The sequence below is a fragment of the Microcoleus sp. FACHB-SPT15 genome (assembly GCF_014849525.1).
In the GTDB taxonomy this organism is placed as follows: Bacteria; Cyanobacteriota; Cyanobacteriia; order Cyanobacteriales; family Coleofasciculaceae; genus Symplocastrum; species Symplocastrum torsivum.
In genome coordinates this window covers 1-115,343 of sequence record NZ_JACJNU010000062.1, presented here as the reverse complement: position 1 = coordinate 115,343, position 115,343 = coordinate 1, and the positions used below count along the sequence as shown (strand labels likewise).

The following is a 115,343-nucleotide window of genomic DNA, read 5'->3' as shown; positions in this document are numbered from 1 at the left end:
ATCTTTCTGTGGTGGTAAGTAGTGTTTATCCAAAAAGGTCAAGCCCTCTTGCCTATGCAGCGATTACTGACTGGGGGATTCAGAAATATAAAGGGTGGCTGTTTTATACATTTACTCGGATTACGGCTTAAAGCTTTTAGGGTATAATAATCGCGTTCTATAGTTGTTAGTTCTAGCTCGGCATCGGAGGACGATTTATTAACGGGTGACTCGATATTTATCAGCCCGCTTTTGATTCAAAAATTGCTTCAGTGCTGTGCGACGATTCTCTAAAAAACGACTCCAAAAACCTGGGAGAAAATCATCCATTGTTTGCGCGAGTGCCCACGCCTCTAAATTGATTAGTTTATAACGCTGGTCTTGGGAGTGCTTTATCTCAGCAAGCAGCTTCCTAATCTCTAGGCTGGCAGGTGAATTGAGGTCTTGGAAGGTTTGACCCGTTGAAGCGTCAAGCTCAAGCTTAGACATGATGTTTTGACTATAAGGGCAACTTATCGATAAATTCAATTTTGTCCGAGTCTACCTAATCTAGATTTTCCGTAATGTAAATTATTGATAAGTTGATTGTGGAGAGGTGAGCTGTTTTTAATCTAAAACCTCAACACTACTTTCTAAAAAAATTAGGTAATTCCTTCCCTAGTACACTAAACAACAACGAGTTGCTTTTATCTTGTCTACACAAAAACCTTTAAGTCCGTGGAACTATAAGCCTTGGTGGTGTCAGCCTTGGTCAATCTTGCTGACTGGCGCACTAATCATTATCAGCAGTTGGCTAGTGCTAACAAGTGTTTGGGTAACAATTCTCATTTCTACTCCGATTCTGGTTTGGTGGACTTACTTTTTATTCCTTTGGCCTAAGCTAATGAAGGACAGTGGCTTATTAGAGAATTATCAACAATCTAGCCAAGACTCTCTACCTTAAGTAGGAGATTCTTGAACAGTGTCTCAACTTGTCCTTGAGTCAGGCGCTAAAATCTGTAATCAATACGCTTGCACAAGATACTTGAGGAAGGGGAGCAATTCCCTAATCAAAGGCAAGTGCGATTAGTAGCCAAATTGTCATCGGCTGAATGTAGCGAAAAATTTTCATGGAAAATCCTGCGGCAACGCTCCACTGCTCTAACACCCGCTGTCAGGCTTCTAACCCTCAGAGCAACAAGTTCTGCCAGAATTGTCGCACGCCACTGCTCAGACGTTACTTGTGGGCAATTGGTCAGGCAATAGACTCCTATAAACCTGGAGAGGTGATTGCAGAGCGCTATCTACTGGTAGCTCAACGGATTCTTTTGGATACTAAGCCAGGAATGCCGCCGGAGACACCACAGGATTTTCCTCAAGGGATTATGTCCTATCTCAGGCTTTCTCCCTATGGGCTACACGTTCCTAAAGTTTATGGGTGCGTCACGTCGATGCAGCAAGGTCCTACTCCTGTAATCTGGTTACTAGAAGACGGGCCGATTTATGAGAGTGGCATCTTTCGAGGAACGCAAACGTCTGATCCTGAAGGACAGTTGTTACCAGAACTGGGAAGCGTCTGGAAAGGTACGCCAGCGATACGCCAACTCAACTGGCTATGGCAGTTAGCCACGTTGTGGCAACCATTGAGTAGTGAGGGCGTTGCTTCTAGCTTATTGAAACCCTCACTTCTACGGGTCGAAGGCTCAATTATCCGCTTTTTAGAGTTGTACCCTGACACGAAGCAAGCACCAACACTCCAGCAACTCGGTCAACTGTGGCTACAACTCCTGCCAGGAGCAGATCCACTCATTAGTGGTTTCTTTCAAACACTCTGTAGCCAGTTGCAAGATAAGCAGATTCGGGACTCAGAGGAGTTAGTCAGACTGTTGGATCAGGCACTCCAAGACTGTGGGCGATCGCAATCACGCACGTATCAGATTTTCACACGTACCGATACTGGCCCTAGCCGTTCCCAAAATGAAGATGCTTGTTACCCACCCGCTGCCCAGTTAATCAGCGCCTCCAATAACTCAAGTGCTTTAGCGATTGTCTGTGATGGCATTGGCGGACATGAAGGCGGTGAAGTAGCCTCTCATTTAGCAATTGATACACTTCGCCAGCAGATAGAAAAACTAACCTTAAACCCAAACAACTGGAACCCAACAACGTTGACGTTGGAGTTAGAACGGGCTGCCTGCGCCGCCAATGACGCAATCAGCTCAAAAAACGACAGCGAACACCGCTCTGACCGTCAACGGATGGGTACAACGCTGGTCATGTCTCAAAGCTATGCCCATGAAATCTACATTACTCATGTTGGAGATAGCCGAGTCTATTGGGTGACTCGCTATAACTGTCACCAAGTTACTGTAGATGATGATTTAGCCTCTCGCGAGGTGCGACTAGGCTACAACCTTTACCGAGGAGCCGTACAACAGCCAAGCTCTGGTTCTTTGGTACAAGCATTGGGTATGGCTCCCTCCACAACACTTCATCCAACAGTACAGCGTTTTGTGATGGATGAAGATTGTGTATTTCTGCTGTGTTCCGATGGACTGAGTGATAATGACCGGGTTGAGCAATATTGGCATACAGAAATCTTGCCCATTCTTTCCGGTCACGTCGATTTGCCAACAGCAGGAGCGCGACTCATTGAAATTGCTAATACTCAAAATGGGCATGACAATGCCACGATCGCGTTAGTTCACTGCAAATTATCACCTTTGGGGGGAAGCAGCCAAACCACCGTCTCATTGCCACAACTAGAAGCACCAACATCTTCAGCAAGAGTGCCAACCACCGTAGCTAGTGCAACTCCTTCCCAAATGAAAACGCAACAGTTGCCGTCAAAAGCTAGAACACGGCATCCTTGGGGGTTATTACTTGGAATCATTGTCTTACTCGGACTAGGCGGTGCGTTAGCTTATGTATTAATCCCACACGGCTGGGTGGCTTCGTTACTTGGTGCAGGCTCCCAACCCAGTACCACGCCCCCGTCAGCTAGTCCCTCCCCAACAGTAAGCCCAACACCAAGCGCTTCAGCGGTTTCTACCTTGGAGCCTTCAGCCGTAATTCAAGTCACCAGTTCAACGATCAAAAGGGCTGAGGGTGGGAATACTCCGCTTTTACTACGACAGGGACTGCCACCTCAAGACCAATTGATCGTTGGTGTCGTCCCTGCTGGTAGCATTTTGCAGGTTGTCACCCCATCGCTAGATCAACAGCAACGTTGGCTACAGTTGAAGGTTTGCTCTCCTGGTAGCCGTTCTAGCGCTCAACAACCTACTCCAACCAAAACCCCTCCGACAAGTCCTCAAACTTCAGTCAGACAATCCCCAACTGCCTCTAACCCTAGGCCAACTTCCGTGGTTTATCGTCCAGTAGAACGAGGAGATGGCGGCTGGATTCGAGAGTCAGATATTTTACAGAATATCAATCAAAGTTTCACACCAACCTCTGCTCAAACTAGTACCTGTGTTGATCCAAGTCCTTCTGTCTCCCCTCGCTCTACACCCGTACCGACTCAAACGCCCTAATTGTTACTGGGGTTGAGTACTAGCTCAAGAAGCCTAGATCCAGGAACGGAACCACATTCGGAATTGATAATCTTGAACAGATAAAGGAAGACCTAAGTAGATAGGTAACCAAAACATAAACGCTAGCAAGACTAAAAAAATTACAGTAGCACCAGCGCTTTTATAGTCAGTCTTGTCACTGTGTAGCCAAAGATCAACCAGCCAAGCCAGTGCTAACCCCGAAAAGACTGATGCTCCCATGTAGTGGTAAAGAAATGTACAGCGAGTTACCCTCACCCAAGGCAGCAAGTTTGCCAGCCAGGTAAGCACTAGATAGAGCGCCATCCAAGTATAAGGAGTTGGCGAAGATTTCCAGCCAACTCCTTCTAGAAAGCGCAACGCTAACATCAACAGCAGCAAGAAAATTGCCGCCGTCGATAGCCACCACAGGAAAGGATTGCCCATTGCATGGACATCATAGATTACTTGACCTGCACCTTTTGGTAAGGGTGGGTAAGCTGGCACTTGCTCAGCCGTGCTACGAGCCGTTTGATAGAAATATGCCACTGGGCGCCACATCAAGAGCCAGCTATACCATTTAGAACAATAAGGATGTACCTCAGGTCCACTGCCAATTTTTTCGTGGAATGTAAGGATGTCATACTGGGCTTGCCAGAAGCCCGGTGTTGGATTCATCTGTAAGTGAGGAATCCAGAGGAAACTGTAGGTTAGAACTGGGATGATTGCGAAATTCCAAGCAATATGAAAAACGTTCAACTGAGTCAGATTTTGTAGCGGCGTTTGGGATTTTGTTGTTCTCACCTCTGAATCTTTAGTGCCGAAGATCGAGCAAACCCGCCTCATTAGCCACGCTGCTATCCAAACGAGATAAACCCCCAGCAGAAACCACAAACCGTTCCATTTGATACAAGCAGATGCCCCAAAAAATATACCTGATAAGGCAAGTGTTCTCCAACGTTTCTGCTTTGGCTGGTTCAGGGCAATTAGAAAGTATAACTGACCGAGTAATCCCAGGATGACTAGATAGACATTATTTAGGGCATAGCGGGACTCGACTAGGAATAAACCATCAGCGGCAGCAAAGAGAGCAGCTATAAGGGCATAACTACGACGGTGATTAAGCTGATAGGCAATAGCCGCAACAACGAGGGGAATAAAGGAGCCAGTTAGGGCATTGAACCAACGGTAACTCCAGGTGGAACGAATTGAACCTGTCAAGCCGTTAACTGTATCCTGTCCAATAGGAAGGTGAGAGCCAATCCAAATCCCGATCGCGATAAAGTATTGGCTCAAGGGAGGATGAGCGTTGAAAAACTTTGTCCCGGTTAGATAGTTATTAGAAAATTTCGCGTAATAAACTTCGTCAAATACTAAGGCATTAAATCGACCCAGCCCCCAAAAGCGTAGGGCAACTGAAGTGACAAAGATCGCACTCATGCCGATGCTGAACCAGGGGACAGTCCAGTTAGATAGTTTTTTAGACAAAGTCATAAAACTACGCTCCATAGCTCAAAAGCTTTTTGGGAAATGTGTCGCATCATTCCAAAACGTTACCTAATTAGACTCTAGTCTAGGGGCAGTGTATGTCGGGCTACAGACATGAGTAATAGTGAAGCGAATGAATTGAGGCACCGTGAGATTGGTTCAAGTCCTGATCCGTCACCTCAACCAGAACCGACGGGATGGCAGGGGACAATCGCACGGTATTTCAAATTTCAGGAATACCGGACGAATATCCGCACGGAAGTGTTGGCGGGTGTCACCACTTTTATGACAATGGCATATATTTTGGTGGTCAATCCAGGGATTTTGTCCGATGCGATTTTTCTCCAACAGTCAGGCGATTTGTTCAATGAATTGGTAATTGCCACAGCGATCGCAAGTGCGATTGCTACCCTAACAATGGGCTTATTGGCAAATTACCCGTTTGCCCTAGCCCCTGGTTTGGGGTTGAATGCCTTTTTTACCTATTCAGTCGTTTTAGGACTGGGTATCGAGTGGCGTACTGCCCTCACGGCTATCTTACTCGAAGGGCTAATTTTTATTGCCCTGACCTTGTTTAACATTCGCAGCCTTCTTGTTACAGCCATTCCAGAATGCCTCAAACAAGCGACAGCCGCAGGAATTGGCTTTTTCATTGCCTATATCGCCTTAGCTGGCGACCCAGCCACGGGTGGTGCTGGCATTATTGTCGCTGACGAGGCAACAAAGACAAGCTTGGGTGATTTAGGTCAGCCAACAACCTTAATGGCGATCGCAGGTATTTTGATTACATCAGCCTTTGTGGCGAGACGCATTAAAGGGGCATTGCTTTGGGGCATTCTCGCTACGGCATTACTGGGATGGATTCTTGGCATCGCTGACTGGCCCAAGGGCATTTTTGGCTTACCACAATGGCCAGGAGATTTGCTAGGTCAAGCCATTTTTGGGTTAGGACAACTGGGTCAGACCAACTTGTTAGATTTCATCGCCGTGATGTTCGTCTTTCTATTTGTTGATTTGTTTGACACGATTGGCACCCTGGCAGGTGTCGGTACCCAGGCGGGATATATTGATGAAAATGGTCAACTGCCTCGTGCGAGTCAAGCGTTGATGGCAGATGCTATTGGGACGACTGCGGGAGCCGTTTTGGGGACTTCGACGGTTACAACGTTTATTGAGTCGGCTTCTGGTGTTTCTGAAGGAGGACGTACTGGCTTTACGGCAGTAGTTGTTGCTGGCTTATTTACCCTGTCGATATTTTTCATTCCCTTACTGTCCGCTATTCCCGCCTTCGCAACGGCACCGACATTGGTGATTGTTGGTGTATTAATGGCGGGTAATGTCAGAGGAATTCACTGGGATGACCCGGCGGAGTCGATTCCTTCGTTTTTGACTATCCTGATGATGCCGTTGACCTTCTCGATCGCTGAGGGTTTAGCGGCTGGTTTCATTACCTACCCTCTAATCAAGACCTTTCAAGGCAAAGTGCATGAGACATCGCCAGCAGTGTGGATTATGGCTGGCATTTTTGTTCTACGCTTTGTGATGATGGCGCTAAAAATTGGCGGCTGATACTATTTGGGATGAGAACGAAGCTGTTGCCAAGGGTGAGGTCAGTTCAGGATACAACTATGTCCACAAATAGGGATAAGGAATACAAATGGACATCAAAGTCATGAGCTTCAATTTGCGCTATGACAAGCCTGACCCTGGTGACAACGCTTGGACAGTCCGGAAAAAGGCAGTGGCGAGGCTCATTACTCACCATGCACCGGATGTTGTTGGCACTCAGGAAGGTCAGGCGCATCAACTGCTAGACTTGCATCGATTGCTACCGGATTACCAGAGTGTAGGAAGCGATCGCCTTGGCACAGGAGCAGGTGAGCATTGTGCTATCTTCTACAATACTCAGCGACTGCGGTGTCTTGCTAGTGGTGACTTTTTCTTAAGCGAAACTCCAGAAATCCCTGGTAGCATGAGTCTCCACTGGGGTAATTCTTTGCCACGTATGGCGACTTGGGCTGTATTTGCCGTTGTGGATGAGCAGCAAACTATTACAGTTTTTAACACTCATCTCGACTATGAAAGCGCGAAAGCCCAAGAATTGAGTGCAAAGTTGATAAGCGATCGCGCTTGTTCCCTGCTGCAAGCCAATCGCTTAAGTCACCTCAATCTACCTGAGTCTTATCTATTTCTCACGGGTGACTTTAACGCCGAGCCTGGAACAACAGCCCGAAAAGCACTGGAGCGTCCTTTGCTCAATCATATAACCCTCCTCGATGCCTTTGCTGGTGTTGAATTAGAACATCAGCAGAGTTTCCACGACTTTACAGGAAAAGGCTTTGTTGCCCTTGATACGATTTACTATGACGGACGTATCAGGCTTCGGAATGTAGAGTTAGACACAGGACAATGGGAAGGAGTTTTGCCTTCCGATCACTTTCCTGTAATCGCAGACTTTGTCTCTCCTGTAGAGTGAAAAATGCACAGCACTTGCTTCTATCGGAAAAATCTGGTTTATTTTTTGTAACAGTTTATGCAGTAAGTAGTTTTTGTCCGTTCCATAATCTCAAGAACTTTACACTCTGATCGTGCAACCTTTATGAAAAAATCTTTTGCTGTCGCTGCCATCCTCTCCACAGCCTGCCTGTTTGCTTCAGTCAATTCGGCTAGCGCTGGCCCCTGCATGTTTGGCAAAGATAAGGGTATAACTCCGAGGAATGAAGACTCTCTAACTTCCCCTACTACACAGTTGGACACAAATCAAGTGGATGCCAATGACAATAATCTGGGAATTCTCGGTATTGGCATGGCGGCAGTAGCGGGCTTATTGGGTGCTGGTATCGTTTACAAAGTACGTCGTGCTGGTCAAGAAGCGGATACGGCGCTTGCTGAGATTCCTCAAGAAGAATTCTTAAACGCGATCGCTTTCCCAATTTCAGTTCCGTCAGATGCACTTGTTGCCCCAATTTCAGAGCAAGATACAGTTGACTCTACGGCTGAGAAAGATTTGACTTTAGTCGGTTAGTCACTCAAAACTTGCGAAAAGCTCTATAACAACTAAGAAATTCACTTAGTGTTGACGGCTGCAACTACGACTATTTTGTGAAGGGGTGGACTTACTCTCCCGATATGAATCAAGGGATTGCGTCCACCCTTTCACACTTTTAGTTCAAAGCTTACTCACAAGCTGCATCAGCTTTTTTCAGTTCACTCTTCGATTCGTAGTAAACTACAGTGCCTTTGTCTCGGACAAAATGGCAACTGCGCCAAGAACGAAGGAAAGCCTTGAAGATAGAATCGTCAGACTTACGGTAGTAGTCTCCCAAAATTGGTTTGATTGCCTCTGTCGCTGTTTTTAGATGGTAATGAGGCATATTGAGGAAAATGTGGTGAGCGACATGAGTACCGATGTTATGGTGAATCTCATTGATGAAGCCATAACTGCGGTCAACGGTAGATAGCGCTCCTTTGAGGAAGTACCAATCTTTGCCACGATACCAGGGGATGTCTGATTCTGTGTGGTGCAAAAAGGTTACCAAGTCAAGCCAAACCACAAAGACGACATAAGGTCCGAGGTAGTACTTCAACAGAAATAGCCAGCCGTACTGATAAGTCAGCAAGCCCAAAAAGCCGATCATTAAAGACCATAGGATAGTGCTGGTTATTACATCCCACTTTTCAGAAGGGCGAAACAGCGGACTACTGGGGTTAAAGTGAGAGCCTGTTTCCCTTGCCGGAGAACGCTTAAACAGATACAAGGGATAGACAAACAGTAATACCTCGAAGCGTAAGAGCTTTTCCCACCAACGCATACTGCGATACTTAGTTTCAGTGACGGGGTACCAGCTTTCATCGGTGTCGATGTTCCCTGTGTTTTGATGATGGGTTCTGTGGCTGATGCGCCAACCGTGGTAGGGAACAAGAATGGGTGTGTGAGCCAAATGTCCAATCAGATTATTTAGCCATTTCTTCTTGGAAAAAGAACCATGTCCGCAGTCGTGTCCAACGACAAATAGTGCCCAAAACATTGTTCCCTGCATTAGCCAGAACACGGGCAAGAACCACCAAGAATCAAAAAAAAAGGCTACCCCATAGAGAGAGCCAATAATCGAGATATCGAGGAAAAAGTAAGACAGTGATTTCCAGGGTGATGGCTCGAAGCAATAAGCCGGAATAGCTGATTTTAGTTCTTGTAGAGTGAAGGGAAGCTCTGAGCGTCCATGATTCACTGATTCCTTTTGCGAAGGAATGTTTAACTCAATGAGATTTGATTGCACGCAGTTTTTCGTTCGACTTTAGTTGTAAGCACTGGGGATCATTCTATCCTTCAAAAGCAAATATGCAATCAAAGTAGCTCTTGATTCATAAATAAAATTATTTATCTGTATTTTTAGATACTTTTTGTTGTAAATCCTCATAAGTACCGCAGCCATGCGGAAAATGCATTGCCTATTGCAATCTGAAAACTAATCTGAAGGTGAGCAAGAGCGATCGCACTCTCTGTGACGGCATTGGCACCCAAAAATAGAGCATTGCTTGTGCGATCGCCTAACCCGAAACAATAGACTTGCTTTTGAAGCAGCAGAATTGAAGAGAGAAGGTTTTGCGATCGCTACTGCCTCTGTCCTCAAGAGATTCTTTGTCGCAAGCTTCAATTAAATTTTTCCTTCCGCTTCTGCCCTCTCCAATCCCTCTCGAATTAACCTCTGGGCTGTTTTCCCCTCAGAGCGATCCTCTGCTTCGGCAAGCTTTTTCAACTTCTCACTCTCATCTTCTGCCAAAGGCACATTCAGCCGCCGGACAACTTCTTTGTTTTTACTTGACTCTTTCTGGCTCATTATGGTTGAATAATAATCAATATGGTTTTATTAAACCATATGTCAGAAGCCAGCGCCCATCCCAACCAAAAGATCTGCGCTGGCTCTGGCTCCAAACTCAATGGAGATACGTTAATTATGCCTTACAGAGATTGTCTAAATCGGTGGTTAGTCGTTCGTCTGCTTCCTAATATGCAGCGAAAAGTCGTTGCTCGTTGCCGTACACAATCTGATGCTGATGGTCACTTGCAGATTCTTCGTTGCTTAATCCCTAACGCGAAGTTTGCGATTTTGTTTGACTCAGATTTGAAACCAGATTGTCAGCCCTAATTTGGTTGCAACAAAAAGCGCCTCCTTAGGGAGGCGCTTCTTATTGAGCGAGATTCTTAAGAATTAGCCATTGATAACTGGAGCGGTTAGAGCAACAGGAGTCGCTTCACCAGCAGCCAAGTCTAAGGGGAAGTTGTGAGCATTGCGCTCGTGCATTACTTCCATACCCAGGTTGGCGCGGTTGAGTACGTCTGCCCAGGTGCCAATCACACGACCTTGTGAATCGATGACCGACTGGTTGAAGTTAAAACCGTTCAGGTTGAACGCCATCGTGCTGATACCCAGAGCGGTGAACCAGATGCCGATGACAGGCCAAGCTGCTAAGAAGAAGTGCAAGCTGCGGCTGTTGTTGAATGAAGCGTATTGGAAGATGAGACGACCGAAGTAGCCGTGAGCTGCAACGATGTTGTAGGTCTCTTCTTCTTGTCCGAACTTGTAACCGTAGTTCTGGCTCTCGGTTTCGGTTGTCTCACGTACCAGTGAAGAGGTTACGAGTGAACCGTGCATCGCACTGAATAAGGAACCACCGAACACACCAGCTACACCGAGTTGGTGGAATGGGTGCATCAGGATGTTGTGCTCAGCCTGGAACACGAACATGAAGTTGAATGTTCCAGAGATTCCCAAGGGCATTCCATCAGAGAAGGAACCTTGTCCGATTGGGTAGATGAGGAATACGGCGGTTGCTGCTGCTACAGGAGCGCTGTAAGCTACGGCAATCCAAGGACGCATTCCTAAGCGGTAGGACAGTTCCCACTCACGTCCCATGTAGCAGAATACGCCGATGAGGAAGTGGAAGATTACGAGCTGGTATGGACCACCGTTGTAGAGCCACTCATCTAAGCTAGCGGCTTCCCAGATTGGGTAGAAGTGTAAGCCAATCGCGTTAGAGGAAGGAACAACGGCACCAGAGATGATGTTGTTTCCGTAGAGTAAGGAACCAGCAACAGGTTCGCGGATACCATCGATGTCTACTGGAGGGGCAGCGATGAAGGCGATGATGAAGCAGGTGGTAGCGGCTAGCAGTGTTGGGATCATTAACACGCCGAACCAGCCTACATACAGGCGGTTGTCGGTGCTGGTTACCCAGTTGCAGAACCGTTCCCACACGGAGGCGCTGCGTTCGCGCTGTAATGTGGTTGTCATTTGGTTTATTATTGCTTGATTTGTTTTTTGGTTAGGCAGACGTTTTTTGTCTGTCTGTAATTACATTAAGCTTTTTATTAAATTTTGTAAATAGGTTGAGACAAATTTTTTAGATTGACCAGTAGTGATGACCCAACTTCAACCGATTATCCACTTTTCAGGATTCGGTCAGCTCAGATCTTGCACCTGGAAAGTTGAATGTATAATCCGTGACTAAGTGCAAGAGGACGTATTCGTTCAAGCTCGAGTAAAAAAAGGAACAGCAGCAATTGGGGCAAGATAGCTTGAAGTGCAAGTTGTGCGGCTTGTCTCCAGTCAGGTGAATCTGGAGTGCCACTGGATAAATAAGCCCAATGCGCCAAAATGTAGGCAATAAGCGAGAGTATCAACCAACGATAAACCCCCAGCAAAGTTCCCTGACCAAAACGGTGTAAGCCAAAACGATGCTTTGCCGTTTTAAACCAACCTTCTATTTGCCATCGCCGTCGCCCCCACCAAGTAATGGTGGTAGCTTTGAGTTGTTTTGTAGATAAGACAAATCGCTTTTCTTTCTTGCCGTTATCGCGTTTGAGATAATACCAAGACACACAGACGGGAAACTTTAAGCCCACCAGCCGGACTTGCTGACCGCGCTTACATAAATCACAAACACTGCGTCCATCAATCAACTGGCGGTCACACCGGACTCCAGCAATCGCATGATACTTGAGCTTACGTATACCGTGTAAAAAATCAACGGAGCCAAAGGCAGTATCGACCAAAATCATCACCTGATAGCGCTTGGTCAGCGCTTGAGGCAAGCGTTTAACTAGTTTTAACCCTAAGTGGGCAGGTGAGGGCGTATCTTTACCTCTCCAAACCCGAAAACTCCAAGGCACTCTCCAGCACCCGACTACCAAATACAGCACGACCAAATGTAGCCCACGTTTACCGTTGTAGACACAGATGAGATGCTCAAAGGGTTTGAATTTCCCACACTTTTCTAGGGTTGTCAGGTCAATGATGACTTGTAACATCGGCCGTCGTCCTTTAGGGCAATCCGACAAAATTTGCTGAAGTACATAGTCGCGAGTGAGACGAATTAGCTTTCGAGTTGACCAGGAATAAATATTGAGAAACCGACTTAAAGCACTGGCTGACGCGAGTTTTACTGTGTTGGGGTAAAGGATGACCTTGAGCCTCTAGGAACAATCCCAACAGTGCTTGGAGATTGTCTCGTTGGTACTGGGAAGGCATCAATGACAGTAAGGTGTAAACTAATTGCTGGGCGTGGGCAAGAATTGGTTCCATTTTTCTTGCTTTTTAATATGCTTTTCACGCCCTTTTCTCTCATATTTTTGGCTGTCAATGCAAATCCAGGAGAATTCCTCTATTCAGCGCTTGCCCGATGCCTTAACTAAGTAATTTCACGATTAACAAGGTTAAGTTAACTACTCTTGACTACTGAGAGCAATTTTTGTTTCAGTGTGATTTTTTGCATCAATCATTCGCCTATTACGGGTTTATCCTGATTGGTGCAAGATCTGAGTCAGCCTATCTGTACCTAGAGGTAGTAGCTTGTTGTCAGTTGCCATGTAACCCTCGATTTGGGAAGGCGTAAAGCCAAAGTATTCAGTAGGAAATCGGGCAGCCAGATGCGGTAGCGTCCATCGCTCGACTTCTATAAACTTGTCGTTCAATCAGGGACTATGCCGCAATACTTCGGACAACTGCACACAACCAAACCATCTTGGTCAACCATCGGAGCGATACAGGCAATACAACAAGACGATCGCCAGGTGCGCTTTAACTGTGGTGAACCCGGCATAACGATTAGTGTGCTTGCCCCGAACTTAGTTAGGGTACGAATGTCACCTACTGGCACATTTCTACCCCGTCGATCTTGGGCAGTAACACGGGCGGATGAACAATGGTCGCCTGTACCGTTTGAGGTGCAAGAAACCGCAGAGGCTATAGAAATTGAAACGGAGCAACTACGGATTGTTGTCCAGCGTGACCCTTGCCGTATCCAGTGCTTTGACTCAGCCGGACAGCCCTTTGCCCAAGATGCTGACCCAGTAATGAGTTGGCGGGCTGGTGCGGTTGCGGCTTGGAAACGCATTGAAGCGGATGAACACTTCTATGGCTTTGGGGAACGCACGGGTTTACTCGATAAGTTGTCTAAAGTTCAAACCAACTGGACGTTTGATGCACTCGATTACGACGTACTTACAGACAACATGTATCAAGCGATTCCCTTCTTCATGGCGTTGCGCCCAGGAGTTGGGTACGGGTTGTTCTTCAACACTACCTTTTGGAGCCAGTTCGATATAGGTGCCCAGCAGCCTGGTGTTTGGCGAATGGAAACACAGGCAAGTGAATTGGATTACTACATTATTTATGGTTCTGAACCTGCAAAGATTCTCAACACCTACACTCAACTCACAGGTCGAATGCCGTTGCCACCTCGGTGGGCACTAGGTTATCACCAATGTCGTTGGAGCTACGAGTCGCAGGATATCGTTCGCGAACTTGCCCGTGAATTTCGCGAACGCAGAATTCCCTGTGATGTCATCCATCTCGATATTGATTACATGGATGGCTACCGTGTCTTTACCTGGAATTCTAAGCGTTTCGCTGATGCTCCCCAATTACTACATGACTTAATGCAGAGCGGGTTCAAGACAGTGACAATTATTGATCCAGGCGTTAAGTATGAGCCAGAAGCTGATTATCGGGTTTTTGATGAAGGGTTAGAAAAAGACTATTTTGTACGCAAAACTAACGGTCAGCTATTTCACGGCTATGTCTGGCCAGATAAAGCTGTCTTTCCCGATTTCCTGCGTCCTGAGGTACGGGATTGGTGGGGAAGTTTGCAAAAAAGCCTCACCAGTATCGGTGTAGCAGGAATCTGGAACGACATGAACGAGCCTGCGCTTGATGATCGTCCCTTTGGCGACCCTGGTAATAAGATTTGGTTCCCTCCCGACTCTCCACAGGGACCTGTTGAAGAAGGTGCAACCCATGCTGAAACTCACAACTTGTATGGATTGACGATGGCACAAGCATCATATCAAGGGCTTGAGCAGTTACGCCCTAGAGAGCGTTCTTTTGTGCTGACGCGCTCCGGCTATGCTGGTGTCCAACGTTGGTCAGCCGTATGGACTGGGGACAATCAAGCGCTGTGGGAACACCTGGAGATGTCGATACCAATGCTCTGTAACCTGGGTTTATCGGGTGTTGCCTTTGTTGGTGCTGATATTGGTGGGTTTGCCGGGAATGCGACAGCCGAATTATTTGCCCGTTGGATGCAAGTAGGAATACTTTACCCCTTGATGCGGGGACACTCGGCACTGAGTACCGCACAGCATGAGCCTTGGGTATTTGGCGACAAGGCTGAGAAAATTTGCCGCGAGTACATCGAACTCCGTTATCGCTTGCTTCCCTACCTCTACACTCTCTTCTGGGAAGCCGCAACAACTGGGGCACCAGTTCTACGCCCTCTCCTCTATCACTTCCCCAATGACCCACAAACCTACACTCTCTCTGACCAGGTGATGTTAGGGTCTTCACTCATGGCAGCACCTATCTACCGTCCCGGCGTTGAATACCGTGCAGTGTATTTACCCGAAGGACGTTGGTACGACTGGTGGAGTAATGAAGCTTTTGAAGGCCCAACTCAAATCCTTGCCCACGCACCGCTTGAGCAGATGCCCTTGTATGTTCGGGCTGGCTCAATTATTCCGATGGCACCCGTGATGCAATATGTAGATGAGCGTCCCTTAGACCCATTAACAATTCGGGTGTGGAGAGGTACTGGCGAGTGGACGCTTTATGAAGATGACGGTCACACCTTTGAGTACAAAACAGGTGCTTGCTGCACAACAACCTACCGCATTCATTCAGAAGGGGAACAGACAATTGTCGAAATTGGAGCGCGTGAAGGTGAGTGGACACCGACTGCGCGTGAAACGGTTGTGGAACTCGTCGGTGTTGGGGAACAACGCTTCGTCGATGATGGCACAGCACGCCAGCTAACATTCTCAACAAATTTAGACTGACACAGTGCTTAGAAAGGCAAGGAAGGGGAAGACTCAATGCTGTTCGGATAAAGCCGACCTAACCCCCTAACCCCCCTGCCGTAGCAGGGAAGGGGGGAATCCTGCTCTCCTCTCCTAAGAGAAGAGGGGTTGGGGATAGGCTAACCGAACAGTATTGAGGGAAGACTAGTCTGTCTTTGAGCTAGCGTATTTATTACTCTTCCTCTCCACTCCACTCAATGCTTCATAACCTGGGACTGATGAACGTTTCTTCACAGGTTGCTAATTTAGGTTAGATACCGGGAGTATCAAAAATTTTTAGCATTGCATTCAAGATCAGCTAATCTAGCTGCATCGAACTAGAATTACGGCTTTGTCAAGCCACAGCAGGTGGGAGGTTGTTTGTGAGTCTAGGCAGATGGATTGGCTTACTTGCCTTTATCGTCTCCGTGTACATCTTGTGGGAAATTCGGCAGGTAGTGTTACTTATATTTGCCGCCGTCGTGCTTGCCAATGCATTAAATATTTTGGTGAAACGATTCCATCAGTCGGGGATGAAGCGGGCTTTTGCTGTCCTGCTTGCGATTTTTCTCTTGATTGCAGTCTTTGTCGGCTTTTTCTTGGTAATTGTGCCGCCCTTTGCTTCTCAGTTTCAAGAGCTAAGTGAGTTAGTTCCCAAAGGGATACAACGATTCAGCAGTTGGTTTGAGATACTCCAAAGTCGGATTTCTCCTCAGTTGATGGAGTATATTCCGAATGTTGACCAACTGATTCAACAGTTACAGCCTTTGGCTAATCGATTGTTGGGTGGTGGCTTCACATTTTTCTCTAGTTCTTTGGGCTTCCTTGGTCAGTTTTTGCTGGTGCTAATTTTGACGTTGATGCTATTAGCTGACCCTACCCCTTATCGTAAAAGTTTTATACGGCTTTTTCCCTCTTTTTATCGGCATAGAGTCGAAAATATCTTAGATCAATGTGAGGTAGCCTTGCGGGGGTGGCTGATTGGTATTCTCTTCAATATGTTTGTTATTGCCTCGCTGAGTTTTGTTGGCTTGCTAATACTGAGAGTACCGTTAGCCCTAGCACAAGCCGCATTAGCAGGTATTTTGACTTTTATTCCTAATATTGGACCGGCGTTAAGTGTTATACCGCCGATTGCGATCGCTTTACTTGAGACACCTTGGAAAGCGCTCGCGGTGTTGATTCTCTACGTGTTGATTCAACAAGTTGAGTCGAACTTGCTCACGCCTTATGTAATGGCACAACAGGTGTCACTATTACCTGCTGTAACGTTACTGGCTCAAGTATTTTTTGCGACTTTTTTCGGTTTCTTAGGCTTACTCCTAGCTCTGCCTTTAACTGTTGTTGCTCAGGTTTGGCTTAAGGAAGTAGTCATTAAAGATATTCTTGATCAATGGCAGGGTCACCAAAAAAAACAGACTGAATTAGTCATTGTTAATGATTCACCTGAGGCACATGGGTCTGATCAGGCAGCACAAGAGAATGTAGCCATTCACGATAAGCCAAGTGCTAATGATTTAGAGAGGAAATAGGGGATAAGTCAGCAAATCTACTGAGAAGTAAGTTAGTGGAAATTAACAGTGTTGGTTGAATGTGATTAGGAATTAGGAAACTTTACTTAATCTTTATCATCGTCCCTAGACAAATAACCCACCCCTAAAAACTCTCCCCTTGCGTTTTCGGCTTCCCTGGCTTTCCCTGCCTTTTCTTTTCATTGCGATCGCTTTTCTTAAAAAATCAACTACGCACCAAGAAGCGCGGTAGCATAAATCCTGCTGCATAAGCAGATTGCATCTACTAACAAGGAAAGTCTCATGAATTACAAAAATAAACTGCTGCCATGGTGTATAATTCGCAGCTTCCCTAATATGCACTCACAGCTCATCATTCGCTTTCGCCGCCGCAATGACGCTGAAGCCCATCTGCAAATCCTCAAGGCGAACAATCCAGACGCTACCTACGAAATCACGTTTGATGTGACACCAGAGCAATCAGACTGGACTATCCAGCGAGAACACCTCCAATTTCACCGGACTTTTGAGTAAACTAACCGATTTCATCAATTCACTCTTGTAAGGGCACAGCATTCGGATAACCAAACTTAGGACGAGTCATAACTAGGCTGATGTGCATTGAGTTATCAAAAAAAAGGCTCCGAGAGCTTAGTTTCCGAATCCTGTTCCCCTGTTGCACATACGCCGATAACTCATATCATGCGAACCCTTGCTGAAATTAATGACAAAATTCGTCGCCAGCGTGCTGTGGTTTGGACGGTAGAAGAACTGAAAGCACGGGTAGCAGAGGTTGGTGTTACTCAGGCGGCAAAAGAAGTGGATGTAATTACCACTGGCACATTTGAACCAATGGAGTCGTCGGGAGCGATTATCAACTTGGGTCATACAGACCCACCTGTGAAGATTCGTAAGTGCTGGATAGATGGTGTCCCGGCTTATGCTGGCTTTGGGGCAGTAGATTTATATTTAGGGGCAACTCAAGTCGTAGACTATACAGGTACGAGCGAACTTCCAGACGTTGAAGAGTCGAGAGAACGCGGCGGCGGTCATGTCATTGAAGACCTGATTGCGGGTAAACCGATACAGTTACGAGCAATTGGGCAGGTCACAGACTGCTACCCTAGAGCATCTTTTGAGACAACCATTACACGCGAAACAATTAATCAGTTTTATTTATTTAATCCCCGGAATCTATACCAAAACTTTATTGTGGGTGTAAATGGAGGCGATCGCCCTTTATACACCTACCTTGGTCCCCTTCAACCCCGACTTTCAAATGCCGTCTATTCCAACCCTGGTGCCATTTCTCCCCTGCTTAATGACCCAGATCTAAAACTTATTGGGATTGGAACTCAGATTTTCCTGGGTGGTGGCATCGGCTACATTGCTTGGGAAGGCACTCAGCACTTCCCTTTACAAAAACGTCTTCCGAATCGCACACCAATTGGGCCTGCGGCAACTCTCGCTTTGATTGGTGATGCTAAGCAGATGAACCCTAAGTGGGTGCGCGGATGCTATTTCAAAAACTATGGTCCATCCCTAATGCTTGGCGTTGGCGTACCCCTGCCTGTTTTAACAGAAGAGGTTGTCAATGCCTGTGCTGTTCAAGATAAGGATATCGTTGCTCCCGTAGTGGACTTTTCCATTCCTCGACGTGTCCGTCCTACCTTCGGGTTAGTAAGCTATGCCCAACTTAAAACAGGTCGCATCGTCATTGATGGCAAAGCAGTACGGGTTGCTCCTCTTGCCAGCATCTTCCTCTCGCGACAAGTTGCTTTGGAATTAAAGCAATGGATTGAAAGCGGCGAGTTTACTCTTACGGAACCCGTTGCGGCAATCCCGATGGATCGCTCCTTCTTACCTCAAGATCGTTGGGGTTCTCAAATTGCTCTGGAGTAGAAGTGGTCAGCTATCAGCAGTTAGCTATCAGCTAGAAGCCAAGTCACCAAAAAGTGATTGGGTAGCCAACTAAACCCCGCCATCATTCTTCACTCCTTCCACTGGCAGGAGCGTTACGGAATATTATTGGGCTTGTATTAGCCTCAGCCTCGCTGTTGAGGGCTGATAGCTGAAAGCTGATAGCTTAAATCAAGAGGGACTCCCGGAAGTGCCTCCGCCACCTCGCTGTTCACTGCGCTTGATTGGTTTGGGAACCGATTCTCGGCGCTTGGGTGGTGTTGTTGCCGCTGGACGCTCTCCTTTGCGAACAGGGCGTTGATTAGAGGTACTCTTTCTTCCTTCAGGTCGCCTTCCGTAAGGGGGTTTCCTTCCGGTTCGCTTCTTCACAGGCATTAAACCAATGTCGTTTGCCTCCTGAATCAGCAGAGTATTAGCCTGTAGCTGGATATGCAAATCCCAGAAGTGACCAACAGCTCGGTCTCCTAGAGAACCCTTAAGCTTCAATTTAAAAAACTTAATTTTCTCTGACTCTTTACGAGGAGACTGCTTAATCTTGACGATTACTTGTTCTTGTTCCCGCGACTGGTAAATTACCTCACCGCGAATAGAAAAGTAGCCATCATTAAGAACTGATGAGGAGTCAGATTCTGGCTCGTCCGTAACCTTCTGTGTCTCAGAACTCTCCGACACTTCCTCCGTCGAGGAGGGTGCAGTTGATGCTGGCTGATTCAGTTTTTCGGGTTCCCAAACCCCGACAATTTGGACATGTAAGTTACCGTCTTCTTGCCTTGAACGGGGATAAACAACCCAAAGGTGGGGTTGGTCTAAGCTCAGGTGATTCTTCACCAAGCTCATCACTCGACCCAGTAACACTGCATCAATCAATGTTCCATCCGCCGCCAAGAGCGTGCCCCGCGTCAATTGGTCTGCCGATGGCATATATTGCCCTCGTATTAGACCAATCGCTCGGTACTGCATCGCTTCACTCGGCGGAGGAATCGGTTGCTGTCGCTGAACGTCTGGTAACGTTGTCTCAGTTGAATCAGCCGTTTGGGCTGATTCAGTGGGCGTGTTTGGCGAATCGTCGGCTGGCGTTGATTGGTGCTGGTTTTGCACACTGTTCGTTTCTGGTGGATGATCACCAGACGACTTAGGTGAGTCGGAAGACCGATTCACGAGATGACTCATATAACCTCTAACCTCCTAGCGGCGGAGACACATTCCCTTGTGGGAGTTTCGCTGATATCATCAGCATGGTTTTTAAAACAATCCAGCTATTTGGGGCAACTCTAAGAAACAATGCTCTTAAAAAAAAGCTCACAAAAAGCCGGAAGGTGAGAGAGCTTGCTATCAGTCTGCTCATTGTACAGAATGCAGTGAGATGACTGGTATATCCGCAAAGTTTATGGAATCTTTAATCGGAGATGCCCGCACTCGATTATAGCTAGGCTCATTTCTGCCAATATTCTGGCACGCTTCCAGTTTAGACAACTGGAAAATCTCTCGTGTCGGTTGATAATGTCATATAGAGTTCAGAGAATTTTTGTGTCTCAAAAGCGCAATCCCTTGATAAATGTGGTGCTGGTGCTAGCTGTGCTGGCATTTGTCGGTTTTTCGATGGTTCCTTTACTGGGTAGTATCTTTGAGGGGAGTGAACCCTCAGCGAGAACTACACCAGCAGCTACACCGAGCATTTCAGCAGACAAAAAAGCCGAACTGGAAGCTCAAGCCAAAGGTTACGAACTGGTTGTGCAACGGGAGCCACAAAATGTTACAGCATTAAAAGGGCTTTTGGAGGTGCGACTACAGCAAGGGGATGTCCAAGGCGCGATCGCTCCCTTGGAACAGCTAGCTAAGCTGAATCCTGACCAAACTGATTATGCCGTCTTGCTGGCTCAAGCCAAGCAACAAACAGGCGATCGCGAAGGTGCCGCTCAAACCTACCGCACAATCCTTGCTTCAAAGCCTGGTAACTTGAACGCACTTCAAGGACTCGTCAGTCTGTTAATCCAGCAAGATCGTCCAGAAGCAGCAATTGGGCTATTGCAGGACACTCTCAAAACTGCAACACAAGTTAATGAGATTCAGCCAGGAAGTGTGGATGTTATCTCAGTACAGCTATTGTTAGGTCAAATCTATGCGGCTGAGCAGCGTTACACACAAGCGATCGCTGTCTATGATGAATCCATCAAAGCCAATCAACAAGATTTTCGCCCTGTCCTAGCTAAAGCATTAGTTCTGAAACAACAAGGGAAAATCGCAGAAGCCAAACCCCTATTCACAACCGCCGTTTCCCTAGCACCACCTCAGTACAAAGACCAAGTTAAGCAGCTATCAGGCGATACACCAGCCCCCACGAGTTCACCACCTACAGGGACAACACCAGCCCCCACGAGTTCACCGCCTACAGGGACAACACCAGCCCCTACTAACTCACCAGCTAACAACACTACGCCAGATTTTCCAGAACCCTTACCTAGTGGTAGCCCCTAATTAGGGAATGAGGAATGGGGAATGGGGAATGGGACTTTTATGTTCGTATTCGCGTTGGCAAGTAGGCGCGTAGCCGTGCATAACACAGCAAATGTTCCAGCCTAAGCCCACTTCATAGAATCTCTTGAAGAGCGGAATGTGAGTTCTTCCCAATCCCCAATCCCCTATTCCCAATTAATACTTCCGCTCTTGCGGTTCAAACAAAGTGATACTCACAGGTTTATATTGCAGGTCAATGCCTGCTGGTGAGTAGTAAGCAAGAGTGTGCTTGAGGAAATTGCTGTCGTCTCGCTCAGGATAGTCTTCGCGGCAATGCGCCCCACGACTTTCTTGCCGATTTAGGGCAGACGTGAGGATGATTTCTCCAACAAGCATTAAATTACGAAGTTCCAAGGCTTCAGTGATTTCTGTGTTCCAGCAGTTGCCCTTGTCATCTAAGTAAATCTGCTGGTACTGCTGTTGCAATTGTTGTAGTTGGTTTAAGCCCTCACGCATTAACTCATCACTGCGGAAGACACCACAGTAGTCAGTCATGCAGTCTTGGAAAGCTTGACGCAATTGTCCTATTCGGATGGTTCCAGATTGATTAAACAGGGCAGTAATTTGTGAGTGAGCCGCATTAAGGTAGGATTGCTCATTAATATCTGGCAGTTTACGGTTTTGGACATATTGTGCGATCACAGCACCTGTTCTTTTCCCATAAACAACACATTCCAACAGAGAATTACTCCCTAGACGGTTTGCGCCATGCACTGAGACACAAGAAGCTTCACCAGCCGCAAAGAAGCCTTCAACTAACCCATCAGCACCACTACGCACTCGTCCATCCGTGTTGACAGGGATTCCTCCCATCGAATAATGGATAGTTGGTCGGACTGGCATCGGCTGATGGACAGCATCAATACCGAGTAGCCGATGCGCTTCCTCCCAGCAGAAGGGAACGCGACTCATAATCTTTTCTTGTCCCATGTGGCGCAAGTCGAGATAGACAAACGGGCCACCAGCACTGCCATCCAGATGAATACCACGACCCGCACGGATTTCACGGGTAATCGCTCTTGAGGTGATATCACGAGGAGCAAGTTCCATCTTACTAGGCGCGTAAGTCGCCATAAAGCGATCGCCTTCTGAATTGATGAGATACGCCCCCTCACCTCGCACCGCTTCGGAAATCAATACGCCCACCGGATACAAACCCGTTGGGTGAAACTGCACAAACTCCATATCCTCTAGTGGTACACCTGCAACGGCTGACATTGCTAAACCATCACCCGTCGAAGCATAGTCATTCGATGTTGTATTAAATGCCCGTCCATAGCCACCAGTCGCAAACATTACTGCTTTTGCCCGTAACACTTCCAACTTTGTGTCCAGGATGTTGAACATCACAACACCTTTTGCCTGGGCATCTTCCAAAATCAACTGCATCACGTACCACTCTTCGTAGATACGGACACCGTTACGCCGGAGGTTATTCACCAGTTCGTGCAAGATGGCGTGACCTGTCTTATCTGCTGCGTAGCAGGTACGTCGATGAGAATGCCCTCCAAAGGCACGTTGAGCAATCCGACCATCAGGCAAACGGGAGAACAACACTCCCATGTGTTCTAGGTCAATTACAACATCTGGGGCTTCACGGGTGAGAATTTCAACAGCATCTTGGTCTGCCAGGTAATCAGAACCTTTAACCGTATCAAAAGCATGGGCTTCCCAAGTATCGTCAGCGTCCACATTTTTCAGCGTTGCTGCCATCCCGCCTTGGGCAGCGACAGAGTGAGAACGAATTGGATGAGTTTTAGCAATGAGGGCTACATCCAGCGTCGGGTCAGTGCGTTTAATCTCTAAGGCGGCGCGACATCCGGCTAATCCGCCACCAACAATAACGACATCGTGTTCTAGCATTCTTTAGTTGGATATCTAGAATTCCTACTGTCTTTATCGTGACATCAATAAAAATTCCTCGCTTTTAGGTGGGGAACTTCGTGAAGTACTTAGGCTGGCTTCGCTGAAGCCTGAGCTTCAAAAAGCAAAAACCCTTGTTTCCTGTATCATTTGCCACCGCCTCCTCGTATTGCTACAAATTGGACTTACACAGCATCTCTAGTCTTACGACTTTTATCCCTTGCGAGAACCCAGGCAGACACCCGTCTTCCGCAGGTGTATAACTTTCCGTACAACATGGCTTGGATTATCTTTTACCACAGGGCATAACCTGCGTACCAGTGGTCATGTTCTTTCCCCGATCTCTGATGTTTCTGCGGTAAGCCTATTACTGCTACTTCGGATTAAACCTGTCTGATGTCCATACAGTCGGGCGGGTCAGCAACCATCTTTATGATACATTAAATGTACAAGTTGTGTACAAAGATATGGCTAAAAAAGATATACACGTCAAAGTATCAGAGAGAAGGCAAGCGAAGTTGAAAGCTTACGCTCAGGCGAAAGAAAAAACCATTACTCAACTTATCGAAGATTGGATTGATCGCTTGCCCACCCCAGAGGGATTGGAAGCTGGAGGGACGGAAGCTTCCCGCTCCCTATCCCCGCCTTAGACATTGCGGGTACAAGGCGTATGCTCGATATGACCCGCTTGTCTTCAAGGTGGGGACTTCCGCGATACGTTAAAGATGACTCTTTAACTGGCTACTTGGGCTGGTTTCTGGATAGGCGTAGTTCCTTGAGTTGTCACACTCGTCTCGCCTTCTTGCATCGGAGAAAGCTCAATATGGTTTAGTAGTGTGGTTACGAAGGCAAAGACCAAAAAAGGCAGAGACAGCACCAAAATTAACCCAACAGTTGCTAAGGCATAGATTTGGCGATCAGCACTCCAAAGAGCTAGTGCAGAAGCGAGGCTGAAGAAAATGACGATTAACCAAACGATGATTTGTCCATATATGTCACCAAAGCTTAGGGTGCAGCTAAAGCGGTATCTGCTAAATTTATCCATGATTTCCCTCGACACATTTCTTTAAATTTTAAGGATAAGCGTCGTATTCAGATTTGGGTCATTTCTCAATATATTTTTAAGCGGCTTGAAACATAACTTTACGAATTTCGCTTTATATGATCATGGAGTTTTTTTGGAGTGTAACTAATGACCGACTTTCTTATCCTGACGTGGTGAACAAGTTAACAAGAGGGTGCATTAAGTAGAAGACTAATAGTGAACGTTGCCCCTTTGCCAGTGCTACTAGCGGTTATCTTTCCGCCATGCGCTTCTACAATGCGTCGGGCGATCGCAAGCCCTAAACCTGTTCCACTGCCTTGGCGCGATCGGTCTCCTGTATAGAACTGTTCAAAAATATGAGGAAGATCGCGATCGCTAATTCCTAATCCTTGGTCCTGGATTTTCAAAGTAATTTGGTTCCCTTCTACCTGTCCTGAGATAAAGACTGTAGAATCTTGTACCGAGTGCTTGAGAGCATTGTCCAGGATATTTAGAAACGCTTGTAAGAGCCTTTCTGGATCGCCCTCTATCTCAAGATCAGGAACATCTGCGACGATTGTCATATTCTTGGAGTGCATCCGGGACTCGATCGCTCGTACAGCCCGATTAACTAGATCTCGCACTCGAATAGGCTGTTGTTCCAGTGTGGTGACACCCGCTTCTAATCGTCCTAAATCCAGTAAATCCTTAATCAGTCGGGAGAGACGCATTGTCTCATCTTGCGCTGTCTGGATAAAGCGACTGCGTAACTCTGGTTCCTCATCAGCACCACTAGCAAGTGCGTCCAAAGTAACATAGACGTTGCTGACTGGAGTGCGTAGCTCGTGAGATACATTAGCCAGGAAGGCACGTCGCTCTTGATCAAGAGAAGCTAACCGTTTACTCATTCGATTCAATTCAGTCGCTAATTGACCAAGTTCATCCCTTCGATGGATGTTCAATTTGTCTCCTAAATGACCACCACCCACGTCAATCGCAAAATTACGCATTGCCTTAATCGGGTTCGCCATATTGCGGGCAAGGCGTTCGCTAATGAATGCACAGAGTGCAACCGTCAGAACGAGCGCTCCTAGAACAGTGAAAATGGCTATGCGAAACTGACGCTGGAACTGTTCTAGCGTTATCGACATTCGTAGGATACCCAGTCGGCGACCGTTACGGGATATAGGTCGTGCTGTGTATAATCGGTCATCGTTTGACAGGATACCTTTCGCTACCCCTTGCGCTGGCTTATTTTGAAGCGCCTCCTTCATTCCAGGAACAGTCTTCCAATCAGCTACCTGTCGATCTAGCTGGGGAGAAGACGTGACCAGTAGGCGACCCTCTGGTGTAAAGAGGCGCAGAGTAACGGATTGACGCGCCCCATAACGTTGCACTATCACTTCTACTCGCTTGAAATTATTTTCCTCCAACTCGTCAGCGATGCTCTCACTGAGGGCAGTAGACCAGGCATCTAAATCAGCCTGCCTCATACTCATGAAATAGCCGTAGAAAGACAGGATAATGTAGCCTGCCAGGATAGAGGTTCCTAAGACCGTGAGCGCCACATAAGTGACTAACAGTTTTTGGTAAATTGAATTCCAGCGAATACGAATTGGTAACCAATCCATTAGAAGTTAAAGGTTAAAGGTCAGAGGTTGGAAATTTTCAACCTGCTCGTTGTACTCTTTGACAATGAGAGCTTATTAAGAGTTTTGACCAGACGCACGGCTCCGTAAAACAGCTTTTATGCGTGCTAGGAGTTCACGGGTGTTAAAGGGTTTGGTGATATAGTCATCTGCACCTGCTTCTAAGCCCCAAACTTTATCAATGTCCTGGTCTTTAGCTGTCAGCATGATGATTGGTACTTTAGAAAATGCTCTGATGCGCCAGCAGATTTCCATGCCATCTATCTCTGGTAGCATTAAGTCCAAAATGATGATGTCTGGCACCTCTTTATGAAATAGTTTGAGAGCCGCTCGACCATCCGCTGCCGTTGTTACTTGGTAACCTTCTTTAACTAAGGCATAGCTCAGGCTAGCTCGCAATGCCTCTTCATCATCAACTAGTAAAACTTGTGTCATATAACTTTACCCTCCTATGTAAAGTATACCTAAGAGAGCGGAGTCCAAATTTTAGACATTTTCACCATAAAATACTAAACCGAAAGAAATTGCTTTCTACTACGGGAAGTTCTTCTACGAAACAACTGCTTGAACTCAGATCTGGATATCACTCCTTGATCTGTAAATACCTGAGTGTTTTTGTTCCATAGAAATACTGGGATTGTAATTACAACCCCAGCAAAGCTAATGAAAACCAGAATTCTTAACTATTGGTTGCCCTGATTAGTTGGTGTAGTGGTGCCACGGCGAAGATAACCTTGTACATTGCTAACCGCTCGTGTGGCATAAGGGTTGTTAGGACGTAGCTGAAGCGCCCTTTGAAAGTAAGCCAAAGCAGTTTGGTAGTCTCTTAGCTGGGTTGCCGTGTACCCAGCGTTCATGTATTGAGTAAATGCATCTTGCTGACCATTAGCTTGCCCAGCGCCAGTTTGACCAGTACCTGTTTGCCCAGAACCCCTTTGCTCAGTGCCAGTTTGCTCAGTACCAGCGCCTGTACCACCCGTACCGCCTTGACCAGCGCCTGTGCCACCCGTACCTGTACCACCCGTACCTGTTCTGCCCGTACCCCCTTGACCAGTATCTGTGCCACCCGTGCCTGTACCACCTTGACCAGCGCCTGTACCTGTACCACCCGTACCTGTACCACCTGTATCGGTTTGACCAGCCCCGGTTCCGCTAGTGCCGGTTTGTCCAGTTCCTGTTCCACCAGTTCCTGTTCCACCAGTTCCTGTTCCGCCAGCGCCCGTACCACCAGAGCCTGTTCCACCAGTTCCTGATGTACCTTGAGTTAATAATTGTCCGCTTCTCTCAGTAAATTCAACACGGCGATCGCGTTTATTGAGAGAGCTATCAAAGCTACTAGAGTTGGAATTGGCGAGTGCTAAGGCTGGCAAAGCGAGAAAAACACTAGCACTAGCAACGCCTATCAAGCTAACAAGTTTTGTAACTGAATTTTTCTGATTTTTTGCCTTCATGGCTATATCCTGAGTATTATGCTAAAAGCACTTTGAGGTTTCAAGCAGTCTGGTAAAAATTGAACAGATCTTGCTAGTTTAAAAAGATTTGAACTTGAAGAAGCTACATCAGTTAGAGCGCTAACGACATATTCTTGAAGCTTCTATTTAAAAAGTTAATTCTGTAACTTTTCCGGCTCGTCTACCTAAAGAGTCGTCTATGTGTTAAGTGAATATGTCTAATAGGTACTAAATCAGCTAACCTTATCCATTCGCCTTTGAGTTTTCGCGTAGCCAGATGCTGAGTTTGATTGAATTATGACAAAAGACACTCCCTCAGGAGTGCCTCTAAAGTGTTGTTTATCCAAACTAAGTGGTTGTTTCCGCTTCAGGCAGAAGTCACAAGCCGTTTTCGTAGCGATTCAGCGCGGGTTTTTGCGATCAGATTATCGGGTTCATATTTCAACGCCTCTTCGTAGGTTTGCAAAGCCTGCGCTGTTAGCTTCTTGCGTTCGTAAACATGACCCAGGTTGTTGAGTGCCGTAATATAGCCTGGATTTAGCTTTATCGCTTCCTTGTACTCGCGAATCGCAATATCGTACTGTTCTTGTGAAAAGTAGGCAAAGCCAAGGGCATTGTGGACAGGAGAAAGGTTTTCTTCTTCAGCGTCCACACCCTTCAGCGCTTTTTGGAGTACAACAATCGCTTGGGCGAAGAGTTTCTTATCCGTATAAATGCTGCCCAACTCGTAATACTCTTGAACTGTTCCTCGCTCTTTCTTGAGCTTTCCTTCCAGTCGAGAGAGTGCTGTCTCGACTTTACGAGTTTTAAGGACTTGACGGACTACCGCCCAACCAGCACTGGCAAGTATCACCAGCAAGACAGACAGATAAATAATAGGAAGTGAATTTTCCATGATTACGTGAAACTATAAGGCTTCAATATGATCTTATGGTAGCCCCCAAGCGGCAATCCGTTGTGCTAGCCACCCTGATGCTTGCCAACGAGCGATCGCTCCATTCACCCGTTGCCTTAAAGGATTGTACTGTAATCCCTTCGGCATCACGACACACAAGGCTTCCCCGGAAAGTCGCACAGGCAACAGCCGATACTCAGGATATTCTTGCACCCAACCTGTGAGGACACTGTTGTCAGCCGCAAACGCGATCGCACCACCACTTTCTAGAAGCGATCGCGCCTCTTGGTAGGAATCAACCCCCACCAGCTTCGACGCTGGTAAGGCATAATCTACAACAGCAATTGTGCTAGAGCCATTGAGTACTGCAATCGTACCTGTCGCCACATCACTCAATTTGGCAATCGAGCGATCTTTGGTTACTAAACCAGTGCCATCCAGATAATAAGGTCTACTGAGGTTCACTAAGCGGGAACGAGAATCCGTTGCGGTTACTCTTGCGATCGCTAAGTCAACTTTTCCCTCTAGTACCGCCTTGAGCCGATCAACATTCTTCACCGGCTGCAAAACAACAGCCTCAGGATTCCCTAAGAGTTCTTCCGCTAGATGCTTCGCCAAGTCGATCTCTAACCCTTGCAGATTACCCGCAGCATCACGAAAACCTAGCGGACGAAGATTATCTTTGACAGCAACAATCAACTTACCTCGTTCTTCAATCTCATCTAGTTCAGCACTTTGCACTGGCGCTAGGGCAACTAAAGACAAGGCTACGAATCCCGCTAGTAAATTGAAGCTAAAGAACCTACGGCTAAACCCCATGGTGTACCTTGAACGGAAATCCAAGTTTGCGAACTAGTGTAGAGGTTTAATGAAGCAATGAAGCTCATGTAGAGACGCTACAGGTAACGCCTCTACTCTCTTTTCCCAACTCCTTAGCCTCTAGGCTGGGAAGCTAGTTCCACCACTTTGCCAAAGCTAGCTGGATCGAGTACAGCTAGTTGAGCAAGCATCTTGCGATTGATCTGGATATTGGCTTTTTTCATCAAACCCATCAGTTGGCTATAACTAACACCATGCTGACGGGCTGCTGCGTTGATGCGAGTAATCCAAAGGCGTCGAAAATCCCGCTTGCGCTTCTTGCGATCGCGGTAGGCGTTGCGTAACGCCTTCATTACTTGTTGATTGGCTGTACGGAAGAGAGTGGAGTGTGAACCCCGGAAGCCTTTCGCCAGTTTGAGAATTTTTTTGCGTCGTTTACGAGCGACGTTCCCGCGTTTTACCCGTGTCATGGCTAGTTATTAGGTGTTAGTTGTTGGTTTTTAGTGGTTAAGACTAGTTTTTCTTTGAGGTTTGGAGGCTAGCGAGAAAGCAGGTTGCTCTTTAGCTAGCGCCTCATTCCTAATCTTTACAAATAGGGCAGCATCAAACGTACATTTCCTGCATCGCGTTCATCTACCAACGACAACTGAGACAGACGGCGCCTCCGTTGGGAGCTTTTGTGTTCTAGCATGTGGTTTTTGAACGCTTTGCGGCGTCTAATTTTGCCACTGCCTGTCGCTCTAAAACGCTTTGCGGCAGCTTTGCGAGTTTTTAGTTTAGGCATCGACTAATTTTAATAAGGACACAATCTATTATCCTACTACTATCTAGGACAGCAAGGCAAACGGCGATTTAGTATCAAATCGCGCTCTAGCTTTGAGCTGATGAATCGTACCTAGGTGTGCTTAATATGAGCCGATAAAGTGAGCGCCTGCTGTACCAGAACCAAGCGTTCCCACGACAGGGATTGTATTGTATAGCCCTATACAGTGGTTCTTAACAACAGACCTGTCTTCGCATAGATAAAAACAGCCTCTGGTAGCAGTAGTGTCTGGGAGCAGATCAGTTTTACAAACAATCTCCCAGCCTCAGCCCCCTCTCCAATACTGGGCGAGAAGGAGCAAAATGCCAGTTCTCACCAGCTTGTAAATCAGCCCCAAATGCATTTATCCTATTTGTTTGATTTCATGTTCCACATCTCAGATAAGCAAGCTGTAAAATCACCCTCGCCACGCTTTAATGGTCTTATTAATGCTAACCAGTATCTCCGATGGGTGACTGGTAGTGTCCTCCTGCTAGTTGCTACCAATAGTTCACCAGCAGCAGCTCAGAACGTTCTGGTAACTGAGCCGTTTCAAGACAATAATGTTTTTGAATGGAGAGTTGGCGTAGATGACCCCTCAAACCCTAATAAAGTTCTACCTTGCTTGACAGCAAGAGCGGCTAACGACCAGACACCAAGCCTCATTCCTGGTTGTGCTAATCCTCCAATTGATGCGGTTGGGGAGGGGGTACTCAGACTCACGCCACAATTAAACAATCAAGCAGGCTTTGTTCTCTACCAGCAAGCCATTGATTCTAAAGATGGTCTTGTGGTTATTTACGATTTGTACTCCTTTGCTGGCAGTGGAGCGGATGGTGTTAGTTTTTTCCTAATTGATGGCTCTGTCCCAGTAAATGATGCAGGCGCATTTGGAGGGTCTCTTGGCTATGCTCAAAGAGATACTGGAGAAGACGGACTAGACGGTGCTTACATTGGGATTGGACTTGATGAATTTGGCAACTACTCTAACCCTACAGAAGGTCGTATTGGTGGCCCTGGGTTTATACCGAATGCTGTGGCGATTAGAGGGGCTGGGCAGGGGCTGATAGGCTACGAATACCTAACGGGAACTGACCGTGGAGAATTGCCTAACTTCGACTTCCCTAATGCCACTACTCGTGAACAAGCCGTACCCCGAAGAGTTAGGATTACGCTGACTCCTGATAACCAAGTATCTGTTGACATAGATTTTTTCGACGGTAACGGCTTTATACCTGTTATTGAGACATACGACTTGAACAATGCACCAGGTCAACCGCCTTTACCTGCAACGTTCAAATTTGGTTTTGCCGCTTCAACTGGAACAGGGACAAATGTCCATGACATTCGAGCCTTCCTAATTACTACCGTTCCACCTAACCTGAACATTATAAAGAATCACACAGGTGATTTCACAGTCGGTCAGCAAGGGATTTATACCTTAAGAGTAGCCAATTCACCCTCTGCTGGCTCTACTACTGGTCCGATTACGATAACCGATACGTTGCCTGAGGGCTTTAGCTTCGTCTCAGCCACTGGTACGAATTGGAACTGCTCTGCTAGTGGGCAAGTGGTTAACTGCACTTACAATGGCGCGCCAGTTGAATCTGGCAGAAGCCTTCCCGATCTGACGTTAAGAGTAAATGTTACTAGCGCAGCCAGCCCAGGCACTGTAATCAACTCAGCGACAGTTTCTACCCCCGGAGACGACCCAACTGCTCCGGATGCAGAACCTGATCAAGTCGAGGACAACACGACGACTGACGAGACGATTGTCGTCGAAACTCCACTGCTGGGCATCGCCAAGCAAGCCGAAACCCTTGTCAATAACGATGATGGCACCTTTACAATTCCCTACACTGTGACAGTTGAGAACTTCGGAAATGTGCCTCTGAACAATCTTCAGGTTGTTGAAGACCTAACCGCTACTTTTGGGGAAACCTTCACAGTTGAGTCTGTTCCCACCAGCAGCAACCTGACGACTAATCCTAACTTTAACGGCAGCAGCGACACCCAACTCTTGACGGGTACAGACACTTTGGCAGTTGGTCAAACAGCAACCATTACGTTCAGTGTCAGGGTAACTCCCAGTAATAACTCTAATACTTACAGCAATACGGCAACGGGGACAGCAACAGGGCCAGATGATACCCAGGTGACGGATGATTCAACATCTGGCACCAACCCAGATCCAAATAATGACGGTAATCCAGATGAGAGTCAGCCGACGATTGTAGAGCTTGCAGGGGAACCACGACTGCTTTTGGTTAAGCGCATTACGGGAGTCACCAGAGGTGGTGTTCCACTCAATAGCGTCAACTTCGATGGTTTTGTAGATGATCCGGCTGACCCAAATGATAATGCCCTCGGCTTTTCTCAACTATCGCTTGTAGGGGTTCCTCAGCTAGGTTCAGATATTCCTTTGCAAAGTCAAGACGAAGTTGAATACACCATCTATTTCCTCTCCGATGGCAGCCTTAGCGCTAATGCTGTCAACTTTTGCGACCTGATTCCAGAGGGGACTACATTTAGCCGCAACAGTTTTGGGACAGAACAGGGGATTTTGGTGAATCGTGCGGGTACGACTACTGCACAAACCAACGGGTTGGATACTGATGCTGGCAGCTTTTTCTCACCACTTGCCCCCCTGCCAACCGATTCTGCCTGCCTAGATCCAGCCAATCCGCGTGGGGCTATCCTTGTAAATCTCGGTAATATTTCTAATTCTGTTGGTAATAATTTTGGATTCATTCGCTTTCGTGTTCGTGTCGAATAGACCATACAGAAGAGTAGTGCGGAAGTCTACTTCTTCTGAGGAGGGGAGGAAGTGGCAAAACCGCTTGTAATATTTCCTTAACTCTATTTCTCAAACACATAGCTCAAATAAAGTATTTCACTTGTTTGGAAACTCTCATACACTTTGCTATCTTTCACAGCCGCAAATTCTTGTAAAGCGCCCTTGAGGAAAGGAGGTGAGTTAGTTTGAATAAAGTTCTGCCTGCTTTCATCCATTAACTCCAACGCTCGTAAAACATTCGGAGTAATCTCATTAACTTTAATTTGCTTAAGTCCGGAGTGTTCAAAAATCTGCTGGAGAGCTACTACCTCATCAACGGAACGGAAGTCAGCCCAGGAAAAAATACCTCCAGGCTTTAGCACCCTGTTCACTTCTTTAACAAAGTCTTCCATTGAGCCGTAGCAATGTGAGGATTCGACGTTCAACACTATATCAAAAACCTCATCATCAAATGGTAAAAATTCAGCATTCCCTTGTTGAAAAAACAAGTTTGGCAATTGGTAATTTTTGCGAGATAGTTGAATATTATTATCCGAAAAATCAATCCCTGTCATCCTATCTGGTTTTAAGTATCGTGCCACATAAGCAGCTCCACCACCTCTGCCTGAGCCAACTTCTAAAACCTGTTTTCCTTTCAAATCTACAGCAGTTGCAACATAATGATAGAGTTGGATGAAATAACGATCATTTTCATCTTCCTCTGCCAACTTTAATTCACTTACATTCGGTTCCAGAGGCACAAATCCATAATTCATAAATCTCCAATCAGGTTGTTGGTAGTAGTTAGCAAGGAACTGATACCACCAACGCCATAAAGTGCGTTTAACAACAGGAGATAACTCTAGAAGAAAAAGAAAAATTTTTGTCAGCACAATTGGTTTCTACTGGTTTTCAAAGCTTGTAGGGTGCGTTGCGTGAGCGCTAGCGCACTAAATCGCTAAAATTCACTTAAGTTGAATCTTAGATACTTAAAGATGTAGTGTACAGCGATCGCATCTTGAGGCAGAGGAAATGGCAGCAACGGAAATTGAGGTCAAGTTCACGGTAGCCGTCACTGGACTATGGCAATAAGTATGATTGTAGGAGAATAGTCTCAGGAAATTGAGAGAAGCTTAAGCGATGGTAAGCACTTCCCTGCCAGCTCAAGACACACCCAGAGAAGGTAGCCATCGGGTTATCTTGCAAGGAGTTAGTTGGCAAACTTATCAAGCCTTATTAACTGAACTGGGAGATAATCGTTCTTCTCGTCTTGCCTACGATCAAGGTGTACTAGAAATTACAATGCCGTCCGATCGCCACGAAACCAACAAAAAGCTTTTGGAACGGATGGTCGAGGCATTAACTGAAGAATTAGACTTGCCGATAAAAGCATTTGGCTCAACAACACTGAATCGAGAAGATTTGCAGCATGGAGCAGAACCAGATTCTTGCTACTATATCCAAAATGTTGACCACATCCAAGGAAGGACAGTAGACCTTACTCACGATCCTGCACCTGACCTTGTGATTGAGATTGATATTACCAGTCCCTCTAGTAGAAGACTAGAAATTTACAGGCAGCTAGGCGTTCCTGAAGTTTGGCGTTATCTAGGGCAGACGGTACAAATTCACCAGCGACAAGCAGGAACTTACAATCTCTGCAACTATAGTCCGACGTTTCCTTTTGTTTCTGTCGAAATTATCAATCAATTTTTGCAGCAAGCAGAAACTCAGGATGATACTACCTTTATTCGGGCTTGGCGTAAGTGGGTAAGGGAGCAACTGCGAGAAAAGGTAAGTCAGTGATTGTGCAACATTTCTGACACGACAGTTCAGTGAAGTAGAATCTATCAATACTTACTGGGTAAGCGTGTCAACGTAGCCACTCCACCAACCAGAGGGCATCAGGACACCTCCAAAACGCTGCACCTGTTCAACTGTCATTAAATAAACCCAAGCAAGCCCTAACGGTTCTCCCGAAAAGTTGTAAGTTTCGATTTGCTGCCGGATGTATTCATTCTCTTCTGGTGTCCGATGCGGGTTGTAATCTTCTAATTCATCTAAGACATCTAAAAAAGCTGGATTAGAAAAGGTCAGTACGAAACCCTGAACTGGACTTTCGCCCAGTGTCATTGCCGGGTAACCCAAGGGGAGGTCGAACAGTTGACCAAATGCGATCGCTCTTTTCTCCTCTACTACCTTACCCTCGCAGTAGCGTTGATAGTTGTACTCCCCAGGCTTCAACGTGCCGTAGACAAAAACTTTTAAGTTACTCAAGGTCGGCTCACTCAAGAGAATGTATTTTATTTGTAGTATTGAAACGATTCGCAAGTCATGAATAACAAGATAAAAACACTCAAAGAAAAAATAAACCGACTCCAAGAGAAATTTCTTTAACAAGTAGTTCAGTATTATTCAATAGTCATACAGGCACAAATCCCCAGCAGGGATGTGTCAGAATACAACAAGCAAAAGGAAGAGTGCGAATCCAGTAGGAGCGATACTGTGGAGTCCCGTTATAACCCAGCAGAAATTGAGGAAAAGTGGCAAGAGACGTGGGCAGAGCAAGGCTTAGACCAGACCCCCACAGAGAAAGATAAGCCGAAATTTTATGCCCTGTCTATGTTCCCCTATCCATCGGGCAACCTGCACATGGGTCATGTCCGTAACTACACGATTACAGATGTTATTGCTAGGGTTCGCCGGATGCAAGGCTATCGGGTACTACATCCAATGGGTTGGGATGCGTTTGGGTTGCCAGCGGAAAATGCGGCGATACAGCGTGGAGTTCATCCCGCCAAGTGGACGTATCAAAACATTACTCAGATGCAGTCTGAGTTAAAACGGTTGGGGCTTTCCTACGACTGGAACTGCGAAGTTGCAACTTGTTCCCCGGACTATTACAAGTGGACGCAGTGGATTTTCTTGCAATTTTTCCAAGCGGGATTGGCTTACCAAAAAGAAGCCGCCGTTAACTGGGACCCTGTTGATCAGACGGTATTGGCAAACGAGCAAGTTGATAGTGAAGGTCGTTCCTGGCGTTCCGGTGCAAAAGTTGAGCGCAAGTTGTTGCGGCAGTGGTTCCTCAAGATTACCGACTATGCTGAACAGTTGCTCAATGACTTAGATAAATTGACAGGCTGGCCCGAACGGGTAAAGCTGATGCAAGCCAACTGGATTGGGAAATCTGTGGGGGCTTATTTGGAATTCCCGATTGTTGGCTTAGATGAAAAAATCGGCGTATTTACGACTCGTCCGGATACGGTTTACGGCGTTAGCTACGTTGTCCTTGCACCAGAACACCCTCTAACGCCCAAAGTTACCACAACTGACCAGAAAGCAGCGGTTGAAGCGTTTATTCAAGAAGTTGGGGAAGAAAGCGAGTTGGAACGCACAGCAGAGGATAAGCCCAAGCGTGGTATTCCTACTGGTGGTAAAGCGATTAATCCGTTTACAGGAGAAGAAATCCCTATCTGGATTGCTGACTATGTGCTGTATGAGTACGGTACGGGTGCAGTGATGGGTGTTCCGGCTCACGATACCAGAGATTTCCAGTTTGCCAAGCAATATCAGCTCCCAATTACAGTTGTCATTGTTCCAGAACAAGGGGATGAAGCCAAGCCACTGGAGGAAGCCTACACCAATCCTGGATTTATGGCGAATTCTGGTGACTTTGATGGCACAGCGTCTGTTGAAGGGAAACAAGCAATTATTGATTACGCCCAAAAACAAGGTTATGGCAAAGCCCGGATACAGTATCGCCTCCGAGATTGGTTAATCTCCCGGCAACGGTACTGGGGGGCGCCGATTCCTGTGATTCACTGCCCTAAGTGTGGAATTGTTCCGGTTCCAGAATCCGACTTACCTGTGAGATTGCCAGAAGATATTGAGTTTACGGGTAAGGGTGCTTCTCCTTTGGCACAGTTGGAGAATTGGGTGAACGTGTCTTGTCCGAGTTGCGGCACAGCAGCGAAGCGGGAAACGGACACGATGGATACGTTTATTGATTCTTCGTGGTATTTCTTGCGCTATCCCGATGCAAGGAACGAGTCACAAGTCTTTGACCCAGTGAAAACGAACGACTGGATGCCAGTTGATCAGTATGTGGGTGGGATTGAACACGCGATTTTGCATCTACTTTACTCGCGCTTCTTTACTAAGGTATTGCGCGATCGCAAATTGCTCAACTTTGACGAACCCTTCCAACGCCTCCTAACTCAGGGTATGGTTCAGGGCTTAACGTACATGAATCCGACAACGGGTAAATGGATTCCTTCTGACCAAGTAGACCCCACTGACCCCAAAGACCCGGAAACGGGGGAAAAGCTGGAAGTCTCCTACAAAACGATGTCGAAGTCCAAGTACAACGGGGTCGCGCCGCAAGACGTGATTAATAAGTACGGGGCTGATACCGCACGGATGTTTATCCTCTTCAAGGCACCCCCAGAAAAAGACTTGGAATGGGAAGAAACGGATGTAGAAGGACAGTTTCGCTTCCTCAACCGTGTCTGGCGATTGGTAACAGATTTTGCCGCGCATCGGGGTGCAAAGCCTTACATCTCTGGGGATGGTGATTTAAGCAAACCTGAAAAAGACTTGCGACGGGCAATCCACACCGCAATTAAATCAGTTACTGAAGATTTAGCGGATGAGTACCAATTTAATACTGGTGTCTCGGAGTTGATGAAACTCAGTAATGCTCTAACTGATGCAGGCTGCAAAGATTCAGCCGTATATGCAGAAGGGATTGAAGCCCTGATATTGCTTTTAGCCCCTTTCGCACCTCATGTTGCTGAAGAGTTGTGGCGGATAACGGGTCACAGTTCGTCAGTTCATACCCAAGCTTGGCCTAAGGTTGATTCAGCGGCTTTAGTTGCTGATGAAATTACCTTAGTAATTCAAATCATGGGCAAGACTCGTGGCACTCTAACTGTACCTGCTCAATCTGACCGTGCAGCATTGGAACAGTACGCTCGTGACTCGGAAGTTGCCCAGCGCTATTTGGAGGGCAAGGAGATTAAAAAGGTAATTGTTGTCCCTGGCAAGCTGGTGAATTTTGTGGTGGCTTAGACCTTGGGGGAGTATTGCTCCCCCTTGTCTCTAGAGCAACTTAGCAAGCGTGAAGAAGGCAAACGGCTTTTATGGATGCAATATGGTGAGAGCAACGAGACCTGTTATTACCAATGCAATCCACCAAAATCTTTGATTTGGTGGAGAGGCTTAAACCCTTGCTGACTGCCATGTCGCCAAAAAGCACCAGCTTTTGGCAGAAGTCAAGCCTTCTGCCAAAAGCTATAGCTAGTAACTACTGAATCTGACAGAATTTGCGATCGCGATCAGACTGAGGGTCTTGCCAAGAATAAGCAAAATGGCTCACGCTATTGATTTGCGGAGCGACACGGCGGATTGCTTGCATCTGGGCTTCTAAGGATGGGCGATTACTCACAGGTCGTCCCCAAGTGCCTGCCAGTGCAGGTATGACTTGAGTATTACTAGGCGCTCGATCCGCAACTCGCTTGACCAACGATTCGATACAGCTAGTATTACTATTACCACAGACACCATAAGACATTGGATGCCACTCAATTGAACCGGGGAATCGATCCCAAGGTTGGAGTCGGGAGTCATATCCACCTCGACCGACACCTTGATTCCCATCCGGGAAAAACACGGCTCCTGCTTTGATTCCACTGCGTTGAGCGGGAAGGGTAGCTAGGGAGAGAAAGTCAATGACACCTTGGGCAGCGTGAGCAACACTGAGTTGCCACAGTTGCCATTTCAGGGTGGCAACTGTCTCTGTCGGTGAGGGGGTACGACCTTGCCAGAGGGCGGGTCCTTCATTTGGGTAGAGTTGATTTACAGCCGCAATGTCGCCATCGCTAATCGAACCTTGACGGATATAGCGGGCGATGAGTTCTCGTCCCTTGTTGTTGAGGGCGCGATCGTATAGTGCTTTTTGTGCCGCCTCTCCATAAATCCATAAATCTTGGACTTTGGTAACAACGGAATCGCTGCCTGACCCACGAGGATAACGAATGTAATCAAATAAAATGCCGTCAGGGCGTCGCTTTGCTATCGCTTGAACGAGCTGGTAGTAGTCAGTTTTAGCTTGCTGGCTGTAAGGGTCAACAAAGGCTTGGGAGCCATCCTTGACGAAGGATAAGCTAGTCTCACCTCGACCGTTGCGAGCGAGTATGCCTTGCCGATCATAACGCTGGGCGTAGGAGTAGCCAAAATTCATCGTATACATCCAGGCATACACCCGTAAGCCCCGCTCATGACCTTTTTGAATCGCCTGAGCTAATAAATCAACGTTCTCGCTTCCAGGTGTTCGTATAACTGAGGGCCAAGGTGTTGGATTCTCTGATACGGGTAAGAGTGTCTGACCGTCAAAAAACACCTCAACGTAGACTTGGTTATAGCCTCGGTTAACAATGCGATCTAGAATCTCATCGATCGCTCCTTCACGAACATCACAAGGGTATAAGCGCAACCAAATGGCTTGGGTATTCGGCCAAGTGCGATCGCGGCATTGCCGTAAGTAGTCAGCGTGTTGTTTTAAAAGAGCTTTGTAGCGTTTACCGGAATCTGCATTGCCTTTTAGAGCGCTGACTCGTAAGTTTTCTTTTTCAGCGATCGCCGCGTTGGAGAACTGGCAATATGCCTGTGTTTGAGCTTGAGCTGTTTGCGTCAACCACCAAGACTGACTGACTAGACTACTAGTGGTCACGAGTGTGGCAACTGCGGCGCGATAGAGACGCTGTCTGTATCGCGTCCCTTTCAGAAAACCATTTGACATTCCTACAAACCACAAAAGAATTGAACGTTGGCGTCCTCAGTCTTAGCAGACTGCTAACAGATCGGCAAATATAACATTTTTCGGCTAATTTTCCTTTCGTGGCTCTGGCTCACGATTCCGGACAATCTTAAGAGGATTTTTTCACAAAAAAGAAGGGTTTGACTGCTCAAACCCTTACCCCATTGGTATTTTAAGCTTAAATTATCGCGATCGCATTTGTCTCGCTTCCTTATGACCCTCGCTTCAGAGCATTCTCGACTTGTTGAAATTCCTGCTCCAAGCGTGTCTTCAATTTTTTCGGGAGAGGACGGTTGGGATAAGAGCTGTAATGACCTGCCAGAGAATTTAATGCCGTTCGCATCGTGGTAAAGGAACTGAGTGTTGCGACAGAGCTATCCCGCCGATAGCGAGAGGCAAAGTCATTAATTTTCCCCCGCGCTTCTGCTTGCGCTGCTGCCTTCTCTGGTGCATCTTCCGGTAATTCAATCGCTGTTCTCAAACTCTGCAACAAGGCAAATGTATCCTGACGGTAATCCCCAGTCAATCCCGTGGTACTGCTGTTGGAGGAACATCCCATCAGACCAATGACAGCAACCAAGACAAGGGCAAGAAGACGTGACAAGTAGCGCTTCATATGCATGATTAACGACAAATGAAATTTCAAAATTAGAACTGATCCTATCTTGGATTGGCGCACTCAGGGATCAGTGGAAAGAGGGAGGAAGAAGTGGGGAATGGGGAGTAAGTGCAAAGGAAAAGTTACGTTTATTGAGCTTTCTACCTTTTTGACAAGGTCTGAAGAAAAGCAAAATCTGATACAGCATTGAGGAGAACAGAGAGCTATTAGTGTTTTCATGTTGCATCAGAACACTATTATTGAATTTCCCCGATTTATCCTTGAGGTTCGCCCAGTTTCCCTTCAAATCAATTTGATAATCAGCGCCTGAGACAACCTGATTTGACTGTTAGGGAACATAGATTTATAGACCTCAATTCTTTGGGTAGAAGTATGACCGTCCCATGCCTATACAGGCTTTGCCGTTGGTAAATTGTTTAATCCATGTTTCTTAGCTCAGGCGAATATCGCCATATAAAGTAGCAAATCTTCAGAAAAAGAAATTTTGTGAGATATTGATTTATTTAAAAAATACTAATATAATCATACATAGTAATAAGTCAGCCTAATTTATTTTCTGCTTCAACAAAGGTTCATTTCGCAAGCAGAATCTGGAACGGGGGAACCATTTCCTGGGGCAAATCTTCCAATTTCACTTCGTTCTGAGAACGGGGGAAATAAGGAGAAGGACATCTCTCAGTCCTAGCCCGTCAGCTAACTCCGTAGGCATCGAGAGGAGACTGAAAGTACAACACTTTAGATTTATTGTGTGTTCTCGTCAGTGTCCTTGGCTGGTAACTGTCCGCTTCGTTGCACCTGCCTGTAGACTCTGAGGAGCCGAAATTTTCGTGTCAACTCCTGGGTCTGAGGCAGGGAAGCTACCCATGAGGTGAAAATCTACTATGTTCGTGAATCAAAAGAATCGTATTGCCTTAATTTCTGTTAGTGGCGATCCAGCAGCGGAAATTGGTCAAGAAGAGGCTGGAGGGCAAAACGTTTATGTGCGCCAAGTTGGATTAGCATTAGCTCAGCAAGGATGGTCTGTGGACATGTTCGCCCGTCGAATCAGTCCTGATCAATCCGCTATCGTTCAACATGCACCGAACTGTCGGACAATCCGCTTAACAGCAGGCCCACAAAAGTTTATTGGTCGAGATACTGTCTTTAACTACCTGCCAGAGTTTGTTCAGCAATTTCTAGCATTCCAAAAACAAGAAGGTATTCAATATCCCTTAGTTCATACCAACTATTGGTTGTCTTCTTGGGTTGGGATGGAATTAAAAAAGCACCAACCTTTGGTACAGGTACATACTTACCACTCCTTAGGTGCAGTAAAGTATCGGTCAGTCAGTGACTTACCTGCGATCGCATCAACGCGATTAGCCGTAGAAAAAACCTGTTTAGAAACGGTGGATTCTGTGGTTGCAACGAGTCCCCAAGAAGGGGAGCATATGCGTAAGCTCGTTTCTACTCAAGGAACAATTGAAATGGTTCCCTGCGGCACTGATATTGAGCGTTTGGGTTCAGTTGATCGGCTGACGGCACGGGGTGAGTTGGGGATTCCTGAAGACGCGAAAGTCGCCCTGTATGTTGGACGCTTTGATCGGCGCAAGGGAATTGAGACACTAGTAAGAGCGATCGCATCCTCTAAGTTGCGTGGAACTAGTGATTTGAGATTGATCATTGGGGGTGGTGCTCGTTCGGGTGAGAGCGATGGCATTGAACGCGATCGCATTCAGAGTATTGTTAAAGAACTTGGTATAGAAGCAATTACTACCTTCCCTGGACGACTTACCGAATCCGACTTACCGATTTACTACGCCGCCGCAAATGTCTGTGTCGTACCTAGTCATTATGAACCCTTTGGTCTAGTGGCAATTGAAGCAATGGCTTGTCGGACACCCGTCGTTGCCAGTAAGGTTGGAGGCTTGCAGTTTACCGTCGTGCCAGAAGTCACAGGTTTACTTGTACCGCCCAAAGATGATGCCGCATTTGCCGAAGCAATTGACCGTATCCTCGAAAACCCCGCTTGGGGAGAGCAACTTGGGGAGACAGGTCGTCAACGGGTAGAAATTGCCATGAGTTGGGATAGTGTGGCATCCCGGCTTGGATGCCTGTATGAGAAACTAATTTCTCAAAATGCGCCTGTTTCTGCCAAAATCTCTCAAGTAGCCGCCTAAGAACTTTTAGCGCTGCATACTAATCGCCTAAAAATGTAGGGGCAATCCTTCGTGGTTGCCCCCAAAGCTGACGAGTGAACGCTGATAGCAAAGCTGCTTTATCAGTAGCTTAACCGAAGCGTCCGCTTACATAATCCCGTGTTGCTTCTTCCTTTGGTGTTTGGAAGATAACTTCTGTTTGGTCAAACTCGACTAAGTAACCCTGTTTTCCACCTTTATCAGTTGCTTTGGCATTGAAAAAGGCAGTCATATCAGCTACTCGTGTAGCTTGCTGCATATTGTGAGTCACGATCACAATCGTGTACTTCTCCTTAAGCTGGTGCATCAAGTCTTCGACTTTAAGTGTGGAGATGGGATCGAGAGCAGAACAAGGTTCATCCATCAGTAGCACCTCAGGTTGAATTGCTAGAGCGCGTGCAATACATAAACGCTGTTGTTGACCTCCAGACAGCGACAAACCACTCTGTTTGAGCTTATCTTTTACTTCCTCCCAGAGAGCGGCTTGAGAAAGGCTTCGCTCAACTAATTCATCCATATTGCCTTGATAGCCATTGATACGGGCACCAAAGGCAATGTTTTCATAAATTGACTTGGGAAACGGGTTCGGTTTTTGAAAGACCATACCAATGCGGCGACGCACGTCCTCAATGCGGTTGTCAAACTTTTTGTCGTAGAGATTTTCGCCTTGGAACGTAATTCTCCCTTCCACCCGTGCTCCAGAAATTAAGTCATTCAAGCGGTTAAAGCATCTGAGTAGTGTACTCTTACCACAACCTGAAGGACCAATAAAAGCTGTAATTTTGTTTTTGAAAATATCAAGAGAGACATCCTGAACTGCCAAAAATGAGCCATAGTAAACAGAGGCATTTACCGCTCGTAAAACAGCTTCATCTGTAGCTGTGGATGAACCATAAGAATTGGTAACTGATTTAGGCTGCATAGAATCAAGAAAGTATAGAAAGAAAAGCAGTGTTAGGAGCGAGGTATCAATGTGAGAAAAAGTCTAATATTTGATACCTAACTATCTGTTGACCTGAAACTTATTTCTCAGATAGATTGCTGTGGAATTCATTAGCAATAGCAAAATCATCAAAACGATAATTGCTGCCGCTGCATTATTATGGAAATCCGTTTGAGGACGGGAAACCCAGTCAAAAATCTGAATCGGTAGAGCTGTAAATTGGCTTTGCAATCCATTTGGGGTGAACGAAATATAGGCTAAAGCACCAACAACAATTAGCGGTGCTGTTTCTCCAATCGCGCGTGAAAGTGCAAGGATTGTACCTGTCAAGATACCGGGTAGAGCCTGGGGAAAGGTATGCTCCCGAATCACTTGCCAGCGCGTTGCTCCTAGAGCATAACCCGCTTGACGTAGACTTCCTGGAATTGCCCGCAATGCTTCGCGAGTTGCCACAATGATGATTGGCAAAATCAACAAGCTCAAGGTTAAAGCCCCGGCTAAGATACTACGTCCTCCAGTAATCGGTTCCATTAAGCGTACAAAAACGCCTAAACCCAGTAACCCGTAAATAATTGAAGGAACAGCGGCTAAGTTAGCGATGTTGATTTCGATAATCCGAGTCCAAATATTATCCGTTGCGTATTCCTCTAGAAAAATTCCAGCGCCGACTCCTAGGGGGAAGGAAATTAAAGCAACTAAGAACAACAGCCAAATACTACCTGCCAAGGGTGCCAGAATTCCAGCTCTCGCAGCACGGCGAGAGGAAAAACTAGTAAGAAACTGCCAATCCAAGCGAGGAAGACCATCGATTAGAACATCAATGAGTAAGAGTAGTAACACTATCAAGCCAACTAGGGTGGCAACAAGTGCAGTGAGCGCAAATAATCGATCAAAGTTATAGCGCTTAGGTAGGTTTAACTTGAACCTTGCATCTTCTGAGGAAACAGCTTGCGATACAGGTTGTGCGTCTTGTGCCATTAATCGTATTTCTCCTGGAAGCGACGGACAAACCAAAAGGTAAAGATGTTCAGAACTAAGGTAATCAAGAACAAGGTCATCCCGACAGCAAACAGTGTTCTGTATTCAAGCGAACCTGTTGGAATATCTCCCTTACTCGTTGCCACAATGTAGGCAGTCATAGTTTGAACAGCGACGAACGGGTTAAGTCCCAATTGCGGGTTCTGTCCAGCCGCAACGGTAACAATCATCGTTTCCCCAACTGCGCGGGAAATTGCTAAAACAAATGAAGCGACAATTCCCGATAGTGCAGCAGGTAACACAACACCTGTAATAGTCTCACGCTTGGTCATCCCCAACGCATAGCTACCTTCCCTTAGACTTCGCGGCACGGCATAAATCGCATCCTCACTCAGGGAAGCAACAACCGGGAGAATTGATATCCCGACAACCAAGCCAGCACTCAAGGCATTAAATCCTTGCAATCCAGGAATGAATAACCGTAAAAAAGGGGTCACAGTCAACAGTGCAAAGTAGCCAAATACAACAGTCGGCACGCCTGCTAGAATTTCGAGAGCCGGTTTTAACCAGCGACGCAGCTTAGGAGAGGCATACTCACTCAGATAAATTGCTGCTAAAAGACCAAGGGGCAACGCTACAAGAGCTGCAATCAGCGAGGTGCGAAACGTACCGCTAATCAGGACAAGAATTCCATACTGTTTGTCTGTAAAACGGGGTGTCCATGCCGTATCTGTCAAAAAACGCCACAGCGGCACTTCCCGGAAGAATTCCACTGTTTCATAAATCAGCTCTAGGATAATACCGAGCGTGGTTACAACAGATAAGAACGCAAAAATAGCAAAAATACTCTTTACAACTTGCTCAACGAGCTTAGCCGTCTTCCTGTTTGGGCGGAACATCCCAGAATCAGGCGACTCGAAGGATTGCGAATTCGTAGGCATCTATAAAGGGAACCTCATAAAAAAGGGTAATATCATTTAGTCAAAATCTTGTCACAATTGGGTCAATAGCTTTTTATTCAAGGTTCATTAGTCTTATTACTTTAAGCTTAGAAGAAAGGTGAAAGCTCGTTCTTTTCCCTCACAAGCGATAGTGAACCGCAGATTGCTCTCACCTTAGCCCTATAGTTGAGTGCTCAATTGTCCATGAACCCTGGTTATAGTGTCATTGTTAAAACCAATTGGTATTAAACATCAGAATCTCAAGCTATTTCCGGTGAGTTAGGGGTACTTCCTACTCTGGAGGTTGCCTCTAGGTGTAAAGTACCCCAGGGGGATAGAGTATGAGTCTTATCTCTTTTTCTTTCCCCACTTTCTTGTCTCAGCTTAAGAGCAGGCTCTATTTCTCTTTCTCTAGCAGTTCTTTGATCGTAACGCCTACTGCTTCCTTACCCCCAAACGCTGAACCTACTTTACCTTGCTCGAAACGTGATTTAACTAAAGCTACAGTATCATCGGGTAAAGGAACGTATCCTACTTCTGAGATTAGCTCTTTATTGTCTGCTGCAAGCGCAAAATCAACTAAAGCCTTAACTTCTGGACGTGCTGCCGCTTCTTTCTTGACATAGATAAACAGAGGTCGTGATAGTGGTGCATAAGTACCATCAGCGATTGTCTGTGGGCTGGGCGCAACGCAGCCGTTTCCACTATCAATCTCCACTAGTTTAATCTTATCTTTGTTCTGCTCATAGTAGGCGTAGCCGAAGTAGCCAAGCCCACCCTGGTCTTGAGAAACACCCTGAACTAAAGTATTGTCATCTTCACTCGCGGTATAGTCGCCTCGGCTTGCACCCTCTTCGCCATTAACGGCATCAGTGAAGTAGTCGAAGGTACCAGAGTCAGTACCTGGGCCGTAAAGTGCTAGAGGCTGATTGGGAAAACCTGAGCGAACCTGGCTCCAGTTAGAAACCTTACCCTGAGCTGCCGGTTCCCACATTTTTTTGAGTTCATCAACTTTAAGGCACTGAGCAAAGTTGTTTTGGGGGTTAGCGACAACCGAGAGACCATCATAGGCAACTGGTACTTCAATGTACTCAATATTGGCTTTCTGGCAGAGTTCAATCTCTTCTTCCTTAATGGGACGAGAAGCATTAGAGATGTCGATTTCACCGGCGCAAAATTTCTTGAAACCACCGCCAGTACCAGAGGAACCTACTGTAACCTGAACCCCAGAATTAGCTTTTTGGAACTCTTCCGCCACGGCTTCCATGATAGGAAGCACTGTGCTAGAGCCATCTGCCTGTACTTGACCAGACAAGTTAGAGCCAGCAGCAGTCCCAGCGGCTGGACTACTGCCGCCTGCATCGCCAGAAGGAGCAGAGGACTGATTACCACCGCAAGAAGCGATCCCTACCATTAAAGTGGCTGCGGATGCCAGGGATACTAAACGAGTCTTTTTGGACAACATGGAACTTTCCGAATTTTCATTATAGGGGTCACTCCTCGCAGCTTATCGCGTGAGCGTAAAGGCAAGGTTAAGGATAAGCCTAAAATAGGGCTTGTATTGCGTATTTCTATGATTTAGGTGACCTACTAAACTATAGTAGCTCTGTAAAAGTGGTATGATCACTGCATTTCAATCCCATTATCAAAGGGGCAAGTGTGGTTCAAGCACCTTTGTCTTACGTTAGTCATTTGTCAAGTACACAAGAGAAACTTGAAAACTCTCAAGTATCACTGAACAAGTGGCTGCAAAATTTAACCGAGCGAATTATCAAAGGCGATCGCATCAATCGAGAAGAAGCGATCGCCCTGACTCAGATCGAAGGGCAAGAAAACATTTTGCTGCTGTGCGAAGCCGCAGATCGGGTGCGTGTTGCTTGCTGTGGAAATACAGTCGATTTGTGCAGTATCGTCAACATTAAGTCAGGCAACTGCTCAGAAAACTGTGGCTTCTGTGCTCAATCAGCACATCATCCTGGGAAAGATTCCCCTATCTATGGTCTTAAGCCTAAGGAAGAAATTCTCGCTCAAGCGAAAGCGGCTGAGTCAGCCGGGGCGAAACGCTTTTGTTTGGTTAGTCAGGGGCGTGGACCAAAGTACAATAGCCCTAAATCTCCAGAGTTTGAACAAATTCTGGATACAGTACGACAAATCATTACCGAAACTGGCATCAAGCCCTGCTGTGCGCTGGGAGAGGTAACACCAGAACAGGCGCAAGCGCTTAAAGAAGCTGGTGTAACGCGCTACAACCATAATTTAGAGGCATCGGAGAACTTTTTCCCAGAAATCGTTTCAACCCATAGCTGGCGCGATCGCGTGGCGACGATTAAGAACTTGAAAACCGCTGGTATCCAAGCTTGTACAGGTGGCATCATCGGGATGGGGGAAACTTGGGAAGATCGGGTTGAGTTAGCCTTGGCGCTACGAGAACTAGAAGTGGAATCAGTGCCACTCAACCTGCTAAATCCTCGCTCTGATACCCCATTGGGAGAACGCCCAAAACTGGATGTTTATGAAGCATTAAAGGCGATCGCAATTTTCCGGCTCATCCTACCACAGCAAATCCTCCGCTATGCCGGAGGGCGAGAAGCAATTATGGGTGAACTGCAAGCCCTAGGGCTGAAATCCGGGATAAATGCCATGCTGATTGGGCACTACCTTACTACCATGGGACAACCACCAGAGCAAGACCATGCCATGCTCGAATCCTTGGGACTAACAGGTGGTGAGGCACCAATTCCCGGAGAGTACCCGTCTCCTTAGGTAATAAGAAGTTGGCATTCGTTCAAGCAGAGGGAGAGAGATGCAAGAGAGAGTATAAAATTAGATCTTTCCGATACAAGCCAGACTTATGTTCAATAGTCTTTTGTGCTGTATCCGCCGTTTCTCTTCTTTCTCTCTTTCTTAATCTATGATTGCCTTTTACTTTTTACCGTTTTGGCTTCTAGGCCCTAGCTGACTGTGTCTGCTCCCAATGAACTTCTATGGGCATTGATTGGCTTACTGCTAACCATTGGTGGCACTTTTGTGGAAGCATTTGTCACTAATCCACCGTGGAATTGGTCAGCGCAAGGTATCCATACAACCTCCCTCGGTGTTACCTTTCAAATCGGGGCAGTGCTACTCGCGGCTTGTTTAGGTGGCAGAACTGCTGGTGCCCTGTCTCAGATTGCTTACGTTGTAATAGGTTTAAACCTTCCAGTCTTTACCCAAGGCGGTGGTATCAGTTATCTCAAAGAGCCAAGTTTTGGTTACTTACTGGGCTTTATTGCAGGTGCCTGGGTTTGTGGTTTTTTTGCCTTTCGGATACCGCCGCGTGTTGAATCATTAGCCTTTAGCTGCATTTGTGGTCTTTTAACTATCCATTTCTATGGTTTGGGCTACTTGATTATTTTCCACATCATCAACTGGACAACAATTGGAGGTATGCCTTTACTACAGGCAATCATGAAATACTCAATTTATCCCCTACCAGGGCAGTTAGTGGTGGTCTGTGCTGTTACAGTTTTAGCCTTTGCCCTACGGCAACTCATGTTTTATTAAGAGTTCGTTGTCTGTTGTCAGTTAACTTTGCCACTAATGAATAACAAATAACGAATAACCACTGACCATTAACCAATTTCCATGCGCCTAAAAAACCGCTTCTTCTGGGTTGCTGCTGTTACCAGTCTGATTTTGGATCAGCTAACCAAATACTTGGTCGTACAAAATTTTGAGCTTACTGAGACTCTACCCTTGTGGTCGGGTGTATTTCACTTAACCTATGTAACAAACACTGGTGCGGCGTTTAGTCTATTTAGCCAAGGAGGCGGTTGGTTACGTTGGTTGTCTTTAATTGTAAGCTTGGGTTTGATGGCACTCGCTTTATTTGGTCCATCACTGGATATTGTTGAGCAATTAGGCTATGGCTTCATTTTGGGAGGTGCATTAGGCAACGGCATTGACCGATTTGTTGCTGGTTATGTTGTCGATTTTCTAGATTTTCGTCTGATTCGTTTTCCTGTCTTTAATTTTGCAGACGTTTTTATCAATATCGGTATTATCTGCTTGCTAATTGCAACTTTTCGGCAAAATCCCTCAGCATCTAACTCTAGGCGATCTTAAGCAATTCACAATTCGTCCCAACATTGAACTGGAAGCCATCTATCTAAATGTTGGGTGAGAGAATTTGCTCATCCAAAACATTCCGTTTACTTGCACCTGTGCGAATGAATGTGGTTTGCTTTACGCTAGCGGGTGAGGTAAGTTGCGTTATGAAAAATTGTTATTTGTTTGCAGCCAAAACCGATTACGCAGCCCTACAGCCGAAGCAGTATTCTGTGAGTACGAGGGGTTGGAGGTGGACTCGGCTGGACTGGATCGGGAAGCAGAGATGCCTTTGTGCAGTGAGGCGATCCAATGGGCAGACATTATTTTTGTGATGGAAAAGTCACATCGAAGCAAACTCTTAAAGAAGTTTCAGCCTTGGCTCAAAACCAAGCGAGTCATTTGCCTAGATATCCCTGATGAGTATGAGTACATGGAGCCAGCTTTGGTGGAGTTACTGAAGAAAAAAGTGCTTCCCCTGCTAGGAACCTTTTAGAGGAAGCAGTAGGCTGGGTGGTGCCTACGGCAGGTCTTTGGGTAGCCATTCAGAACGATTCGAGCTACTTTGGTTACGCGGAACCTCCGCCATTTTAGAAAGATTCCGGGCATACGGGTTGTGAATTGAGGTTGACTAATGAACGAGATCGCTCCTTCCATCAGAAACTTTGGTAAATGAGGGCGATCACGTTTTCAACCCTCGTTGGTGTATCTGCCTTAGATTTGGCATAGTAGGGGCATATAGGGAAGTAGCTTGAGACTATGCCATCACTAAATCCTCCTCTGACTAAAGACGATTTCATCCACTCTCGCTGGCAGGATGTGGTTAACCGCAGTGAGAGAAAGGAATGTTTTGCCTACAGCAGTGGCTTTTGGAAAAAGGTAGAGGAGGCAAAGGAGGCAGGAAACGGCAAAGAGCAGGCTGTCTTTGAGATTCTGGCAGCTGTGACGGGTGCTGCAATCAAGCCGGAGTCAAACGAGGAATTTTTCGCTAAAATTTTCCAAAACCTCACAGACGAACATCTAGACTTTCTTGCCGGAATTGCTCCTGAGATATCAGATCCTGAACTTCAAGCACGAGTTGCAGATATTCTCTGGGTCAGACGGCGTGACTATCGGATGGCGCAACTAGCAGTTACCGCCTACTTACAATCTGCTACAGAACTAGAAGATCCGGATAATTGGACTTGGTGTTTTGAAAGGATTGAACGGGCGCTTCGGTTAGCACGCAGAATTAGGTATCAACCTGAAACGGTTGTCGCACACATTGAAGCAGTCCTAGACCGCTACAACGGAGAAGATCCACTGTGGCTGTCAGCAAAGCTCATGGAGCTTTTGCAAGAATCTAGATTTGGTGAGCCGACAAAATATGCTGCTCTAGCTGAAAAAGCTGCAAATCTAGCAGAATCAGATCATGACTGGCGTAGAGCAAGAGCCTATTGGGAAATTAAATCAAAATGGCATCTCATTGAGAAAGATGGGGAAAAAGAACGTGCAGCTTCACTGCTTGCCGCCGAAACCTACGTCAAGGAAGCTGGAAGTTCTCTTAAGAGAACCCCTCCGAGCTACTTAGTTGCATCGCATTTTATGCAGAAAGCTGTTGAAGCTTTCAGAAACATCCGAGGCACTAAGGAAGAAGCTGTGGATGCGAAGGTCAGGGCTGAAGAGATTCATACACTCCTCCTTCAATATCAGGAAGAGTCTCGTAAGGAGCTAGTTGCTAGTTCTCATGAGATTGATATCAGTGAATTGGTAGAGCAAGCCAGGGAAAATGTCAGAGGAAAAAACTTCCAGGACGCTCTGTTTGCTTTGGCTTTATTAAGTACTCCAACTAACGTCTCTCACTTACGACAACAGGTACAGAATCAAGCTCGTGAGTTTGTCTTATCCCATCTTTTTCCAACAGTGATGATGAATGAGAGGGGTAAAGTTGTAGCTCGTAAACCTGGCTCAGTCCTATCGAGCGATCCTAATGAGGCAGAGGCAGCAACTCGTTTTGAGATGAACAAGAATGCAGCCTTCTATCAAGGTTTCCATGCTCAAGCTTTTATTGAGCCTGCCAGAGATCAGATCAATCTAGAACACTCTGTGCGAGTTAATGACTTGCTTCCCATCGTGTCACATAGCCCTTTCGTACCACCAGAGCGAGAATATCTGTTTGCAAAGGGGCTTTACGCTGGACTAACCGGAGATTTCTTCACCTCTACTCATATCCTCATCCCCCAGATCGAGAATTCTATCCGCTATCTACTCTGGAACCGAGGTGTATTACCCTCTGGACTTGATAATAGGGGAATTCAAAAAGAGTATCATTTGACTACTACTCTCTACTGCCCAGAGATAACCTCTATCTTTGATGAGGATACGCTGTTTGACCTCAAGAGTCTACTGGTTGAGCATTCTGGCAGCAATTTGAGAAACTGTATGGCTCATGGTCTGATTAATGACAGTGAATTCTTAAGTCCTATCATGTCCTACCTATGGTGGCTCACACTACGGCTATGTTGTTTGCCAATCTTGATACACCAACAGAAGGTTGAACAGTCCGACCCGTGGATCAAATTTGCGGGTATGTTCAAAGACGATCCGCTCTTTGATGACTTTGTAGAAGATATGGCTGCCTATCGACGTGAACTAGATGCTGAAGTCGCTGCTGATGAGGTCACTCCAGGGGAGAATCAGCCAGCTTGAGTCGCTATATTCTGGATACCGATCACGTCACTCTCTTCCAGCATAATCATCCTGAAATTGCACGTCGTGCCAGAACTGTTGGCGGTTCCAACATATTTATTACAACTGTCACACTTGAAGAACAATTGCGAGGAAGACTGGCTGGTATCAGCAGAGCCGCTACACAACCCGATCGCCTAGCAGTTGCTTATGAAAACCTCCGAAGAACTCTGCTTTACTTCTGTAGCGTGAACTTGCTGAATTTTGACGATGCAGCCTACAACTGCTACCAGAGTTTGCGTCAACAGCAAATTCGGATAGGCACGCAAGACCTAAGAATTGCTGCGATCGCTCTAGCTAATCAGGCAGTTGTAGTCACACGCAATCAGCAAGACTTTAGTAAAGTACCTGATTTATCCCTTGAGGATTGGACAGTTGTAAATTTCCCTAATTCTTGAGCTTGACAGCGTTGCTGATTAAGGAGCTAAGTCACAGGGCAAGCCGATTCCCTAATACGCCTTTTGAGGGTCTGCTAGAATGACACGCAAAAGCTTGATGCTAGAGAAACCGAGTCTATGACGATTGTTATTTCTCTCAGTCCAGAAGTAGAGGCGCGACTCCGTGAAAAAGCTGCGCGACAGGGGCAAGATGTTAGTCTTGTTGCGGCTGAACTGCTATCCAGCATTTTGGAGTGGGAGGCGCAAGACTCTGAAGAAGCTATTGAAGTCATCCAGCATGGATTAGATGATTTTGAGGCAGGACGGTTTCGTTCTTTTCATAAGTTTGCTGAAGAGCAAAGGCGTTAAACTATCTCTCCACTGTGCAATGCCATTTTGCCAAATCGCCACGTTAGAACGCCTGCTGCCACAGCAAGCCCGATCGCAAATCCCCACCACAAGCCAACACTACCCCATCCCAACACAAACCCCAACGTGTAGCCACAGCTCAAGCCGACTGCCCAATACGCCAGAATACCAATCAGTAGAGGAATTTTGGTGTCCTTCAGTCCTCGCAATGCACCAGCCGCAGTCACCTGAACGCCATCAACGAGTTGGAACATTGCCGCCACTCCCAAAAGTGTCTTCGCCAAGCTGACGACAGCCGCATTTGCTGGATCGGCAGTATCAATGTAAAGCGACACAATCGTTCCAGGCACAATCCAAAACACGATGCCCATGATGCCCATAAACACGGCAGCCATGCCAATGCTCACAAATCCCGCCAGTCTAGCTCCTTTGGGATTTTCTTGTCCTATGAGCTGCCCAACTCGGACAGTGGCTGCCATTGAGATACCGAGCGAAATCGTGAAGGTAACAACTGCCGACTGTAATGCAATTTGGTGAGCAGCTAATGTTACGGTTCCCAACTGCCCCATCAGCAATGTTGCGAATGCGAAGAATCCGCCCTCTACTCCTGCCAGTACCCCAATTGGTACACCTACTCGTACCAGTTCCCAAAAGATTTTGCCATCAAACTGATGCAGATTAGCAAACGCTCCGTAGACTCGAAGCTGAGGTTGACTGAGGATATAGATTGCCAAAGCCACAAACATTCCCCAAAGCGACAGCGTACTCGCCCAACCGAGTCCCGCTAATCCCAATGCAGGAAGTCCAAACTTGCCGAATGCCAGTACATAGTTGACTGCAACGTTGAACAACGTACCGCAAATCATCGTCACAATCACAGGGCGGGTTCGTGAGAGTGCAGAGACAAAACTTCTCAACACGGCAAAGCCCAATCCAGGAAAATAGCCCCATGCGATCGCTCTGAGATAGCCCTCTGCTAATGCGATGTTTTCAGGTTCTTGCCCCATTAAGCCCAGTAGAGTTCCACTATGCCAGATTAACAGCGTCACCGGAACTGCCAAGATAACCGATAACCACAAGCCTTGTCGCACTACTCGCCCAACCGGCTCAACTCGTCCACCTCCATAAGCTTCTGCGGCAAGTGGACTCACGGCTGAGACAATTGCAGAACCAATATTGAGCAGTAAAAAAAATGTAGCAGCTCCCAATGCTCCCGCCGCAATGATCTGGCTTCCCAATGTACCCATCATCACGGTATCCACAAACGTCGTTGCCGCTTGAGATAGCTGCGCTCCGGCTAGGGGAACGGCTAGAAGCAAGCACTCTTTAATTTCAGCGATGACCCTGGATTTTGACAGTGCGTAAGTTACGCGAACTGCACGGAAGTTCATTGGCATCTCCTGGTGATAGCCCTCTCAAGATTGTACTCATTACGTCACCAGGAGGTTCTAGAGTATTTACACCACTGATAAACTCCGTCGTCCTGTTAGGAGATACGCTGTCATATTTCCTTTGCCTTTAACCTCAATAACTCCTCGTTTCTCGAAAAGATACTGCTCCTTTAAGCACTCATAAGTCGCTTCGGAAACCTGAATACTGCCAGCGAGTCCGTGGGATTCCATGCGACTGGCAACGTTTACCGTATCCCCCCACAAGTCGTAGATAAAGCGTTTTAGACCAATGACTCCAGCGACAACAGGACCTGTGTTGATGCCAATACGGATGCTAAAGGATTGGTTTTGTTCTACATTGAAACGAGCAACTGCCTGTTGCATATCAAGAGCAAGATTTGCGATCGCCTGTGCATGGTCACTCTTCGGTATTGGTAAGCCTGCAACAACCATGTAAGCATCTCCAATCGTCTTAATTTTTTCCGCTCCATGCTTTTCAGCAATCTCGTCAAACATTGAAAAAAGCCGATTGAGCAACACGACTAATTCTGCTGCTGAGATTCTGGACGATATCTGCGTAAAGCCGACAACATCAGCAAACAAGACTGTTGCATCAGGGAACTGGTCAGCGATTGTATGTTGGTCGTGCTTAAGTCGTTGAGCGATCGATTCAGGCAAGATATTGATTAGTAGTCGCTCCGTCCTTGCCCGTTCAGCTTCCAGTTTCTGGTAAGCCATTTCGATTTCTCGACGGGCGTGAAACTCAGAGCGTTGTAGCCGTTCATACAAGAATACAGAAATATTGCAGATACAGCAGAACCAGAACAGGTAGAGGTTCAACTGCCAGTCAGAGTAACTTTGTCGATCTATAGTTAAACCAAAGGCACTATTCACGGCAAGATAGGATAGGGGCGCACTCAACTGTGAAACTAAGTGGAGACGCCAGCGTACCGGGATGAGCGTGGCTTGCGCCAGAAATGCGAATGTCCAGATATAGGGATTTGCTGCCGCATTTCCTGCAACTGCCGCTCCAATTTGGGGCACCAAAATTACTGACCAAGAGAATCCCAAAAAGAGCAGTCCTGGGTAACGATATGCGAATGGAGTTTTAAGCAGTGCCAAGCAGCCAAGTAGACATAAGCCTAAAATGGCATAGCTTATTATCTTTGACCATGCGATCGCCTTATCTAAGGAAGACATCCATAGAATAAAGATGACAACTGTGAAGGCAACACCGAGAGCAATCCACAGGGTAAGACGTAAGCGATTCCTCAAGAAACTATTGCGCCAAACCTCATAGTCTGCTGACCAAGTGGCTGACAAACTCACCTTTAAGAAGGCTAGTCCCTGTCTAACTGGCACTGCCAGTTCTTTCATGCCTAACCGTGCTTGCATCATTAACGGCTTTCCCTGCACAGTGTGTGATTTCGCCAATAACTATCCCTAGTTCTAACCTGTCTAGTACTACTTTAGACGTAGGAACTGCCGTTATCTATGTTGAAAGCCACTTTGGGTACGATCCAAAAGCTGTTTGGTTCATTTTGTTGTTAGTTTTTGGTTGTTGGTTGTTTGTAAAAGATACAAATAATAAATAACAAATAACAAACAATCAACAACAAAGCGGCGCAAAGCCCGCCGCTTTCTATGCACATCAGCTTACAGATTTGCTGCCAATGCCTGTCGCTTCAAAATTACCATATTCGAGCCGACAACTGGACTTCGGGCAAGTAGTGTGCCATTAAGGTCAGTGATTTCTAGTTTGCTAAAATCCAGTTCGTTAGAGCGGCTGAGGATGTCGTCTGCTAACTTATTCTGCTGAGAGTCCTTGAGTTCGTACCAGCCATCACTGACTTTAACAACCAGACGGCTTCCTTGGAAATTCGCTTCGATGGACTGAATCAAGCCATTGCCGTACTGCTGGGTGACTTCAGCAACTTGATTTTGAATGCCAGCAATCAAGCTTTGCTCTGGGGTGAGTTCAGGTGGAGGTGGGGGTTCAACTTCCAGAGGTTGCGGCGGCTCAGGTGCTTTCAATTCTGATGGTGCGTCGATACTATTAGGAGGTGCTTTTGCTACCTGTGCAGGTGTCTTGGGGAGAAGTGCTGCCGTTGTTATGAGAAGAACAACTACGATAGATGCGATCGCACCTGTTAGTCCCCAATCTGACAGCTTTTCATTCCAAGTGGCTGGTAGTAAAGAGCGGAGTTTGACTAATATGCCATCCCAAACAGCTTGAACACGCCCAAAACTAGGAAGAATGCGATCGGTCAGTTTCGGCTTAGGGGGTTGGGGCATCTGCTTATCAGTAGGCTTCTGGGATACTGGTTTTGGTACTTCTGTCGGGATATCCAATGCTGGTGTAGAAACAACGGGTTCCGTTGCTGGGTTTAGCACTTCTGTCGGGGTGTCTGCGACTTGTGCAGGAGTAACAGGTTCCACAACACTACTGATGGAGTCTGGTTCTGCTGTTACTGTCGTTGTATCTAAGACGGGTGCAGAGGTTAGTGTCGATGTCGGCGGTGCCGCAGTCGGGGGAAGCTGACTAACGGGTTCTGCCTCCAGTTGCTCCACAATCCCTTCTAGTAGGTCAATGGTTCCTCGCAGAACTTTGATACTTTGAGCCTTCAAAAACGGTTGCTTTTGCTTCCCCAATTTTGCTGAGTTCACTTTATCGGGTTTCGATGGTGTTTGAGGTTCATAATTCATAGATTCTGGCTGCTTCTGTTGGTCTTCTGACATTGAATCTCCCTCCCAGGCAGCACCAATCTGCTTCAATACGATAGATTCTTACTGGAAGCTGCCACTACAAGCACAAATCTATCACTTCTGTCTGGCTTGCCTTCAGTCTAAAAGCTGAAGATTACTGATTATCAACTCGACATCTATGAGCATGAAACGTCGTCAATTTCTAATTTTAAGTACCCTCAGTGGCTTGGGTTTAGCAATTTTTGCCAAACTATTCCGTAGTCAGACAGCGCAAAGTTCTAATTCCAAATCGACTGATACAACTAATCTCGCCTCTGAACCCGCAGCATCAACGTTAGCTGACATCCCAAGCAACCCAACAGGAGAGAAGCCTCTACTACGTTTTGTTTCTGTAGCAGACACAGGCACAGGTGCAACAGGACAATATGCCGTAGCGGCAGCGATGACTCGCCATCAGCAGCTAAATCCCTACGATTTGGTAATTTTGGCGGGTGACAATATCTACAACAACGGTGAGATTGAAAAAATTGGTGCAGTATTTGAGCAACCCTATCAAGCGTTGCTACAACAGGGCGTCAAGTTTCAAGCTTGCCTTGGTAATCATGACATTCGTACCGATAATGGTGACCCTCAAGTAAGTTACTCTGGCTTCAATATGCCAGGACGTTACTATACTTTTCGTCGCGGTGACGTGCAATTTTTTGCCCTTGATACGAATGGCAATGCTGATTGGAACGCGCAGTTACCTTGGTTAGAAGAAGAACTCAGCCGTAGTGATGCTCCTTGGAAAATTGTATTTGGACACCATCAGATTTACTCTTCAGGTCACTATGGGCTAAATCAACCGTTTGTGCAAACCCTCACGCCTCTCTTCAAAAAGTACGGGGTGCAGCTATATATCAACGGTCATGACCATCACTATGAGCGCAGCAAAGTGATTAATGGTACTACCTATTTGATTTGTGGAGCTGGGGCAGGGACTCGACCAGTAGGGCATTCAGAATGGACAGCACATTCCGCAGAACAGCTAAGTTTTGCCGCGTATGAAGTGTATCGCGATCGCATTATCATCAGCGGCATCGGCACCGATAACCAAGTCTTTGACCAAGGCATCATCCGATTACAATCAGCCTAATTTTCAGTCGCTAGATATCATCAACTTATTAGCCCTTGGTTGACTGCTCATGCTAAAGTACAACCCACTGCACTGCTTACCTTCGGCAGAAGATTTACCCGACTCTGACGATACGCCTGTGGATAATGAGTTGCAAGACCTGATTCCGGGTTTACTCAAAGCAATCCTCGCTTGGGTATGGGCAAGCCGCATGGATTGGTTCTTTGGTGTTGACATGGGAGTCTACTACGATCCTGACCTACCTGCGATTGTGCCAGATGGTTTTTTGAGTGTGGGAGTTGAGCGAATTGTTGATGAAGACTTGCGCTTAAGTTATGTGTTTTGGGAAGAGAATGTTGTTCCAATTCTGGCGCTAGAGGTTGTTTCCCACAAACGGCGTGGGGAATATAGTAGCAAGAAGAAACTCTATGCGGAACTGGAAATCTTGTACTACGTGGTTTACAATCCCCATCGTCGCAAAAAAGCACCCCTAGAAGTTTATCAGCTAGTGAATGGGGAATATGTATTGCTGCCAGGACATCCGGTTTGGTTGCCAGAGGTAGGTTTAGGGATTGGTAGAGAACGGGGAACGTATCAGGGAATCACGCGGGAATGGTTGTACTGGTATAACGAGCAAGGTGTGAGATTGCCGACACCGGAAGAACGCGCCACTGCGGCTGAAGAACGGGTTCAAATGCTAGAGGAACAATTGCGATCGCTTGGAGTAGATCCAGAGTCTCTGAAGTGAGAAGGTGCGATCATTGATTTTTACACAACTAATAATGGCTTATCTTCTCCCACTGCAATCAGCCTAATTCAAGCTATGAAAGTCAAGCGCCTTAAAATTCAATCGTTCCGTGGATTCGACGATTTGACGCTGGAGTTCCCACCAGATGAGCCTACTGTACTTATCGGTATTAATGGGGTTGGTAAGTCTAGCATTCTTGATTGCATCACTATCCTCCTATCTCTCTATGAAGGGTTACTTTTATTTCCACCGACTAACCCCAAGCACAAGAAAAGTAGGCAAGAGAAGAAACGGAAGGATAAGGACAGAAATTACTTCTTTGATGCCATTTCTGCCAGGGAAGAGGACATTAAAAATGGATATCAAGAGACACACAATGAAATTACGGTTTTACTCAATTCTTCACAGGAAGTAACGTGGTCTTTCACTACAAATCGTGAAGAAGGCACAGAACTCGACTGGAAGATGTTACAAGAAGCTGTTACAGATATGTACCCTGACTTGGAAGACACTACTCAGGTCAACATACCTGTAAATATGTATTACATTGTCCATCGTGCAGTTCTTGATATTCCTTTGGCGATTCCAAAGGAGTATTCGTTTGAGCAGATTAATACCTATGGTTCAGATCTGCCAGAGTTCATACAACAGGCATCTATGGGTTTTGATAACTTCTTCAAATGGTTTAGATCTGTAGAAGATTTGGAAAATGAAGAACGGCGGGACAACCCTAGTTACCGCAATAATCGACTAGATGCAGTGAGACAATCCATATACTCGTTATTGGGCGAGGAATTCTCAAACTTAAGGGTTCGTCGTTCACCATTGCGAATGACCATCAACAAACAAGGACAAGAACTCATCGTTAACCAGTTATCTGATGGTGAGAAGTGCTTGCTAGCAATGGTGGGGGACTTGGCGAGACGATTGGCGATCACAAATTCAAGTTTACCCGATCCACTCCAAGGTAGCGGTGTTGTCCTGATTGATGAAATTGAACTACACCTCCATCCCAAATGGCAACGCGAAATTATTCCAGCACTGACAAGAACATTTCCCAATTGTCAGTTCATTGTCACAACGCATTCACCTCAAGTAATTAGCCAAGTCAAACCCGAAGGTATATACATTCTGGAAAGGACAGATGACGGTATCGTAGCTATGCGTCCAGAAAGTTCGTATGGCAGAGATAGCAATCGCATCTTGGAAGACCTCATGGACACTCCAGAACGTCCGCAGGAAATCAAGGAAAGTCTTCTTGAATTGTTTCGATTAATCGCTAGAGGAGACCTCGACAGCGCTAGACAACTGCACCAAAAAATTGCTGATGAAATTGGAGCAGATGAACCAGAGCTAGTTGGTGCTAGTGTGTCTATCCGACGACGGGAGATTCTAGGTCGGTGAAATATATCAGAAAAGGTGAGGAACCGGAAAGTTTCAAAACCTGGAAAGCACTTGCTAGAACCACACCCAATTGGGGCTACTGTTACTTACAAAATCCTGAAAAACGGGAACTGCATGAAGCATTAATACAAGAGCAAGGAGATATTTGCTGCTACTGTGGAATGCGTATCACTAGAGACAGCAGCCATATTGAACATCTGAAACCTCAGAGTTCCACAGACATAGACCTGTCGGTAGAGTACAAAAATCTGCTTGCCTCATGCCAAAGGGAGCGTGAACCTAAAAAACCAATACATTGTGGGGTAGCTAAAGATGATTGGCATGATGAAGACCTCATGGTTTCACCCTTGCAGCCAGATTGCGCGGATTTTTTTATTTACACCGATGATGGACAAGTTCTGGAGACGGATACTCCAGAGAAAAAAGATGCTGCTCTTGAAACAATTAAGCGGCTTCGTCTCGATATTCCTAAGCTGAATAATATGCGTGAAGCAGCGATAAAAAATTTATATATAGACGAACTTACGGGCGAGGAGAAACACAAGCTTCTTCAGGCTTTTGAAGAACCTAATGCTGATGGGCAATATGAAGAATTTTGTGCTGCGATCGCCTATATTCTCAAGCAGTATTTTGTTACTTAATAATTGGTGTACTCTCCGATAACAGCTATTACGGCTTTAACAGTTAGGTTGTCAAGTCATAATTGTTTTAGTTTCCTTACTCTCCCTCCCGTACTTCTCCAAAGCCCAAATTAATACAGGAAGATATAGATTGATTGCCATTAGTCGTACTAGATGAGCGGCTGTTATTGTCTCAACATTGTGATTTAAGACTAAAGCAATCAATATCATTTCTGGAGAACCTCCTGGTGCTGCCATCAGCAAACAAGTTAGCCAGTCCCAATGTGTAAAAAACATTGTAATTCCTGCTGCTGTAAATCCAGCTAAAAACGTTAGTGCGACAGGAATTGATGTCAAGGCAATTGTACGACTTTCAAGATTTGGATTGATTCCCCAGTACTCACCAATCGTAATTCCCAGTAATGTCTGACCTATTAAATTTACCAAAGGTGGGACATTAAAGTTAACGGGAGGGGAAAAAGGAAGTTGGATTAATAAGTAGTTAAAAGCCACCCCCACGAAAATAGAGCAAAACAAATAAGCGGCAGGAAATTTAAATTTACTTCCAATACGAGCTACAACGGCTGTTATGGCTAGAACTAAACTTAGTACTAATAAATAATGGAGATTAAATTGGGATAAATCTTTGCTTAGAGAGGAAAGAATTAGGTTGATATCATGAGGGGTAGAAACATTGGTGATTATAGGAATTATTAAAATGATTCCTGTAAACCGAATTAATTGAACCAGTGAAACGAGTGATACATTTTTTCCATAATCTGCTGCTATGCTTGCCATAATTCCTATGTTGCCAGGAACAACAGCCAGCATAGCGCTTAACAAATCTACCTTAGCAATATGTGAATAAATGTAGCCAATAAGAATACTACTTAATAGCAAAAGTAAAGCTGTAAATGTCAAAATTGGTAGCTTGAAGAAAATATTTGCTAGGTTACTATGAGCGATCGAAACCCCAATAGTAAGACCAACAAGAACCTGCCCAATTTTTCTAACATTTGTGTTCGGTTTAATCTGAATTTTGTAGACGATACGATAGAAATAAGCGACTAATGCGCCAGCAGTAATTCCACTTAAAATTGCAGAACCTGCTCCAGCACCAATCTGCATAAAAACGAAGCTAAGTAAAAAACCTAGAATCAGTTCTATACCAACAATCGAATACTTAGAAATGAATGTCAGCCAGGGTCTAACAAACGAATGCAAATGAATCTGGCTATTTTTTAGTGCCATATCAAGCTCTGCTTTAAAAGAGTCAAAATATAAATTTAATTTTAGCTCTTTTAACGAATCTTAACAATTTTTCTTTTTTGGATAAGCTATTAATGGACTCTTATAACTAAACCAGCTCGGTAAAAATAATTCACCCGTAAAAACTCACCCCTGCCTTCAGAACTGAGGGGAAGTTTCATCCCGAATGTGTAGCGTCTTCTCCTGGCAGCTTTTATGAAATAGGACGAGAAGCAAGAGGCGCAAGTGGCTGTTCACGCGCCATTGAAACAGCCATAAATACGAGGTTCTCTCGTTCATTAGCAGGGAAACTGACTGTATAAATCATGTCATTCTGCTGCCACATCACCGTTGAGAATTGATAAGACGGATTTTGCGAGGGGCCTTCAATCAGGTATCCTTTGACGTTATCCGTCAGCGTGATGCGATCGCCTCGTGCCTCATGCCTCTCTAACTCCCGCCTCGCACTCGCTGCCGTTTTTCTCTCCACCGAAAAGCTGCCTAATAAGCAAGGATGAGAGCCTTGTTCACAAGTAAACACACTAACCGTCAACCGTTGGGGTGTCTCTGATGAAAAGACACGAACAACCAATTGGCTTTCTTCGATATCCGAATGACCACTAAGCGGAATTGCAGTGGGTAAGCGCATCACTAACCCTGAGAGGAGACTACTCTGAATGCGCTCCAGATGGGGTATAAACACAGCAGCAGGACGAGCAGAAGCATTAATGGTACTGCCTACAATACTGAGAAATAAAGGCATTGCTACGAAACAACGCCGCCAAATTCGGTAGAACCCCAATCGCAAATCCCTGATTCAACTTACAGAAGTTTACCAAGAAAGCTACTCCCTGAGCGTTGTTCCCGCTTTCCAAGGGGATGTGTCATTGAACGTCAGCAACACTCGTTTAATCGTTCTCTTTCACAGTTGCTGAGTTTTTTGAATTAAGGAGCTTTCTACAAGACTCTCGTAACTCTTGGGCATCAAAGGGTTTCGTTAAGTATTCCGTTGCCCCCGCTAAGCGTCCCCGTACCTTATCAAAAGCCTTATCTCTTGCTGTGATCATAATAATTGGTAAATTGCAACATTTGGGTAGAGTACGCAATGTGCGGCAAAGATCTAAGCCATCAACCCCTGGCAGCGACACATCTAACAAAAACATTGCAATGGGTTGATCGTAAATCAAGGACAAGGCATCAACAGCACTATCGGCTACTAGAACGTTGTACTCGTTTGCGATCGCCTGTTTTATTATTTCTTGCATTGCAGTACTGTCGTCCACCGCAAGAATAGTGGGTTGGTTGCTTTGGAGTGACATATGTCCCTATCTTCCAAGAAATTGAAGCTGATAACAAGCCAATAACGTGAAGATACTTAAAGCAAAAATAACCCAAGCTTTAATTATCTCGGAAAGCCTGTTGATTTAGTCTGGACTTATTCTAGCCAAGTCTTACTACTTAGATATTTTTCTTTGACTATCTTTACTAACTACTGAGTAGAAACTTAAGCCTTTGGGTTGATCTACCCAGATTAATTAAAAAAAATGATTTTTTTGGGTTGATCTACCCAGATACTTGCTACAGATCATCATGCTTTAATCTACAAACATGATTAACTAAGCTTTGACCTCAAGCCTTCAGACGATTAGGATTAGGGAAAGTTTCCTAGTCCCAGCACCCAAAACTCCTAGTTCTATTTATTTGCGCCTACTTGCTTATCTAGTGTTTTATCAGCCTTGCCTAAAAATTGGCTCTACTAACCTCAAAAAATACACATTTTATTCTTACTATTTGCGTCTTTGTATAAATGATTACGAGTAAAAGAATATAAGCTATAAAAATTATTTTTATATAACTCGTTTTTGATATTGCCCAGCTTATCATCCGTCTAAGAGACAATCAGGCTGTGTTGTGATAGAAATATAAGTTTGTGAGGATGAGTTTATACTTCTTAAAATTATGTTTATTCTGTGAAGGAAACAGAGTAATTCAAAAATTTGGTTGCGATTGTGAAAATCGAACAGATAATAGGTAATGGGGTAGAGCTTTTACAGGAACTAATCAAATGAAGCGATGCTAGTCATCAACTGGCAAAAGGGCTGGAAAACCCTAGGCATCGTCTCGAATCACCAGAACATACTATAGTTATTCAAAGCCACTAATTACTACTTGTACGAATAGTAATATCCGCAGCGGAGGTGGATGACAGCGTAGCCGATTTAAACCCTTAAAAACAAAAAATAGTAAACAATAGTCTTCCAGGAGGGATGGATGCTAACTAACGAAGACGCTTTTATTTGGCAATGGACTAATGAGCCTTGATGATATGCACCTGTACCAAAATATCAACTCGGCTCCTGAAGCAGCCTTTGACGATTTGACTCGCTTGGCGATCGTAAAAACCTCAACAATCTACACCGAAAGATGAGTAAGCGACCTCTAGTGGAGAAATCAGGGCAAGTGTCACATCAAGAACTCGTAGATATCAAGTTAGCGATAGATGAAACGGCGGTAGTGTCAATTACCGATTTCATAGGGAAAATCCAGTACGTTAACGATAAGTTCTGCGAAATCTCAAAATATTCTAGAGAAGAACTGCAAAAAGTAGATCATCGCCTGATTAATTCTGGTTATCATCCACCAGAATTTTTCAAACAGATGTGGGGAACAATTCGCCGTGGCAAAGTTTGGAAGGGCGAAATTAGAAACCGAGCTAAGGATGGCAAAGTTTACTGGATGGATACAACCATCGTGCCCATCTTGCAAACTCAGGGAAAGCCTTATCAATATGTCTCAATTTGCAAGGATATCACTGAACATAAGCAAGCCGAGGAAGAACACATTTGTCTTGGCACCAATACTCGTTTAGATCTTCCTTCAGAAGATAGGCACACTAGCCGTAGTAGGTCTAACACTAACAAAGGATTACTTCAATCCGAAGCGAACATGTCCCGATCGCATCTGAGTGGTAGCGATAACTCTTTCCGTGAGGCTCAGCGTTTTTTTAGATTCTCGCCGGAAATGTTGTGTATTGTTGGGTTTGATGGCTATTTTAAGACTGTTAACCCAGCATTTGAAAAAATCCTCTCCTATGCTCCAGAAGAACTCCTTGCTAAATCATTCCTCGATTTTGTTCATCCTGAAGACAAAGCACTAACCCTAGCTCAATTGCAGAAGCTTAGCACCCAAGCATCAACTATCCAGTTTGAGAATCGCTATCGTTGTCAAGATGGTTCTTATACATGGCTTGCCTGGAGTGCCTCTTCGGTGATTGAGGACGGTGTCATGTATGCGATCGCTCGTGATATTACGGAAAGTAAGCGGGTGAAAGCAACCCTACTAGAGCGATCGCGTGACTCAACCTTAGAAGCTGATGTCGGGGCGGCATTGAGCAAAAGCGGTACATTACCCGAAAGCCTCAAGCGTTGCACTGAGGCAATAGTGAAGCATCTCGATGCAATTGGGGTTGGGATTTGGACCGTTGACCCATCAACCGCCCCTGGAACGACAGACCTTTTATCTCTAAACTTACAAGCGTCAGCAGGTCATCTTATCCCCACCGAAACCTTTCCCTATCATCTTCCTCCAGACCACAGCCTCATTGGTGAAATTCTCCAAACTCGGCAACCTGTCAGCACTCAATTGTCTTCAACAAGCAAACACGTCAGTACTGGCACGGGAAAGGTGATTTCCTATTCTCCATTCCTGATTCCCCGACTTCCCAAAACTGCTGTTGGAGTCTCAACCCAAAAAATCTTCTTTACAGGTTACCCTCTGATTATTCAAGCACGGCTAGTCGGCATCATTGGCTTGTTGACTCATCAACCCTTATCCGAGGTTGTGCAAGGTGTTCTGGGATGGGTGGCGAATGCGATCGCACTCGCAATTGACCATGCTTGGGCACGCGAAGAACTACTCAGTCGTAGGGAAGCGCTACTCTTTCGATTAGCCAGTCAAATCCGCAACTCGCTTGACCTCGATACAATTTTGGGTACTGCCGTCACCGAGATTCGGAGTTTGCTTAATGTTGACGGCTGTCACTTTTTGTGGTGCTGGTCAGAGCCAAATCGACCTTGCTTAAGTGTGACTCACGAAGCGTGTGATCCCGGTTTACCTAGTTTATTAGGTGAGCGTCCATCACCCTATCTAACACCTTTAGCGGAGACAATCCGCAATCTAGAGACGCTCAAAATTGAAAATCTCACCGAGGCATCCAATCTAGATCCTGAAATGCGATCGATCCTTAGCGATTGGGGCATCACCTCTGGATTGTTACTACCCCTGAAGACTCATACGGGTCAGCTAGGAGCAATTATATGTAGCCACTACGATAGCCCCCGCTTGTGGAGTGATCATGAAGTAGAACTCCTGCAAGCCGTGGTCGATCAATTAGCGATCGCGATTGAACACGCAGAACTATTCGCAAAAACTCGCGCCGCTGTTCTAGCCGCTCAAACCCAGGCACAGCACTTGGAAATGGCGTTAGAAGAACTCAAGCAAGCCGAATCGCGACTCATCCAGACCGAAAAAATGTCCAGCCTCGGTCAAATGGTTGCGGGAATCGCCCATGAAATCAACAACCCCGTTAACTTCATCACAGGTAACCTAAGCCATGCAACTAACTATATCCAAGACCTGCTTGACCTAGTTGAGCGCTATCAACAGCATTATCCGAAACCGACTCCAGAGCTTCAAGAATATATTGAAGACATTGACTTAGAATTCCTCATTGATGACTTGCCGAAAATCCTGACTTCTATGCAGATGGGGGCTGACCGCATTCATGAAATTGTCATTTCCTTGCGGAACTTCTCACGGCTGGATGAGGCAGAAATGAAGCCAGTTAACATCCACGACGGAATCGACAACACACTCTTGATTCTCCAAAGCCGCTTGAAAGCTAGTGGCAACAATCCTGGCATTGCAATCATCAAAGATTACGGCAACCTGCCACTTGTCGAGTGCTATGCAGGTCAACTCAATCAAGTCTTTATGAACATCATCAGCAATGCGATCGATGCCCTAGAAACCGAGAGATTGAGACAACCAGAGAACAGTTTGTGCCAAGGCAAGAGCGAAAGTGATTCGTCTTGCACTCCTACTCTCTCACCAACGATCTGGATTCACACAGAACTCTTGGATAGCCATCAAGTCGTTATCCGAATTCGCGACAACGGCTTAGGCATCCCAGAAAACACAATTGGGAGTCTTTTTGACCCCTTCTTCACCACTAAACCTGTAGGTAAAGGTACTGGTTTAGGGCTGTCGATTAGCTATCAAATTGTCGTGGAGAAACATGGTGGTAGCCTCAAGTGTCTCTCTGAACCCGGTCAAGGGGCTGAGTTTTGGATTGAAATCCCGATCGCACCGCAGCTATAGCAAAAGGCAGAAGGCAGTCCCGATGAAAAAATTTCACAACCATACATGAAAATGTGGTAACTTCCAGTCAAGGCTGACACAAAAGAGGTTGTTCCTTCAGTAGAGCATCTTTAGCCTGAAAGGCAGTCGAACCCGGATATCCAGAGGCATAGCCAATTGTCGCTACTACACGCACAGCCGTGATAGTAAGCACGCAAGTCAGAATCGACCAAAAGAGGTATCCATGTGCTAGCCCCCTATCAATTGGACTGGCAGTTGTAGGTGAAGAATATGCAGGTAGTCTACACCCGTTGCGCTGGCTTAGATGTACATAAGAAGACTGTAGTTGCTTGTGTAATCACCCCAAAAGAATCGGGAGAATGGCATAAGCAGATTCGTACATTTGGCACGATGACTAAAGACTTGTTAAATCTATCGGACTGGTTAACAAGTCATGATTGCACTCATGTAGCAATGGAGAGTACTGGGGAATACTGGCGACCAGTTTTCAACATCTTGGAAGGAAACTTTGAAGTGATGTTGGTGAATGCTCGGCACATGAAAGCGGTACCAGGACGCAAAACAGACATCAAAGACTCACAATGGATAGCCGAACTCCTACAGCATGGTCTATTACGCCCCAGCTTTATTCCACCAGTTGAGCAGCGAGATTTGCGCGACTTAACCCGTCATCGTAGTAACTTTATTCGGGAACGAGTGAACTTGGTCAACCGAGTCCAAAAAGTACTCGAAGCCGCCAATATTAAACTTGCCTCCGTTGCCAGCGATGTCATGGGGGTATCAGGACGAGCAATGCTGGCTGCTATTGTCGAGGGGAATAGTTCTCCCGAAGTGATGGCGAATTTGGCAAAAGGCACCATGACCAGAAAGCATGATTTGTTGGTTCAGGCTCTTGAGGGTCGAGTTCGTCTTCCCAGTGCCCAACATTTAGCTGCTTGGGCTGGGCTGGCTCCAGGTAACTATGAAAGTGGCGGCAAGAAGCTTGGAGAAAGCACCCGCAAAGGTAATCGAGTTTTAAGAACTATTTTGGTTCAAGCTGCCCATGCTTTAGCTCGGACTAAAACTTACCTGGCTGCCCAGTTTCGTCGGATTGCGGCACGCAGGGGCAAAAAACGCGCTGCGGTTGCTGTTGCACACTCAATTTTAGTGATTGTCTATCATCTCATCTCCCGCCAAGAACATTACCAAGATTTAGGAGCTGATTATTTTGACAAACAACGACCGGAAAGTGTTAAGAAACGACTGATTAAGCGTTTGGAGAAGCTTGGTTATCAAGTTACACTTGAGCCAACTCCGGTTGCCCTTTAACCCGCAATCCATCTTTTAGTTTTGGCTGTCGCCATTCTACGACTTCAGCCACTTACGGCTGTTGGGTTTTTGCCGAAGTTTTATTTTCAAGTCAGAAGGCAGAAGGCACAGAGCTTTTATGGCAACAGCTATACCTGAGCAACGTTCTGTGACATTCCTCCGTTCATCTTTAATAAAACTTGTTGTAAGAGTTTCTGTTAAAGAGATTTACCGCTGAAAGTCTTATACAGGGAAACGAGGCGAGTCTTCCCTCATACCCAATTGCACTCAAACAGCCCACCCGTTAGGAGTTGTCGCTTCTACCTGGGACTAAACGCTGAGAGCTAATTGGTTATTACATACTCTTTCAGTAGCAAAACCTGGTGAATTGCCCTTACTACGGAAATGCACTAAAGGTATATCCCAACTTAACTTGAACAACAGTAAACAAATGGCAATCACTTACCCCATTATCGAAACTCAGCTTCGGCTAATCAGAGCCTTACAGAAGGGATATGTTGAAGCACTGGAAGCAGGAGACTGGCAAGCCGCCAATTACCGTTGCTTTCACTTACACAAATTGTGTGAAGGGCTACACCATCTTGGTCAAATGCTGGATAAAGAAAGCACCATTCCAAGCCCGGTTCCCCAAAAAAGTTCTAATAGCTGGGTTAGTAGTGTCCGTTCTACCAGCCCAATTCATGCATTGAATGCCTCTGAGGAGACTGATAACAAGTCTGTGCCTGTGGTGTCACCGCCACCACCACCCGATCTTGCCCGCTATGAATGGGGCATCGGTTTTCAAGGGATTGAACCACCACCAATTGATGAAGTGTGGTAGGGAATTCCTAATTGTTAATCGGTTAGACAGCTAGTTTTTAGCTGAGGCAAGTGATTGGTTCAGGGCTTGACATTGGCAAATTTGAGCTTTGAGTTGGTGCGATCGCTCACTTCAAAATCAGCCAATTGAGAGTGAGTTCTAGTCGTAGAGACGTTCCGTCGGAACGTCTCTACAAAGTCAGGACTTACGCACTTCGCCTTTAAAACGGCATCTGTAGGGGCGCACAGCTGTGCTATATATGATGTTAGTGCGTAAGTCCTGAAAGTTTTATTGGTTGCCAAAAAAAGGGATATCTGATACCAATTGTGCCATTGTTAAACCCAATTGGTATTACAAGGCAGTCACTCTCTCCCATGTTGAGAAAGCAGACAAAGACAGAGCTTTTCACTAACGACTAATCACTGATTTTCGGGGCATCACTTGATGCCCCTAAGTGTAGGAGGAAATCATGCAGGGAACTGACAACAAATCTAGAACCCGGAAATCCAGACGGGCACACGGTCTTACGGTATTTAGTTGAAGCCAAGCAGATGCCCTTAGAAGTCGCGATTGAGCGAGTTTATAAGGCAGTGGGTAAGTATGCGCCTTAGTACTGTCGAAGTTCCGGTACAAGGTATGGAGGGTGAGAATCGCCTGGGAAAACACCAACAGAACTAAGTCCTCAGCTACCACAGCTACCACCCACCCCAGTCGATATCGCTCTGGAGATGGCGAAAGTCCTCAAGTCAACTATTATTGCTGCCTCTCCCAGAGTCGGCAAAGGAGTCGTTGTCTCAAAAGCGATCGCTTTTCTTAAGTAACTCTACCCTGACCTAGAAATCTGGTTGATTGACCCCAAGGATGAACCCTCTGAACTACATTACTGGCTAGCCATCGACCCAGATAAGCGCTGCCACTTTGATTTGCGACCTTATGACGCAGCGGGTGACATTTATACTTTTAACGATGCTCGTTTCTTAATTCCTAGAGATGGTTTAACTGACCTGTCAAAGCACTGGCTTATTGTTCAGATGGAGACGATAACCCTGGATGGAGAATATGCAACAGGCTCTCCTGGTTATAGCTATGCTCACAGTCGGCGGACTATCTTCTCCAACTCTGACACAACAGCTACGCCTTTGGTTCAACAATTGCTAGCAACTAAAAAATGTCCAGGATGTAACCTCCAAAATGCCAACCTGAATGATTCCATCCTCGTGGGTGCTTCCTTGAGCCAGTCTAACTTGGAGGGAGCTAAGCTGTTAGGTGCTTCCTTGCAGAACGCTAATTTATATAAGGCTAACCTCAAACGGGTTTACCTGCGGAGTTCTAACCTCAAGGGAACTTTGTGTAAGATGACTAGCGCTGACAGGAGGGTTGGCGTATTAGAAAACCTTCGCTTTTTGGTATAGTAACGGGATAACAACAAATCCTTGTTCCTGGTGGCTAGTTTAAAGCAAGTTAAGAATCACTTTGACCAACTCATTAGGTTCAAGTGGCTTGGCGAGATGGTGTTGAAATCCGGCTTCTAGTGCCTGCTGCCGATCGATTTCCCCAGCATAAGCCGTCAAAGCGATCGCTAAAATCTGCCCACCTTGCTCTGGTGGCATTGCCCGGATTTGGCGCATCAGCATATAGCCGTCCATGTTAGGCATACCAATGTCACTCAACAGAATATTTGGCTGCGATTGCTCCAGGGAAGCGATCGCTTCTCCTGCTGATGTCACAGTGTTGACTTGTGCCCCCAACTGTTCAAGAACGAAGGCAATAAACTCGCGGCTATCTGTGTCATCATCAACGACCAGTACCCGTATCCCTGTAAGTGGTGAAGACTCAGGAGCCAGAGGTGAGGAGTTGCCTTCTGCTTTATGCCTGCCGCTTTTATCCTTAATGAGAGGCAGCTTGACTGTAAATATGGCTCCCTGTCCTTCTCCTGGACTGTCTACCTGAACCGTACCACCATGCAGTTCTACCAGATGCCGTACAATCGCCAACCCTAATCCCAGTCCGCCAAACGTTCGAGTTGTAGTCGCATCCGCCTGACGGAAGTATTCAAACACATGCGGTAGGAAATCAGGGGAAATGCCTTTCCCCGTATCCCTCACTTGAATTTGAGCTTGTGAGCCAATCGGCTGCAACAGGATTTCTACTCGTCCTCCCTCAGGAGTGAACTTAACGGCGTTGGTAAGTAAATTCCAAACCACTTGCTGGAGGCGAGCGGTATCTCCCAATACTTGGCCAATTGTTTGGTCAAACACAGTCTGAATTTGAATGGACTTCGCTTCTGCCGCTAACCGCACGGTCTCTAATGCGGCTTTAATCGTAGAGGCTAGATTCACCGGAGCCATATTCAGGCTAAGTTTACCCTGCAAGATGCGAGAGACATCCAACAAATCCTCAATCAGTTGTGACTGGAGTTGGGCATTGCGCTCAATTATTTCTAAAGCCTGAGCCGTTTTTGCAGCATTTAATTTGCCATTGCGAAGTAGCTTAGACCAACCCAGAATCGGGTTGAGGGGTGATCGCAACTCATGGGAGAGTACCGCCAAAAATTCATCCTTAATCCGGTTTGCTGCCTCAGCTTGCTGGCGGGCTTCCTGTTCGCGGGCTAGCATCTGAATGCGTTTCTCCTCCGCCCACTGTCGCTCTAGTTCAGCAGAAATTCGCAGGGAAAAGAGAGAAAGCAGAGTTTCTGTGAGTTGGGCATTTTCTAAAGGTTTGCGATCCATCACACCCAGTAATCCTAATGGTGTGCCAGTTGAGTCAAAAAACGGAACCGCGATATAGCTTTCTATTTGCAACGGAGCGAGTAGGGGAGCGTGGGGAAATAGAGCTTGCACACGTTGCGGGTAGCAACAAATTTTTCGGTGCTTCAGCACCGCTTGACAAGGGGTATCTCGCAGTAAGTACTCGAAGTTGTCTACAATTTGACCCTGGGCACAGGTCGCGATTGTTTGAATCAGTTCTTCTGAGTCGCGATCGCCAAGCAGACCAATGTAGGCGTAATCCACTGCCAAAACATTGGCAAAATGTTGTACCAGGGAATAGAAGAATGCTTCACCCGTTGCGGCTGAAACCCCCTGCGTCACGGCTAGCAGTGCTTTATCGATTTGAGTAATGCGATGAGCCGAATAGCGTAGTTCCAGTTCGTCCACCACCATCGCGGCTAAATCAGCCAGAATGGTTTGCTGCTCTGCACTCAAAGCATCACGGGGCTTGCTGTCTAGCAGACAGAGGGTACCCAGATTAAAGCCATCGTGGGTGACTAGAGGAGCGCCTGCATAGAAACGAACGCCCGGTTCACTTTGCACAAACGGATTACATGCGAACCGCTCATCTTGTCGGGTATCTGGAACGACTAAAACCTGCTCATATAAAAGCGCAAAGCTGCAAATTGTGGCATCTCGCGGAACTTCACTCAAATTGAAGCCGTGGCAAGACTTGAACCAGGCTCGCGATTTGTCCACTAGCGAAACGAGAGCGATCGGTATATCAAATAGTCGCGCTGCCAACGTGGTAATGCGATCAAAGGCAGCTTCAGGAGGAGTGTCGAGAATGTGATACCGATATAGAGCCGCCAAGCGCTCAACTTCGTTTGCAGGTATCGGAGCAGTGGGCATTGCTTCAGCCATCAGGTCGGTCATGAGATTTGAGTGATAGCACTTCCGTTTATATAGTTAGTCATTATTAAATTTTCTCCCTCTCCCCTTCACCCCCTCAGACTTAACGATGACTACCTAATCGGAAGTGATATGAAGGGATTGGTCAGGATTTGGAGACGAGGATGAACAGCATTATTGAGTTCGTTGAGCCAGATCGGCAATGACCTTCACCAGTGCCTCTGGTTCGACGGGTTTGGCAAGGTGCCGTTGAAACCCCGCCGCGAGCGCCTGTTGCTGATTGATTTCCCCAGCATAAGCGGTTAGGGCGATCGCTGGAGTCTGCCCACCCTGCTGTGGTGATCGCATTCTTACTTGCCGCATCAGCATATACCCATCCACTTCAGGCATCCCAATATCACTCACCAATACCTCTGGCTGAAACTGATCTAAAGCCGTGAGAGCTTCTGCGGCTGTTGCTACAGCAACGACATTGGCTCCTGACTGTTCCAAGACAAAGGTGATATATTCCCGCATGTCGGTCGTGTCTTCTACCACCAACACCTTAATGCCCTGCAATCCTGAAGGCGGTTGCGGCTCTCTAACCTCTTGAGAGATTGCTGATTGATGCGGCATCAGAGGAAATTTTACAGTAAAGGTTGCTCCCTGACCAACGCCCGGACTAACTGCCTGAACCGTGCCTCCGTGCAGTTCAACGATTTGGCGAACAATCGCTAACCCCAATCCCAATCCACCAAATTGTCGAGTCGTGGCACTATCCGCTTGACGGAAGTACTCAAACACATGAGGCAGAAAGTCAGGATGTATTCCTTTGCCCGTGTCGCTCACCGTAATTTGAGCGTGAATACAAGATTGCTCTAATCGCAGCTCTACTCGTCCCCCTTGGGGAGTGAACTTAACGGCATTGGACAGGAGATTCCAGATCACCTGCTGCAAACGACCTGAATCACCTAAAACTAGCCCAACATCTTGCTCCAGTACCGTTTGAATTTGAATGGACTTTGCCTGGGCTGCTAGTCGCACAGTCTCCAATGCGGCTGTAATGGTTGCAGCCAGATTAACAGGAGCAACATTTAGGCTGAGTTTGCCTCGTAGAATTCGAGCAACATCCAATAGGTCATCAATGAGTTGCACCTGAATCTTCGCATTGCGCTCGATTGTCTCCAATGCATACGTCGTTCGCTTTTCACCCAGCTTGCGGTCTTGCAGTAGCCTAGACCAACCCAAGATGGGATTCAGGGGCGATCGCAGTTCATGGGACAGCACCGCCAGAAACTCATCCTTGATGCGGTTGGCGGTTTCGGCTTGCTCGCGTGCTGCTTGTTCACGCGCCAACAATTGCTCGCGTTCGGCTTCTGCAAGCTTACGAGCGCGAATATCGCGGGTAACAGTGGCAAAGCCAATTAATTCTCCAGTCTGCCGCTCTTTAATGACAAACTGGTTGTAATCAACGGCGATCGCTTCTCCGGTTTGAAAATGTCGGAATCGATATTCGCCGCGCCAAGTTCCATCGCGCAGTGCGGTCGGTAGAATGTGTTCCTGCACAAACGCTCGATCTTCCGGCAAGAAGCAGTCGATGACTTGAATTTGTTGCACCTGTTTCAAGCTGTCGAGTCCGACCATCGCACGTCCAGCCGGGTTGACATACTGCCCTTGCCCGTCCATTGAGGCAATCCCAATAAAGTCAGGGCTGTTGTCAATCAGCGTAATCAGCTTCTGCTGGTCAGCAGAAGCACGTTTGCGATCGCTAATATCGCTGACTAGCGCCACAAACCCAACTACTGCTCGATGAGTGTCAAATTGGGGAATGTAAGTGGCATCGACATAACGGGTTGCACCGTCTTGATAAGGAATCTGGCTCTCAAAGGTGACTTGCTCTCCTGCCAGCACTCGCTCCACATAAGGACGAATTGTTGCATAGGCAGCTTCACCCAACACATCCCTCAGCGGTTTGCCATAAAATTCGCTGGGAAGATGCCCAAACCACTCTTCATACTTCTGGTTGTTGAAGCGGTATCGCTGCTCAGAATCGATAAAGGAAATTAAAACAGGAACCGCATTCGTGATTAAACGCAGTTCTGCTTCTCGTTGTCGCAGAGCTTCTTCAGCTTGTTTGCGATCGGTGATGTTGAGGGCGGTTCCCAAGAACCCAATGGGTCGTCGGGCTACCCCCTCTCCCTCGAATTGTGCCTGCCCGTTGGCTAATACCCACTGCTCGGTTCCGTCAGACCACACGATGCGGTAATCAATTTCGTAAGTACCTGATGAACTAGGAGCGAGTGCCGCGTTGACAGCGTTCGCTACACGCGCCTGATCGTCAGGGTGGATGCGCTGCATCACCCTCCCAAGGGGGAGCGTTACCGCATCATCCGGCTCGCCCCAGATCTCGCGCATCCGCTCGTCCAACTCAACGAGGTCTGTGCTGGGGTCGTAGCGCCAAGTCCCAAGCCGACCGACCTTGATGGCAAGACGTGCCCGCTCCTCACTTTCCTGCAATGCCTTTTCTGCAAGTTTTCGATCAGTAATGTCAATGGCGACACCCAAAATTTGACGGGGTACGCCATCTACCGTGCGATTAAACACTACAGCTTGACAATACAGCCAACGCCACTGACCATTGACATGGCGATTCCGGTACTCAAGTCCGCGAACTTCCCCCTCTGGCACAGAACGAAATTCCTCGAAGTAAGCCAATAGGCGGGCTAAATCGTCTGGATGGATGAGCACTGAAACAACGTCTGCCCCCATTGCCTTAACTTGCTCAGGGGTATAGCCCAATAAATCTGTAATTTGGCGATTGGTATAAATATTCCGCCGCGGTGTAGCCTACCAGATATTGCCGTACCTCATCTGGGTTGGTGCGTATATCTTGAATAGCGCGGCGATAGACTTCTATATAGGTTTTGGTGGTAGATGGGTATTGCTGAATAAATTTGCTGCTGAGTGCTGCCGAACCTCCAAACCAGGGCGCTTTTGGGTCACCTAAAATGTATTTGGAGACAACCCCATATTCCAGAACACGGGTAATTCCCTTCATTTCGCCAACGGTACCTGTTGGTTCTAAGGTGTAAGCCGCATCAATTTGCCCAGATTCGATCGCTGCTACATGCTGCCGAATTTCGAGTTGCTGCACCTGAGGATTAGTAACACCCGCTTTTTCCAAAACTGCCTGGGCAATCGCCAGATTTTGTGCCCCTGGACCTGACGCAAGTTTTTTGCCTTTCAAATCCGCACTTGAGCGAATCGGACTATTTTTTGCCACAATCAGTTGCTCGAGCTTGTATTGAGCATTACTGGGATTAGCTGCAATAATTTTGAATAATCCTGGCGACGCAATTTCTGACAAACCCAGAGCACCACTGGCAACCCCATTTCCGGTGCCTTGAAGTCGTCCTGCAATCAAGGACTCTGCAACCTGGTTAGCAGAGGCAAATTTCACCACCGCCACGTCTAATCCTGCATCCTTGAAATACCCCTTCTTGTCCGCAATAAATAAAGGCAGCGCAGACGCAACTGGCCAAAAACCAATCGAAATTTTACCGGGCTTTTCTGAACTGGTTGCAGCCGTCGTGCTTTTGGTCGATTGGCTTTGAGGTTGAGTACAGCCGTGAGCCGCGATTGCGATCGCGGTGCCTGCACCTAACTGAAGAAAATGCCGTCTATGGATTTTCATCGATTTCACCTTTACAGTAAGTTGAATTAAGGTTAAAATTGCATCAAAAGATACAGAACTGCGATTCACTGTTTTCTATCGCTTCACCTTCTCCTGCTTGAAATCGCTTTCTCGAAAGTTATGCATTAGCTTATATAGCTAGCCTGTGTATTTCAGGGAAGCTTTCGTGGAGAAATCGTGGAGAATGTCAAGGTTTCCTTAAACTGACAAAGTTTATTCAGAGTAGACAGCAAAGTCCGTGGTTCTGAATAAACCTGTACGTTCTTTTAATTCAAGAGCTTCAACTTAATCCAGCCTTTTTAAGCGGTATCCTATCCCGTGTACCGTTTCAATCAAGTCTCTTGGTGCACCTGCCGTTTTGAGCTTTGCCCGTAAATTCTTAATGTAGGTCTTGATAGTGTCTTCTTCTGGAGATTCTTGCCATGTCCAAACCTGTTCGATCATTGCGGCTCGGCTCAAAACGCGCTTACCATGTCGGAGTAAAGCCTCTAGCAGAGCGAACTCCTTGGACGTGAGGCGAATCGGCGATCGTCCATACATCACTTCATAGCTACACGGGTCTAGCGACAGATCGCCCCATCTTAAAATTGGAGAGGTTCCAGATTGTCCGCGACGAAGCAATGCCCGAATCTGCGCCAGCAGTTCCTGTAAATTGAACGGCTTCACCATGTAAGCATCTGCGCCTGCATCGAGACCAATCACCTTATCCAGACTCGTATCACGGGCAGTCAGCATTAAGACAGGAGAAGAACAACCACGATCGCGCAATCGCTCACATAGACGAATGCCATCTAGCTTTGGTAGAGTCACGTCCATCAAAATCAAGTCGTAGACAAATACTTGTGTTCTGTTCCAGGCAGACTCACCATCTCTGACAGAGTCCACGATGTATCGCTGCACTACAAGTGCTTCAGTCAGAGATTCTGCCAATTGGCTGTCGTCTTCTACTAACAGAATCCGCATTGTCTAACCTGTTGAATATTTTGAAATCAAAGGAACATTCCTTTGTGCACAATCAGGAAATGTATCCCTAAAAATTCAAAAACTTAGCAATTGAAGCTTTTAGAGACAGTAAGTCTTAAGAATATATCGTTCTATAAAAAGCTCTGCTAAATTGTGATTCCGTATACATACAAAAGGTGAGACGCAGTAACGGGTATGGTCAAAAGCCGTTAGTGGAAACAGATACTCCTGTGACATTTTTGGTAATTAGTTTGTCCAGTTTCAACTGCATCTAGCGCTAACGCGCCGCTCCGCTAACAAAAACTTCCATAATAGTTCGATTCCCCAACGGCAGCGGTAAATTTCCATGACCTCTAGCTTCTGTGGATATTAGTCTTAGAAAAATTTGAGATATCTACAGAAAATCCGGTGTTATTTAATCGTTTAAATAAGTCCCTCATACTCGTTAAGCTTTTGTCCATAGCATAGCTCAGCCAACACTTGACAAACAAACGGGTATTTAGGACAGGATAATCATTTTCAGATAGGGGAGCCAGCAGCTCTTTGACAAGACGAGAAAATGAAAATATCATAGGAGCTAATAAGATTAATTGATGTTTAGTCCAGGATTTAACATAATTTCGGACTAACTTTTATGAGGTTTTCTTAATATTCAACATTTCTGCTAAATGGCTTGACACATTTTTTACATTTAAACTGTCGTCTGTTAATTTCTAAAAATATGAAAGTCTCTCCCCAAGGTAAATCTTTTACTAGGTATCGATGATTTTGATGTAATCTGTGGCTTCTTGTTCCACAACGTGGACAGCTACTTTCCTTCCCAATCCGTTTGGGAAATCACCCTAGACTCAGAAACTCTGCCGGAAAATTCTACGGTTTTCGTGATGACAAATCTTCAGGGGAACATCAAGAAGAGTTTAGGCAATTGTTATGGGTTGAGAACCTGGATTGAATATGCCTTTCGGCAAGACAAGCAGGAATTAGGTTGGACGGATTATCGCTTTACTGATTTCCAGAACATTGAAAAGTGGTGGGAAATCATTTTTAGCGTTTATTTAATGATTAGTTTAAATTCGCCCGCTTTTTTGTCTTTAGATCAATCTTATACAACTGAGACTGAAATTCAACATCCTACTGTTAATTTCTCTCACCATCAACAATGGAATCCTCAAAGGGGTTAGAAAAATGTTTTAAATAATCTGCGTTTAATTATCCAACCGACTCTAGCCTTGTGGCTCCTTTCTCCTTGGCTAGACCTTTTCCCTAATCATAATTTATTGCTCGGTTTTCACGAGTTAATTCATGCTATGAATCAATTCCAACCTTTTTTTCCTGATGGATAATTTGGCTTTCTTGTTACTTCGTATTTCGGAGAGTGACAGAAGCTGTTCACGGACGCGATCGCATCCGTTAAGTCATACAAGAAACCATTCTGTTTTCTTAGGAGAGGGATAGCTCAAACGCATATCGCGTTCTTCATAAAGCCGAGAGACACCCACAACACCAAACCAATTGGGGCGCTTATACCAACCTGAATGTCTGAAATCGTAGTAGAGATTGAGGTCACAGGCGCTGAACACCATGTCTGGGTTCCAGTTTGGAGGGACAAAGGTCAAAAACAGCAGTAGGGGTTGTAAGAAATGGAATTCGTCAGGCAAGCCAGGTTCCTCTGGGTTGTCGCTAGGCAAGTCGTACATTGTCGGCAAAGTTTGCCGAGGTGGAAGAGGTGGGTCAGATTGGGGAGGAAGGCGAGTCATATCAATTTTTGTTTTTAAGATTTTAGAGTTCCCCTCCTCATAAAGAGAGCGCAGGAGGAACTTGCTTTAAACTTAATTTTATGCTATGCATCCAGAGCATTGGCAGGAAAACTCAGCGGCTCAGCGAGGAAAATCTTTAGAATACTCACAGTATGAGTAGTTTTTAAAAGTGTGCGATCACGCAGTACGAAGAGAGCTTATCAAGCCTAGAAAAACAAAATGCCTGAGCCACAACATCAATGGCAAGTCTCGCCGCCCCCTCAAATCCCCCAGGAGTTTGTTGATGCGGTAAAGCGCCACAGTCCTACCTCTGATGGTCATTACGCCGCGCAATTGTTGTGGCAGAGGGGAATCCGCGACCTTGAGCAACTGCCAGGTTTCTTGAACCCAGAATTTTATCAACCCGCCAGTCCCTTTGAATTTGGGCAAGAAATGCACTGGGCAGTAGAGCGCTTGCAGCAAGCTTGTAGAACGGGTGAAATGGTGGCGATTTGGGGGGATTTTGATGCGGATGGCATCACCTCAACATCCGTTCTTTGGGAAGGACTAGGACAATTTTTGCCTCAAGAATGGCAACTAATCTACTACATTCCTAATCGCCTCACCGAATCTCACGGGCTTAATTGTCAAGGAATTGATACCTTGCAAAAGCAAGGTTGTCGGTTAATTGTCACCTGCGACACAGGCAGCACCAATATAAGTGAAATTGAATATGCCCAAGCATTAGGGATTGATGTTGTTGTTACCGACCACCACACCTTGCCATTAGAGCGTCCACCAGTTAAGGCAATTATCAATCCTCGCTATTTCTCCTCTGACCACCCACTATTTCATCTTTCTGGTGTTGCCGTTGCCTACAAGTTGGTAGAAGCGTTGTATGAAACCTTACCCGAAGTCCCGCAACAGCCTTTAGAAAACTTGTTAGATTTAGTTGCGATCGGTTTAATTGCTGACTTGGTGCAGTTGAGTGGAGATTGTCGATATCTAGCACAAGTAGGAATCAAACAACTACAACAACTCCCAAAAACTCGCCGCCGTCCGGGTGTAGCGCGGCTATTGGAATTGTGTCAGCGAAATGGCGATCGCCCTACAGATATTTCCTTCGGTCTTGGGCCTAGAATCAATGCTGTGAGCCGGATTCAAGGTGATGCCACCTTCTGTGTTGAATTACTTACCAGCGATGATGAAAAACGTACTGAGCAATTAGCCATTGAAACAGAATTAGCTAATATCCGCCGTAAGGGTTTGCAAAAAGACGTTACGCAGCAAGTTAAACACAAGCTTGACCAACTCGACCTTTCAACGACTAGTGTAATTGTCCTAGAAGACTCTCAATGGCCCGTTGGTGTTTTAGGTTTAGTAGCAGGTCAAGTTGCCCAGGAATACGGACGACCTACGATTTTGTTGAGTTCAGATGGTGGGAACCCTGGACAAGAAGGAAACTTGCAAGAAACCTCTGGAGTCTCTTCCCAATCTCCAATTCCCAATCCCCAACCCCCAATTGCCAGAGGTTCAGCGCGTTCTGTAAACAACATTGACCTTTACCAATTGGTGAAGTCCCAAGAACACCTTTTGCATCGTTTTGGTGGTCATCCTTTTGCGGCTGGGTTGAGCTTATCTGTTGAAAATATTCCCTTGTTTATCCAAGCAATAAACCAACAACTGCGACAACAATTGGGTACGTCAGGTGCTTTGATGACACCTGTAATTGAAGCTGACCTCGTAGTTAAAGTTGCAGATTTGGGAAAAGAACTATTTCAAGAACTCAAACTGCTTGAACCCTGTGGAATGGGAAATCCTGTTCCAAAACTGCTTATTCAAAACTGTTGGTTTGAAGCGGTTTGGAATCGCAACTCTCAGGATATGAAGGGAAGAAAGGTGCAGTATATCAAGACTGAGTTGGAAATTTTGGACGATTCCGCTAGTGTCGGCTTTCCTGGTATCTGGTGGGGACACTATAAAGACGAAGTGCCAAAGGGCAAGTGCAATGCTCTTGTTGAACTTGACTATAACAATTACAAAAGACGCCCGGAAGTGCGTATCATTGCCCTGCAACCCAACATTGAATCGTCCTCCTTTAACATCCCTACTCAACTCGATTGGATTTTAGATTGGCGAGGGGACATGAGGGATATGGAGGAAGCAGCAGAGAACGTTCGTCCCGCTTCGCTAACACCCTCTCAACCCCTGACGATCAGCGAGTGTCCAACTAGCTGGGATGAGTTGCAAGTGTGGTTCCGACGAGCGATCGCATCGGATCGGCCACTAGCGATCGCATATCCACCACCTAGTCAACAGCCACCTAGTGAAATTTGGCAGCAGTTGGTGGGAATTGCGAAATTCCTCAGTCGCACAGGTCAGTCTGCTACTCTCGCGCAATTGCAAGACAAGCTTGATTTAAGCGATCGCACACTTCATTTGGGACTCAATGCCCTTTCTGAACTCGGCTTTCAGGTTAAACATTCTGATTGGTCTATTACGATTAGCTGGACTCCCATAGACTCATCGACTACTGACTCTTCTACTCAACAAGCTACTCAAAGCTTCTTAGCCGCCATTGAAGAAGAACAATTTCTGCGTGAATATTTCTACCAAGTTCCCCTATCCACTATCCAAGCCCAAGCAAGAGCCAACTATCGTGAATGATTAGCAGTTAGCACTCAGCTATCAGCCATCAGCTTTTGTATTTTCCTGAATCTTACACTTGTTTCAAAGTTGCAGTAGGGTGCGTCACGACGCACCCTACTAGTAAAGCTACTGTGTAAGTCTTAGTGTAATTAAAGTACACATTAGCTTAATTTTTTGTGATGCCAAAGAGCCATTCCTCTGTCCAAGCCGTTAAAGATCAGGCAAAGCAGACAGTCACCAATGCGGTTGCTAATCCTTGGATTGATCAATTCGCACGATTTGGTTATGCTGCCAAAGGAGTGGTTTATATCATTGTCGGGCTACTGGCGACAGAAGTAGCAGTAGGACTTGGTGGTCAAGTGACTGACTCAGAGGGTGCTCTGCAAGCCATTATGATCCACCCGTTTGGGAAAGTTTTGCTACTTGGAATTGCTTTTGGGTTGGTGGGGTATGTGCTTGGGTGTTTAGTGCAAGCTATGGTAGATCCCACAGCTCAAGGAACAGATACTCAGCGAGTGCTTCAACGGCTAGGCTATGCTCTGAGTGGTTTGAGCTATGCGGGTCTAGCTCTTGCTGCTGCCAAAATGATTATAGGATTTAAAAACAGCAAGGGAAATTCTTCAGTTGACTGGACAGCACGGTTACTTTCTCAACCTTTCGGTCGCTGGCTTGTGGTACTGATTGGGGTAACTGTAATTGTTGTCGGTTTTTCTTACTTTTACAGAGCTTACACAACTGAATTTCTTGACCAATTCGATGTGCTTGAGATGAGCAAAATAGAATTGTTTTGGGCAACTCACTTAGGTCGATTTGGAATGTCCGCCCGTGGCTCGATTTTTGGAGTAATTGGCATTTACCTGATTCAAGCCGCGCTACGGTTCGATCCCGAAGAAGCAAAAGGATTAGGAGGCGCACTAAAAGCGATCGCGCAACAACCCTTTGGTTTATTTCTTCTCGGTGTCATCGCTGTTGGTTTGATTGCCTACGGGATTTATGAAATAGTTTTAGCGCGATACCGTCGGATTGTCCAATTTTAGTCTCTCCTTTGTCGCTCTAAAGTCCAATAAGATGTTATCGAAAATACGCTTTTGGGTAGTAGAAGCTAAAAAAGAGATTTGGATATTATTTCTAAGGTTGGACGAATGCAATAGTCAAATTGTTTATTTCCTAGCTGGGTAAAATTACTACCTATGCTTGAAAAGCACACAAGATGAAGGATGAAGATAAGACAAAAGACCAATTGCTAGCTGAGTTAGCAGTTTTGCGCCAACAAGTCGCTTTCCTTGAAGCATCACAAACCCAAGACAAGCAGGCAGAGGTTGCACTCCAAGAAAGTGAAGAACGCTTCCGCTTGTTGGTAGAGGATGTGCGGGACTATGCGATTTTCATGATTGATACTTCCGGGCGCATTGTCACTTGGAATGCAGGAGCAGAACGCTTTTTAGGCTATCAGGAAGCAGAGATCATTGGTCAGTCTAGCTCGTGCATATTTACGCCTGAAGACCTCACAAACGGTGAAAACAAGAAGGAACTTCAGACAGCAACAACTGAAGGTCGAGCTGAGGACGAACGCTGGCATGTGCGTAAGGATGGCACTCGTTTCTGGGCTAGCGGTATCGTAACGGCTTTATGGGATGAAACGGGAACGTTGAAAGGCTTTTCCAAGGTTATGCGCGACATGACAGAGCGCAAGCAAGCCGAGGAAGAACGAAACCACCTTCTAGCCCGTGAACAAGAAGCTCGACACGAGTTGGAGGTACACGCAGCTCAGTTGGGTGGGTTGACTTCGGCATCGCTGGCGATAAACTCAGTACTCTCCCTTGATGAAAGGCTACAGATTATCACTGAACAGGCGCGTGAGATTATCGGTACCCACCAAGCGATTACGAGCCTAAGCATTGATGAAAAATGGACACAGACGATTAATGCTGTCTCTTTCTCGGATAAGTATGCAGCAAAGCAGCAGTACAAGGAGACACTTGATATTTCTGGAATTTACGCCTTAGTCTGCCCAATGCAACAACCGATACGCATGACGCAAGCTGACTTGGAGGCTCATCCTGTATGGCGGGAGTTCAACAAAGAAGCAAGCTCTTATGCCCCGATGCGGGGTTGGCTTGTTGCCCCGCTTACTGGGCGTAATGGTAAGAACATTGGTCTAATCCAACTCTCGGACAAGTACGAAGGTGAGTTTACTGCAAGCGATGAGGCGATTATCCTACAACTGGCGCAGATGGCTTCAGTGGCGATTGAGAACTCACAGCTTTATCATGCTGCTGAGTCAGCCCAAGAACAGCTAGAAGATTGTCAAGTGTTGTCTGTGTTGCAACAAGCTAAGACCATTAGGAATGAGCTAGATGTATTTACCTGTAAAGATGGTCTTGTCTTCCCTGTATCGTATACGGCTTCGCCCATAGTTGTAGATGATCTGATCACAGGTGCAGTAATTGTTTTTCAAGACATCACACAGCGTAAGCAGGCTGAGGAAGAACGTGAGCAGCTATTACTCCGAGAGCAAGCTGCCCGTGCCGAGGCACAAGAGGCAAACCGGGTTAAGGATGAGTTTCTTTCAACTGTGTCTCACGAACTGCGTACTCCCCTCAACGCGATGCTGGGCTGGGTACAAATGCTGCGCTCTGGGAAGTTGAATGAAGCTACCATGCCACGCGCTCTTGAAATTATCGAGCGTAATGCGCGATCGCAAAACCAATTAATTGAAGATTTACTGGATATCTCGCGCATCATTTCCGGCAAGTTGCGTCTTCAGATTCGACCCGTTGAACTCACCTCGGTTATCAATGCGGCTATTGATTCAGTAGGCTTAGCAGCAGAGGCTAAAGCGATTCAACTCAACTGTGAGCTTGACCCTACAACTGGACTGGTTGTGGGCGATTCAGAGCGCTTGCAGCAAGTCGTCTGGAATCTAATGTCGAATGCGATCAAGTTTACTCCCAAAGGCGGGCACGTCACGGTTCAACTCGAACGCATTGATTCCTATGCCGAGATTACAGTCAGTGATACGGGTCAAGGGATCAGTCCTGAATTCCTACCCTATATCTTCGAGCGCTTCCGTCAAGCTGACAGTGCAACAACGCGATCGCATGGCGGACTTGGGTTAGGTTTAGCAATTGTCCGTCACTTGGTAGAATTACACGGGGGAACAATTCACGCCGATAGTCTCGGAGAAGGGCAAGGAGCTACATTCAAAGTAAAACTTCCACTCACAGCCCTTCGTCAGCAGACAAGCTCTCGAACAAAAATTTCTCCAACCGATGAACCTGGTGTGCCACTTAACGGTTCTCCTCAGCTTAATGGCTTACAGGTACTCGTTGTCGATGATGAAGTTGATGCACGCGAGTTGCTCACTACACTACTTGAGCAGCGCGGAGCATTCGTGACAGCCGCCGCTTCAGTAGAAGAAGCGCTTAAGCTCATTGAACAGTCAACGCCAGATGTCCTAGTCAGTGATATCGGGATGCCTGGAGAGGATGGCTACGCTCTGATCCGCCAGGTGAGAGCAAGGGAATCGCAAACAGGAGGAAGGATTCCAGCAGCAGCGCTGACAGCGTATGCTAGGTCAGAAGATCGCAGGCAGGCTCTACTGGCGGGCTTCCAAACACACCTACCTAAACCAGTTGAGCCAGCTGAGTTGATTGCTGTCGTCGCTAACCTTAGCGGAAGAACCGGATAAGCAATTAAACAAAGAATACAGAAGTTCAGAAGTTCAGAATAGAGAAATTCAGTCAGAACCAACCAACTCTTGCGCGGGGGGTTTGGGGGGAAGCCCCCAAGCCGGGTTTTTCTACGAACGGTTACTTTTCGGTTAAGTCAGTATCAGTAACATTCAACTTTAATCAAGCTTGAGCTTACCTTGATACTCACACTTAAAACCTGTATTGCGCCAAGTTTGAAGTTCAACCGTTGTCAATGGGATCAACTTCGAGCATTTTGGCTGGATAAACTGACTCAACACAGCCCAAATCACGCTGCGAGTCACGTCCAACCCTGTTTTGAGCCAATGCTCTCGATTTCCAGGAATGCCCTGCTCCTCAACAACATCTAGCTCTACCCAAATCCCATGAGCGCCTAAAAGTATTTGTGCCATCCACTGCGCTCGTGGTAGGTGAGAGGGGGAGGTAATTAATTTAAGTTTACGAACTCCCCACCGATCTAGAAGAGGGATATTAAAGTAGAAGTTATCAAAGGTAGAATTGGCACACTTTTCTAGCCATACATGGCGGATAGGGGCTTGTTCCCGTTGAAAAATTAGCAAAATGCAGGGGTCTAGCGAGCCTTGAGACACTAAAACTCTGGTTTCCGGATGCTGTTTGGTCAACTCGGCTGCGTAGATCTCCCGACGAATACTACCCCCCAGGACAAAAAATGTGTCTACTGAACCCGTCGCCACTGCTTGCAATCTTAGTGTGTTAATGAGTAGCCAACTACAAAGGAGGACACCGAAGCCCAATAGCCCTAAGCTAAGCAGTCGCAATTGCAATTTGGCTCGAAACCAGTTTTTGAATCTAGCCCAGTTGCGTAGAATCAATTTATCTCTCATATCTCGTACCACACGACTCAGACCTTGTTCAAAAACCCGTTTTGGAGAAGGTATTGACTGTATTACTAAGGACACTAAGTAAACTGGCACAAAATTCTATGAGCTTAGCGGCTCAATGTGAGTATAGTATTGCTAGTCCGGTTTTAGACTGGGCAGCAGTCCGATCACTTCAAAGCATCAGCTGAGTGTAGAATCCAAGCACAGGGTACCCCTTCAACTGCCCGAAAAAGACAATAACTGTTAGGTTATTAACGCCAACCCCCCCCTCTAACGCACTCTCCATGAATCAAAACCCAAAGTACTTTCCTTGGCTCAAAGGCGTTCTCTTCACGGGAGCGATCGCAACAACAGCGGCTTTGTCTTTATTGGTACCAAATGGTGGTCGCACTGTCCTCGCCGCACTTCAAGACAGCCCTAAAAGCATAGTTGATGAAGCTTGGCAGATTGTGAACCGGGAATACGTTGATAACACGTTTAACAACGTTGATTGGCAAGCTACACGACAACAACTACTCAGCAAAAACTACACCTCAAAAGAGCAAGCCTACGAGGCAATTCGTAAAGCTTTAGAGCCTTTATCAGATCCCTACACCCGCTTTTTAGACCCTGAACAGTTCCAAGCGCTGACCAGTCAAACCGCTGGAGAGCTTTCTGGGGTTGGCATTCGCATGGAAGTTGATGACCAAACTAAAGTACTTAAGGTCGTCGAACCAATTGAGAATTCCCCAGCATTTAAAGCCGATATCAAAGCCGGAGACAAGATTCTGGCAATTGATGGTCAACCCACACAAGGGATGAAAATCGAAGAAGCGTCAGCGATGATTCGAGGTGACGTGGGGACAAGCGTTTCTCTGCAATTATCAAGGGAAGGGAAAGGTGTATTTGATGTCACACTGACTCGCGCTCAAATCGAGTTGCCATCAGTTCACTCTAGTGTCAAGCAGGAAGGTCAAATAAAGGTTGGCTATATTAGCTTGAATGAATTTAGCTCCCATGCTTCAGAACAGATGCAGCGGGCAATCCTTAATCTGAATGAGCAGAACGTTGATGCCTATGTTCTAGATTTACGGGGTAATCCAGGAGGATTGCTGCACGCGAGTGTAGAAATTGCCCGGATGTGGATCGAGAGTGGTGAGATTGTCCATACTGTAGACCGTAAAGGTGGCACACAGGAATTTAAGGCAAACAATTCTGCACTGACACAGTTGCCTATGGCAGTTCTAGTCGATGGGAACTCGGCAAGCGCTAGTGAGATTCTTGCAGGTGCCCTCAAGGATAGTAAACGTGGGGTTGTTGTAGGAAGCAAAACCTTTGGGAAAGCCGTTGTACAGTCTGTCCATTCTTTATCCGATGGTTCAGGCTTGGCAGTAACAATTTCTCGTTACTACCCCCCTAGTGGTATTGATATCAACCATAAGGGAATCATGCCCGATGTCACGCTCGACTTAACAAGTACACAACAGCAGCGTCTCCAGACTGAACCCAGTCTGATCGGTAGCGCTGAAGACCCACAATACAAGCGAGCAATCACCGTTTTGGAAACTGATGTTATGGCTCGACGTGTTGGACAACCAGCTAAGCCAATTAGTGTCCGATAAAAGTGGGGAATTGAGAATTGGGAATTGGGAGAGGACACAGTAAACACAGGAAATTCTCCAGTAAATTCCTGTTTCCTCATTCCTTCTAGCATCTTCTAATTCCCAACCCTCAATCACTAATCCCCAACCAATTGGCTAACTAGATGAATGAGTTCTGGCAAAATTAGCTGTTGGACGGCGAGTTTGACGGCTGCTGTGGAGCCAGGAATGGAGAAAATGAGCTTTTTTTGATAAACTCCAGCAACGGCTCGTGAAGCGATCGCTCGCGAGCCAATTTCTTGGTAGCTAAGAAAGCGAAAGACTTCACCAAATCCTGGCAAAGTCTTTTCTAGCAAGCTTTCCAAAGCGTCATAGGTGGTATCTCGCGGTGCAATGCCAGTACCACCATTGAAGATTAACGCCTCAAGATCTGAACGTTCTCCCATCGCTTTCAGATGGGAACGAATTTGCGCGGGTTCATCTTTGAGAATCGTATAGAACCCCACCCGATGCCCTGCATCAACGAGTAGTTGCTCAATAAGCTTTCCACTCCGATCCGTTTGGGGCGATCGCGTATCACTAACAGTAATGACAGCACAATTGACTGCCCTTTTCGTGGCATCAGGATGAGGTTGGTGAGTCATCGTTTTTTGTCCTTTGTCAGTTGTCATTAGATTAACCGTTGGCAGCAATCAATAACTAACAACCAACAACCAACACCTAACACCTCATGATTTACTAAATCCCAAATCATGCTCTTCGGCATAGCGTTCCATAAAGCGCATGAAACGATCCCATTCTTCAGAAGATTTCAAGAGAACAACCGCTTCTAAGGCAGTAGGCTGACCATTGACAAACTTACCCTTAACCTCCCGCGTGATAATCTCACCTTCCTCATCAATCATGTACATCCCAGTAATGTCTTCTGTATTGTTGCCATTGAGAGCTTTAGGGTTGTCAAAATAAAATGTTGCAGTGCCACTACTCCCGTCGCGAGAGCGGGTAAGGCGCACGTCAGGAATAACGTCTTCGGTGATACCTCTAGAAAATTGAATGTCAGCCATGAGAAATCTTATTAAATCTTAAGGAGGTTATCACACTATCTTCTCATCACTTGCTACATCACCTCTGATAAAAAAACTCTACCCATGAGGGAATAGAGTTTTCGGGAATGGGGAATCAGAACTTCTAATGCCCAATTTCCTGGCGTCGGGTATCTGATACCAACTTCCAAGCGAAATATCCTGCTAAATCGGCTTAGGCAGTGGCACAATTGATAAAACTGATACACACTAAGGACGTTGAGATTGTATATCAATTAGTCCTTGCACCAGTATTCAACCAAAATCGATGGGTAAGCAGCGAGCGTTTTCTGGAGTTCAACCAACCGGTAATCTTCATCTAGGCAACTATTTAGGAGCAATTCGCAACTGGGTAGAAGGGCAAAGTCAGTACGAAAATTTTTTCTGTGTGGTTGATTTGCACGCCATCACAGCCCCCCACAATCCCGCAACACTTGCCTCTGACACCTACACCATTGCCGCCCTCTATTTAGCGTGTGGGATTGATTTAGAGTACTCTAAGATCTTTGTCCAATCCCATGTCTCTGCCCATAGTGAACTAACTTGGTTGTTCAACTGCATTACGCCCATCAACTGGCTGACAGACATGATCCAGTTCAAGGAAAAGGCGGTTAGGCAAGGAGAAAACGTTAATACAGGCTTACTGGACTACCCGGTGCTGATGGCAGCCGATATTTTGCTTTACCAAGCCGATAAAGTTCCAGTTGGGGAAGACCAAAAGCAACACTTGGAATTGACGCGGGATATTGCCGATCGCTTTAACTACCAGTTTGCCAAAGGTAAACCCCCAATTTTAAAGGTGCCAGACCCTTTGATTCGTAAAGAAGGGGCAAGAGTCATGAGTTTGATGGATGGCACCAAGAAGATGTCGAAGTCTGACCCAGCCGAGGGAAGTCGGATTAATCTTTTAGACCCACCCGATGTCATTCAAAAAAAGATTAAGCGCTGTAAGACAGACATGGAGAGGGGTTTAACCTTTGATGACCCAGAACGCCCAGAGTGTAATAATCTTCTAGGTCTGTATATGATTCTTTCGGGCAAGACGAAAGAAGCCGTCGCGGAGGAAGGTCAGGATATGGGTTGGGGGCAGTTTAAGCCGTTGCTAACCGAGACGATGATTGAAGCCCTCAAACCAATACAAGAGAAGTATCAAGCGGTGATGACAGATAAAGGCTATCTTGAGTCAGTGTTGCGAGATGGGCGTGAGGCGGCAGAAGCGATCGCCAATGAAACACTTAATCAGGTTAAAGCTGCCCTTGGTTACTCGATGCCGCTGTAGAGTTAAAAGTTGACCGAGTGATGAGTTGTGAGTGATGCCTAGGCTCCGCTCATAATTCAAAACTCAAACTTTACATGAATTTATGAGCGATACCATTCAAAACTCAAGATTAAAAGCTGATACAGTGTCCCAACCCCTACAGTTTTACTCTAAGGGTACTACCCCAATTCAAAATCGATTTCGGACAGCCGTTCAGTCCGGTGAATTTTTAATCACGGCTGAGGTTTGTCCACCCAAAGGGGGCGACCCAGCCCACATGATTCAGATGGCGCAAACCCTTAAGGGGCGAGTTCACGCCGTCAATATTACTGATGGTAGTCGGGCAGTCTTGCGGATGTGCTCTGTAGCCGCGTCAGTTATCTTGTTGCAACATGGGATAGAGCCGATTTGCCAGATGGCGTGTCGCGATCGCAACCGTCTTGCCTTGCAAGCTGACTTAATGGGTGCCTATGCTTTGGGTATCCGTAACGTCCTTGCCCTCACAGGTGACCCGGTTAAGGCAGGTGACCATCCTGAGGCAAAAAGTGTCTTTGACCTAGAATCTATCCGCTTACTGCAACTGATTAATAAACTCAATGGTGGCTTCGACTCAAATGACAAGCCCCTCACCGATGGTGTCACCGACTTATTTCCAGGGGCAGCCGTTGACCCCCAACTCAAAAGTTGGTCTGGGTTGCAGAGTCGATTTGAGCGTAAACTAGAGGCAGGTGCAGAATTTTTCCAAAGTCAGTTGATTAGTGATTTTGAACGACTGGAAAAATTTATGGATCAGATTGCATCTGGCACCAATAAGCCAATCTTAGCAGGCATATTTCTGCTCAAGTCTGCAAAGAACGCTCAGTTTATTAATAAGTACGTTCCAGGTGTTGATATTCCGCAAACCACGATTGACAGGCTAGCAGCAGCGGATGACCCGTTACAAGAAGGAATGAAGATTGCAGCTGAGCAAGTTCAGCTAGCGCGGCAACTGTGTCAGGGTGTCCACATGATGGCAGTCAGGCGAGAAGATTTGATTCCAAAAATTCTAGATTTGGCTGGAATTGTACCAGTGAAACCTTAACAAAGAATGCAAAATGCAGTTATTGGTTGTTGGTTATTAGTTGCTTGACTCTTTAACAAACAACTAAGGACTTAAAAGTGATGAGCAAAACGGTAGACACCCGGATTTCTGAGGTTACGGTATACGACGACCAAGCGCTAGTAACGCGCCGGGGTGTTGTGCAACTAATTGGTGAAGAACAAGAACTTGTCATTACCCAACTACCAGTGACACTCCTGAGGGAGTCGGTACGAGTGAGGAGTCTTGGCACAGTGGCGGTGCGACTCGTGGGGGTACACACCGAACGCACTGATGCGACGGAAGCAGTTACCCAAGAAATAGCTGAGCGAAGTGAGGAAATTGAGCAAGTTGAAGAGCAAAAACGGGCTTGCCAAGACCAACTAACACTTTATAATCTGCAACGTAATTTTGTTAAAACCTTAAGTTCTCAATACCTAGAACGTTTGGGTCGATTCCCAAGCCCTGACCAGCTCAACCTGAATGAAATCAGGGAGTTACTGGATTTTGTCGGTCAGCAATACAACCAGTATTCAAAAGCGATCGCAACTTCTGAGAAAGAGCAACAGAAGCTTGACCAAAAATTACAGGCACTTCGTCAGCAGCTACAGTCGCTTTCAACTCTTCGTCCTCAGGAAAGTTTCAGGATTATCATCAGCCTGGAACCTTCAACGACTCAGGAATTTGAGCTAGAGGTATCCTACGTTGTGCGTCAAGCCAGTTGGGTTCCACTATATGACCTACGGTTGAATGCCACTGATGAAAAAATGAACATCTGCTATCTTGCCGAAGTCAAGCAAAGCAGTGGCGAGGATTGGCTAGATACGGCTTTTACCCTTTCAACCGCAAAGCCGGGACTCGGTAGCCTACCACCCAAGTTAAATCCTTGGTATATCGATGTCCAAGCCCCAAGCCATGCAGGACAACGGGCAAATGCGATCACTGAATCTGGTAACCTTCCCCCACGAAGCCTCGCTATCACTATGCCTTATCCCGGCATGACACCGGAACCAGAAGCCCTACGAGATTCAGAGTTACACACTGCTGTAGAGCAAATCGCAGAATCCAAACAAGGAGGCATCGTCACCTTAAAAGTTAGTAGTGGCAGTATTCCCAGTGACAACACTGCTCACAAAACCACAATCTTCAACGCAGATTATCCTTGCCGCGCCCAGTATATCGCCATGCCTCAGCTGGATAGCTTAGCTTACCTTCAGACAACGATTACTAATCCCCTAAGTGGTGTTACCCTCCTACCCGGACAAGCAAACATCTTCCGTGGTAACACGTTTATCGGCACAACTTCTCTAGAAAACATTGCTCCTGGTCAGGAATTTAAGCTCAACTTAGGTATTGACGAAGGACTAAAAATTGATCGAGTTTTAGTAGAGCGTCAAGTAGATAAGACACTCATTGCCAACCAAAAGCACACAACGTATGCCTATCGCTTGGTCATTACGAACTTACGCGAACAGACAGCTGAGCTTGTCTTAATTGAACAATTACCAGTCAGCCGTAATGAGCAAATCAAGGTAAGTTTAACTCGCACCAACCCCCAGATTCAGATAGGTGAAATGGGGAGGTTAGAATGGTCACTCACTCTCCCTCCCTTATCTAAACAAGAGCTATACTATCAGTTCACAGTTGAGCATCCCGTTGAGCTAACTGTTGTTGGTTTGGACATTTAGTTCAGGTTCACAAACTAACTAAAAACCTGCATGAGAAGACACTAAGTCCTTCGTGAGAGTTTTCTCATATTCGCAGTCGGTAGCCGATGCCTCTAACTGTCTCAATCAAGTTACTGCCTAGCTTCTTACGCAAGTAACCCACATAGACATCAACAATATTGGAGCCAGGGTCATAGTCATAACCCCAGACGTAATTGAGTAGCTGCTCTCGACTTAACACTTGTCCAGGGTTGCTAAGAAAGACTTCTGCTAAGGTAAATTCTCGTGCGGATAGCTCTATCAGGCGATCGCTCACTCGAACTTGACGGGTACGCAAGTCAAGGATAATATTGCCTGCTCGTAAGAGCATTTCCTCCTTGCCTCTGGGTAAATGGCTGTCGCGCAACCGCAAGCGCACCCGCGCCAGCAATTCTTCAAAACGAAACGGCTTTGTAACGTAATCGTCAGCCCCACCCTCCAAGCCAGCTACTTTGTCCCTCACATCATCGCGAGCCGTGAGAATAATAATCGGCAGATATTCGCCCCGACCTCGTAATTCTTCCAGCACCCTCCACCCATCTTTGCCCGGAAGACCGATGTCGAGAATGAGTAGGTCAAAATTGTCGCTACTAGCGATGAGAACCGCTTCATCACCGTTCTTGACGACTGTGGTAGTAAATCCGTTGGCTTTTAGACCTTTCTCCAGAAAGTTGACGATGCGAGATTCATCTTCTGCGATCAGAATCCGGTTCATGAAACAACACCTCTTGGGGTGGGTCTAGTGGAATCACAATCGTAAAAGTTGAGCCACTACCCAGTCGGCTGAGAAGTTCTACCCTACCGCCGTGCGCTTGAGCGATCGCACGCACGATCGCCAATCCCAAACCAGCCCCTTCAGATCGACGGCAGCTATTGGTAGCGCGTACGAAACGCTCGAAAATTCGCTGTTGGTCAGCAAAGGCAATACCTTCCCCAGTATCACGCACCCAGAAATGGGCGTTGCCACCAACAAGTGCTGAACCAAGCGCGATCATATCTCCAGTTTTCGTGTGCTGGGTTGCATTTTGAGCTAAGTTCATCATTGCCTGAGTAAGCCGTTGCCGATCAGCGACAATGCGTCCAGTACCATTGTTCTCTAGATGCCAGTCCCGTTCGGCTAAGGCTCTGGCTTTAGCGTAGAGTTCCTCAGTCAGATTGCCGATTTCCAAGGTTTCCAGGTACAAAAAATTAGGTTGCTCTGCCTTAGCCAGTAGTAAGAGGTCATCGACGAAGCGACTCATGCGATCCAACTCGTCGGTGACTAACTCTATCGTTTCACGCCGTTCTTGGGGGTCGTCGCCCAGCAGTTCTAAATGACCTCGGATAATCGTGATCGGAGTCCGGAGTTCATGACCTGCATCATTGATGAAGTCTCGTTGACTGGAGAAGGCTGCTTGTTGACTGGAGAAAGCCGCTTGGAGACGGTCTAGCATCTCGTTAAAGGTGATGGTTAGTTCAGCAATTTCGTCTTTTCCTCGCACGGGAATGCGTCGAGTCAGGTCAGACTCAGTAATGGCGTGAGCCGTTTCAGTCAGCAAGCGTAGGGGAGACAGCACCCGTCCAGCCACTACCCAAGCCAACACTGAAGCCACAGCTATAACAAGAATCGTCACCTGGATCGTGACGAAAATCACCTCATCAATTTTGCGATACTCATCGGCAGTAGTGAAGCCTACCACAAACACCCCATGAGTTTTTCCCCTAACTATCGGCTGAGCCAGATAGACAATAGTACCATCTGAAGTTACTTTTTCACCTTGCTGACGCTCGGTTAGCTGTCCCCAGAGTTTTACTAGATCCGAATTAGAGTTTAGAGAGTCTGGAAGGACTGTATAATTGGATTTGGATTTGTAGAATTTGCCATTTAATAGCGTAATTAAAAATTCGTCTTCCTCTGTAAAGTTGCGAGATAAAAAGACATCAAACATAGTAGCAACTTCATTGCCGAAGGGTTGACCTGTATATGGATTTCGACCTTTGACCAATCGGATAAATTCTTTTTCCTCCTGAACAAGAGATTTTTCAAAGCGCTTTTCTAGGCGAACTAAGAGGACTTGACGAATACTCAAGATTGAGATTACTAGACAGAACATCATCAGCACGACGTACCAGAGCAAGATACGTGTTCTGACTCCGAAGAACAACATGCGCCATCCCAGATTTTGATTTGTGTTAGTCACGTCTAGTAGAGCAAAAAAAAATTCAACATCAAGCGATTAAGTACTTGAACAGAATTAATTACACTAACAGAGCCTAGGGTATATTAAGATAATTAAGCTGTGTACTCATTAAAATTTTAGATGTTCTTCATTCGAGATATAAATCCTCTGTCATTAAAACTGCTTAAGCGAATCTACCGCCAAATATGAATGGATTGAGATAGAGGCTTACAAATCTTGGGAAACTTTTGTAGTCTCTGTGGAGACAATCCTCAGGGAATTTGAAAAGAAATATGTAATTAATTTTGTTTAACTACTTACTTGAGAAATGATGTTCTGAAAATGGGTTTCAGCAGGGGGACGCAGCGCAAAAATCTCAATTTCTAATCCCGCTGCTTCATGAGCCAAAATTTCATTAACCACACAGGTTTCAGAGTAGCGGGGATATCGTTTCAGCACATAGCCAACGCGCATGGATTTAGTCGAAAACATCCTTGATTTCTCCTTTGTGAAGCTTTGCGAGCAGAGGAAACTGGGGTAGCAACTGCGGCTGCAAGCAATTGGGGTAGACGTTCTAAGCCTTTGAAATCAATATATTCGCGGCTTCGTAGGTTCGCTCCTATACTTTTACTAATCCACTCAGTCACGGCATAGGGATTCACCTCATGGGGATGAAGCACATCAACCAGACCCAACTCCTGCAAACGTTCAGCCCGAATTAGCTGTTCGCGTCGGGGTTTCACTCGTGGCACAATGAGTGCAGGCTTTTCAAAGGAGAGGATTTCATAAGTCGTGTTGTAGCCTCCCATTGCGATAACGCAATCAGCACGGCTCAACAGTTGAGTGGGTTCCGAGATGAACTCCAACACCCGTAAACGAGGATGTTCTGCTGCGATGCGGTGCAGTCGTTGCCGAACCTTTTGCGGCATGAACGGTCCTGTCAAGACTACTCCATTTGTTTCCGGGGGCAGATTAGTCTGGGCAAAGGCTTCTGCCAGAGTTGCCCCCTCCTGTCCACAGACTTACGAACTCCGATGAAATATGCATGAAGCTTTCATGAGAGTTTTCTCATGTTCGCAGTCGGTAGCCCATGCCTCTAACCGCCTCAATCAGGTCGCGGCCTAGCGTAGGGGAGCAGAGTAAAGCTTCCATTAATATTTATGCATTTGCGCCCCTGGGTAGGGTGTAACCATTACTAAAGTTTGGGAACACTAGCTTGTGTCGTCAATAGCGTTTCCCTAGTTTTGTAGGCATTTTTTGTAAAGCCCCAAAGTCTCTTTGCTTCTTTCCTAACTCTCCTCCACATGCGCCTCCAAATAGTATTCCGCCATCCTGACCAATCAGTCATATCTAGATACTGAAAAAATAAATCTTTACCTGGGTGTTTACAGCCTTTTTGCCAGGGTTTAGGAGGGGTTGTAAAGTGAACAATGTAAGGATTATGCAGGACATCGTTATAAACATCTTCTGCATAGGGACTCTCTCTCCAGGATGAATATTCATGTATGGCGTGCATTTGATTCCATCTTGGGTCAAGTTCTCCCCATTTCTCTACAAGAACTCCGTTGAGACCATCCTGATCAAGCCACCGGATAGAGTCTCTATTTTGTTCGATATATTCGATAACTCTTGAGCCTATGTTTTCAGTTCGCCACTTTTCAAGATTAATGACAAGAACTCCACTGTTGAAATATTTAAAAGAGCGTTGGGAGATATCCTGAACAGCCAATACATAGTTCTCCCCAATATCAATATTCCATAGCTGTGATAAATCTCCCTTCACTACCACATCAGTATCTAAATAGATTGCCTTATGAAAATGCGCCGGAATCAGTTGGGCAACGAGAAGTCGATAATAAGTAGCTGTGGTTAAGGTATCTGTCAGAGGCAACTTATCCAGTATTTTCTCAGTAGGCTGTATCCAGCAAATAGTTAGTGATTCTGAGGCAAGGGACTTTTTAATTCGGGATTTTGTAGATTTTTTAATCCCCCCGTCAATGACGAATAGCTCTATCCTTTGCTTAGACTTGAGATTTAAACTTGCCGAATAAACTGTAACAGCAAGCGGCATTGCATAATTCTCATCAGCCGCACAGACAAGAACAATTGCTTCTTGCTCTTGATTGAAGTTTATGCTGTTCGCGCCCATATTCAGTTCTCTCGTTTGAGTGTAGATTAAATGCTAATCAAGAAGTGATGCTGACTAAAGCATCACTTCTCTTGTTAAGTAGACGCTGGGCTTATCATTTGGAAGCTGCCAACTTCCGCTAGAGGTTCATCCATGTTCTTCCGCTGCTGAATTACCTTAGCAGGTACACCAACAGCAACTGAAAAAGGAGGAATATCCTTGGTGACGACAGCTCCTGCGCCAATCACGCTACCCCGACCAATTGTGACTCCATCTAGGACTTTCACGCCATCACCTAGCCAGCAGTCATCTTCAATTACAATTCCTTCGTATCTGACACCTTGGTCATTGATCTTGCGTGTGGCATCAGCAAATATATGATTGTTGGCGTAGATACCTGTATGTGATGCAATTAAACAGTTATTGCCAATTTTAATGCTACCAGGACCTGCCAAACAGCCATAAGGACCAATGTAGGTAGATTTACCAATCTCAATATTGCCGCTATCAAGAGCGCGGATGTCAACGCCCCGGTCAATGAACACTCCTTCTTTCAAGTTAATCTTACTGTTATTACCAGCACTAGTAATAGAAACATTCGGATCAATTCGTACTTTGTCTCCAATCAGAATCCGATTGTTTTTACCAAAACCGTTAACAGTAGTATTCCTGTTAATCGTAACGTCGTCCCCAATTTCAATGCACTCAGCACAAATGAAATCAACACCGCGTCTTATTTGAACAGAATTACCGAGATGTCTTAAGACATGAGGGTATAGCAAATTTCGTAAGGCTATACCTGGTTTTCTCGGAATCCATTCTGCTAATGCTATGACTAGGGATTCGTTCAACCTCGGCCATTTTGAAGGAGAGCAAGAACTGCTAACACTCATGACTGAATACCTCAAAGCTAACTTTTAATAAATGAACAAAATGAGTTGAGTTCACAAGCTACTTCCAACATAAAATCAATTTAGCGTAATTAACTTTATTCTCAGTAGCGAGAGAATAAGCTCACAAGCTAAACGCTATAAGACGTTAGAAAGTATTTGCGATCGCTAAACCGTTACAACGGTCAGGCAACTTAGCTTAAGTAAGTATCTTGGATTCCTACTCTGCTTAAGCTGGCTAGAAAGTCCTAAAATTGAGTTGCTTAAAAATTCTAAAAGCAGCAAGTTATTGCGCTGAATATTTAAACAGTCAGCCTCCCAGACTTATCAAAAGAATGTAAATTCCATTCCCTTACAGGTTGGTCTGATTGTTAAATGTCTTGCGGATATTTCTACGCTGTTATGGCTCAGCCTAGGGTGGAGTCTCTCCCACTTCAGCCATGACGTTGAAGTTTACCATTGGTGCAAATATGTAAACGCTACCCTTACTTTTGAAGCGGCTTTCCTGTATCCAGTTTCTTTCTTTTACTATTTCCACAACTTTGAGACTGAATGTACAGTTTGAGCTGATTACATGTATTTTTAGCACAAAGTTCAACTAAAGTAGTATCTCACTACTCAGCTTCACAGAATTTTTACATATCTGAGGTCAATAAATTATGTTTAATTGCAAATTGGCTAGTAATAGACGCTTTCTAGCGTATTGGTGGTGACCCCAACTCAGAGATATCGTAACCATTGGGATAACTCCGTACTGAGAAATCTGTGAAGAAAGCTGCTTGTTTTCGAGGTGGCAGCAGGCGTAATACTCGACCTCGGAGTTTAAGGCTCATTGCGACAAAAGAACGCAGCAGCCTTGGAGCCTGAGGAAACCCACAAGCGTCAAGAATTGTGTCATCCAGTAGCGCGTAAACAGTAGGCTTTAGCATGGGTCGAACAACGCTAGGAAACCAACTCAGGAATAGGTCGCGAGTCGCTTCACCCGTGCGGCGATTGGTATCTGAATAGCGGAAATGTTGACGTTCGTAGTCAAGGTTATAGCGTTCAAATTCTTCATAGGTTTCCGGGATGTCTTGAATATGCATCCGTTTGCCTACCTCGCGCCAGAAGTAAAATGAGGCAAGACGTTCTTGCTCACACATTTGACGCCAGCCGAAGCGGGCATTCCAACGGATTGGCTCATAAATGAAGGTTGAAAGTACATAGAGGAAGTCTTCATTAGAAATCTTGAACCGTCCATGGATAGCATTCATCCGCTCAATGGCTTTTTTCCCGCGATCGCTTTCGTAGCCCCATTTCATGATTTCTGTAGTCAGGAGTCCAGTATCGTCGTAGCGTTTCTGAGGACGATGCTTGAATTCACCCGTTTTATCCAGTAATGCAGAGATACTAGGAACGCAGAAGGTTCGCAGCAGGGCAATTTCAAGCGATCGCGTCGTATCCCAAGGAAACTCATAACCTGTCATCAGATGCATTATCTGACCATGGTCTTGCACTGGGTCTAGTTGCTGAATTTGTCGGAGATTCGCGTTACGCTTAGTGTTTCTAAATTTCAACATTCCATCCCTTTTCTTTCAATACAGATTTTGGCTCATCAAACGTGTAAATTTGGCTACCGGATAGAAACTTCTTTTTGAGTGTCAACTAAATCTAGTAGTAAATCCATTTTGATATCAATTATCTTTATTAATCTTGCATTAGATTTTTGGCAAGACCACACAGCTTTCATTACTATCAAATTAAGCCCTGATAACTGGAAAGGGTAAACATCTTTGGTACGCATGAATCATCAAGGTCTAGGTATGACCACACAAACAACCAAGCCGTTACCAATCCCATCTCATTTTGCTGCCAGCCGAGTGGGAGAAGTTTGGCGAGTGCCGTATCAGGATCGGGCAATTCAAGCGAGAGAATGGGCGCATCAGCACGGTATTCAGCCAGCGGCTGAGGATAAAACCCGTATTGGTTTGCTGTTAATTGATGTTCAAAATACCTTTTGCCTTCCCGACTTTGAACTATTTGTGGGTGGTAAGTCTGGGATGGGGGCTGTGGAGGACAATGTACGGCTATGTGAATTTATTTACCGCAATTTAGGGATGATAAGTGCGATCGCACCAACAATGGACACGCACACAGCGATGCAGATTTTTCATCCCATCTTTTGGATTAACGAGGCTGGAGAACACCCTACCCCAGCAGCGACCAACATCACTCCAGAAGCTATCCAACAAGGTATTTGGAAGGTAAACCCAGCGGTTGCCAATAGTATCGCGGGTGGCGATTACTCGAAGCTAGAAAGACATGCTTTGCACTACGTTACGCAGCTAAGTGGTGCGGGTAAGTACCCCTTAACGATATGGCCTTATCATTCCATGCTAGGGGGAATTGGTCATGCGCTAGTTTCAGCCGTAGAAGAAGCCTTATTTTTCCACAGCATTGCACGTAATAGCCAAACACGGTATGAAATTAAAGGCAATAATCCTTTAACAGAAAACTACTCCATCCTGCGCCCTGAAGTCTTAGACGGAGATGATGGATTACCAATTGCCCAGGAAAATGCCAGCTTGATTCAGCATCTGTTTGAATTTGATGCTGTCATTATTGCAGGGCAAGCGAAGAGTCACTGCGTGGCTTGGACAATTGCTGATTTGTTGATAGAAATACAAGCGAAAGACGCTAGTTTAGCAAAGAAAGTCTATTTGCTGGAAGATTGCACCTCACCTGTCGTGGTTCCGGGTGTGGTGGATTATACGGAACAGGCAGATGAGGCATTTGAGCGATTTGCTGCTGCTGGAATGCACCTTGTGCAATCAACCCAACCCTTAGATAGCTGGGCAGAGTTCCCTGTTGTGTTGGTTTAAAAAAAGAGGTTCTTCAGTACTTAGTATGCCAATTCAATATTTAATTTAAATGCACATCAGCTTAAGACGTTTTCTTTATCCAGTTTTCTCATAGCCGTTTCCAGGTCATTCGTTAGTAGTAGAGCACTTTTCTTAGCTGACTTGGTGCAGTAATCTGCCACCTTCAAGGGAGTCCCAATGCGAACGGCTGCCTCACAGCGCCAGTGGGGTAAGAGTTCGCTGTAACGGATGCTAATTGGCACAATCGCCAAATCTGTACCCGGTTTACCGGATTCCACTTGTAGGGCAATACGCGCCATCCCAGGCTTGAGCGGGTGAATTTGACCATCCTGATAGATATTGCCTTCAGGAAACATGACAAGCGCTTCGCCATTGCGAAGGAGTTCGACACCATGACGAAGACTGCTAATACCTGGATGTCTGGTATTAACTGGAAATCCTCCCATGCGCCGGATGAACCAACCTTGTAACCCTTTGACTTCGTCGGCTGAAACCATATACCGCAAGTCACGTCCTGTTTCGGGTTTTCCTGCGGCATAGGGGATGACCATTCCATCCCAGCGAGAGCGATGAGTCGGCGCTAGGATAACTGGACCCGTTTTTGGGATGTTTTCTTGCCCAGTCACTTTCAGCTTACGGAAGTAAAGCGGCATGACCACACGACGACCCAAGGGATAAAGGATTGGTGTTAACCAATGGCAAACATGGGAAGTAACGGGAGCTACTTTTGCTGAAGTTAGCGTCTTTGGAGTAGGTTCTACCTGTGTTGTCATTACTTGGGTACGTTCACGAGAGTCGAGCTGCATCATTGAGGTTCAAGTTATTCAATTACATCCTTGTCGCCACTTTTACCTTATGGTTTCTCCCTACATTGTGTCTTCCACTTAAGGACACTTCTATCGGTGTCATGAGGGAATTTGTCTCTTACTCATGGGGGAGTGGTGACGGCGCTGCGTAAACCAGGATTGCAGCTGCTGACGGCAGACAGATTCCATAATGCCAGCAATAACAGGCAACCGATGATTAGAGTAAGCACTGTCAGGAATATTGGCAACAGTTCGGATTGTGCCAGTTTTTGGATCGTCCATCCCGTAAACGAGAAGACCCAATCGTGCAAGGACGATCGCACCTGCACACATTGGGCAAGGCTCTAGGGTCACATACAGGGTACAACTGTTTAGGTGCCAGGTTTGTAGGGCTTGACCTGCTGCCCGAAGTGCGAGAATTTCTGCATGAGCGGTTGGGTCTTTGTCACGTTCTCGACGATTCTCGGCAGTTGCAATCAAATTACCTTTGGCATCAACGACAACAGCACCAACGGGCACTTCACCCGCATCACCTGCGGATTGAGCAAGTACGATCGCCTGACTCATCCATTGTCGATGAACAAGATAAGCAGCGTCATCAATCGCGGGTGGTGAATTTTCCATCCACTGCGCTAGCTAGCTGGCTGTGTTAGCAATGGGTCTAACTGACCTTTGCCATCTAACCCATAGATGTCATCACATCCACCAACATGCTGAGAGTTGATGAAAATTTGCGGCACACTTCGTCGCCCGTTAGCGCGTTCAGCCATCTGGCTTCTGGCGGCTTCATCACCATCTATCTTATATTCCGTGTAGTTAACTCCCTTCCACCAGAGTAATAGCTTCGCTCGGATGCAGTAAGGGCAGGTTTGCCAAGTGTAAATTTCAACGTTGGCTTTGATGCGTTCTGGATGACGTCCTAGAAGAGGATTGAGAAAGTCCAGCATTTTCGTTTTCTTAAGATTCTATGTACTTTATCAAGAAATTGGGTTTAAAACCCCGTCCTTCTAGGACGGCTTTTGAGTATCTTTTCTAGCCATTCGCTCTATAACATCACTCAAGCTATTCGCGCCTAACGCTTGCTGCTGAGATTTTAGCCATTGAATCGCCGTATCGGTTAGCGTCATTGTAAATCTTTTCTTGGATTCACCGTAAATTGTCTGTTTAGGCATCTTTGACACTTTCTATATACTCATATACAATATGAGTATACACCATTGAAAGGTCGAATCAATGCTAGTCCTAGAGTACAAAGTAAAAGCAAAGTCTAACCAATACAAGGCGATCAAAGAAGCTATCCGTACAGTTCAATTCATTAGAAACAAATGTTTGCGATATTGGATGGATGCTTCCAAAAATACCAAAATTGACCGCTTTGCTTTGAACAAATATTCAACAGAACTACGCAATGAATTTAAGTTTGTCAAAGATCTTAATTCAATGGCGGTACAAGCTTCTGCCGAGCGGTCGTGGCTAGCCATTAAGCGTTTTTACGATAATTGTAAAGCCAAGAAACCTGGACATATTGAATTCCCTCGTTTCCAGAAAGACAACCGCTCAGTAGAATACAAAACATCTGGATGGGTGCTTCATCCAACAAAGCGACGAATCACTTTTTCTGACAAGAAAGGGATTGGTGAACTTAAGTTGTTAGGAAAATGGGATATTCACACGTTTCCAGTTAAGTCTATCAAACGGGTTCGGTTAGTTCGTCGTGCTGACGGATATTACTGTCAGTTTTCTCTCAATGTTGATTGCGTTGACACTCAGCCTAAAACAGGAAAAAAGGTTGGCTTAGATGTTGGTCTTAATTCGTTTTACACTGATTCAGACGGACATCAAGAAGATAATCCTAGATTCTCACGTAAAGCCGAACCTAAGATAAAACACTGTCAACGTCGCATTTACAGTAAGGAAAAAGGTTCATCAAATCGCCGCAAAGCAAGAGCAAGATATTCCAGGAAGCACTTAAGAGTAAGTAGGCAACGGGAAGAATACGCTAAGAGACTAGCGCGTAACGTATGTTTGTCTAACGACATAATCGCCTATGAAGACTTGAGAATTGCGAACATGCTCAAAAATCATTGTCTAGCTAAGTCAATTACTGATGCAAGTTGGTATCAGTTTAGACAATGGATTGAGCATTTCGCTAGGAAGTTTGGAAGGTTAGCTGTTGCTGTTCCACCTCAGTACACAAGCCAACAATGCAGTAAATGTAAACGTGTCGTCAAAAAGTCTTTAAGCACTAGAACTCATGTTTGCATCTGTGGTTGTGTTTTGGATCGAGATGAGAATGCGGCAATCAATATTTTGCTCAAAGCAATTGAAATATTGCTAAAAGCAAAAAATACCGAAGGGCATTCGGAAATCAACGCTTCAGGAGTTGGAACCTCTACGCTACTTGGTGCAAGCCTGGTTGAGCAAGTTCTGACGGTGAATGAAGAATCCTCATGCCTTGATTGCTGAGGAGTGTCAACTAGCTTAGTTTCCGATACGAAACGAGCAACATCAAGCCCTGAGTGGGATAAGATTGCGAGAATCAGCAAAACCTCAGTATGGTGGTTACTCACTTAATTGAGCGATCGCTTACAGATCAAGAGGTTTTGGGGTGAAATCGAATAGGACTAGCCGTTACACCGCAAAATCCTTATTCTGGATGAGTGAAAGCAAGTGCTAACCAAAGCGCTGGGGGAAAGAGCGAGAGATGGGACGAATATTTATTTCTGCCGGTCATGGTGGTATTGAACAAGGGGTTCCAGATCGAGGGTCAGTTTCTGGTAATTTGACTGAGGCCCAAGAGATGATTTTGCTGCGTGACCAAGTGGTTCCAGAGTTGCGATCGCGGGGATTTGAAGTGCTGTCTGTCCCTGATGACCTAAATTTAAGTCAAACAATTCAATGGATTAACTCCCGTGCTCGTCCCGGCGACGTGGCATTGGAAATCCATGCCGATGCCTATTCCAATCCCAGTGTCCGAGGCTCGTCTGCCTTCTACATAGCCAACAATACCGAGCGAAAAACTCATGCTGACTTATTGCTGACTGCTCTGTGGCGACGCCTTCCTCAACTTCCTAACCGAGGAGCCAAACCAGACACAGCTACAGGTCTTGGGCGCATCGCCTTCTGCCGCGACACAGTTCTCCCTTCTATCCTGATGGAAGTTGGGTTTATTAGTAACCCAGACGACCGATTCTTAATTCAAAACCGACGCCGCGACATGGCTTTAGGCATTGCTGATGGACTTGCCGCTTGGAGTCGTGCTGTCTCAGGTACAGGGTCAACCAATGACACAAGTGTTACTTATCCAACAATCAATATCAAGATTAATAATCAGACTTACGGAGAGCGGGGCATTTTAGTTAATAACAATTCCTATGTTCCTATTGACTTGGTAGATCGGCTGGGAATTGATCTAACAACTGCCCCAAATGTTCGCCGTGTTCAATATGGGGGCGTGGTATATGTTCAAGCGATCGCACTGCGGGATTACAACATCTCTGTTAGCTGGGATAATACCAGTCGTACAGTAACGTTACGCTCGATTTTACAATTTTGTCCCGGTCAGATAGACCGGATTATGGGGCAGGGTAGCACCTCAGAAGTGCAACTAATGATGTTCCTCAAAGCCAATAACGAGAATGCCCTAACCCAGTTTCCCGACTTACCTAAGCTCTATCGGGAAGAGGCAGCAATTGAAGGCGTGAACTATGACATTGCCTTCTGTCAAGCTTGTGTTGAAACCGACTTCTTACGCTTTGGCGGCGACCTTAAGCCGAGTCAAAATAACTTTGGTGGCTTAGGCGGGGTTGGTGATGAGCCTGATGGAGCAACGTTCCCCAGTGCAAGGCTTGGTGTTCGCGCCCATGTCCAACAATTGAAAGCCTACGCCAGTTTAGAACCATTGGTGCAAGAACAGGTTAGCCCTCGGTTTCGCTTTGTCACCCGTGGAATTGCACCTTTAGTTGAGCAGCTAAGTGGACGTTGGTCAGCAGATTTACAGTATGGTGCTAGGATTTTAGCGGTTATCCGACGTCTATATGAGTCAGCGGGCTTGCTCTAGTTAAGTTTTTGGCTACCAGTTATGGCAAAAGGTAGAAGGCACACAGCAGAGGGCAAAAGGCTTTTATGTTTATTACTAGTACGTGGTTGTTTGGGTCGTTAAATCAGTCCTAATCTTTATCGAGACAGCTAGATCAGCTCTTACAACCAACAACCAACAACCAACAACCAACAACCAACAACTAATAACTAACCACTAAGCCGTTTTGAAAAAACGGATAATTTCGCGAACGTGGTCGAGAAATTGTCCATCAGTACTCAGTTGTGCGATCGCTTGTCTGGCTTCCCTAGACAAACGCTCGTGCTGAGCTTCATTAGTTGCTCGTAGTTCTTCAAAGGATGCGCTGATACGAGCTAATTCTTTGCGAGTTTCTTCCTGGTATCGTTGCTGAGTGGCTACCCAAGAGTAGGGTTCTTCTGGATCGAGTTGTTCTTCAATACGCTTAACCGTTTCTTCCAGGGTGTTAAAACGACCACGCAGTTCCCAAATATCTTCTCTGGGATAAGTAAACTCTTGCCGAATCATTGCCAAACGAGTAGCAAGATATTCATAAGTTCGCACGGCTGGACGCAGGATGGTTAAAAGTAATGCCGCACCAGAACTAATGTAGCCAACGGCACTAATACCTGTTGCCGCAAGAGTGTAGAGTCCAACGGCTGAAAGCAGATGTAAGGCAATGGCGACAAGAAGCGATCGCTTTGCGACAACCTTGGCATACTGGACTTGCTTTTCATCAATTGCAATTCCTTTCTCGTTTGAGGTTGCTGCTTCGTCTAAAACTGCCTTAGCTTCAAAGTGGATATTCCACGGTACTGTGACAATTACCAGCAACCACTCAAAAATTGCTACAGCTATTACCCAATCGAGGAAGCTACCTGCTGGTATATGCAACCATTGCAATATCCCATAAGCCAGCAAAACCAAAACGCCTATTCCGAAACTGAACCCGATGAAGTTGAAGTACATTTATGTCAGTCTCCTCTTGAAAACTTCGCTTCAATCCTGACTGGGGGTTGCTGTTGTCGCTAGGTCGTTTGTGATGGTTGTTAGAGCTTCACATCGATTAGGGTCGATACCGACTTTTAGAGGAAAGCGATCGCTCACCGACTAAGCAACTCAAACCTAAGCTGTATATGAGCTAACGCTAAAGCCTCTGCCAAAACTTCTGTGCTTGGGAAGTAGACATTTCCCAGAACTGTCACACTACTACAACTAACGCCTAGCCTTCATAAGGAAGCTAGGCGTTACGCACAAGTCGTGTTTACAAGTGCCTATTCTGAGTCCTAGTCAAAAATATTCTTAATTTTGTCAATCAGGCTTTCGGAAGCATCTTCTGCTTTGTCACCTGCACCACTGATGCTATCTTTGGCATTGCCAACTGCTTGTTCAGCCTGACCTTCCGCTTGCTTGAGCGCACCCTCTGTTTGTCCAGTTACTTTGCCAACTGCACGTTGAGTCTTGCCAATTACCTCATCAGTTGCGCCTTCTGCTTTGTACTGAGCCGCTTCTCGATCAAGTTTGTCTAGCCCTTCTTCAACCGGATTGCGAGCGATGGTGAACGTTGCTTCTGGTAAGAAAGAGGCTGCTTGTTCAGAAGCGATCGCTTGAGGCACAACTGGCAAGAGCCAAATTAATGTTGGGAGTAAACAAAACGATATTAGCCCTGGAAAAATTCTCCTTGTTATTTTTTTCATCAAAGTGTTATTACGCATGGTGAGGAATCTCTTAAGATTGCCCTCATTCTGTCCCTATCTTGCACGGCTTTCAATGTATCTATGGGCAGATTTACTCGTTGAGTGTTCCTCATGAGTTTCGGATACAACAGCCTCTCAGCAATATGTTTAGGACATTACCCTAATACCAAGCTCAGGAATTTTCTCACAATTCATAAAGTAGAGGAAGATCTGATTTCTAAGTATGAGAAGTTTAATTAAATCCCACTTCTCAATCTTCTAGCTCATCCAAGTGTTCTGCAACAGAATGGTAAAGATCGAGAACATGATTGTCCTGAAGACGATAGAAAACCTTGCGACCTCGCTTGTGATAGCGTACTAGTTGCATGGTTCGCAAAGCCCGTAGTTGATGAGAAACCGCTGATTCGCTCATCTCTAGTGCTGCCGCTAAGTCACAAACACAAAGCTCTTTAAGCGCTAGCACTGAAACAATCCGCAAGCGGTTTGTATCACCTAGGAGGCTAAAGAATTCTGCCATTCGCTGGGCTTTTTCAGTGCTGAGGATTTGATTCTGGAACTGCTGGACATCATCAATTTCAACCGGATGTGGCGGATGACAATTGAGAGGATTGAGTTCCTCTAGGGGAATGACTGTAGCCCCTTGATCTGAGAGTTGGGCTGACATCTTGTTTTTGTGTGTGCAGACTATGGCTGTGCCACCTTATGGTAACGAATGAAAATGATTAACGTTTTCAGTCCCTTGAATATAGTTGTGGTCTGAAGCTCTTCTCAAGAGTCAGGAAAGTCAGCCCATCCTTAGTAATGTGCAAGAACAGGCTGATTGGGGCTTTAACCGCAGCTACAACCTTGATGGCTGCACCCTTTACCATCAGCATGATTGTTGGCACAAGCCTCACCACAGTAATATTTGCCGTCCTTTTCCACAGCATCATTAGTAGAAACGACACAGAGGCAAGATTCACAAGCACATTTCATTCCAGTTACGGTAGTCATGATTTTTTCCTAATCCAGTTCTCTATTAAAGGCTAACATATGAACATACGTTCAGGTATTCTTTAAGTTAATCTTTAACATCCAACCCCAAAAATCACAGGCTTCGCCTTACTTCGCGATCGCTTCTGGATCAGCAACGGTGAAGTCATTAAAATTAAAATTGTGCTTGCCAATACCTAGTTAAGTTTGCTACCTTAGTTAAGCGCTGAAGATAACAAGCCGGGATAGCTCAGTTGGTAGAGCAGGGGACTGAAAATCCCCGTGTCGGCGGTTCAAGTCCGCCTCCTGGCATACGTGTTTGTACAGTGACTAATTATTTGTCATCAGTGACAGATTAATGTCGTCGGGACAGATTATATGTCATTGTGACAAATTAATGTCGCTGAAGTAGCAGTGACAAATTAGTGTCATTGATTATCTACTCATCAATTTTCAGTCCTCTGCTCCTTTCAATCCACCATTAATGTTAAACAATAGGAAAACTAGGCTTGTCCCTTAAGAAGCGTAGCATTTTCAACCCACCCCTAGTTGGGATGGTCGTTGAAACTTCCCGTTTTTCCGCTTCCTCAGCTTGTCGTTTATAGCTTTCAACCCACCCCTTGCACAAGCAATGTTGCTTCTGCCTTCTTGCACTAGGACTAGTGGTTTTTCCGGATTGGGTAAGGGTAGTGTCGGATAAAGAAGAACTAGATGCACCCTTGATCGACCCCCCTCAGTTTCCCACTGAGGGTTTTTTATTATTGTTTGTGGCGATCGCAAATCCTACAAGGTTGCGTTCAAATATGTAAATCAGGCTCAACCAACAAGGCAAGCCGCGATCACTCAGTATCATCGACATAGAACGTCACTGACATGAAGGGGGCAGTGAAGATGAAATAGATTACCCCAGCTCCCAGAAGTGTTACGGCAATACTGAAGAGTACTACCCAACGGCTTGTGGGTTCATAGGTGTCTTCATCGATCGCATTCCTAATCGAGAAGTAATGCAGGGTTGAGAGCAATACCGTCATCAGACCTACTACTGTGAAGAATAAACCCAACTTCCAGCCATTACCCGGACGAGGCAGTTGGGGAATTTGAAAGTAACGTAGACGCACAATGACGACACCGAAACCCATAAGCGAGATCGCACTACGCATCCAGGCTAAGTAGGTGCGCTCATTGGCTAGATGATCTCGCACCCGCGACGAATTCTGTCGCCCTTGTTTATTTGTCTGACTCACCACTCACCCTCTAAACCATCCAACGTATCTTTAGTAATGGGTTGTACTCGCTTAAATTTCGTAGTGCCAGAACGGCGACTTGTCATGCAGAACAATTAACTTGCGCGGGAGACGCTCAATAATGCCTTGGTTCTCAAAATCCTTGAGAAGTCGCGTCACCGTCACTCTCGTCGTCCCAATGATTTCAGAAAGTTCTTGATGAGTTAAACGTAGCTCTATCCGTTGTCCTCTCTCGACTTCCTGACCAAACTTGTTTGCCAGCCAAATCAATAATCGCAAGAGCGAAGTTTCAACCGAGCGGCAATGCAAAATCTCCAAAAACTCTTGAAATTGCTGAATATGTTTGATTAGAACATCATTGACCTGATACCACCTATCAACAGGCAGTAAGGTTGCCTCTACAGCAGTAAGGCATTCCATTTGATAAGGGTCAGCCTTTGATAGCACCCGCGATACAACATCCCCTGCCCCCCACAAACCCAGCGTCACATTTGTTCCATCTTCCAGCCAAGTTGAAGTGCGAACCACTCCACTCTCAATTTGCCAGAGATAATCCCGCCCTAAGGGTAGTAGAGAGCGACGCGGAAATTGACTGCGTTTAAGCTCAATAGTCCCTGCCGATAAGTATCTATAAGCCGTCATCTCACTCATCCTGATTGTGAAAAACCCTTCACCGCATCAAATCCCTATCAGTCGTCAAAGATGGGTTGAAGGAATTTTACCAGTAAAATACTTTATCTCGATAGGGAAAGTGTAGTTTAAGATAGAAAAGCTAAGAATTCTATTGGTTGCTGACTGTTCCGGAAGTCTCGTTAACCATTGACGGCAGCACCGCGTTTCTGAACAGACTCCTTTGCAGGATGGGCTTCAAGCCGCCTTATTGTTAGTAGTGTCTCAATGAAACAACCCAACAAACTCAGGCTAGTCTCTTATCTTGCTCCGAATATGTTTGGATTCTATCAGGCCGTCGGAGCCTACTTGAGCCGTGTTTTCGATGTAAAAATACAGCTAGAGCAGAGTCAGTATGACCCTCTCGAAGACCCGATACTGCTAAATAATCAACTCGATCTTGCCTTTATCTGTGGCTTGCCGTTTGCACGACATCACCAAGCTAGCAGCTACCAACTGCAAGCGCTAGTTGCGCCAGTAATGCAAGCAACACGCTATCAAAACCGCCCTGTTTACTTCTCCGATATCATCGTCAAGGTTGATAGTGATGTCATGAGCTTTGATGACTTAGCGGGAAAAACGTTTAGCTACAATGACTTGGGGTCGAATAGTGGTTACAACTTAGTACGCCAACGACTAATTCAGGCTGGCTATCCTAGTCACTTTTTTGGCAGCCTTGTCCCTTCCGGCTCACATCAGCGATCAATTAGACTAGTAATCGAAGGACTAGCTGATTGCGCTGCAATTGATAGCACTGTCTTAGAGCAGGAACTCCGCGATTCTCCTGAATTGTCTCATCGTTTACGGGTAATTGATTCAATTGGCCCCTGCCTCGTGCCACCTGTAGTAGTAGCACAGCGCCTTGGTAAAGCCTTCATTGATTCGCTACAGTCTGCATTAAGCAAGCCGGATACAGAACTCCAATCCGCAATGAAGCGATCGCAGATACAGCGCTATGTTCCTGTAAAGTCTGAAGATTATGTTCCCCTCGGCAGCATGTACGATGCAGCGATCCAAAGAGGTTATGAACGAATCGGCTGAAGCGATGGGTAGTAAGCGTTCTTTGAGCAAGATTTTCTTTCTATAACTCAAAGCCTATAGTTCTCTTCACAATATGGCGAAATTACTGATCGACGCCTCTTTAGTACAGTACCTTGCAAGTTAAGGTTTATTTCTTCGTCCTACGGTGGGTGTATGTTGAGACCAATTGCCGTAATATCAAATCTAATTAATTACCATTCCAGCCTAGTTCAAGCTGCCGGTTCAACTTGGCAACTGTTTGGAAGGATATGGAGTATCACACTTTGAAGCGTAAAAAGCGAGTTAAAAATTAACGTCTACTCTTAGTAGGAGGAATAATCCGTATGTCTGTGTTTTTCGTCGTTTCAGTAGCTATTTTAATAATATCTGCCTATATTTTTAAACATTCAGCAGATGAACTTTCCTATCTGGCGGCGGCGATTTCAGGGGTTAGCTTACTGATAAGTTTGATCTTAGCACCCTGGCCAATTCAGTTATTGCTTTTAATACTTGTCCTGTTAAGCAATAGACAACAAGCACTGCCTTCTGATTATCTAGTTGAACCTCAAGAAGAGGAAAAAGCTAAATTAACTTATCGTGGTGTCAGCTATGAACCTACTCCTCCTCCAGTGGATGTAACTGAGGCTGAGATGACAGGAAAATATCGAGGTCAGTTCTGGAAAACTCGCAACTTAGTAAAAACATCTGAGGCTCAACCGCCCTCAACTCCAAGCGATTAGTGGCTAGCGTTGGTCGTTAGTAGCGAACTGCCCTGGAGCCTCCTACTCTTCTGCCTTCTTGCACTAGATCTTAATTTAGGCTGATTAAACGGCTTGCCGCATTATCTCAATGCTGAACCCTGGTTTGTGAGACTTCACAGTTAATCCACGCTGAATTGAGGGAACATAGCGACGGGAGGTGAAACGCTTTTCCAAAAGATAGAGTGCTTCACGATTCTGTTCAGCACGTAACCATGCATCAAGATACACTTGCTCAAATAAATCCCGTTGGGCGTGACTGCCGCCAATCTCATGTAGACGCAGCAACGTTGGTCTGAGGTAAGCGATCGCATTTTCCCATTCTTGCTTTGCATAAGCGACTATTCCTTGAGCCGCTGGCACCACAACCTCAGCCCAAGTTTTTTGAACATAGGACTTCACGTTCTTTGCATGAGCTTGCATACTCAACAGCATTTTGTTCACCAGTTCCGTTTGAGATGCTCGTGCTAGGGCGTAAACATAATGTAAATCTTGGAAAGGGAGGGAATGTTCATGGATTCTAGCGGTGAGATAAGGTACCAGTTCCTCCCAACGCTTGCCAATATCTACTCCTCTCAACTCTAGCCGCAGCAGTATCTGAATTGCACCGATTTGGTCTTTAGGAGATTCTTTCCACGCCTGACCCCAGATGTGGCTATCGTAAAGTTCCAGCACTTTTGGAAAATTTTCCTGTTCTAGGTAGTAAAGGGCAATGTGCCACCAGTTATGCGTGTACAGCATTGAATTACAGTTTTCCCACGTCTGTGAAAGGCTCTCCATCCAGGCAATCCCTTCCTCCAGCCGTCCCTGAGTTTCCATGACATGAGCTACAGCATGGTGCGCCCACGGGTCATTCCGATTCATTTGGGTTGCCCGTCGTCCGGCTTCTTCTGCTTCACTGAGATGATGGCACTGTTCTAAACCGAAGGCAATCATACCGTGTAGGTAGTGATTTTCAGGATTCGCAGATAAAACGTTTTGAGCAATTTGCAGCAAGCTTTCTTTATTGCCAAGGTAGAAGTAATGGTACTGAGCCATCTGGACGGCAACTAAGTCACGAGGATATGTAGAGGCGATCGCTTCGAGGTGGGCAATGGCTTGATCAACTCTACCTGTTTCCCAAGCAACAACCGCTGAGATATATAATTTTTCCCGCTCAGTGGTAGAAGCTTGGTAGGTTTTGGCAGCGTTGAGATAAGGCACAGCTTGACGACGAGACTCTGCACTTTCATGGGAGAGGTAAAACGCAGCCGCATGAGCATTTGCGATCGCACAGGTTGGGTCTGCCTCAATTCCTTGGAAAATAGCTACTGCATCCTTACCATAGGCTAGCGCCTGGTCAGTGTAGCGATTAATTGCTGCGATCGCTTCTGGTGAATCGGTTGAAACATCTAGCCCTTGCGAGTCTTGTAACATGTTGTCTCCCTCAGATTGATTGGCTGTGCGCTCAATTATGACGATTGGCTGGAGCTATCTTTAATCTACTGTAACTTGATAGGGTTACTGTACTTACTGAAAGTATTGCACAGCCCTAGACCAACGGCAAGCGCTGGCAAGGTAGAAGTGGTCAGAGTATCCGGTAGGACAGTGGCAATAAACTTTGTTGGTTTAAGTAGATTAGGGATTAGCCAAGGTTTCCCAGCCCCCAATCCCCAATCCGTTTAATCTTGCCTACATGCTTAGTAGTTAGTTGCAACGAACAACACGATTTCCCGTATACGTCTTGCTCCTATTTTCATTGAATCAAGCAGCTTGGGTAGGCCTTCTATGATGAAATTTAGATCGAGTTCCTCAGCTAAGTTTTGAATTTCAGGAGTTAATTGAGGATAAGTAGTTCGGTAAAGTTCTAGACAACTGTCTCAAACTTTTGCAAAAAATATCGTACATTATCCGGAAGGCTACAATCTCTTTGAGTAGCTTAGATGTATGTTTTCAGAGATGATATGTATCTAATTTTAGTCTCCGATTGGATATCCGAGCCTCTTACAGCATAAGGCTGATAAAAGATAACTGTAGGTTAATAGCTGAGAAACTACAGCAACCTACAAGTGAGATACTATCGTTGAACTTACCAAAAAATCGCTCAAACTAACAGCATCAACCCTATGACTACTCGAACTCAAGGCTACGGATGGATTCCTGATACACCTGATCCAAGGGACATAAAATACTCCGCTCCACAAGCCGTTGTTTTTTATTTGCCTCCAAAAGTAGACCTCCGGACACAGTTACCTCCCGTTTATGCACAAGGTTCTATAGGAAGCTGTACAGCACAATCTATTTGCGCGGCGTTTCATTTTTGTCAAATGAAACAAAAATTATATAACTTTGCACCAAGTCGATTATTTACTTACTACACCACTAGAGATATTGAAGGAAACGTTTACGAAGATAGTGGTGCAATGCTAAGAGACACTATCAAATCTATCAACAAGTTTGGAGCTTGTCCAGAATCGATTTGGCCTTATGATATTGCTAAATTCACGCTGAAACCCACGGTAACTTGTTACGATACCGCTAGTAGACCTGAAGGGGTGACGAGTAAGCTAAAAGCTTGATGAATCAAGGTTTCTCCTCCATTGCTCGACACAAAGATATCAGCTTATTGACAGGCTTGTTGAGAATAGATGTCTCGCCGCCGCTGTTGATGAGAATGATAATCATATCTGGGGGAAGGAAGGGCAAGGTACACCTTGCCCTTCCTTCATAGTTTTTTAGAATCCCGCTCAAACTTTCATGGTAAAAAAGAGCGGTTCATTGTTTTTAACGAAACCGCTCAAATAAAAAATGCTTCCCGAATTGTATCTCACAACTCTTGAGAGCCAACTGAGTGCATCTCAATTGCTGACCTTAGAAATGCTGGTATGGCTGTTGCAGTTCCATAAACAGATACGA

At 45.9% G+C, this 115,343-nt stretch carries 103 protein-coding genes, 1 tRNA gene, 5 pseudogenes and 1 riboswitch; of the genes and pseudogenes, 46 read left to right on the top strand and 63 right to left on the bottom strand.

Annotated features, from left to right (window positions below):
* Window positions 1-198: 198 nt before the first annotated feature.
* On the bottom strand, window positions 199-468 hold the full coding sequence (locus tag H6F98_RS24940; protein WP_192221415.1) for a hypothetical protein: 270 nt from the start codon (window positions 466-468) through the stop codon (window positions 199-201).
* Window positions 469-670: 202 nt separating this feature from the next.
* Between H6F98_RS24940 and H6F98_RS24935 the strand changes: the two genes are divergently transcribed.
* Both H6F98_RS24935 and H6F98_RS24930 read left to right on the top strand, forming a co-directional pair.
* Entirely contained in the window at window positions 671-922 is a 252-nt protein-coding gene (locus tag H6F98_RS24935) for a DUF6737 family protein (protein WP_192221414.1), read from the top strand.
* 166 nt (window positions 923-1,088) lie between these two features.
* Window positions 1,089-3,494 (top strand): protein phosphatase 2C domain-containing protein, encoded by a 2,406-nt coding sequence (locus H6F98_RS24930; RefSeq protein WP_192221413.1) that lies wholly within the window; start codon window positions 1,089-1,091, stop codon window positions 3,492-3,494.
* A gap of 33 nt (window positions 3,495-3,527) precedes the next feature.
* Here H6F98_RS24930 and H6F98_RS24925 read toward each other — a convergent pair whose 3' ends face one another.
* Window positions 3,528-4,985, bottom strand: a complete 1,458-nt coding sequence (locus tag H6F98_RS24925; protein ID WP_192221412.1) for a dolichyl-phosphate-mannose--protein mannosyltransferase — start codon at window positions 4,983-4,985, stop codon at window positions 3,528-3,530.
* 108 nt (window positions 4,986-5,093) lie between these two features.
* Here H6F98_RS24925 and H6F98_RS24920 point away from each other — a divergent pair, with 108 nt between their 5' ends.
* From H6F98_RS24920 to H6F98_RS24910, 3 genes are all read left to right on the top strand, one after another.
* Window positions 5,094-6,548: an NCS2 family permease gene (locus H6F98_RS24920; protein WP_192221411.1), complete on the top strand. Its 1,455-nt coding sequence runs from the start codon at window positions 5,094-5,096 to the stop codon at window positions 6,546-6,548.
* 88 nt (window positions 6,549-6,636) lie between these two features.
* A complete protein-coding gene (locus H6F98_RS24915) occupies window positions 6,637-7,455 on the top strand; it encodes an endonuclease/exonuclease/phosphatase family protein (protein ID WP_192221410.1) in 819 nt (272 codons plus the stop codon).
* Between the two features lie 123 nt (window positions 7,456-7,578).
* On the top strand, window positions 7,579-8,004 hold the full coding sequence (locus tag H6F98_RS24910; RefSeq protein ID WP_192221409.1) for a hypothetical protein: 426 nt from the start codon (window positions 7,579-7,581) through the stop codon (window positions 8,002-8,004).
* 151 nt (window positions 8,005-8,155) lie between these two features.
* Here the strand turns inward: H6F98_RS24910 and H6F98_RS24905 are convergent, their stop codons facing one another.
* From H6F98_RS24905 to H6F98_RS24895, 3 genes are all read right to left on the bottom strand, one after another.
* Entirely contained in the window at window positions 8,156-9,208 is a 1,053-nt protein-coding gene (locus H6F98_RS24905) for a fatty acid desaturase (RefSeq protein ID WP_313929942.1), read from the bottom strand.
* A 237-nt stretch (window positions 9,209-9,445) separates the two neighbouring features.
* Complete coding sequence (locus tag H6F98_RS24900) at window positions 9,446-9,634, bottom strand: hypothetical protein (protein WP_192221407.1); 189 nt, start codon at window positions 9,632-9,634, stop codon at window positions 9,446-9,448.
* Complete coding sequence (locus H6F98_RS24895) at window positions 9,635-9,817, bottom strand: hypothetical protein (protein ID WP_192221406.1); 183 nt, start codon at window positions 9,815-9,817, stop codon at window positions 9,635-9,637.
* Between the two features lie 39 nt (window positions 9,818-9,856).
* Here H6F98_RS24895 and H6F98_RS24890 point away from each other — a divergent pair, with 39 nt between their 5' ends.
* The gene (locus tag H6F98_RS24890; RefSeq protein WP_313929941.1) at window positions 9,857-10,126 is read left to right on the top strand and encodes a hypothetical protein; all 270 of its coding nucleotides are present in this window, start codon (window positions 9,857-9,859) and stop codon (window positions 10,124-10,126) included.
* A 63-nt stretch (window positions 10,127-10,189) separates the two neighbouring features.
* Here the strand turns inward: H6F98_RS24890 and psbA are convergent, their stop codons facing one another.
* The 3 genes and pseudogenes from psbA to H6F98_RS24875 all read right to left on the bottom strand — a co-directional run bounded on the left by psbA (window position 10,190) and on the right by H6F98_RS24875 (window position 12,951).
* Window positions 10,190-11,272, bottom strand: a complete 1,083-nt coding sequence (gene psbA, locus H6F98_RS24885; protein ID WP_192221405.1) for a photosystem II q(b) protein — start codon at window positions 11,270-11,272, stop codon at window positions 10,190-10,192.
* 227 nt (window positions 11,273-11,499) lie between these two features.
* Window positions 11,500-12,562 (bottom strand): annotated as a pseudogene (locus H6F98_RS24880) (transposase); the annotation flags it as partial.
* A gap of 212 nt (window positions 12,563-12,774) precedes the next feature.
* Entirely contained in the window at window positions 12,775-12,951 is a 177-nt protein-coding gene (locus H6F98_RS24875; RefSeq protein WP_192221404.1) for a hypothetical protein, read from the bottom strand.
* Window positions 12,952-12,960: 9 nt separating this feature from the next.
* Between H6F98_RS24875 and H6F98_RS24870 the strand changes: the two genes are divergently transcribed.
* The 4 genes from H6F98_RS24870 (at window position 12,961) to H6F98_RS24855 (ending at window position 18,725) form a co-directional block, all read left to right on the top strand.
* On the top strand, window positions 12,961-15,312 hold the full coding sequence (locus tag H6F98_RS24870; RefSeq protein ID WP_192221403.1) for a glycoside hydrolase family 31 protein: 2,352 nt from the start codon (window positions 12,961-12,963) through the stop codon (window positions 15,310-15,312).
* Window positions 15,313-15,695: 383 nt separating this feature from the next.
* Window positions 15,696-16,844 (top strand): AI-2E family transporter, encoded by a 1,149-nt coding sequence (locus H6F98_RS24865; RefSeq protein ID WP_192221402.1) that lies wholly within the window; start codon window positions 15,696-15,698, stop codon window positions 16,842-16,844.
* Between the two features lie 282 nt (window positions 16,845-17,126).
* Window positions 17,127-17,357: a hypothetical protein gene (locus tag H6F98_RS24860; RefSeq protein ID WP_192221401.1), complete on the top strand. Its 231-nt coding sequence runs from the start codon at window positions 17,127-17,129 to the stop codon at window positions 17,355-17,357.
* 168 nt (window positions 17,358-17,525) lie between these two features.
* Window positions 17,526-18,725 (top strand): homocysteine biosynthesis protein, encoded by a 1,200-nt coding sequence (locus tag H6F98_RS24855; protein ID WP_192221400.1) that lies wholly within the window; start codon window positions 17,526-17,528, stop codon window positions 18,723-18,725.
* Window positions 18,726-18,914: 189 nt separating this feature from the next.
* On the opposite strand, the gene H6F98_RS24850 is transcribed toward H6F98_RS24855, so the two are convergent.
* Window positions 18,915-19,913 carry a hypothetical protein gene (locus H6F98_RS24850; protein ID WP_192221399.1) on the bottom strand — a complete coding sequence of 333 codons (999 nt, stop codon included), beginning with the start codon at window positions 19,911-19,913 and terminating at the stop codon, window positions 18,915-18,917.
* Between the two features lie 357 nt (window positions 19,914-20,270).
* On the opposite strand from H6F98_RS24850, the gene H6F98_RS24845 reads away from it, so the two are divergent.
* Window positions 20,271-21,218, top strand: coding sequence for a tetratricopeptide repeat protein (locus H6F98_RS24845; RefSeq protein WP_313929940.1), 948 nt, complete (start codon window positions 20,271-20,273; stop codon window positions 21,216-21,218).
* 174 nt (window positions 21,219-21,392) lie between these two features.
* On the opposite strand, the gene H6F98_RS24840 is transcribed toward H6F98_RS24845, so the two are convergent.
* Window positions 21,393-23,120, bottom strand: coding sequence for a succinate dehydrogenase/fumarate reductase flavoprotein subunit (locus H6F98_RS24840; RefSeq protein WP_192221397.1), 1,728 nt, complete (start codon window positions 23,118-23,120; stop codon window positions 21,393-21,395).
* Window positions 23,121-23,587: 467 nt separating this feature from the next.
* Here H6F98_RS24840 and H6F98_RS24835 point away from each other — a divergent pair, with 467 nt between their 5' ends.
* Window positions 23,588-23,770, top strand: a complete 183-nt coding sequence (locus H6F98_RS24835; RefSeq protein WP_192221396.1) for a hypothetical protein — start codon at window positions 23,588-23,590, stop codon at window positions 23,768-23,770.
* 83 nt (window positions 23,771-23,853) lie between these two features.
* Here the strand turns inward: H6F98_RS24835 and H6F98_RS24830 are convergent, their stop codons facing one another.
* The 8 genes from H6F98_RS24830 to rpmI all read right to left on the bottom strand — a co-directional run bounded on the left by H6F98_RS24830 (window position 23,854) and on the right by rpmI (window position 29,742).
* Window positions 23,854-24,165 (bottom strand): hypothetical protein, encoded by a 312-nt coding sequence (locus tag H6F98_RS24830; protein WP_192221395.1) that lies wholly within the window; start codon window positions 24,163-24,165, stop codon window positions 23,854-23,856.
* A gap of 182 nt (window positions 24,166-24,347) precedes the next feature.
* On the bottom strand, window positions 24,348-25,775 hold the full coding sequence (locus tag H6F98_RS24825; RefSeq protein ID WP_192221394.1) for a cell wall metabolism sensor histidine kinase WalK: 1,428 nt from the start codon (window positions 25,773-25,775) through the stop codon (window positions 24,348-24,350).
* 75 nt (window positions 25,776-25,850) lie between these two features.
* Window positions 25,851-26,228 (bottom strand): response regulator transcription factor, encoded by a 378-nt coding sequence (locus H6F98_RS24820; protein WP_192221393.1) that lies wholly within the window; start codon window positions 26,226-26,228, stop codon window positions 25,851-25,853.
* 248 nt (window positions 26,229-26,476) lie between these two features.
* Window positions 26,477-27,244 carry a tetratricopeptide repeat protein gene (locus H6F98_RS24815; protein WP_192221392.1) on the bottom strand — a complete coding sequence of 256 codons (768 nt, stop codon included), beginning with the start codon at window positions 27,242-27,244 and terminating at the stop codon, window positions 26,477-26,479.
* Between the two features lie 367 nt (window positions 27,245-27,611).
* Entirely contained in the window at window positions 27,612-28,139 is a 528-nt protein-coding gene (locus H6F98_RS24810) for a tetratricopeptide repeat protein (protein WP_192221391.1), read from the bottom strand.
* Between the two features lie 33 nt (window positions 28,140-28,172).
* Window positions 28,173-28,958: a transporter substrate-binding domain-containing protein gene (locus H6F98_RS24805; protein WP_192221390.1), complete on the bottom strand. Its 786-nt coding sequence runs from the start codon at window positions 28,956-28,958 to the stop codon at window positions 28,173-28,175.
* A gap of 113 nt (window positions 28,959-29,071) precedes the next feature.
* Complete coding sequence (rplT, locus tag H6F98_RS24800; protein ID WP_192221389.1) at window positions 29,072-29,428, bottom strand: 50S ribosomal protein L20; 357 nt, start codon at window positions 29,426-29,428, stop codon at window positions 29,072-29,074.
* A gap of 116 nt (window positions 29,429-29,544) precedes the next feature.
* On the bottom strand, window positions 29,545-29,742 hold the full coding sequence (rpmI, locus tag H6F98_RS24795) for a 50S ribosomal protein L35 (protein ID WP_192221388.1): 198 nt from the start codon (window positions 29,740-29,742) through the stop codon (window positions 29,545-29,547).
* A 376-nt stretch (window positions 29,743-30,118) separates the two neighbouring features.
* Between rpmI and H6F98_RS24790 the strand changes: the two genes are divergently transcribed.
* Window positions 30,119-32,536, top strand: coding sequence for a lectin-like domain-containing protein (locus tag H6F98_RS24790; protein WP_206759677.1), 2,418 nt, complete (start codon window positions 30,119-30,121; stop codon window positions 32,534-32,536).
* 83 nt (window positions 32,537-32,619) lie between these two features.
* Here the strand turns inward: H6F98_RS24790 and H6F98_RS24785 are convergent, their stop codons facing one another.
* A complete protein-coding gene (locus tag H6F98_RS24785) occupies window positions 32,620-33,429 on the bottom strand; it encodes a class I SAM-dependent methyltransferase (protein ID WP_192221386.1) in 810 nt (269 codons plus the stop codon).
* A 247-nt stretch (window positions 33,430-33,676) separates the two neighbouring features.
* Here H6F98_RS24785 and H6F98_RS24780 point away from each other — a divergent pair, with 247 nt between their 5' ends.
* Window positions 33,677-34,342, top strand: coding sequence for a Uma2 family endonuclease (locus H6F98_RS24780; RefSeq protein ID WP_192221385.1), 666 nt, complete (start codon window positions 33,677-33,679; stop codon window positions 34,340-34,342).
* A 51-nt stretch (window positions 34,343-34,393) separates the two neighbouring features.
* On the opposite strand, the gene H6F98_RS24775 is transcribed toward H6F98_RS24780, so the two are convergent.
* Complete coding sequence (locus H6F98_RS24775) at window positions 34,394-34,813, bottom strand: gamma-glutamylcyclotransferase (RefSeq protein WP_192221384.1); 420 nt, start codon at window positions 34,811-34,813, stop codon at window positions 34,394-34,396.
* Window positions 34,814-35,041: 228 nt separating this feature from the next.
* Between H6F98_RS24775 and leuS the strand changes: the two genes are divergently transcribed.
* Window positions 35,042-37,606: a leucine--tRNA ligase gene (gene leuS, locus H6F98_RS24770; RefSeq protein ID WP_192221383.1), complete on the top strand. Its 2,565-nt coding sequence runs from the start codon at window positions 35,042-35,044 to the stop codon at window positions 37,604-37,606.
* 235 nt (window positions 37,607-37,841) lie between these two features.
* On the opposite strand, the gene H6F98_RS24765 is transcribed toward leuS, so the two are convergent.
* Both H6F98_RS24765 and psb27 read right to left on the bottom strand, forming a co-directional pair.
* Complete coding sequence (locus tag H6F98_RS24765; protein ID WP_192221382.1) at window positions 37,842-39,335, bottom strand: family 10 glycosylhydrolase; 1,494 nt, start codon at window positions 39,333-39,335, stop codon at window positions 37,842-37,844.
* Between the two features lie 229 nt (window positions 39,336-39,564).
* Entirely contained in the window at window positions 39,565-39,969 is a 405-nt protein-coding gene (gene psb27 / locus H6F98_RS24760; protein ID WP_192221381.1) for a photosystem II protein Psb27, read from the bottom strand.
* A gap of 575 nt (window positions 39,970-40,544) precedes the next feature.
* A riboswitch (cyclic di-AMP (ydaO/yuaA leader) is annotated at window positions 40,545-40,695 on the top strand.
* A gap of 158 nt (window positions 40,696-40,853) precedes the next feature.
* Here psb27 and H6F98_RS24755 point away from each other — a divergent pair.
* A complete protein-coding gene (locus H6F98_RS24755) occupies window positions 40,854-42,131 on the top strand; it encodes a glycosyltransferase family 1 protein (RefSeq protein WP_192221380.1) in 1,278 nt (425 codons plus the stop codon).
* 109 nt (window positions 42,132-42,240) lie between these two features.
* Here the strand turns inward: H6F98_RS24755 and pstB are convergent, their stop codons facing one another.
* From pstB to H6F98_RS24735, 4 genes are all read right to left on the bottom strand, one after another.
* The gene (gene pstB / locus H6F98_RS24750) at window positions 42,241-43,071 is read right to left on the bottom strand and encodes a phosphate ABC transporter ATP-binding protein PstB (RefSeq protein WP_192221379.1); all 831 of its coding nucleotides are present in this window, start codon (window positions 43,069-43,071) and stop codon (window positions 42,241-42,243) included.
* 81 nt (window positions 43,072-43,152) lie between these two features.
* Window positions 43,153-44,070 carry a phosphate ABC transporter permease PstA gene (gene pstA, locus H6F98_RS24745; protein WP_192221378.1) on the bottom strand — a complete coding sequence of 306 codons (918 nt, stop codon included), beginning with the start codon at window positions 44,068-44,070 and terminating at the stop codon, window positions 43,153-43,155.
* Entirely contained in the window at window positions 44,070-45,011 is a 942-nt protein-coding gene (pstC, locus tag H6F98_RS24740; RefSeq protein ID WP_242058687.1) for a phosphate ABC transporter permease subunit PstC, read from the bottom strand. The genes pstA and pstC overlap by 1 nt, the downstream gene beginning before the upstream one ends.
* A gap of 397 nt (window positions 45,012-45,408) precedes the next feature.
* Entirely contained in the window at window positions 45,409-46,476 is a 1,068-nt protein-coding gene (locus H6F98_RS24735; RefSeq protein WP_192221377.1) for a PstS family phosphate ABC transporter substrate-binding protein, read from the bottom strand.
* A gap of 209 nt (window positions 46,477-46,685) precedes the next feature.
* On the opposite strand from H6F98_RS24735, the gene bioB reads away from it, so the two are divergent.
* The 7 genes from bioB (at window position 46,686) to H6F98_RS24700 (ending at window position 52,570) form a co-directional block, all read left to right on the top strand.
* Complete coding sequence (bioB, locus tag H6F98_RS24730) at window positions 46,686-47,774, top strand: biotin synthase BioB (protein ID WP_199348923.1); 1,089 nt, start codon at window positions 46,686-46,688, stop codon at window positions 47,772-47,774.
* Window positions 47,775-47,972: 198 nt separating this feature from the next.
* Window positions 47,973-48,554, top strand: coding sequence for a biotin transporter BioY (locus H6F98_RS24725; RefSeq protein ID WP_192221375.1), 582 nt, complete (start codon window positions 47,973-47,975; stop codon window positions 48,552-48,554).
* 81 nt (window positions 48,555-48,635) lie between these two features.
* Window positions 48,636-49,115 carry a signal peptidase II gene (lspA, locus tag H6F98_RS24720; protein WP_192221374.1) on the top strand — a complete coding sequence of 160 codons (480 nt, stop codon included), beginning with the start codon at window positions 48,636-48,638 and terminating at the stop codon, window positions 49,113-49,115.
* A 142-nt stretch (window positions 49,116-49,257) separates the two neighbouring features.
* Complete coding sequence (locus H6F98_RS24715; RefSeq protein WP_192221373.1) at window positions 49,258-49,593, top strand: low molecular weight protein tyrosine phosphatase family protein; 336 nt, start codon at window positions 49,258-49,260, stop codon at window positions 49,591-49,593.
* 263 nt (window positions 49,594-49,856) lie between these two features.
* Window positions 49,857-51,785, top strand: coding sequence for a DUF4209 domain-containing protein (locus tag H6F98_RS24710; RefSeq protein ID WP_192221372.1), 1,929 nt, complete (start codon window positions 49,857-49,859; stop codon window positions 51,783-51,785).
* Window positions 51,782-52,222: a type II toxin-antitoxin system VapC family toxin gene (locus H6F98_RS24705; protein WP_192221371.1), complete on the top strand. Its 441-nt coding sequence runs from the start codon at window positions 51,782-51,784 to the stop codon at window positions 52,220-52,222. Before H6F98_RS24710 ends, H6F98_RS24705 begins: the two co-directional genes overlap by 4 nt.
* Before the next feature lie 117 nt (window positions 52,223-52,339).
* Entirely contained in the window at window positions 52,340-52,570 is a 231-nt protein-coding gene (locus H6F98_RS24700; RefSeq protein ID WP_192221370.1) for a hypothetical protein, read from the top strand.
* Here the strand turns inward: H6F98_RS24700 and H6F98_RS24695 are convergent.
* From H6F98_RS24695 to H6F98_RS32920, 3 genes are all read right to left on the bottom strand, one after another.
* A complete protein-coding gene (locus H6F98_RS24695; protein ID WP_192221369.1) occupies window positions 52,567-53,961 on the bottom strand; it encodes an MATE family efflux transporter in 1,395 nt (464 codons plus the stop codon). The genes H6F98_RS24700 and H6F98_RS24695 overlap by 4 nt on opposite strands.
* Window positions 53,962-54,027: 66 nt before the next feature.
* The gene (locus H6F98_RS24690; protein WP_242058686.1) at window positions 54,028-55,395 is read right to left on the bottom strand and encodes an adenylate cyclase; all 1,368 of its coding nucleotides are present in this window, start codon (window positions 55,393-55,395) and stop codon (window positions 54,028-54,030) included.
* A 222-nt stretch (window positions 55,396-55,617) separates the two neighbouring features.
* Window positions 55,618-56,700: a hypothetical protein gene (locus H6F98_RS32920; protein ID WP_199348894.1), complete on the bottom strand. Its 1,083-nt coding sequence runs from the start codon at window positions 56,698-56,700 to the stop codon at window positions 55,618-55,620.
* 145 nt (window positions 56,701-56,845) lie between these two features.
* Between H6F98_RS32920 and H6F98_RS24680 the strand changes: the two genes are divergently transcribed.
* From H6F98_RS24680 to H6F98_RS24665, 4 genes are all read left to right on the top strand, one after another.
* Complete coding sequence (locus tag H6F98_RS24680) at window positions 56,846-57,802, top strand: metallophosphoesterase (protein WP_192221368.1); 957 nt, start codon at window positions 56,846-56,848, stop codon at window positions 57,800-57,802.
* A 49-nt stretch (window positions 57,803-57,851) separates the two neighbouring features.
* The gene (locus tag H6F98_RS24675) at window positions 57,852-58,529 is read left to right on the top strand and encodes a Uma2 family endonuclease (protein WP_192221367.1); all 678 of its coding nucleotides are present in this window, start codon (window positions 57,852-57,854) and stop codon (window positions 58,527-58,529) included.
* Between the two features lie 75 nt (window positions 58,530-58,604).
* Window positions 58,605-59,933 (top strand): AAA family ATPase, encoded by a 1,329-nt coding sequence (locus tag H6F98_RS24670; protein WP_192221366.1) that lies wholly within the window; start codon window positions 58,605-58,607, stop codon window positions 59,931-59,933.
* Window positions 59,930-60,574 carry a retron system putative HNH endonuclease gene (locus tag H6F98_RS24665; RefSeq protein WP_192221365.1) on the top strand — a complete coding sequence of 215 codons (645 nt, stop codon included), beginning with the start codon at window positions 59,930-59,932 and terminating at the stop codon, window positions 60,572-60,574. The genes H6F98_RS24670 and H6F98_RS24665 overlap by 4 nt, the downstream gene beginning before the upstream one ends.
* Window positions 60,575-60,625: 51 nt before the next feature.
* Here the strand turns inward: H6F98_RS24665 and H6F98_RS24660 are convergent, their stop codons facing one another.
* The 3 genes from H6F98_RS24660 to H6F98_RS24650 all read right to left on the bottom strand — a co-directional run bounded on the left by H6F98_RS24660 (window position 60,626) and on the right by H6F98_RS24650 (window position 63,120).
* Window positions 60,626-61,804 (bottom strand): AbrB family transcriptional regulator, encoded by a 1,179-nt coding sequence (locus H6F98_RS24660; protein WP_192221364.1) that lies wholly within the window; start codon window positions 61,802-61,804, stop codon window positions 60,626-60,628.
* Window positions 61,805-62,015: 211 nt separating this feature from the next.
* Window positions 62,016-62,564, bottom strand: coding sequence for a hypothetical protein (locus tag H6F98_RS24655; RefSeq protein WP_192221363.1), 549 nt, complete (start codon window positions 62,562-62,564; stop codon window positions 62,016-62,018).
* A gap of 145 nt (window positions 62,565-62,709) precedes the next feature.
* Window positions 62,710-63,120 carry a response regulator transcription factor gene (locus tag H6F98_RS24650; protein ID WP_192221362.1) on the bottom strand — a complete coding sequence of 137 codons (411 nt, stop codon included), beginning with the start codon at window positions 63,118-63,120 and terminating at the stop codon, window positions 62,710-62,712.
* A gap of 1,105 nt (window positions 63,121-64,225) precedes the next feature.
* On the opposite strand from H6F98_RS24650, the gene H6F98_RS24645 reads away from it, so the two are divergent.
* A complete protein-coding gene (locus tag H6F98_RS24645) occupies window positions 64,226-67,180 on the top strand; it encodes a PAS domain S-box protein (RefSeq protein WP_242058685.1) in 2,955 nt (984 codons plus the stop codon).
* Between the two features lie 67 nt (window positions 67,181-67,247).
* Here H6F98_RS24645 and H6F98_RS34225 read toward each other — a convergent pair whose 3' ends face one another.
* Window positions 67,248-67,373: a hypothetical protein gene (locus H6F98_RS34225; RefSeq protein ID WP_277927613.1), complete on the bottom strand. Its 126-nt coding sequence runs from the start codon at window positions 67,371-67,373 to the stop codon at window positions 67,248-67,250.
* A 77-nt stretch (window positions 67,374-67,450) separates the two neighbouring features.
* Between H6F98_RS34225 and H6F98_RS24640 the strand changes: the two genes are divergently transcribed.
* Both H6F98_RS24640 and H6F98_RS24635 read left to right on the top strand, forming a co-directional pair.
* Entirely contained in the window at window positions 67,451-68,488 is a 1,038-nt protein-coding gene (locus H6F98_RS24640; protein ID WP_192221361.1) for an IS110 family transposase, read from the top strand.
* A gap of 430 nt (window positions 68,489-68,918) precedes the next feature.
* Window positions 68,919-69,308, top strand: coding sequence for a hypothetical protein (locus H6F98_RS24635; RefSeq protein ID WP_192221360.1), 390 nt, complete (start codon window positions 68,919-68,921; stop codon window positions 69,306-69,308).
* 429 nt (window positions 69,309-69,737) lie between these two features.
* Here the strand turns inward: H6F98_RS24635 and H6F98_RS33135 are convergent, their stop codons facing one another.
* Window positions 69,738-69,980 carry a hypothetical protein gene (locus H6F98_RS33135; protein WP_206759676.1) on the bottom strand — a complete coding sequence of 81 codons (243 nt, stop codon included), beginning with the start codon at window positions 69,978-69,980 and terminating at the stop codon, window positions 69,738-69,740.
* A gap of 152 nt (window positions 69,981-70,132) precedes the next feature.
* Here H6F98_RS33135 and H6F98_RS24630 point away from each other — a divergent pair, with 152 nt between their 5' ends.
* Window positions 70,133-70,699: a pentapeptide repeat-containing protein gene (locus H6F98_RS24630; protein WP_192221359.1), complete on the top strand. Its 567-nt coding sequence runs from the start codon at window positions 70,133-70,135 to the stop codon at window positions 70,697-70,699.
* Window positions 70,700-70,738: 39 nt separating this feature from the next.
* Here the strand turns inward: H6F98_RS24630 and H6F98_RS34520 are convergent, their stop codons facing one another.
* From H6F98_RS34520 to H6F98_RS33715, 7 genes and pseudogenes are all read right to left on the bottom strand, one after another.
* Window positions 70,739-72,448, bottom strand: coding sequence for an ATP-binding protein (locus H6F98_RS34520; RefSeq protein WP_396813566.1), 1,710 nt, complete (start codon window positions 72,446-72,448; stop codon window positions 70,739-70,741).
* A 6-nt stretch (window positions 72,449-72,454) separates the two neighbouring features.
* Window positions 72,455-72,907: pseudogene (locus tag H6F98_RS34670) on the bottom strand (GAF domain-containing protein); the annotation flags it as partial.
* A 174-nt stretch (window positions 72,908-73,081) separates the two neighbouring features.
* On the bottom strand, window positions 73,082-75,655 hold the full coding sequence (locus H6F98_RS24620) for a PAS domain S-box protein (RefSeq protein ID WP_192221357.1): 2,574 nt from the start codon (window positions 75,653-75,655) through the stop codon (window positions 73,082-73,084).
* A gap of 13 nt (window positions 75,656-75,668) precedes the next feature.
* Entirely contained in the window at window positions 75,669-76,580 is a 912-nt protein-coding gene (locus H6F98_RS24615; protein WP_192221356.1) for an ABC transporter substrate-binding protein, read from the bottom strand.
* 285 nt (window positions 76,581-76,865) lie between these two features.
* Window positions 76,866-77,543 carry a response regulator transcription factor gene (locus H6F98_RS24610; RefSeq protein ID WP_192221355.1) on the bottom strand — a complete coding sequence of 226 codons (678 nt, stop codon included), beginning with the start codon at window positions 77,541-77,543 and terminating at the stop codon, window positions 76,866-76,868.
* A gap of 356 nt (window positions 77,544-77,899) precedes the next feature.
* Window positions 77,900-78,115 (bottom strand): annotated as a pseudogene (locus H6F98_RS33720) (IS4 family transposase); the annotation flags it as partial.
* Window positions 78,116-78,188: 73 nt separating this feature from the next.
* Window positions 78,189-78,368: a transposase family protein gene (locus tag H6F98_RS33715; RefSeq protein ID WP_313929950.1), complete on the bottom strand. Its 180-nt coding sequence runs from the start codon at window positions 78,366-78,368 to the stop codon at window positions 78,189-78,191.
* Window positions 78,369-78,373: 5 nt separating this feature from the next.
* Between H6F98_RS33715 and H6F98_RS33710 the strand changes: the two are divergent.
* Window positions 78,374-78,886 (top strand): annotated as a pseudogene (locus H6F98_RS33710) (IS701 family transposase); the annotation flags it as partial.
* 108 nt (window positions 78,887-78,994) lie between these two features.
* Here the strand turns inward: H6F98_RS33710 and H6F98_RS24595 are convergent.
* Window positions 78,995-79,300, bottom strand: a pseudogene (locus H6F98_RS24595) (Uma2 family endonuclease); the annotation flags it as partial.
* Between the two features lie 219 nt (window positions 79,301-79,519).
* Between H6F98_RS24595 and H6F98_RS24590 the strand changes: the two are divergent.
* From H6F98_RS24590 to H6F98_RS24580, 3 genes are all read left to right on the top strand, one after another.
* A complete protein-coding gene (locus tag H6F98_RS24590) occupies window positions 79,520-81,946 on the top strand; it encodes a DHH family phosphoesterase (RefSeq protein WP_192221353.1) in 2,427 nt (808 codons plus the stop codon).
* Window positions 81,947-82,107: 161 nt separating this feature from the next.
* Window positions 82,108-82,965, top strand: coding sequence for a DUF1206 domain-containing protein (locus H6F98_RS24585; protein ID WP_192221352.1), 858 nt, complete (start codon window positions 82,108-82,110; stop codon window positions 82,963-82,965).
* A 173-nt stretch (window positions 82,966-83,138) separates the two neighbouring features.
* On the top strand, window positions 83,139-85,619 hold the full coding sequence (locus H6F98_RS24580; protein ID WP_192221351.1) for a PAS domain S-box protein: 2,481 nt from the start codon (window positions 83,139-83,141) through the stop codon (window positions 85,617-85,619).
* A 159-nt stretch (window positions 85,620-85,778) separates the two neighbouring features.
* On the opposite strand, the gene H6F98_RS24575 is transcribed toward H6F98_RS24580, so the two are convergent.
* Window positions 85,779-86,486, bottom strand: coding sequence for a YdcF family protein (locus H6F98_RS24575; RefSeq protein ID WP_192221350.1), 708 nt, complete (start codon window positions 86,484-86,486; stop codon window positions 85,779-85,781).
* A 281-nt stretch (window positions 86,487-86,767) separates the two neighbouring features.
* On the opposite strand from H6F98_RS24575, the gene ctpB reads away from it, so the two are divergent.
* Window positions 86,768-88,084, top strand: a complete 1,317-nt coding sequence (gene ctpB / locus H6F98_RS24570; protein ID WP_192221349.1) for a carboxyl-terminal processing protease CtpB — start codon at window positions 86,768-86,770, stop codon at window positions 88,082-88,084.
* Window positions 88,085-88,200: 116 nt separating this feature from the next.
* On the opposite strand, the gene H6F98_RS24565 is transcribed toward ctpB, so the two are convergent.
* Together H6F98_RS24565 and psb28 are read right to left on the bottom strand one after the other, a co-directional pair.
* The gene (locus H6F98_RS24565; protein ID WP_192221348.1) at window positions 88,201-88,707 is read right to left on the bottom strand and encodes a molybdenum cofactor biosynthesis protein B; all 507 of its coding nucleotides are present in this window, start codon (window positions 88,705-88,707) and stop codon (window positions 88,201-88,203) included.
* Window positions 88,708-88,791: 84 nt separating this feature from the next.
* A complete protein-coding gene (gene psb28 / locus H6F98_RS24560) occupies window positions 88,792-89,127 on the bottom strand; it encodes a photosystem II reaction center protein Psb28 (RefSeq protein WP_192221347.1) in 336 nt (111 codons plus the stop codon).
* A gap of 286 nt (window positions 89,128-89,413) precedes the next feature.
* Between psb28 and trpS the strand changes: the two genes are divergently transcribed.
* The 3 genes from trpS to H6F98_RS24545 all read left to right on the top strand — a co-directional run bounded on the left by trpS (window position 89,414) and on the right by H6F98_RS24545 (window position 93,169).
* Window positions 89,414-90,424, top strand: coding sequence for a tryptophan--tRNA ligase (gene trpS / locus H6F98_RS24555; RefSeq protein ID WP_192221346.1), 1,011 nt, complete (start codon window positions 89,414-89,416; stop codon window positions 90,422-90,424).
* 82 nt (window positions 90,425-90,506) lie between these two features.
* Complete coding sequence (locus tag H6F98_RS24550) at window positions 90,507-91,484, top strand: methylenetetrahydrofolate reductase (protein WP_192221345.1); 978 nt, start codon at window positions 90,507-90,509, stop codon at window positions 91,482-91,484.
* An 80-nt stretch (window positions 91,485-91,564) separates the two neighbouring features.
* On the top strand, window positions 91,565-93,169 hold the full coding sequence (locus H6F98_RS24545; protein ID WP_192221344.1) for a mucoidy inhibitor MuiA family protein: 1,605 nt from the start codon (window positions 91,565-91,567) through the stop codon (window positions 93,167-93,169).
* 64 nt (window positions 93,170-93,233) lie between these two features.
* Here the strand turns inward: H6F98_RS24545 and H6F98_RS24540 are convergent, their stop codons facing one another.
* From H6F98_RS24540 to H6F98_RS24510, 7 genes are all read right to left on the bottom strand, one after another.
* On the bottom strand, window positions 93,234-93,902 hold the full coding sequence (locus H6F98_RS24540) for a response regulator transcription factor (protein ID WP_192221343.1): 669 nt from the start codon (window positions 93,900-93,902) through the stop codon (window positions 93,234-93,236).
* Window positions 93,874-95,367 carry an ATP-binding protein gene (locus H6F98_RS24535; protein WP_313929939.1) on the bottom strand — a complete coding sequence of 498 codons (1,494 nt, stop codon included), beginning with the start codon at window positions 95,365-95,367 and terminating at the stop codon, window positions 93,874-93,876. The genes H6F98_RS24540 and H6F98_RS24535 overlap by 29 nt, the downstream gene beginning before the upstream one ends.
* 288 nt (window positions 95,368-95,655) lie before the next feature.
* A complete protein-coding gene (locus H6F98_RS24530) occupies window positions 95,656-95,838 on the bottom strand; it encodes a hypothetical protein (protein ID WP_242058684.1) in 183 nt (60 codons plus the stop codon).
* Entirely contained in the window at window positions 95,799-96,317 is a 519-nt protein-coding gene (locus H6F98_RS24525) for a glycosyltransferase (RefSeq protein ID WP_396813563.1), read from the bottom strand. The genes H6F98_RS24530 and H6F98_RS24525 overlap by 40 nt, the downstream gene beginning before the upstream one ends.
* A 224-nt stretch (window positions 96,318-96,541) precedes the next feature.
* Window positions 96,542-97,495, bottom strand: a complete 954-nt coding sequence (locus H6F98_RS24520; protein WP_192221341.1) for a glycosyltransferase family 8 protein — start codon at window positions 97,493-97,495, stop codon at window positions 96,542-96,544.
* A 74-nt stretch (window positions 97,496-97,569) separates the two neighbouring features.
* The gene (locus H6F98_RS34220; protein ID WP_192221340.1) at window positions 97,570-98,367 is read right to left on the bottom strand and encodes an acyltransferase; all 798 of its coding nucleotides are present in this window, start codon (window positions 98,365-98,367) and stop codon (window positions 97,570-97,572) included.
* 692 nt (window positions 98,368-99,059) lie between these two features.
* Window positions 99,060-99,923, bottom strand: a complete 864-nt coding sequence (locus H6F98_RS24510; protein ID WP_192221339.1) for an oxygenase MpaB family protein — start codon at window positions 99,921-99,923, stop codon at window positions 99,060-99,062.
* Window positions 99,924-100,166: 243 nt separating this feature from the next.
* Here H6F98_RS24510 and H6F98_RS24505 point away from each other — a divergent pair, with 243 nt between their 5' ends.
* Window positions 100,167-101,225, top strand: a complete 1,059-nt coding sequence (locus H6F98_RS24505) for an isochorismatase (protein ID WP_192221338.1) — start codon at window positions 100,167-100,169, stop codon at window positions 101,223-101,225.
* Window positions 101,226-101,281: 56 nt separating this feature from the next.
* Here H6F98_RS24505 and H6F98_RS24500 read toward each other — a convergent pair whose 3' ends face one another.
* The 4 genes from H6F98_RS24500 to H6F98_RS24485 form a co-directional block, all read right to left on the bottom strand.
* Complete coding sequence (locus H6F98_RS24500; protein ID WP_396813560.1) at window positions 101,282-101,998, bottom strand: lysophospholipid acyltransferase family protein; 717 nt, start codon at window positions 101,996-101,998, stop codon at window positions 101,282-101,284.
* A gap of 132 nt (window positions 101,999-102,130) precedes the next feature.
* Window positions 102,131-102,655 carry a tRNA adenosine(34) deaminase TadA gene (gene tadA / locus H6F98_RS24495; protein WP_192221337.1) on the bottom strand — a complete coding sequence of 175 codons (525 nt, stop codon included), beginning with the start codon at window positions 102,653-102,655 and terminating at the stop codon, window positions 102,131-102,133.
* Between the two features lie 8 nt (window positions 102,656-102,663).
* Window positions 102,664-102,978: a glutaredoxin 3 gene (gene grxC / locus H6F98_RS24490; RefSeq protein WP_192221336.1), complete on the bottom strand. Its 315-nt coding sequence runs from the start codon at window positions 102,976-102,978 to the stop codon at window positions 102,664-102,666.
* 60 nt (window positions 102,979-103,038) lie between these two features.
* Entirely contained in the window at window positions 103,039-103,203 is a 165-nt protein-coding gene (locus H6F98_RS24485) for a hypothetical protein (RefSeq protein WP_192221335.1), read from the bottom strand.
* Between the two features lie 61 nt (window positions 103,204-103,264).
* Between H6F98_RS24485 and H6F98_RS24480 the strand changes: the two genes are divergently transcribed.
* Together H6F98_RS24480 and H6F98_RS24475 are read left to right on the top strand one after the other, a co-directional pair.
* Window positions 103,265-104,497 (top strand): RNA-guided endonuclease TnpB family protein, encoded by a 1,233-nt coding sequence (locus H6F98_RS24480; RefSeq protein ID WP_192221334.1) that lies wholly within the window; start codon window positions 103,265-103,267, stop codon window positions 104,495-104,497.
* A 238-nt stretch (window positions 104,498-104,735) separates the two neighbouring features.
* Window positions 104,736-106,091 (top strand): N-acetylmuramoyl-L-alanine amidase, encoded by a 1,356-nt coding sequence (locus H6F98_RS24475; RefSeq protein WP_192221333.1) that lies wholly within the window; start codon window positions 104,736-104,738, stop codon window positions 106,089-106,091.
* A gap of 195 nt (window positions 106,092-106,286) precedes the next feature.
* Here the strand turns inward: H6F98_RS24475 and H6F98_RS24470 are convergent, their stop codons facing one another.
* The 4 genes from H6F98_RS24470 to H6F98_RS24455 all read right to left on the bottom strand — a co-directional run bounded on the left by H6F98_RS24470 (window position 106,287) and on the right by H6F98_RS24455 (window position 108,778).
* Window positions 106,287-107,057, bottom strand: coding sequence for a hypothetical protein (locus tag H6F98_RS24470; protein WP_192221332.1), 771 nt, complete (start codon window positions 107,055-107,057; stop codon window positions 106,287-106,289).
* Window positions 107,058-107,374: 317 nt separating this feature from the next.
* Window positions 107,375-107,785 carry a CsbD family protein gene (locus H6F98_RS32915; protein ID WP_206759674.1) on the bottom strand — a complete coding sequence of 137 codons (411 nt, stop codon included), beginning with the start codon at window positions 107,783-107,785 and terminating at the stop codon, window positions 107,375-107,377.
* Between the two features lie 250 nt (window positions 107,786-108,035).
* Window positions 108,036-108,449, bottom strand: a complete 414-nt coding sequence (locus H6F98_RS24460; protein ID WP_192221331.1) for a metalloregulator ArsR/SmtB family transcription factor — start codon at window positions 108,447-108,449, stop codon at window positions 108,036-108,038.
* Window positions 108,450-108,613: 164 nt separating this feature from the next.
* Complete coding sequence (locus tag H6F98_RS24455; protein ID WP_192221330.1) at window positions 108,614-108,778, bottom strand: metallothionein; 165 nt, start codon at window positions 108,776-108,778, stop codon at window positions 108,614-108,616.
* A gap of 218 nt (window positions 108,779-108,996) precedes the next feature.
* Between H6F98_RS24455 and H6F98_RS24450 the strand changes: the two genes are divergently transcribed.
* Window positions 108,997-109,069 (top strand) — tRNA-Phe (locus H6F98_RS24450).
* A 527-nt stretch (window positions 109,070-109,596) separates the two neighbouring features.
* On the opposite strand, the gene H6F98_RS24445 is transcribed toward H6F98_RS24450, so the two are convergent.
* Window positions 109,597-110,001 (bottom strand): DUF202 domain-containing protein, encoded by a 405-nt coding sequence (locus H6F98_RS24445; RefSeq protein WP_313929938.1) that lies wholly within the window; start codon window positions 109,999-110,001, stop codon window positions 109,597-109,599.
* A gap of 51 nt (window positions 110,002-110,052) precedes the next feature.
* Window positions 110,053-110,643, bottom strand: a complete 591-nt coding sequence (locus H6F98_RS24440) for a Crp/Fnr family transcriptional regulator (protein WP_192221329.1) — start codon at window positions 110,641-110,643, stop codon at window positions 110,053-110,055.
* Window positions 110,644-110,898: 255 nt separating this feature from the next.
* Here H6F98_RS24440 and H6F98_RS24435 point away from each other — a divergent pair, with 255 nt between their 5' ends.
* Window positions 110,899-111,711 carry a phosphate/phosphite/phosphonate ABC transporter substrate-binding protein gene (locus H6F98_RS24435; RefSeq protein WP_192221328.1) on the top strand — a complete coding sequence of 271 codons (813 nt, stop codon included), beginning with the start codon at window positions 110,899-110,901 and terminating at the stop codon, window positions 111,709-111,711.
* A 323-nt stretch (window positions 111,712-112,034) separates the two neighbouring features.
* Window positions 112,035-112,430: a DUF4278 domain-containing protein gene (locus H6F98_RS24430; RefSeq protein ID WP_192221327.1), complete on the top strand. Its 396-nt coding sequence runs from the start codon at window positions 112,035-112,037 to the stop codon at window positions 112,428-112,430.
* Between the two features lie 84 nt (window positions 112,431-112,514).
* Here the strand turns inward: H6F98_RS24430 and H6F98_RS24425 are convergent, their stop codons facing one another.
* Window positions 112,515-113,864, bottom strand: a complete 1,350-nt coding sequence (locus H6F98_RS24425; RefSeq protein WP_192221326.1) for a tetratricopeptide repeat protein — start codon at window positions 113,862-113,864, stop codon at window positions 112,515-112,517.
* 689 nt (window positions 113,865-114,553) lie between these two features.
* Between H6F98_RS24425 and H6F98_RS24420 the strand changes: the two genes are divergently transcribed.
* Window positions 114,554-115,006: a hypothetical protein gene (locus H6F98_RS24420; RefSeq protein ID WP_192221325.1), complete on the top strand. Its 453-nt coding sequence runs from the start codon at window positions 114,554-114,556 to the stop codon at window positions 115,004-115,006.
* The last annotated feature ends 337 nt before the right edge of the window (window positions 115,007-115,343 follow it).

Bases quoted from the DNA above. Each gene is read 5' to 3' on its own strand.
- H6F98_RS24435 (WP_192221328.1), top strand. From the start codon at position 110,899: ATGAAACAACCCAACAAACTCAGGCTAGTCTCTTATCTTGCTCCGAAT.
- H6F98_RS24670 (WP_192221366.1), top strand. From the start codon at position 58,605: ATGAAAGTCAAGCGCCTTAAAATTCAATCGTTCCGTGGATTCGACGAT.
- H6F98_RS24470 (WP_192221332.1), bottom strand. From the start codon at position 107,057: ATGTACTTCAACTTCATCGGGTTCAGTTTCGGAATAGGCGTTTTGGTT.
- H6F98_RS24505 (WP_192221338.1), top strand. From the start codon at position 100,167: ATGACCACACAAACAACCAAGCCGTTACCAATCCCATCTCATTTTGCT.
- H6F98_RS32915 (WP_206759674.1), bottom strand. From the start codon at position 107,785: ATGAAAAAAATAACAAGGAGAATTTTTCCAGGGCTAATATCGTTTTGT.
- psb27 (WP_192221381.1), bottom strand. From the start codon at position 39,969: ATGAAGCGCTACTTGTCACGTCTTCTTGCCCTTGTCTTGGTTGCTGTC.
- H6F98_RS24860 (WP_192221401.1), top strand. From the start codon at position 17,127: ATGAATTACAAAAATAAACTGCTGCCATGGTGTATAATTCGCAGCTTC.
- H6F98_RS24635 (WP_192221360.1), top strand. From the start codon at position 68,919: ATGGCAATCACTTACCCCATTATCGAAACTCAGCTTCGGCTAATCAGA.
- H6F98_RS24420 (WP_192221325.1), top strand. From the start codon at position 114,554: ATGACTACTCGAACTCAAGGCTACGGATGGATTCCTGATACACCTGAT.
- H6F98_RS24675 (WP_192221367.1), top strand. From the start codon at position 57,852: ATGCTAAAGTACAACCCACTGCACTGCTTACCTTCGGCAGAAGATTTA.
- H6F98_RS24590 (WP_192221353.1), top strand. From the start codon at position 79,520: ATGCCTGAGCCACAACATCAATGGCAAGTCTCGCCGCCCCCTCAAATC.
- H6F98_RS24700 (WP_192221370.1), top strand. From the start codon at position 52,340: ATGACGATTGTTATTTCTCTCAGTCCAGAAGTAGAGGCGCGACTCCGT.
- H6F98_RS24940 (WP_192221415.1), bottom strand. From the start codon at position 468: ATGTCTAAGCTTGAGCTTGACGCTTCAACGGGTCAAACCTTCCAAGAC.
- lspA (WP_192221374.1), top strand. From the start codon at position 48,636: ATGCGCCTAAAAAACCGCTTCTTCTGGGTTGCTGCTGTTACCAGTCTG.
- H6F98_RS24680 (WP_192221368.1), top strand. From the start codon at position 56,846: ATGAGCATGAAACGTCGTCAATTTCTAATTTTAAGTACCCTCAGTGGC.
- H6F98_RS24920 (WP_192221411.1), top strand. From the start codon at position 5,094: ATGAGTAATAGTGAAGCGAATGAATTGAGGCACCGTGAGATTGGTTCA.
- H6F98_RS34520 (WP_396813566.1), bottom strand. From the start codon at position 72,448: ATGGTGGTGGACGAACTGGAACTACGCTATTCGGCTCATCGCATTACT.
- H6F98_RS24500 (WP_396813560.1), bottom strand. From the start codon at position 101,998: ATGACAACACAGGTAGAACCTACTCCAAAGACGCTAACTTCAGCAAAA.
- H6F98_RS24810 (WP_192221391.1), bottom strand. From the start codon at position 28,139: ATGGAAAATTCACTTCCTATTATTTATCTGTCTGTCTTGCTGGTGATA.
- H6F98_RS24620 (WP_192221357.1), bottom strand. From the start codon at position 75,655: ATGGGGGCAGACGTTGTTTCAGTGCTCATCCATCCAGACGATTTAGCC.
- H6F98_RS24645 (WP_242058685.1), top strand. From the start codon at position 64,226: ATGAGTAAGCGACCTCTAGTGGAGAAATCAGGGCAAGTGTCACATCAA.
- psbA (WP_192221405.1), bottom strand. From the start codon at position 11,272: ATGACAACCACATTACAGCGCGAACGCAGCGCCTCCGTGTGGGAACGG.
- H6F98_RS24735 (WP_192221377.1), bottom strand. From the start codon at position 46,476: ATGTTGTCCAAAAAGACTCGTTTAGTATCCCTGGCATCCGCAGCCACT.
- H6F98_RS24895 (WP_192221406.1), bottom strand. From the start codon at position 9,817: ATGAGCCAGAAAGAGTCAAGTAAAAACAAAGAAGTTGTCCGGCGGCTG.
- H6F98_RS24695 (WP_192221369.1), bottom strand. From the start codon at position 53,961: ATGAACTTCCGTGCAGTTCGCGTAACTTACGCACTGTCAAAATCCAGG.
- rpmI (WP_192221388.1), bottom strand. From the start codon at position 29,742: ATGCCTAAACTAAAAACTCGCAAAGCTGCCGCAAAGCGTTTTAGAGCG.
- H6F98_RS24835 (WP_192221396.1), top strand. From the start codon at position 23,588: ATGGCTAAAAAAGATATACACGTCAAAGTATCAGAGAGAAGGCAAGCG.
- ctpB (WP_192221349.1), top strand. From the start codon at position 86,768: ATGAATCAAAACCCAAAGTACTTTCCTTGGCTCAAAGGCGTTCTCTTC.
- H6F98_RS24655 (WP_192221363.1), bottom strand. From the start codon at position 62,564: ATGCCTTTATTTCTCAGTATTGTAGGCAGTACCATTAATGCTTCTGCT.
- H6F98_RS24615 (WP_192221356.1), bottom strand. From the start codon at position 76,580: ATGAAAATCCATAGACGGCATTTTCTTCAGTTAGGTGCAGGCACCGCG.
- H6F98_RS24460 (WP_192221331.1), bottom strand. From the start codon at position 108,449: ATGTCAGCCCAACTCTCAGATCAAGGGGCTACAGTCATTCCCCTAGAG.
- H6F98_RS24545 (WP_192221344.1), top strand. From the start codon at position 91,565: ATGAGCAAAACGGTAGACACCCGGATTTCTGAGGTTACGGTATACGAC.
- H6F98_RS24530 (WP_242058684.1), bottom strand. From the start codon at position 95,838: ATGTTTTCGACTAAATCCATGCGCGTTGGCTATGTGCTGAAACGATAT.
- H6F98_RS24805 (WP_192221390.1), bottom strand. From the start codon at position 28,958: ATGGGGTTTAGCCGTAGGTTCTTTAGCTTCAATTTACTAGCGGGATTC.
- H6F98_RS24520 (WP_192221341.1), bottom strand. From the start codon at position 97,495: ATGGGCGCGAACAGCATAAACTTCAATCAAGAGCAAGAAGCAATTGTT.
- trpS (WP_192221346.1), top strand. From the start codon at position 89,414: ATGGGTAAGCAGCGAGCGTTTTCTGGAGTTCAACCAACCGGTAATCTT.
- H6F98_RS32920 (WP_199348894.1), bottom strand. From the start codon at position 56,700: ATGTCAGAAGACCAACAGAAGCAGCCAGAATCTATGAATTATGAACCT.
- H6F98_RS24850 (WP_192221399.1), bottom strand. From the start codon at position 19,913: ATGAGTCATCTCGTGAATCGGTCTTCCGACTCACCTAAGTCGTCTGGT.
- H6F98_RS24755 (WP_192221380.1), top strand. From the start codon at position 40,854: ATGTTCGTGAATCAAAAGAATCGTATTGCCTTAATTTCTGTTAGTGGC.
- H6F98_RS24890 (WP_313929941.1), top strand. From the start codon at position 9,857: ATGTCAGAAGCCAGCGCCCATCCCAACCAAAAGATCTGCGCTGGCTCT.
- H6F98_RS34220 (WP_192221340.1), bottom strand. From the start codon at position 98,367: ATGAGTGTTAGCAGTTCTTGCTCTCCTTCAAAATGGCCGAGGTTGAAC.
- H6F98_RS24825 (WP_192221394.1), bottom strand. From the start codon at position 25,775: ATGGATTGGTTACCAATTCGTATTCGCTGGAATTCAATTTACCAAAAA.
- H6F98_RS24915 (WP_192221410.1), top strand. From the start codon at position 6,637: ATGGACATCAAAGTCATGAGCTTCAATTTGCGCTATGACAAGCCTGAC.
- H6F98_RS24640 (WP_192221361.1), top strand. From the start codon at position 67,451: ATGCAGGTAGTCTACACCCGTTGCGCTGGCTTAGATGTACATAAGAAG.
- H6F98_RS24580 (WP_192221351.1), top strand. From the start codon at position 83,139: ATGAAGGATGAAGATAAGACAAAAGACCAATTGCTAGCTGAGTTAGCA.
- tadA (WP_192221337.1), bottom strand. From the start codon at position 102,655: ATGGAAAATTCACCACCCGCGATTGATGACGCTGCTTATCTTGTTCAT.
- H6F98_RS24925 (WP_192221412.1), bottom strand. From the start codon at position 4,985: ATGACTTTGTCTAAAAAACTATCTAACTGGACTGTCCCCTGGTTCAGC.
- H6F98_RS24840 (WP_192221397.1), bottom strand. From the start codon at position 23,120: ATGCTAGAACACGATGTCGTTATTGTTGGTGGCGGATTAGCCGGATGT.
- H6F98_RS24510 (WP_192221339.1), bottom strand. From the start codon at position 99,923: ATGTTGAAATTTAGAAACACTAAGCGTAACGCGAATCTCCGACAAATT.
- H6F98_RS24910 (WP_192221409.1), top strand. From the start codon at position 7,579: ATGAAAAAATCTTTTGCTGTCGCTGCCATCCTCTCCACAGCCTGCCTG.
- H6F98_RS24930 (WP_192221413.1), top strand. From the start codon at position 1,089: ATGGAAAATCCTGCGGCAACGCTCCACTGCTCTAACACCCGCTGTCAG.
- H6F98_RS24610 (WP_192221355.1), bottom strand. From the start codon at position 77,543: ATGCGGATTCTGTTAGTAGAAGACGACAGCCAATTGGCAGAATCTCTG.
- H6F98_RS24455 (WP_192221330.1), bottom strand. From the start codon at position 108,778: ATGACTACCGTAACTGGAATGAAATGTGCTTGTGAATCTTGCCTCTGT.
- H6F98_RS24650 (WP_192221362.1), bottom strand. From the start codon at position 63,120: ATGTCACTCCAAAGCAACCAACCCACTATTCTTGCGGTGGACGACAGT.
- pstC (WP_242058687.1), bottom strand. From the start codon at position 45,011: ATGCCTACGAATTCGCAATCCTTCGAGTCGCCTGATTCTGGGATGTTC.
- H6F98_RS24780 (WP_192221385.1), top strand. From the start codon at position 33,677: ATGGTAAGCACTTCCCTGCCAGCTCAAGACACACCCAGAGAAGGTAGC.
- rplT (WP_192221389.1), bottom strand. From the start codon at position 29,428: ATGACACGGGTAAAACGCGGGAACGTCGCTCGTAAACGACGCAAAAAA.
- psb28 (WP_192221347.1), bottom strand. From the start codon at position 89,127: ATGGCTGACATTCAATTTTCTAGAGGTATCACCGAAGACGTTATTCCT.
- H6F98_RS24830 (WP_192221395.1), bottom strand. From the start codon at position 24,165: ATGGATAAATTTAGCAGATACCGCTTTAGCTGCACCCTAAGCTTTGGT.
- H6F98_RS24440 (WP_192221329.1), bottom strand. From the start codon at position 110,643: ATGACGGCTTATAGATACTTATCGGCAGGGACTATTGAGCTTAAACGC.
- pstA (WP_192221378.1), bottom strand. From the start codon at position 44,070: ATGGCACAAGACGCACAACCTGTATCGCAAGCTGTTTCCTCAGAAGAT.
- H6F98_RS24430 (WP_192221327.1), top strand. From the start codon at position 112,035: ATGTCTGTGTTTTTCGTCGTTTCAGTAGCTATTTTAATAATATCTGCC.
- H6F98_RS24870 (WP_192221403.1), top strand. From the start codon at position 12,961: ATGCCGCAATACTTCGGACAACTGCACACAACCAAACCATCTTGGTCA.
- H6F98_RS24565 (WP_192221348.1), bottom strand. From the start codon at position 88,707: ATGACTCACCAACCTCATCCTGATGCCACGAAAAGGGCAGTCAATTGT.
- H6F98_RS24855 (WP_192221400.1), top strand. From the start codon at position 17,526: ATGCGAACCCTTGCTGAAATTAATGACAAAATTCGTCGCCAGCGTGCT.
- pstB (WP_192221379.1), bottom strand. From the start codon at position 43,071: ATGCAGCCTAAATCAGTTACCAATTCTTATGGTTCATCCACAGCTACA.
- H6F98_RS24480 (WP_192221334.1), top strand. From the start codon at position 103,265: ATGCTAGTCCTAGAGTACAAAGTAAAAGCAAAGTCTAACCAATACAAG.
- H6F98_RS24475 (WP_192221333.1), top strand. From the start codon at position 104,736: ATGGGACGAATATTTATTTCTGCCGGTCATGGTGGTATTGAACAAGGG.
- H6F98_RS24765 (WP_192221382.1), bottom strand. From the start codon at position 39,335: ATGTCAAATGGTTTTCTGAAAGGGACGCGATACAGACAGCGTCTCTAT.
- H6F98_RS24815 (WP_192221392.1), bottom strand. From the start codon at position 27,244: ATGAAGGCAAAAAATCAGAAAAATTCAGTTACAAAACTTGTTAGCTTG.
- H6F98_RS24425 (WP_192221326.1), bottom strand. From the start codon at position 113,864: ATGTTACAAGACTCGCAAGGGCTAGATGTTTCAACCGATTCACCAGAA.
- H6F98_RS24540 (WP_192221343.1), bottom strand. From the start codon at position 93,902: ATGAACCGGATTCTGATCGCAGAAGATGAATCTCGCATCGTCAACTTT.
- H6F98_RS24585 (WP_192221352.1), top strand. From the start codon at position 82,108: ATGCCAAAGAGCCATTCCTCTGTCCAAGCCGTTAAAGATCAGGCAAAG.
- H6F98_RS24820 (WP_192221393.1), bottom strand. From the start codon at position 26,228: ATGACACAAGTTTTACTAGTTGATGATGAAGAGGCATTGCGAGCTAGC.
- H6F98_RS24790 (WP_206759677.1), top strand. From the start codon at position 30,119: ATGCATTTATCCTATTTGTTTGATTTCATGTTCCACATCTCAGATAAG.
- grxC (WP_192221336.1), bottom strand. From the start codon at position 102,978: ATGCTGGACTTTCTCAATCCTCTTCTAGGACGTCATCCAGAACGCATC.
- H6F98_RS24660 (WP_192221364.1), bottom strand. From the start codon at position 61,804: ATGGCACTAAAAAATAGCCAGATTCATTTGCATTCGTTTGTTAGACCC.
- H6F98_RS24550 (WP_192221345.1), top strand. From the start codon at position 90,507: ATGAGCGATACCATTCAAAACTCAAGATTAAAAGCTGATACAGTGTCC.
- H6F98_RS24485 (WP_192221335.1), bottom strand. From the start codon at position 103,203: ATGCCTAAACAGACAATTTACGGTGAATCCAAGAAAAGATTTACAATG.
- H6F98_RS24575 (WP_192221350.1), bottom strand. From the start codon at position 86,486: ATGAGAGATAAATTGATTCTACGCAACTGGGCTAGATTCAAAAACTGG.
- H6F98_RS24710 (WP_192221372.1), top strand. From the start codon at position 49,857: ATGCCATCACTAAATCCTCCTCTGACTAAAGACGATTTCATCCACTCT.